Here is a 111282-nt window from a genome sequence, read left to right as displayed (position 1 = left end):
GCATCCAGCCGTCGGGCGGGCTGACGCTTGGCAATTACCTGGGCGCGCTGCGCCGCTTTGCCGAGAAACAGGGCGAGGTCGAGACGGTCTATTGCCTGGTCGACCTGCACGCGATCACCGTCTGGCAAGAACCCGAGCGCCTGCGCCAGCAGACGCGCGAGGCCGCCGCCGCCTTCATGGCCGCCGGCATCGACCCGGCGCAATCGGTGCTGTTCGTGCAAAGCCACGTCCCTGCGCACGCCGAACTGGCCTGGCTGTTGTCCTGCGTCGCGCGGCTGGGGTGGATGAACCGGATGACCCAGTTCAAGGACAAGGCCGGCAAGAACGCCGAGGCCGCGAGCCTGGGGCTTTACGCCTATCCGGCGCTGATGGCGGCCGACATCCTGGCCTATCACGCCACCCATGTGCCGGTGGGCGAGGACCAAAAGCAGCATATCGAGCTGACCCGCGACATTGCCGCCAAGTTCAACCACGACTACGGCGTCGATTTCTTCCCCAGCCCCGAACCGGTGATCGAGGGCGCCGCCACCCGCGTGATGTCCCTGCGCGACGGCACCAAGAAGATGTCCAAGTCCGACCCGTCGGACGCCAGCCGCATCAACCTGACCGACGACGCCGACGCCATTGCGCAAAAGATTCGCAAGGCGCGCACCGACGCCGAGCCGCTGCCCGGCGCCATGGAGGGGCTGAAGGACCGCCCCGAGGCCCGCAACCTGGTCAACATCTTTGCCGCGCTGTCGGACGAGACCCCGGATGCGGTGCTGGCCCGGTTCGAGGGCCAGGGCTTCGGCGCCTTCAAGCCGGCGCTGGCGGACCTCGCCTTGTCGGTGCTGGCCCCGATCACCCGGCGGATGAACGAGCTGATGGCCGACCCGGCCGAGATCGACCGCATCCTGCGCGCGGGCGCGCTGCGCGCCGATGCGATCGCCGCCCCGATCGTGGCCGAGGCGCGCGAGATCATGGGGATGATCCCGGCGGCACGCTGAGCCGGGGGACGGCGGGGGCGCTGCCCCCGTCCCGTGCCGGGACTCCCCCGGGATATTTCTGCACCAAAGACGGGCTCAGGCACCCGGGGGCGGGATGGTTCCGGCCGGGGTGGGCAGGATTTCCTGCAGCCTTTCCTCTGGCCGGCAGAGCCGTGTGCCAAGCGCGGTGCGCACGAAGGGGCGTTCCAGCAGGATCGGGTGCGCCTCGATCGCATCCAGCAGCTGCTCGTCGGTCAGTGCGGGATCGTCGAGCCCGAGATCGTCATAGGGCGTGTTGCGCCGGCGCAGGGCCTGGCGGATGGTCAGCCCGGCGTCGGTGATCCACTGCCGGATCGTCTCGCGGTCGGGCGGGGTCTGCCGGTAGTCGATCACCTCGGGGGTCTCACCGGCATCGCGCAAGGCCTGCAGGACGCGGCGCGAGGTGCTGCAATTCGGGTTGTGCCAGATCGTGGTCATGGCCCCATCCTGCACCCACGCCTAGAACAGCGCAAGCTGGTCGCCGGGGCGCGGCGGCGGCGCAAAGCGGCTGCAATCGAGCGGCGGCGCCGCGGAATCGTAACTCAGCCGCTTGCGGGCGACGCGGAAGCGCTGGTGCATCAGCTCGGCCTCGACCCCCTCGCCGCGCATCCGCTGGCCGAAACGCGGGTCGTTGTCGCGGCCGCCGCGGATCGCCTGGATGCGGGACATCACATGGGCGGCGCGGCCGGGGTGGTGGCGGTCCAGCCAGTCGCGAAACAGCGCCGCGACCTCGTGCGGCAGGCGGATCGGGATCAGGCTGGCACTGGCGGCGCCGGCTTCGCGCGCCGCCGCCAGCAGCGATTCGATCTCATGGTCGGTCAGCCCCGGGATGATCGGGGCCAGCATCACCCGCACCCGGACCCCCGCCCCGGCCAGCGCCCGGATCATCGCCAGCCGGGTGGCGGGGGCGGGGGCGCGGGGTTCCATCTGCCGGGCCAGCGCAGGGTCCAGCGTGGTCAGCGATACGCCGACGAAGATCTGCCCCCGCGCCGCCATCGCCCCGATCAGGTCGAGATCGCGCAGCACCGTGCGGCCGCGCGTCACCAGGCTGACCGGATGGTTCCAGTCATGCAGCACCTGCAGGCATTGCCGCATGATGCCCAGCCGCGCCTCGGCCGGCTGATAGGGATCGGTGTTGGTGCCGAAGGCGATGGGCGCCACCGCATAGGAGGGGCGGGCGATTTCCGCCGCCAGCAGCCGGGCGGCATCGGGCTTGGCGGTGATGCGGGTTTCAAAGTCCAGCCCCGGCGACAGCCCCAGATAGGCGTGGCTGGGGCGCGCGAAACAATAGATGCAGCCATGTTCGCAGCCCCGATACGGGTTCACCGATCGGTCGAAGGGCACATCGGGGGACTGGTTGCGGCTGATGATCCGGCGCGGGGTCTCCAGCGAGATTTCCGTGCGCAGCAGATGTTCCTCGGGCGCACTGTCCCAGCCGTCGGATTCGCGCACCGCCTGATAGGGCTCGAATCGTCCGGCCGGGCGGTGGGCCGCACCGCGGGCCTTGAGGATTTCGTCGGGGTCGCGAGGTGGCAGCATCCTGCCGAGGATGGAACATTATGCGAACATCTGCAAGCGCCGCGTTCATCCTGACTGCAATGGCGGCTTTTCAACCGGCCCCACCCACCCCATATTGATCGGGTAGACGGAGGAAACCATGCCCCTGCCCCATTTCCTGCTGCTGGTCCTGGCGGTGATCCTTGCAGCCGCGCTGACGCTGGTGCTGGCGATTGCGCTGGGGGTGCCGTTGCAGGTGCTGGCACTGGTGACGGTGGTGGCGGCGCTGGCCGCGCATCTGTCGGCGCGGACGGGCAACGGGCCGCGGCATACGTCCGAGGGGTAAGGGCCGCTCAGCTTTCCAGTTCTGCGTCCCAGTAGAGGTAATCCATCCAGCTGACATGCAGGTGGTTCGGCGGAAAGCGCCGGCCGATGGCCTGCATCTCTGCGGTCTGCGGGCGGCGCGGCGTGCGCTTGAGCCGCATCCCCGAGGCGCGCAGGCTCTTGTTGGCCTTGCGCAGGTTGCAGGGCGAACAGGCGGCGACCACGTTTTCCCAGCTGGTCACGCCGCCCCGCGACCGCGGCACCACATGGTCGAAGGTCAGATCCCCGCGCGCCCCGCAATACTGGCAGCGGAACTCGTCGCGCAGGAACAGGTTGAAGCGGGTGAAAGCCACATGCTTGCGCGGCTTGACGTAATCGCGCAGCACCACCACCGAGGGCAGCCGGATCGCCGCGTGCTGGCTGCGCACCACCTCGTCATATTCGGCCAGGATCGCCACCCGGTCCAGAACCACCGCCTTGATGGTTTCCTGCCAGGGCCACAGTGACAGCGGGTAATAGCTGAGCGGGCGGTAGTCGGCGTTCAGCACCAGGGCCGGGTTGCGGCGCAGTGAAGCGGGATCGCGCACGAACTGGGTGCGGAAATCCGTGTCCACCTGCCTGTTGTCGAGCATCCGCGATATGTCCCCCGCCATCTCGCCTCAAGGAACCTGCGCCGACTATATGCCGGTGAAAGCCGCTGGCAAGCGTCAACAGCGGCCGCGCGCAAGGTTTCGCGCGGCCGTCACATTGCGGGAAAAGCCGGGATTGCTCAGCCGGTGCCCAGCCGCGCACGGATAAAGGACAGCGCCATGCCCAGCCCGTCGGGGGAAATCCCGTGGCCGGTGCCGCGCATGGTGTGGGTGGAAACCTCGAACCCGGCGGCGCGCAGCGCACGCTCGGCCAGGCCCATGTCGGCGTGGGGCACCATCTGGTCCTGGTCGCCGTGCAGCAGCAGCACCGGCGGGCGCAGCGTGGTTTCGGCCAGCGCCTCGGGGGCCAGCAGCCGCCCGGAAAACCCGACGATTCCGGCCACCGCCTGATCGCGGCGCGGCAGCACATGCAGCGCCATCATCGTGCCCTGCGAGAACCCGACCACCACCATGCGATCGGCCGCCAGCCCCTCGCGCGCCAGCACGGAATCGAGGAACCCGTTCAGGTCGTCGATGGCGTGGGCCATCGAGGCGCGGGCCTCGTCCTCGGTCGAGCCGTCCAGCCAGGGGATCGGAAACCACTGGTATCCCATGGGGTTGTTGCGGCAGCGTTCCGGCGCGTCGGGGGAATAGAACGCCGTTTTCGGCAGATAGGGCGCCAGCGGATCGGCCAGCCCCAGCAGGTCGGCCCCGTCGGCACCATAGCCATGCAGGAACACCACCACCGAATCCGCCTGCGCAGGCCCGCGGCGTTCCGATTGCAACTCGCGCATCATGTCACCCCCTCGCGTCCCTTGGCGTCGCGGTAATAGGCCCAGAGCCCGCGCGCCGCAACCGAGCGCCAGGGCGCCCATGCCTCGGCCTGCGCGGCCAGCGCCTTGGGCCGGGGACGTTCGGGCAGGTCGTACATCAGCCGGGCGGCCTCTTGCAGGGCAAGGTCGGCGGGGGCGAAGACGTCGGCCCGGCCCAGCGCAAAGATCAGATACATCTCGGCGGTCCAGCGCCCGATCCCGGGCAGCGCGGTCAGCGTGGCGATCACCTGCTCGTCCGGCTGCTCGCGCAGCGCGTCGAAGTCGATCCCCGCCTCGGCCACCGCCCGCAGGTAGCGCCGCTTGGGGCCGGACAGGCCGCAAAGCCGCAGCGTCTCGTCGTCGGTGGCCAGCACCGCCTCGGGCCGGTCTAGCCCGGCCTGGGTCAGGCGGGCAAAGATGGTGCGGGCGGCACTGGTCGAAAGCTGCTGCGAGGTGATCGCATTGACGATCGCCGCAAACCCGTCCGGGCGCCGGCGCAGATCCAGCGGGCCCAGCCCGGGCAGCACCCGCGCCCAGACCGGGCAGATGCGGGCCAGATGCGCGGCGCCCTCGGCCAGGTCGGCCTCGGCCTCGATCAGCCGCAGGCTCACCGCTGGCCCTGCTCGATGGTGCTGGCCCAGACCCGCGCCGATTCCAGCAGCCGGGTCTGATAGGCGGTCGAGATATGGTTGCGCAGCGCCGCTTCCGCCGCCGCCGCATCGCCCGAGGCGATGGCGTCGACGATCTCCTGATGCTCGGCCAGCGACTTGTGCCCCCTGCCTTCGGCGGCCAGCGAGGTGCGCGCCATCAGCGCCATGGTGCGGTGCACGATGTCGAGCTGCTGGACCAGATAACGGTTGTGCGAGGCCAGGTGGATCTGGTGGTGGAAGCGCCGGTTCGCGCGGCTGAGCGCCTGCGGATCATCGACGATGGCGTGATCCTCCTGCACCATGCGGCCCAGCACCAGCACCTCCTCGCGGGTGGCGTGGCGGGCGGCAAGCCTTGCTGCCAGCGCCTCGAGCTCGGTGCGCACGGTGTAAAGCTCGGCCAGCTGGTTGTGGTCCAGCGTCGCCACGATCAGGCTGCGCCCGTCGCGGGTCAGCATCGACTGGGTTTCCAGCCGCTGCAGCGCCTCGCGCACGGGAGTGCGGCTGACGCCGAAACGCTCGGCGAGTTCGGATTCCACCAGCCGGTCGCCGGGACGGTAGGTGCCGTCGTCGATGGCCGAAAGGATCAGGCTGTATGCATCTTTCATGTCGCAGGAAGACTTGGCGCCCGGGGCGCCGGAATGCAAGCGCGCGGGGCAGTTGCTGCGGCAAAAGGGGGGCCATCCGCCCCCCATCGCCTGGCGGCGATTCCCCCCGAGGATATTTGTGCCACGATGAAAGCGGCAGGGGTGGCTTTCATCGTGGCACAAATATCCATCGCAACCGCGACGCCGGAATGGCCACGCCGCAAGGGGCGCTGCGGTTCAGCCGGCCGTAGCCCGGCGCGTAGTGGGCTGCGGGGTGCCGCCCATGCGCGCGCCGCCGCGGTCCGAGCGGATCGGGTCGGCCAGCAGCCGCAGCCCGTTCAGCACCACCAGCACGGTGCCACCCTCGTGGCCCAGCACCGCCAACGGCAGCGGCAGCGCGAAAAACAGGCTGCCCGCGACCAGCAGCACCATCATCCCCAGCGAAAACACCAGATTCTGCCGGATGATCCGCCTTGTGCGCCGCGCCAGCCGGTGTGCGACCGCCAGCCGCCCCATGTCGTCCGACAGCAGCGCCACATCCGCCGCCTGCAGCGCCACGTCGCTGCCGGCCGCGCCCATGGCGATGCCGACATCGGCGCGGGCCAGCGCAGCCGCGTCGTTCACCCCGTCGCCGACAAAAGCCACGCGGCCGCGCGCAGCGAGTTCGCCCACCAGCCGCACCTTGTCCTCGGGCAGCAGGTCGGCGTGGATGTCGGCGGGGGCAAAGCCCAGCTCGGCGCCGATGCGCAGCCCGACCGGGCGGCGGTCGCCGGTCATCATGGCGATGGCGCCCACCCCTTCGTGGCGCAGCGCCGCCAGCCCCGCCGCCGAGGTCTCGCGCGGGCGGTCGGCCACTGCGACCGCGCCGAGGATGCGGGGGCCGCGGCCCAGCCACACCACGGTCTGCGCCTGGTCCTGCAACCCCTCGATCACGTCCGGGTCGGCGCCCATCCGCGCCGCCATGCGCCGGTTGCCGGCCCAGATCCCGTCCCCTTGCGCGTCAACCCCACCAATGCCCTCACTGGGGATCGAAACCACATCGCGCACCGGCGCCGGGTCCACGCCCTGCGCCCCGGCGTGGCGGCGGATCGCATCGGCGATGGGGTGTTCGGACTGCGCCTCGAGCCCGGCCAGCAGCGACAGGAACTCGCGCTCATCCCCCAGCGCCTCGACCGTGGTCACCATCGCTTTGCCGGTGGTCAGCGTGCCGGTCTTGTCGAATGCGAAGGTCTCGACATCGGCCAGCATCTCCAGCGCGGCGCCGCCCTTGAACAGCACGCCGCCCCGCGCCGCCGCAGCCAGCCCCGACAGGATCGCCGCCGGAACCGAGATCACCACCGCGCAGGGGCTGGCCGCGACCAGCAGCGTGGCGGCGCGCTTTACCGCGTCGTGCGGGTCCCAGCCCAGCGCCAGGAACGCCAGCAGCGCCAGCACCGCCCCCGTCAGCACCGCCGCGGTGTAGCGCTGGCCGAACCAGTCGCTGAAGCGTTCCGAGGGCGCGCGGGCATGCTGGGCCTGGGTGACCAGCTCGATCATCCGCGCCACCGTGCTGTCCTCGACCGAGCGGGCGACCTGCACCGCCAGCACCCCGTTGAGGTTCACCGTCGCCTCGAACACCTTGCCGCCGGGCGCCTTGTGGACCGGCATCGACTCGCCGGTGATCGTGGCCTCGTCCAGCGAGCCCTCGCCCTCGATCACCACGCCGTCGGCGGGGACCTGGGCGCCGGGGCGCAGGATCACCACGTCGCCGGGGCGCAGCACCCCTACCGGCACCTCGGTCACCACCCCGTCCGGGCCGCGGCGCAGGGCGCTGGCCGGGCGCAGCGCCATCAGCGCCTGCACCGCGCGGCGGGCGCGGCCCATGGCGCGGTGTTCCAGCGTGTGGGACAGGTCGAACAGCGTCAGCAGCACCGCCCCTTCCAGGGCCGCGCCCACCGCCGCCGCCGCCAGCGCCGCCACGATCATCAGCAGGTCGATGTCCAGTACCCGGTCACGCCACAGGCCGCGCAACGCCCGCCAGCCCGTCGGCACGCCCCCGGCCAGATAGACCAGCGCCAGCCCCGCCGGCCCCCACGGGCCTTGCAGCACGAATGCGTCCAGCGCCGCCAGCGCCATTCCGAACAGGGTGGCGCCGGTCAGCAGCGCCATGGGGTCGCGCAGGACCCCGGGGTGATTCTCTGTCAAGGCCATGCCTGTCTGTGCCGCGCGGGCAGTGGATGGGAGGGCGCAGGCCAAGCCTAGCAATCCGGCGGGCGGATTTGAAATGACTTCGGTCAGGAGGGATGCAGAGGGCCGCGGTCGCCCTCAGTTCGCCTTGCCGCCGATCCGGGCCAGCAGCATCGCGGGCAGCGTTCCCACCGCCACGATCAGCAGCGCGGCGATGGCGCCCTCTTCATAGGTGCCGCGGGCGGCCTCACCATAGAGATGGGTGGCGAGGGTCTCGAAGTTCAGCGGCCGCAGCAGCAGCGTGGCTGGCAGTTCCTTCATGCAGTCCACGAACACCAGCAGCGCGGCCGAGGCCAGCGCCGCGCGGCACAGCGGCAGATGCACATGGCACAGCGTGCCGCAGCTGCCCCGGCCCAGGCAGCGCGCGGCGTGGTCGTAAGAGCGCGGCAGCCGCGCCAGTCCCGATTCCACCCCGCCCGAGCCGATGGTCAGGAAGCGCACGAAATACGCATAGGACAGTGCCGCCCCCGATCCGATCAGCAGAAGCCCGGTCGAGACCCCGAACCATTCGCGCGCGGCCGCGTCGATGCTGCGATCCAGCGCCGCGATCGGGATCAGGATGCCGATCGCCACCACGGTGCCGGGCATCGCATAGCCGATGGCGGCGATGCGCCCCAGCGCCGCAGTGGTGCGCGACTGGAAGGCGCGGGTGACGAAGGCCACCAGCAGCCCCGCCGCCACCACCAGCGCCGTGACCGACCCGGCCAGCACCACGGTGTTCAGCGCCTCGCCCGCCAGCCGTGGCGAGATGCCCGAGGCCTGCACCCGCCGGAATGCCACGATGGAGAGATGCAGCGCCGGGAACACGAAGCCCAGCATCACCGGCACCAGCGCCAGCCCCAGCGCGGCAAGCCCGGCGACCGGACCTAGCCGGTGGCGGGCCAGCGGGCGGGCGCGCTGCGCGTTGGTCCAATAGCGCTGGCTGCGCCGCGCCCAGCGTTCCAGCACCACCAGCGCCACCACCACCGCCAGCATCACCAGCGCGATCTGCGCCGCCCCCGGCAGGTCCGAGCGGGTGACCCAGGTGGTATAGATCGAGTTGGTCAGCGTGCGGATGCCCAGGAACTCGGTGGCGCCGATGTCGTTCAGCGCCTCCATCAGCGCCAGCGACACCCCCACCGCGATGGCCGGACGCGCCAGCGGCAGCGCCACCCGCAGGAACACCCCGCGCCGTGTGACGCCGAAACTGCGCGAGACCTCGACCAGATTGGCGGCTTGCGTCACGAACATCGCGCGGGTGGTCAGGTAGACATAGGGGTAGAGCACCAGCCCCAGCAGCAGGATCCCCCCGGTCATCGAACGGATGTCGGGCAGGCGGAAATCGCGCGGGCTGTCGAAACCCAGCAGCGCCCGGATCGCGGTCTGCACCGGCCCCAGCGGGTGCAGGATGTCCAGATAGGCATAGGCGATGATATAGGTGGGCACCGCCAGCGGCAGCAGCAGCAGCCATTCCAGCCAGCGCCGGCCCGGGAACTCATAGGCGGTGACCAGCCAGGCGGCCGAGGTGCCGATCACCGTCACCAGCACCCCCACCCCGGCCAGCAGGATCGCGGTCTGGCTGACCGCCTGCGGCAGCACATGCGCCAGCATATGCGACCACAGCCCCTGCGAGCCCCGCGCGGCCTGCCACAGCAGCGCCAGCACCGGCACCGCCACCAGCGCCGCCACCAGCGCCAGCCCCGCCACCCACAACCGCCCCGAGCGCGAGCGCGTCACCGCCGCGGGCGCCGCCCGGGCGGGGGCGGCCGGGCGGGCAAGCGCGTCGGGAGCGGCAGAGATGACCATGTGGTGCAACCGGCCAGAGGGCAGCGCCACCGCGCCGCCCCCCGGCCCCTTTCGCGGCTCAGTTGTCGATGCCGACCTTTTCGGCCAACTCGCTGGCTTCCTTGCGCTTGGCGACGATCTCGATGATCGGGGTCGGGTCGATCTTCAGCTCGCCGAACTCGGCGATGATCGGGTCGACGGCGACGCCAGCCTTGACCGGGTATTCGAAGTTGGCCTGCGCATACAGCTCCTGCGCCTCGTCCGAGACCAGATATTCCAGCAGCGCCACCGCCTGATCGCGGTTCGGCGCGTGCTTGGCCACCGCCGCGCCGCTGATGTTGACGTGGGTGCCGCCGTTTTCAAAGGTGGGCAGGATCACCTTGATCGCCTCGCCCCATGCCTTCTGCTCGTCGCCGCCGCGGCCGGACCGCATCAGCCCGACATAATAGGAATTGGCGATGCCGATGTCGCAGATGCCGCCCAGGATGTCCTTGGCGACCTCGCGGTCGCCGCCGGCGGCCTTGCGGGCCAGGTTGGCCTTGATCCCGGACAGCCATTCCTCGGTGGCCTCGGCGCCGTGATGCACGTCATAGGCGGCGAACAGCGCGGTGTTGTAGGGGTGCTGGCCGGAACGGATGCAGACCCGGCCCTTGTATTGGGGGTCGGCCAGATCGGCATACTGGAAGCTGTCCAGCCCCAGATCCTTGGCCGCATAAAGCACGCGGGCGCGCATCGACAGCGCGAACCAGTTGCCCTCGGCGTCGCGCAGGTTTTCGGGCACCGCCTCGGCCAGAACGGCGGAGTCGACCGGCTGGGTCAGGCCCTTTTCGACCAGATCCGCCAGATTGCCCGCGTCCACCGTCATCAGCAGGTCGGCGGGCGAGCTTTCGCCCTCGGAGGCCACCCGCTCGGGCATCCCGTCCTTGAGGAACACCGTGTTCACCTTGACCCCGGTCTTTTCCGTATAGACGTCCAGCAGCGGCTGGATCAGCCCCGGCTCGCGGGTGGTGTAGATGTTCACCTCGTCGGCCAGCACGGCCGCGCCGGTCGTGGCGGCCGAGATGGCGACGGCACCGCCCATCAGGGCCGCGCGCAACGAAAAGCGGGAAATCATCAGCGGGTCCTTTCAACTGTCCCTGCCGGGCTGCGCCCGGCGTCAATCCGCCATGCCATGGCTGACAGTTCCAATCAAGTATTCTTGCCGGCCATCGGCGCCCGCCGTCAGGCGCTGGCAGCGGTGGCAAGGGCTGCGGCGTCGTCCTCCGGCGGCAGCACGATGGCCTGTTCGGCGTCGATGCCGAAACGGACGACCTCGCCCAGCATGGTGTCCAGCCGCTGCGAGGTGCGCAGCCGCAGCGGCGCCTCGAGCCCCTCGACGCGCAGGGTCAGCTGCTCGACCTCGCCCAGGAAACTGCGCTGGACCAGAGTGCCGCGCAGGTCGGCGCCGCGGCGCTCGGCGCAGATATCGACCGGGAACAGCGCCTTGGGGCGGATGCAGACCACCGCCGGCGCACCTTCGGCAAAGCCGGGGGCGGGGAATGTGCCCAGCACGGTTTCCGCGCGCCCGCCCCGGACGCGAGCGGGGATCTGGTTGCAGGGCCCCAGAAAGCGCGCGGCGTAGATCGAGCCGGGGCGGTCATACAGGTTGTAGCCGGTGCCGGTCTGCACCACCTGCCCGGCCCGCATCAGAACCACCCGGTCGCCGATCGACATCGCCTCTTCGGGGTCGTGGGTCACGATCACCGCGGTGGCATTGGCGTCGTGCAGCGTGGCCAGAGTTTCCATCCGCACATGCTCGCGCAGCCGCCGGTCGAGGTTGGAAAACGGCTCGTCCATCAGCAGCACCAGCGGCTGCGGCGCCAAGGCCCGGGCCAGCGCCACCCGCTGCTGTTCGCCCCCCGACAGCTCATGCGGGTGGCGGCCGGCCAGCTCGGTGATGCCGATGCGGCGGATGATGCTGTCGGCCTGTGCTGCGGCTTGCACTTTCGGCAGATGACGCAGCCCGAACAGGATATTGTCGCGCACGCTCAGATGCGGGAACAGCGCGTAATCCTGGAACATGAAGCCGACGCGGCGATCCTCGGGCTCGACGAAGCGCGAGGGGCCGGCGATCTCCTGCCCGTCCAGCAGGATGCGGCCGCTGTCGGGCACCTCGACCCCGGCGATCAGCCGCAGCAGCGTCGATTTTCCGCAGCCCGAGGGGCCGACCAGGCAGACCACCTCGCCGCGCATGATCTCTAGCGAGACGTCGCGCAGCGCAGGACGGTCGCCGAACCGGCGCGACACTCGGTCGAGTTCAAGGATCGGTCGGCCCTGTTCGGTCATGCACCCTGCTTTCATCGCCCGCGGCAGTTTCGGCGCCGACCATATCCGCCCCGACGCGGTTCAGCCAGACCGCAGCGACGGCGGGGGACGCCGGAAACCAGAACACCCCGCAGGGGAGGATGCGGGGTGCCTGGGCCGGCGCGGCGGAGGCCGCCCTGCCAATCGGTGGCCGGTCAGGGTTTTCCGGGCAGCATCGGCGCGGCGCGGTCCAGCACCAACTCGCTGCGCGAAAACCGGATCGGGGTGCGCAGCCCGGGGATGCCCTCGGGCGCGATGCGCAGGCCGCGGGCGATCACCTGCGGCTCTGCCAGCGCGTCGGCGACGCTGTTGATCGGGCCGGCGGGGACGCCCTCGGATTCCAGCGCGGCGATGGCCTCGGCCCGGGTGCGGGAAGATGTCGCGCCGGCGATCAGCGCACACAGCGCCTCGCGGTTTTCCACCCGCGCCGGGTTGGTGGCATAGGCCGGGTCCTCGGCCAGCGGCCCCAGCGCCAGCGCCCGGCACAGCCCGGCGAATTGCCGGTCGTTGCCACAGGCGATGATCAGATGCCCGTCGCTGGCCGGAAACATCTGATAGGGCACGATATTCGGATGCGCGTTGCCCAGCCGTTTCGGCACCGTGCCGCCGATCAGGTGGTTCATCGCCTGATTGGCCAGCACCGCCACGCCCACATCCAGCAGCGACAGGTCCACCTGTTGCCCGCGGCCGGAGCGTTCCCGTTCCGCCAGCGCCGCCTGGATGCCGATCACCCCGTAAAGCCCGGTGAAGATGTCGATCCAGGCCACGCCGACCTTCTGCGGCTCGCCATCCGGTTCCCCGGTCAGGTCCATGATCCCGCACATGCCCTGGATCAGGAAATCATAGCCCGGCTGGGTGGCGCGCGGCCCGTCCTGCCCGAAGCCGGTGACCGAGGCATAGATCAGCCGCGGGTTCAGCGCCGACAGGCTGTCGTAATCCAGCCCGAAGCGCTTCAGCCCGCCGACCTTGAAGTTTTCGACCACCACGTCGGCAGTGGCGATCAGCTCTTTCAGCCGCGCCAGATCGCCCGCGTCCTTGAAGTCGCAGGTGATCGAGGTCTTGCCGCGGTTGGCCGCGTGGAAATAGGCCGCCACCCGTTCGGTGCCGTCATCCGGCCGTGGCCGGTCGAGGAACGGGGGCCCCCAGCTGCGGGTATCGTCGCCTTCGGGGGCCTCGATCTTGATCACCTCGGCGCCCAGATCGGCCAGGGTCTGGCCGATCCACGGGCCGGCGAGGATGCGCGCCAGCTCGACGACGCGCAGCCCTTTCAGCGGCGCGCCCGTATCCGGACGATCGCTCACGCGAAAGCCTGCAGCCCGGTGATGGCGCGGCCCAGGATCAGCGCGTGCACGTCGTGGGTGCCCTCATAGGTGTTCACGGTTTCAAGGTTCTGCGCGTGGCGCATGACCTGGAACTCTTCGGAAATGCCGTTGCCGCCGTGCATGTCGCGGGCGATGCGGGCGATGTCCAGCGCCTTGCCGCAGTTGTTGCGCTTGACGATGGAAATCATCTCGGGCGCGGCCTGCGCCGCATCCATCAGCCGCCCGACCTGCAGGCTCGCCTGCAACCCCAGGGTGATCTCGGTCATCATGTTGGCCAGTTTCAGCTGGTACAGCTGCGTGTTGGCCAGCGGCCGCTTGAACTGGTGGCGGTCCAGCCCGTATTGCCGCGCGGCGTGGAAACAGAACTCGGCCGCGCCCAGCACGCCCCAGCTGATCCCGTAGCGGGCGCGGTTGAGACAGCCGAACGGGCCCTTCAGCCCCTCGACGTTGGGCAGCAGCGCATCCTCGCCGACCTCGACATCCTGCATGACGATCTCGCCGGTGATCGAGGCGCGCAAGGACAGCTTGCCCTCGATCTTGGGGGCAGACAGGCCCTTCATGCCCTTGTCCAGCACGAAGCCGCGGATCTTGCCGCCATGCGCCTCGGACTTGGCCCAGACCACGAACACATCCGCAATCGGGCTGTTGGAGATCCACATCTTGGTGCCGTTCAGCACATAGCCGCCGGCGGTCTTTTTGGCGGTGGTCTTCATGCCGCCGGGGTCCGAGCCCGCGTCCGGCTCGGTCAGGCCGAAGCAGCCGATGAACTCGCCCGAGGCCAGTTTCGGCAGGTATTTCTGCCGCTGTTCCTCGGAGCCATAGGCATAGATCGGATACATCACCAGCGACGACTGCACCGACATCATCGAGCGATAGCCCGAATCGACCCGCTCGACCTCGCGCGCGACCAGCCCGTAGCTGACATAGGACGCACCCAGCCCGCCGTATTCCTCGGGGACGGTGACGCCCAGCAGGCCCATCTCGCCCATCTCGCGGAAGATCGCGGGGTCGGTCGCCTCGTCGCGATAGGCGGCGATCACCCGCGGCTGCAGCTTTTCCTGCGCATAGGCGCGGGCGCTGTCGCGCATCATCCGCTCGTCCTCGGACAGCTGGTCGTTCAGGCGGAACGGGTCCTCCCAATCGAAGCGGTTCAGGTCGGGCGCGTCCTTGGGCTTGAGTGCGGGCATGATTTCCTCTCCGTATGCTGAGCCGGGTCTAGCGAAGCTGCGCAGGCAAGGATAACGATGTTTCCTGTCCAGTTCATGAGTTTTCCTGATGATCCGCCAGAACCGCCCCTCGTACACGCCGACGGTGCAGGAATTGCGCGCCCTGCTTTACAGCGCCGATCTGGGCACGGCCTCGGCCGCGGCCGAGGCGCTGAGCCTGACCCAGGGCGCGGTCAGCCGCTCGATCCGCACGCTGGAGGAACGGCTGGGCGTGCGGCTGTTTCACCGCGAACGCCAGCGGCTGGTGCTGTCGGACGCCGGCCGCGCGCTGGTGCGCGACGCGCGCGACATCCTCGACCGGATCGAATCATCGGCGCGGATGGTGATGGCCTTCGGCGGGGGCGAGGACGTGCTGCGACTGGCGGTGCTGCCGACCTTTGCCACCAGCTGGCTGATCCCGCGGCTGGCCGGGTTCTCGCGCCGCCACCCGGGCATCGGCATCGACCTGGCCGAGGCGCTGGCTCCGGTCGATTTCGACGATTCGCCCTTTGACGCGGCGCTGCAGCGGGTGGAAATGGCGCGGCCGGGCACCAGGGTGCTGCCAATCTGCCCGGAAAACCTGATCGTCGTCGCCTCGCCCGCGCTGATCGGGAACACAACGCTGCCCCCGGCCGAGCTGCTGAACTGGCCGCTGATCCAGCAATCCACCCGCCCCGAATTGTGGAGCGACTGGCTCGCCGCCGCCGGGGTCGAGCCCTTCGGCCAGCTGCGCGGCCCGCGGTTCCAGCATTTCGGCATGGTGATCGCCGCCGCCCGCGCCGGCATGGGGGTGGCGCTGCTGCCCGACATCTTCGCGGCCGAGGCGCTGGCCGAGGGCACGCTGCGCCAGCCCTGCCCGCAGGTGCTGACCGGCGGCTCGTCCTATGCGCTGATCCGCCCGGCACAGGCACAGGCGCAACGCTCGCTGGACCTGTTTTCGGAATGGTTGCAGGAACTTGCCGAGCCCTGAGCGGGGTGTTGGATGCGCCGAGCCCCGCATCGTCGTGCATCACATGCTCTGAGAACTCGTGGCAGCGCTATCCGGCGTAGAGCCACGCTGCGATTCGCAGGGCCGACAGAAATGGGGACAAGGCCCTTCGGATTGTGCGGGGATGGTACCGCCTCCCCGGCTCGAACGGGGGACCTCCGGATCCACAATCCGGCGCTCTAACCAACTGAGCTAAGGCGGCACAGGCGCTTCAGATAGACGCTTGCCGGGGGGGATGCAAGCCCGACTTGCCGCCCCTGCCCCCGTCGGATAGACCGCCTGACGCAGGCCGTGGAAGGAGCGATGCCATGGGGATCAACAAGGAAAGCGACGTCGCCGCCAATCTGCAGATCGGGCCGACGGATCTGGGCATGGTGCGCATCTATGTCGAGGGCGAGGGCATCGACCTGCCGCTCGACTTCGACCCGGACGAGGCCATCGAGATCGCCGAGGAACTGATGGCCGCCGCCGAGGCCGCGCGCGAGATCGGCCAGGCCCCGAAGCCGAAATCCCCCCGCCCCAAAGGCCCCGCGCGCCGCTGAGCCCCAGCGCTTTCATCTTGCCCCAGACATCCCGGGGAAGCCGTCGCAGACGGCGGGGGCAGCGCCCCTTATCCGTCGATCGCCGCCCCCGGATCGCTGGCCCGCAGCAGCCGCACCGCCGCCACCCGCGCCACGTCGCGCAGCAGCCGCGCGCGCCGCGCCGCCGCCAGCCTGGCCAGCGGCGCCATGAGCTCCAGCTCGGCGCCATGGGCATCGGCCAGGATCAGCCCGCCGCCGTCGGGCAGGACCTCGCGCGGGAAATCGCCGTCCACCGCCCAGAAGAAACGGTCGCACCAGTCCAGATAGCCCTGCCACTTGCGGTCGGCGGCGAAATCGGCGCGGCAGCTCTTGCATTCGACGATCCAGATCTCGCCGCCCGGGGCCACCGACACCACGTCGACCCGCAGTCCCGGCGCCGGCACGAATTCGCACAAGGGCGCATGACCCAGCGCCAGCAACATCCGCGAGACGCCGCGGGCCAGCAGCTGTCCCGGCCGCGGCAGCGCCGGCACGGGCTGGGGCAGGATCGTTGGAATCACCATGGCGCCACCATGAACGAAGCGGAAACATCCTGCAACGCCCGGCAGGTCTTGCGGCGCCCCTTCCCGGTCACTACCTAAGGCGCTGGCGAGTTTCTGCTCTTCTCGTGACGGCCTTTTTTTCCACTGGCCTATAACTTCACCGAGGGGGCTGGCTCTGTCAGGGCCCTGGTCCTGTTACCCGGCTCCCACCTGGACATCCAGGCTTTCGGGGAAACCTGCGTCGGCACGGTCGCTGCGGTTCCCGCCACCTGAAAAGGCCGCCCCTCCCCCGGGGCGGCCTTTTTCGTTGCAAGAAAGGGGCGGCCGCAGCGGCCGCCCCTTCCCGAGAGACTTCTGACGAGGGAAGATCAGAAGCCGTAGACCAGCGACACGCCCAGCGTGTTGTCGGTGCGGATCGCGCGGTCCGAGACGTATTCCGTCTTGTAGGACACGCGGGTCGCCAGCGCGTCGCTCATCTTGAAGTTCAGGCCCAGCTCGTTCCACGCGATGTCATTGGCATCCGACGTCAGATAGTCGGTGTCGTTGGTCAGGAAGAACTGGTCGTTGAACTTGTGGTAGAAGCGCGACGACACGATGTAGCCGACCGAAGTGTCCGATTCGACATAGGGATCCGGGATCGGGGCGCCACCGTCCATCGTGCGCACGGTATGGGTGTAGCGGATCCCGACGCCGGCCTGCACGCGCCAGGCGGTGGTGTCGTTGTTGATGACCCGGTAGCCCGGACCGAAGCCCAGGAAGGCATCGCGCTTCAGACGGCCGTCACGGTCGGCAAGCTCATCGGCGGTCAGGGTGTCCAGATCATCATCGGCAATCCCGTCAACTGCAGCCCGGCCCAGCACGAAGGCATAGAGCTGCTCGTTGAAGTAATAGCTGCCGTCATAGATCACCGAGGTGCGCTTGGTGTCGGTCTCGCCGTCGTTGTCCTCGCCGTATTCCAGCAACAGCCCGATGGACTGCTGGAACGGGCCCTGGTTGTTCGACAGCCGCCCGGCCAGCGAGAAATCCTGGTTCTCATAGTTGCCGCTGCGGCCGGCATAGGTCAGAGCGATCGAGCCGAAGGTGCCGGTGCGACGGTCGGCCGGGCCAAAGCGGGCGGTATCCTGCGACCGCTCGAAATCATCCTGCACCGCCTCTTCGACATCCTCGATCCGGTCCTCGACGCCGCCGACGCCGGTGATGTTGGCACCGGTCGAGAATTCGGTCTGCGCGAACACCGGGGCGCCGATCACGATGGCAAGCGCCGAGGCGCTGGCGATAAGGGAAAGCTTTTTCATGGTGAACCTCTCGTCCTGTGGCGGCGACAGGCGCCGCTTGTTCATGCAACGATGAACTAGACCCTTGGTGCCCGCCGGTTAACCGGTGCGCGAAACACGGCCGGTGTCACGCAACCGTGACCCGCTGTTACGGAACCTTTGCAGCGACGACAGGGGTAAGGACTGTTTTGTCTGCGCCATTCCGGAAAAGCGCCATGACAGGGGCAGTTGTCCATAATGGGAACAATCCGGGAATTGCGCGCCGGCCGCCGCGGACGCTCACGCGATCACGGAATCGCGCGCGGCGGCGGGCGCAGGATGTTGCAAATAACCCACAAGGTGATGCCGGAAAACTGCGCCCGATCCGGCCGCCGCAGCGCTCTGCCGGGACCCCGCAAAACCGGGCTGGACTCAGGGAGCGACTTGGCCGCGCGGACGGACCGGGACGGGCACCGCGACTGGCTCGTGTCCGGTCACCGGGGCGCGGTTGCCGCGGTGGGGCGGGTCACCCGGCTCGGCCATGCGCATCACCGCGATGGCGAACTGCACCCCGGCAAAGACGATGGTGTTAAAAGCCACCAGCATCACGATGGCCAGCCAGCCGCCGGTGATTTCCAGGGTCAGATGCCGCAGATGCGCCACGTCCAGCGCCAGCAGCAGCCCGGTGAACACCAGCGCCAGCAGGAACCCCAAGGCGATGTTGCGCAGATACAGCCGCACCAGCTCGGGCAGCACGGGCTCGGGCAGCTCGTCGCCGGCGGCATCGGAAAGCGCCCGCTGGGGCGCGGGGGCGGGCGTTACAGGGTCGGGCATCACGGGCTCGGGCATGGGCGACCTTCCGCAGGCTCTGCCATCAATCTAGGGACTGCGGCCGGCCATGTCACCTGCGGCCGCACGCAGCCTCGTTCAGAATGCGTCGGGGCGGGCGTCGCGGGCCATGTGGTCCAGCACCGCGTTGACGAAGCGCGTCTCTCGCCCGTCGGGGAAGAACGCATCCGCCACCGCCACATATTCGGAAATCACCACCCGCGGCGGCACGTCCGAGCCGACCAGTTCGGCCCCGGCGGCGCGGAACAGCGCCCGCAGCACCGGGTCGATGCGGGCGATGGGCCATTTCGCCACCAGCGCGCGGTCGGTCATCTGGTCGATCCGCGCCTGCCAGTTCACCGTTGCATCCACGATGCGCTTGAACAGGTCCTCGTCGGCCTCGGGCGAGGTGCCCTCTTCGTAATCGACGCCGATCCGCCAGTTTGAGAACTCGCGCACCACCCGGTCGGCGGACTGGTCGGCGGCCTCCATCTGGAACAGCGCCTGCACGGCATAGACCCGCGCTGCGGCGCTGCGCGCGCGGCGGTCGGGGCGGGGCTGCCTCGATTTCGGCGCCTCGCTCATGCCTGGCCCGATCCGTCGATCTCGCCCGCCAGCCGCAGCACGTCGTGGCCCTCATCGCGGCCAAACCCCATCGGGCGCCTGGCCCCGGCCCAGCGGCGATGCAGCGCGATCAGATGCAGCGCGGCGGCGGCGGCACCGCCGCCCTTGTCCTGCTGCGCGGGGTCGGCGCGGACCACCGCCTGATCCATGTTCTCGACGGTCAGGATGCCGTTGCCGATGCACAGCCCCTGCAGGCCCAGCAGCGTCAACCCACGCGAGCTGTCGTTGCAGACAGTCTCGTAATGCGTGGTCTCGCCCCGGATCACGCAGCCCAGCGCGACAAAGCCGTCGTATTGCGCCAGCCGTCCGGCCATACCGATGGCGGTGGGGATCTCCAGCGCGCCCGGCACCTCGACCAGATCGACGCTGGCGCCCGCGGCCTCGGCCACGGCGCGGGCGCCGGCGATCAACGCGTCGGCAATGGCGCGATAATAAGGTGCTACCACGATCAGCAGCCGCACCGGCGCGTCAAGGGCCGGCAGCGGCAGGGTGGCGTGTTCGGTCAGCGCGGCCATGGTTCAATCCTGCGGAATCGGGCGGGTGGAATGGATGGAAAGCCCATAGGCGTCAAGCCCGATCACCTTGGGCAGGCCCGAATTGGTCAGCAACACCAGCTCATGCACCCCCAACGAGGCAAGGATCTGCGCCCCCAGCCCGTACTGGCGCAGCGTGTGCGGCGAGGCCTCGCCCACCCGCGGCAGGGTCGGCGACAGGTCGCGCAGCAGCACGACGACGCCGCGGCCTTCCTCGGCGATCATCCGCATGGCGGCGGGCAGATCGCCGGGGCGGCCGATGCCCAGCACGTCGTGCAGCGGGTCCAGCGCGTGCATCCGCACCAGCACCGGCTCGGGCGTGGTCAGGTCGCCCTTGCTCAGCACGATATGCTCGGCACCCTGCGCCTCGTCGGCAAAGACCCGCATCATCCATTCGCCGCCATGGGCCGAGGCAACCTGCCGCTGCTGGCGTTCGGCGATCAGGTTGTCGTGGCGGCGGCGATAGGCGATCAGGTCGCTGATGGTGCCGATCTTCAGCCCGTGCTTCTGGGCGAAGGCCACCAGATCGGGCAGCCGCGCCATCGAGCCGTCGTCCTTCATGATCTCGCAGATCACCCCGGCGGGGTTCAGCCCGGCCAGCCGCGAAATATCCACCGCGGCCTCGGTATGGCCGGCGCGGACCAGCACCCCGCCCCGGCGCGCGCGCAGCGGGAACACATGGCCAGGCGTTGCGATGTCGGCGGCCCCGCGCGAGGGGTCGATGGCGACCGACACCGTGCGGGCGCGGTCATGGGCGGAAATCCCGGTGGTCACCCCCTCGCGCGCCTCGATCGACATGGTGAAGGCGGTCTCGTGGCGGCTGGAGTTCTTGGGCGACATCAGCGGCAGCCCCAGCGCGTCCACCCGCTCGGCGGTCAGCGCCAGGCAGATCAGCCCGCGGCCGTGGGTGGCCATGAAATTGATCGCGTCGGGCGTCGCCATCTGGGCGGGGATGACCAGATCGCCCTCGTTCTCGCGGTCCTCGTGATCGACCAGCACGAACATGCGCCCGTTGCGGGCATCCTCGATGATCTCTTCAATGCTCGAGATCGCGTCGGACCAGTCGCGCTCGACCTGTCCGGGCTGTTCATATTGCATCTTGGCGGCCTCGCAGAATGTTTGGCGATGGCTTAACGCAAGCCGCCGCCCGGCGAAAGGGTGGCGGACATGCCTCCCGCCCTGCGCATGGCGCTTCGGGCGGTTGATAAATATCCCGGGGCTCCGGGGCAGAGCCCCGGCTTGTGGCGCGCCCTCGCCGCCTACCCGGCCTCGGCCAGCCGCGCGACATAGCGGGCCAGCGTGTCGATCTCCAGGTTGACGAGATCGCCCTCGGCCACCTCGCCCCAGTTGGTGACCTCGCGGGTATGGGGAATCAGGTTGACGCCGAAGCGGTTGCCCGCGACCTCGTTCACGGTCAGCGAGGTGCCGTTCAGCGCCACCGAGCCCTTGGGCGCGATGAAACGCGCCAGCTCGGGCGGGGCCTCGAAGGTCAGGCGCAGGCTGTCGCCCTCGGGGCGGGCCTCGACCACCCGCGCCACCCCGTCGACGTGGCCGGACACGATATGCCCGCCCAGCTCGTCGCCCAGCTTCAGCGCGCGTTCCAGGTTGATCCGCCGTCCGACCGGCCAGCCGTCCCGGCCGATATTGGTCTTTTCCATGGTCTCGGCCGAGATATCGACGTCGAACCAGCCCTCGCCCTTGGCGACCACGGTCAGACACACCCCGTCGCAGGCGATCGAGGCGCCCATATCCACGCCGCCCATGTCGTAGGAACAGGCGATTCTCGCCCGCAGGTCGCCGCGCATCTCGGCCCTTGTGACCGTCCCGATGTCGGTGATGATTCCGGTAAACATCCGCCTGTCCCGCCTGTCCTGTACTGATCGCGCGCCACGATGACCGCCCGCGCTCCGCAAGGCAAGCGGCCCCGGCCGAAATCCGCGCCGCAACCGCCAACTCTGGCCCCGGCTCGGCCCCGAAGCGACAAACTGTCTGAATATGCAACTTGACCGGGACCACGGTTCGCGTGTTTGTCGCGCTGGTAACCTGTGTCGTTTTGTCTGTACCGGACCTTCCGCATGAACGCCCGCCCCCGAGGACTCATGGCTGCCGTGGCCCGGATCACGCCGCCCGGCGCCGAACGCCGGGTCTTCCTGATGCTGCAGGGGCCGCATGGCCCGTTCTTCGACCGGCTGGGGCAGCTGCTGACCGACGCGGGCGCCGAGGTCTGGCGCGTCGGCTTCAACGCCGGCGACGAGTTCTTCTGGAGCGATCGCGCCCGCTTCATCCCCCACCAGGGCGGCCCGGACAGCTGGCCCGCGCATCTCGAGCGGCTGATCGCGGAAAAGCGGGTCACCGACATCGTGCTTTACGGCGACGTGCGCCCGATCCACGCTGCGGCAAGGCAGGCGGCGGCGCGGCACGGGCTGGTGCTGCATGTGTTCGAGGAAGGCTATCTGCGCCCCTACTGGATCACCTATGAACGCGGCGGCGCCAACGGCAATTCCCGGCTGATGGAGATCGGGCTGGACCGGATGCGCGCCATGCAGCGCAAGTTCGGCGACGACGTGAACCGGCCGCCGGCGCGCTGGGGCGACATGCGCCAGCACAAGTTCTACGGCGCGCTCTATCACTTCATGGTGCTGACCGCGAACCGGCGCTTTCCCGGGTTCAGCTCGCATCGCGGCATCTCGCTGTGGCGCGAGTTCCGGCTGAATCTCGCCCGGCTGCTGCTGGCCCCGGCGCAATCCCTGCAAAGCTGGCGGCAGGTGGAACGCATCCGCTCGGCCGGGTTTCCCTATGCGCTGGTGCTGCTGCAGCTGGAACATGATTCCAGCTTCGTCGCCCATTCGCCCTACCGCACCATGGCCGAGTTCACCGCCGAGGTGCTGTCGGCCTTTGCCCGCTCGGCCCCGCGCCACCACCATCTGGTGTTCAAGGCGCACCCGCTCGAGGACGGCCGCGCGGGGCTGCACCGGGTGGTGCGCGAACAGGCGCAGGCGGCGGGGCTGGCGGATCGGGTGCATTTGATCGGCGGCGGCAAGCTGGCGGCGCTGCTGTCGCAGGCGCGGGCGGTGGTGACGATCAACTCGACCTCGGCCCAGCAGGCGCTGTGGCGGGGGCTGCCGGTCAAGGCGCTGGGGCGGGCGGTCTATGCCAAGCCGGGGCTGGTCTCGGGGCAGGCGCTGGACGATTTCTTCCGACAGCCCGCCCCGCCCGATACCGCCCGCTATCGCGACTATCGCAACTATCTGCTGGACACCTGCCAGGTGCCCGGCGGATTCTACGCCCGGCGCTCGCGCGCCCATGCGCTGCGGCTGGTGGTGGACATGATGCTGGCCGACGACGACCCCTATGCCACCTTCGAGGGCGGCCATGCGTATAATCGACAACAAATGAGCGATAACGACCGCTGAACCTGCGGCTTTCAGTGGATGAACCCGGCCGCGCAGGTTAAACAATGTTTTGAACTTATGTGATCCGGCGACGCAGAATCACCGGAAGGGACAGGAGACCGGACTTGACTGAACTCACCCTCTCGCCCCTGCCGCGCGGCGGCTCTGCCCGGATCGCGCTGCGTTTCATGGCCATGGCGTCGCTGGTGCTGCTGGCGGCCTGCGCCCTGCCCCGCTCGGGTCCCAGCAAGAAGGAAATCTACCGGGGCTCGATCGAGAACGGCGGCAACGCCCATATCCTGTTCGTGGACGACCGGGTGGCGCGCGCGGCCTCCTACACCCCCAGCTACGGGTTCGGGCAGGATTTCCTGAGCGCGGGCCAGGTCGGCGCCGACGAGATCCGCCCGGGCGACGTGCTGGGGCTGACGATCTGGGAAAACGTCGACGACGGGCTGCTGGCGTCGATGGGGTCGTCGAACACCGCGCTGACGGAACTGCAGGTCGACAGCGCCGGCTATATCTTCGTGCCCTATGCCGGGCGGGTGCGGGCGGCGGGCAACTCGCCCGAAGAGCTGCGCAACCTGATCACCCAGCGCCTGGCCACCCAGACCCCCGACCCGCAGGTGACGGTGACCCGCGTCGCGGGCGACGGCGCCACCGTGTCGGTGATGGGCCGCGTCGGCGGCCAGGGCGTGTTCCCGATCGAGCGGCCGACGCGGTCGCTGTCGGCGATGCTGGCGCGCGCCGGCGGGGTCACCGTCGACCCGGACGTGGCGGTGGTGACCGTCAAGCGCGGCGGCAGCAGCGGCCGGATCTGGCTGCGCGACCTGTATTCCAACCCGCGCTACGACATCGCGCTGCGCCCCGGCGACGTGATCCTGGTGGAAGAGGACCAGCGCAGCTTCACCGCGCTGGGCGCGCTGGGCGGGCAGACCAAGGTTCCGCTGGGGTCCGAGGAAATCAACGCGATCGAGGCCATCGCCATGGTCGGCGGCCTGAGCACCAGCCTTGCCGACCCGACCGGCGTGTTCGTGCTGCGCAACGAGCCGCAGGCGGTGGCGACCCGGGTTCTGGGCAAGAGCGTCTATGGCGACCAGCGCATGGCCTATGTGCTGGACCTGACTCGGCCGAACGGGCTGTTCCTGGCCCGCGACTTCCTGATCCGCGCCGGCGATACCGTCTATGTAACCGAGGCGCCCTATGTGCAGTGGCAAAAGACCCTCGGCGCGATCACCGGCAGCGTCGCCACCGCGGATTCGATGGCCAGCATCGGCGAGTGATCGCCCGCCACCGGCCGCCGCCGGCAGAGCCGCCGCGCCCGTCGCGGCGGCTTTTCGTCTATAACGGCGGCTTCTTCCTGCAACCGCGGCTGCGGCGGATCCTTGAACTGGCGGGCTGGCGCCTGTGCACCGGACTGCCCGGCCCGGGGGATGCGGTCGCGGTCTGGGGCGCCGGCCCCACCGCCTGGCGCGGCCGCGCTATCGCCCGGCAGCGGGGCGCCAAGGTCGTCACGGTCGAGGATGCGTTCCTGCGCTCGGTCCTGCCGGGGCGGGACCGCAGCCGCATCGGCCGGCGGGGTCCCATCGGGCTGCTGGTCGACCCGCTAGGGCTGCATTTCGACCCCTCCTCCCCCTCGCTGATCGAAGAGCTGGCAGCCTCGCCACAGGCCGCGGCGCTGGCCGCGCAGGCCGAGGCCATGCTGGCCCGGCTGCGCGCCGCGGATCTGTCGAAATACAACGCCCACCGCCCCGGCCTGTCTGCCGCCGCCCCCGGTTATGTGCTGGTGGTGGACCAGACCCGGGGCGATGCCTCGCTGATGGGTGCAGGGCGCGAGACCTTCCTGCGGATGCTCACCGCCGCCCGCGACGAACACCCCGGCGCCCGCATCGTCCTGCGCAGCCACCCCGAAACCGCCGCCGGGCTGCGCCCCGGGCATCTGACCGCCGCCGACCTGCGCCCCGGCGAGGTGCTGTGCGATGCCCCGGTCTCGCCCTGGCGGCTGGTCGGGGATGCGGCGGCGGTCTATGCGGTCAGCTCGCAGCTGGGGTACGAGGCGATGCTGGCCGGCCATCGACCCCGGATGTTCGGTCAGCCCTTCTATGCCGGTTGGGGGCTTTCGGAGGACGAGACCCCGGTCCCGCGCCGGCTGGGCCGCACCACCCTGCCCGCGCTGTTCGCCGCCAGCCACCTGCTGGCGCCGGTCTGGTACGACCCCTGCCGCGACGCGCTGACCGACCTCGAGGGCGCGATCCGCCAGCTGGAGGCCGAGGCGCGCGCCCATGCGCAAGACCGCGACGGGCATCTGGCGCTGGGAATGCGGCTGTGGAAACGCCGTCCCCTGGCCCGGTTCTTCGGCGAGGGGCGCGGGGTGCGGTTCACCGATCGCCCTTCGCCGGCGGTGTCGCTGGTCTGGGCGGGCCGCGCGGACAAGGCACCGCAGGCGCTGCGGGTCGAGGACGGGTTCCTGCGCTCTCGCGGCCTCGGCGCCGCGCTGGTGCCGCCGCTGTCGCTGGTCGCCGATTCCCGCGGTATCTACTACGACCCCGGCCGCGAAAGCGATCTGGAACGGCTGATCGCGCAGCCGCTGCCGCCCGGCGGCCGGGAACGCGCCGCGGCGCTGATCGCCCGGCTGCGGCAGGCGGCGCTGACCAAATACAACCTGCCCGGGACGATGCCCGCGATCCCCGCGACGGGCGCCGGGTGATCCTGGTCCCCGGTCAGGTCGAGGATGACGCGTCGATCCGCCTTGGCGCCGGGGCCGAGCGCACGAACCTGGCGCTGCTGGCCCGCACCCGCGCGGAAAACCCCGGGGCGCTGATCGTCTGGAAGCCGCACCCGGATGTCGAGGCCGGGCTGCGCCCCGGCGCGGTCCCTGACGCGCAGCTTGCGGGACTGGCCGACATCACCGCCGCCGGCGCCCCCGCCGCCGCGCTGATCGACGCGGCCGACGAGGTCTGGACGATCACCTCGACCCTCGGCTTCGAGGCGCTGATCCGCGGCAAGCCGGTCACCACCCTGGGCGCGCCCTTCTACGCCGGCTGGGGGCTGACCCGCGATCTCGGCCCCGTCCCCGCCCGCCGCACCGCCCGCCCGGACCTTGAGACCCTGGTCCACGCCGCGCTGATCGCCTATCCGCGCTACCGCGATCCGCTGTCGAACCTGCCCTGCCCGGTCGAGCTCGCCGCCGAGCGTCTGGCCGACCCCGCCACCGCCCCCCAACCCCCGACCCTGCGCTGGCTGGCCAAGCTGCAAGGCGCGTTCAGCGGGCACAGCCGGCTGTGGCGATAGCCCTTCTTCCTTGTGAAAATATCCCGGGGGCCCGGGGCAGCGCCCCGGTCCGGCCGCGCGGAGCGAACCACGGATCAGCTTTCTGCACCCCGGTTTTAGCGAAGACGCCGGCCCTGCTTTCTCAGCGCACCGCCACCCAGCGATGGAACACGTCGCCGCCCAGCGCCCGGGTTTCGGCCAGCCGGAATCGTGGCGCCTCGGCCAGCGCGCCCAAGGCCAGCGGCGCGACGGCGGCGCGGCCGTCGCCGCCCAGCACCACCCCGGCGGTATAGCCGACCAACTCGTCCACCAGCCCCGCCGCCAGCAGCGCCGCGGCCAGCTGGCCGCCGCCTTCGCAGAACACCCGGGTCAGCCCGCGTCGGCTCAGCTCGGCCAGCGCCTCATGGACCGGACCCGGCAGCACCCACAACGGGCCGTGGTCCGGCCCCTCGGCCGGCAACGCCGGGATCGGGGCATTGGCGATCACCACCCGCACCGGCTGCCGCACCGGGCCAAAGCCGCGCACGTTCAGCGCCGGCAGGTCGGCGCGGGCGGTGCCCGCCCCCACCATCACCGCGTCATGGGCCAGCCGCAGCAGATGCACATGCCGCCGCGCGGCCTCGCCGGTGATCCAGCGGCTTTCGCCTGCGGCGGTGGCGATGCGGCCGTCGAAACTGGTGGCGAGCTTCAGCGTCACCATCGGCCGGCCCAGCGTCACCCGGGACAGGAAACCGCGCTGCAACTCGGTGGCCGGGGCGGAACGAACCCCCTCGACCACCTCGATCCCCGCCGCGCACAGCCGCGCATGGCCGCGCCCGGCGACGCGCGGATCCGGGTCGGTCAGGGCCGAGACCACCCGCGCCACCCCCGCCGCGAGCAGCGCGTCGGCGCAAGGCGGCGCGCGGCCATGATGGGCGCAGGGTTCCAGCGTGACATAGGCGGTGGCGCCGCGCGCGGCCGCGCCCGCCGCGTCCAGCGCCATGCGCTCGGCATGGGGACGGCCGCCGGGCTGGGTCCAGCCGCGCCCGACCACGCGGCCCGCGGCCACGATCACGCAGCCCACGGCGGGGTTCGGCCAGACATTGCCCAAGCCCCGCCGCGCCAGTCGCAGCGCGTGGTCCATGTGGCGCAGGTCGTGGGCGGCGGCGCTCACTCGGTCGTCGGGCGCAGTTCGGACACGAAGCGGTCGAAATCGTCGGCGGCCTGGAAGTTCTTGTAGACGCTGGCAAACCTGACATAGGCCACGGTGTCGATCCGGGCCAGGGTCTCCATCACGATCTCGCCGATCACCTTCGACGGAATGTCGGCCTCGCCCATGCTTTCCAGCCGCCGCACGATGCCAGAGATCAGCTGGTCGATGCGCTCGGATTCGATCGGGCGCTTCTGCATGGCGATGCGGATCGAGCGGGCGAGCTTGTCGCGGTCGAAATCCTCGCGCCGGCCGGTGGATTTGATCACCACCAGATCGCGCAACTGCACCCGCTCATAGGTGGTGAAGCGGCCGCCGCAGGCGGGGCAGAAGCGGCGGCGGCGGATGGCGACGTTGTCTTCGGCGGGGCGGGAATCCTTGACTTGCGTATCGACGTTTCCACAGAACGGACAGCGCATGGGTGGACCCTCGATCATCCTCAGATACAGCCAGCATACATAGCCCGCATGATCTTGGGTAGTGGCTTGCGCGAGCTACTAGATACCCGCCTCGGCCGTCCTGTCCGCGGCGTCATCCTCGGCATCGTGGATCAGCGCGATGCTGCGGGTGGTGCGCGCGCCCAGTTCGCGCAGCATTTCCGCCTGCCGCACCACGTTGCCGGGACCGCGCGACAGCCGCGCCACCGCCGCGGCATGGGCGCGGTGGGCGGCATCCAGCGCCGCCCCGGCCTCGTCCAGCGCCGCCACCACCAGCGCCAGCTTGTCATAAAGCGCGCCGGCGCGGCGGGCGATCTCGGCCCCGTTGCGTTCGCGGCGCTCCACCGCCCAGAGATGTTCGACCGTGCGCAGCGCCAGCATCAGGGTCGAGGGGGTGACCAGCCCCACCCGCCGTTCCAGCGCCTGCGTCATCAGCGTGGGCTCGGTGCGCAGCGCCTCGGCAAAGGCGCCCTCGACCGGCAGGAACATCAGCACGTAATCGACGGAATCCGGGTGCAGCGCCTGATAGCCGCGGTCCGACAGCTCGGCGACATGGGCGCGGATGGCGGCGACGTGGCGGCGCAGCGCGGCGTCGCGTTCGCCCGGCTCCTCGGCCGCGCAGGCCTCTGCATAGGCGTTGAGCGAGCATTTCGCGTCGATCACCAGCGCGCGCCCGCCCGGCATCTCCACCACCACATCCGGCCGCAGCCGCCGCCCGTCGCCGTTGGTGCCCGAGGTCTGGGTGCGATAGTGGCGGCCGGATTCCAGCCCCGCCGATTCCAGCACTTGCGCAAGGATCATCTCTCCCCACGCCCCCTGACGCTGCTTGTCGCCGCGCAGGGCGCGGGTCAGCGCCACCGCGTCGCGGCCGATTTCCTCGGACCGGCGGTGCAGCCCCTCGATCTGCTCGCGCAGGGCCGCCTGCGCCGCCTGGTCCGCGCGCTGGCCGGCCTGCAATTCGTCCTGGAACCGCGCCACCTGTTCGCGGAACGGGGTCAGCAACCCGGCCAGCCGTTCCTGATGCGTGCGTTCCAGGTCGGCCCCTTGCCGGCGCAGGGATTCATCGGCGATCAGGCGGAATTGTGCGGTCATTTCCTCGCGCGCTTGCCGGAGCGCCTGCAACTCGGCGGCGGCGCGGGCGGATTGATGCGTGGCCTCGAGCCTTGCCGCATCCAGCGCGCGGTCGCGGGCAGCGATGTCCTGCCGGGCGGCGTGCAGCGCGTCGGTCAGGTTGTCGCGCTCCTCGGCCAGCTCGGCCAGACGGGCGGACAGCGCCGCGTCGCCCGCGCGCAGCGCCGCGGATTCGACGGCCGCCGCATGGGCCGCACCCTCGGCCCGGCGGCGGGCGCGTGCCTGCGCCAGCGCCCAGACCAGCAGCACCAGCGCCAGCACCCAGCCCAGCAGCCCCACGGCCGGATCAATTGACATCTGTCCGATAAGGTCCATTTTCGTTGTATCGCCCCGGCATTCCGGCCATTGTTCTCGATTTGGTCCCAAGGTTCAACCGGCAACCGCGGTTTCCGCCCGCAAAGTCGAAAGGGTTCCAACGATGTCCCGTTCCGTCGCCGTCCTTGTCGGCTCGCTGCGCGCACAGTCGATCAACCGCATCACCGCCAAGGCGCTGGCCCGGGTGGCCGAGGGCAGCCTGGATTTCGATTTCGTCGAGATCGGGGACCTGCCGCTTTACAACGAGGACCTGTGGCAGGACGGTCGCGGCCCCGCCCCGGTCGAGCGGATGAAGGCGCAGGTCGCCACCGCCGATGCGGTGCTGCTGGTGTCGCCCGAATACAACCGCGCCGTCCCCGGCGTGCTGTGCAACGCGCTGGACTGGGGCAGCCGCCCCTTCGGCACGTCGGTGTGGAGCCGCAAGCCCGCGGCCTGCGTCGGCGCCTCGCAGGGCGCGATCGGGACGGCGGCGGCGCAGGTCCATCTCAAGGCGCGGATGGTGTCGCTGGGGATGGTCGCCATGGGCCACCCCGAGTTCTACCTGCGCTTCGAGCCGGAAAAATACGCCGAGGACGGCAGCGTCCAGGACGAGAACCTGCGCAAGTTCCTGAAAACCTACATGGACGCCTTTGCCCGCCATATCGAGCGGCTGGACTGACAGCCGGTGCTGCCGGCGCGTTCTTCAAGGAACGACAGCAGCGCCGTAGCGAAGACCGCATGTTCGCGCACGGTGACGGAATGGTCGGCCAGCCAGCGCAGCAGCGAATAATCGGTCTGCGACGAATACCCCATCGGGCAGTCGGGGAAGCGCCGCGCCGGCAGCGGCCCGCTGGCGAGGGTCACGAGGTTGCTGTGCCGGGGGTCGCGCGCGATCCGCTGCATCATCTGCGCCAGCGGCGTGGCATCGCCCTCGAGCCAGTGAAAGAAGATTCCGTCGTCATGATGCAGGAAGCCGGTCAGCGCCTGTTCGCGATTGCTGCGGCGGGCGCTGTCAACCAGCAGGCGAGTGATCTCGCTTCTGGGGGTCAGGCGGGTTTCGCTGCGGTAAAGCACGAAGGAACGTTCGGTCATGCCATCCTCCGAAGGTATGACCCGACAACCGGGATCACCAGCAATCATGGACTGCACTCAACCGTCTGGTAACCCGATTCGGCCCAGAATTAACATTCTATTATTGATGTTGAACGGCAAGATTCGGCCGATCCGGCGCAACCTGTGGGCGAATACTTGCCCGGAAACATGAGCTTCCGGGCAGAGCCCGTTGTTATTGCATCGGAAGGCCATGCAGTTTGCTCCCGCACCTCTGGATCAGAGACTCAGGCCACCGGGGCTCCTGGCGAAGCGCGCAAGCGAAATGAAACCTCGTATTCCAACGCAGATACATCTGGCAACATCGAGACAGCATATCGCAGCGAGTCGCTGAACTGCCTTGCGACGAGCACACCGTGCACATCGGCCTCCCCAGCCAGATGCGCCTTGACCCAGCCCATATATCGCAACACTTGGCCGACAGCATGATCCGACGTGCGCGCACGCTTCAGTTCCAGAACGTAGAATGAGCCGTTCTCGTCCTGTGCAAGAATGTCGACCAAGCCGACAGCGGTGGGGTATTCCCGCCCGCTACGCCCACTTCCGTCACTATAAAGCCGAAGGTGTTTGCCGGCGATATTGATGGAGCCGAGGTTGGCGATCAGGAAATCCCGCAACTGGTATTCCAATTCAAAGGCAAGCCCGGCATCCTCGGGATCCTCTGCTGCCTCGGCATCATCAGCCACCAGCGCATCGACCAGTGCATCAGCTTCTTTGGCAGTAATTTGCTGCTCGATCAGAATGACCTCGCTCTCGGTCATCTCCATGCGCCAGCCCGCTTTGCGCAGCATGTTTCGCAGCTGATGAGATGTCATTGCCGTCGGGTCGATGCCCGGAAGAACGTCAGGATTGTCACGCAACCACGCCTTCAGGGCATGGCGAACAATCGCACCGTTCGCCCCGGCAACAGCAACCACATGTCTTTGCACCATTTCCAGTCTTCGGTCCTACTGATCCAGAAAGCTACGCAACTTGCGCGATCGCGACGGGTGCTTGAGCTTGCGCAGCGCCTTGGCCTCGATCTGGCGGATCCGCTCGCGGGTGACGCTGAACTGCTGGCCGACCTCTTCCAGCGTGTGGTCGGTGTTCATGCCGATGCCGAAACGCATCCGCAGCACCCGCTCCTCGCGCGGGGTCAGGCTGGCCAGGACGCGGGTGGTGGTTTCCTTCAGGTTTTCCTGGATGGCGCTGTCCAGCGGCAGGACGGCATTCTTGTCCTCGATGAAATCGCCCAGCTGGCTGTCCTCCTCGTCCCCGATCGGGGTTTCGAGGGAGATCGGCTCCTTGGCGATCTTCATCACCTTGCGGACCTTTTCCAGCGGCATCTGCAGCTTGTCGGCCAGTTCTTCAGGCGTCGGCTCGCGGCCGATCTCATGCAGCATCTGGCGCGAGGTGCGCACCAGCTTGTTGATCGTCTCGATCATGTGCACGGGGATGCGGATGGTGCGGGCCTGGTCGGCGATCGAGCGGGTGATCGCCTGCCGGATCCACCAGGTCGCATAGGTCGAGAACTTGTAGCCGCGGCGGTATTCGAACTTGTCCACCGCCTTCATCAGGCCGATGTTGCCTTCCTGAATGAGATCAAGGAATTGCAGGCCCCTGTTCGTGTATTTCTTGGCAATCGAGATCACCAGCCGCAGGTTGGCCTCGACCATCTCCTTCTTGGCCTGCCGCGCCTCTTTCTCGCCGCGCTGCACCTGGTTCACGATGCGGCGGAACTCTTCGATGTCGACGCCGACATACTGGCCGACCTCGGCCATGTCGGCGCGCAGGCTTTCCACCTGGGTGCGCGAACGCTCGAACAGCGCCTGCCAGCCGCGGCCCTTGTTCTCGGCCATGCGGTCGACCCAGGTCGGGTCCAGTTCGGCACCACGGTAGGACTCGATGAACTCGCGGCGGTTGATGCGGGCGGCGTCGGCCAGCTTCACCATGCCGGAATCGATGGTCACGATGCGGCGGTTGATGCCGTAGACCTGATCGACCAGCGCCTCGATGCGGTTGTTGTGCAGATGCAGCTCGTTGACCAGCGCCACGATCTCGCCGCGCAGCTTCTGATAGGCATCCTCGTCCGAGGCCGAAAAGCTGGCATCCTCGTTCAGCGTCGCCGACATCCGCTGGTCCTGCATGTCGGCCAGTTGTTCGTAATGCCCCGCGATCGCCTCGAGCAATTCCAGCACCCGCGGCTTGAGGCTGGCCTCCATCGCGGCCAGCGACAGGTTCTGGCCATCGTCCTCGTCATCCTCGTCGACATCGGGGCGCAGCGGATTGCCGTCGGCGTCCACCTCGTCGCCGCCGCGCTTTTCGGCGCGGGGCGCTTCGGCGGCGCTGCCCAGCGGCAGGTCCACCGGCAGTTCCTCGTCCTCGTCCTCGCCCATCGCGCGGCCGAAGGTGGTTTCCAGGTCGATGACGTCGCGCAGCAGGATGTCTTCGTTCAGAAGCTCCTGCCGCCACATGGTGATGGCCTTGAAGGTCAGCGGGCTTTCGCACAGCCCCGCGATCATGGTGTTGCGGCCGGCCTCGATGCGCTTGGCGATGGCGATCTCGCCCTCGCGCGACAGCAGTTCGACCGAGCCCATCTCGCGCAGATACATCCGCACCGGGTCGTCGGTGCGGTCGAGCTTTTCGGTTTCCGGCGCGGCCACCGCGATCTCGCGGCTGGTCGAGACCGGCACCACGGCGCCGCCGGCCTCGGCCTCTTCGGCCTCTTCGTCCTCGATGATGTTGATGCCCATCTCGGACAGCATCGACATCACGTCCTCGATCTGCTCGGACGACACCTGATCGGGCGGCAGCACCGAGTTCAGCTGGTCATAGGTGATGTAGCCGCGCTCGCGCGCCTCGGCGATCATCCGCTTCACCGCGGCCTGGCTCATGTCCAGCGAGTGATCGTCGTCCTTGGCTTCCGGCTTGTCGTCGTCGTCCTTGGCCATGGGCGGTTCCTTCTTAGCTGATTCGCGGGAACGGCGAATCGGGTGCCGGGATTCCGGCGGTTCTAGTCGAAAGCTGCCGCCGATCAAAGACGGCGGCAGGTGATTCGGTCCGGTGATTCGCCGCGCTCAGCGGCGTTTCCGCCAGATTTCCTCGCTGAGCGCGCGGCTGAGCCGGTCGGCAAGCGCCTTGCGGTCCTCGCCCAGGTCGTCGCTGGCGCCGATCGCGGGGTGGTCGGCCTCGAGTCGCGCCCGGGCCGATTGCGTGACGCGCCAGGTCAGCCCCTCGTCGGCGAGTCCCTCGATCTCGGCCTCGGCGCGGGCGAGTTCCTCGCGGGCGGCGCGGCGGGACTCGATCCGGTCCAGGGCGTTCAACAGCATCGGTTCGGCGGTTTCACTGGCGCCCGCGGGACGAGAGATCGCCGGGGCCGAGCGGACATGGGGATCGGCCATGATCGAATCAAGGGCAAGGCGGCCCGCCTCGCTGCGGGTTCCGGCCAGCAGGTCATGGACCAGCGCCGCCCGGCCGGCGTCTGCGGGCTCGAGCCGTTCCAGCCGCGATTCGACCCGCGGCACCAGATGCGGATGGGTGGCGCAGATCGCCAGCACCATCGCCTCGATCAGCTGCTCGCCCGCATCGGTGGCCACCAGCGCCGAGGCGCGGGTCTGCGGCAGCGGCGGCGGCACCGCATCGCGGCGGGCAAAGCGGCCGGTCTGGGTGCGGGGCGGGGCGAACAGCGCCCAGCGGCGGCTTTTCAACTCTCGCGTGTAATGTTCGCGGGTGGCGGGGTCCGGGATGCGCGCCACCGCCTCCCCCAGCGCCCGGTCCAGCGCGGCGCGGCGTTCGGGGCTGTCGAAGACGCGGCCCTCGGTCTCGCGCTGCCACAGCAGCTCGACCAGCGGCTGCGCCTGGTCAAGCACCGCCCGCATCGCCCCCACGCCGCCGCTGCGGATCAGGTCGTCGGGGTCCTGCCCGCCCGGCATCAGCGCGAATCGCAGCGCCTGCCCCGGCCCGGCCAGCGGCAGCGCCATGTCGATCAGCCGCATCGCCGCGCGCTGCCCGGCGGCGTCGCCGTCCAGCGTGATGATCGGTTCCGGCGAGACGCGCCACATCAGCCGCAGCTGATCCTCGGTGATGGCGGTGCCCAGCGGCGCCACCGCCCCCTCGAACCCCGCCAGCGCCAGCGCGATCACGTCCATGTAGCCCTCGGCCACCACCAGCCTCTGCCCCTTGGACACCGCCGCCCGCGCGGGCCCGAGGTTGTAGAGATTGCGCCCCTTGTCGAACAGCGCGGTTTCTGGGCCGTTAAGATATTTGGCCCGCGCATTCGGGTCCATCGCCCGCCCGCCAAAGGAAATGCAGCGCCCGCGGGCGTCGCGGATCGGAAAGATGATGCGGCCGCGGAAGCGGTCATAGGCGGCGCCGCCGTCGTCCGGCTTGGCGGCCAGCCCGGCCTCGACCGCCAGTTTCTCCGGCACGCCCGATTCCGCCAGATGCCGCAGCAGCCCCTGCCGCAGGTCGGGGGCAAAGCCGATCTCGAAACGGTCGAGCGCCGCCCCCTCCAGCCCGCGCCCGGCCAGATAGTCGCGCGCCCCTGCCCCGGCGCCGGTCTGCAATTGCAGGCGGAACCAGCGCAGCGCCCGGTCCATCACCTCGACCAGCTGGCTGCGGCGGTCGGTCTGTGCCTGTTCGCGGGGGCTGCGCTCGGGCATCGGCAGCCCGGCCTCGGACGCCATCACCGCCACCGCGTCCATGAACCCCATGCCCTCGGCCTCACGCAGGAAGGTCAGCGCGTCGCCCTTGGCGTGGCAGCCGAAGCAGTAATAAAAGCCCTTCTGGTCGTCGACGTGGAACGAGGCGGTCTTTTCCCCGTGGAACGGGCATGGCGCCCACCAGTCGCCCTTGGCCTGGTTCGAGCGTTTCAGGTCCCAGGTCACCTTGCGCCCCACGATCCGGCTGATCGGAACGCGGTTGCGCAGTTCGTCAAGGAATCCGGGCGGCAGGCTCATGGCGCGATCATCCCGCCCCCACCGCACCGCGGACAAGCCCCCAGTAGTGGTCCGCCACCGCCTGCCGGTCCAGCCGCCCGCCCTCGCGGAACCAGTTGGTGACCCCGGTCAGCATGGCGATCAGCGCCATGGTGGTCAGCCGCGCATCCGCCAGCCGCATCACCCCCACCGCCGCACCCTCGCGCAGGATCGCGGTCAGCGCGTCCTCATACCGGCCGCGCAGGGCGGCGATGGCGGCGTGGTTGTCGGGGGAAAGATTGCGCAGTTCCATGTAGCTCAGGAACACCGAATCGGCGTGGTCCAGCGAATAGGCGATGTGAAAGCGCACGAAGGCTTCCAGCCGGTCCAGCGGCGGGGCGTCGGGGCCGTCGCCCCAGGCGGAAAGCAGGTCCTCCATATGCTCGACCAGCAGCCCGGCCAGCAGCGCCTGCTTGTCAGGCGTATAGGCATAAAGCGCCCCCGCCTGCACGCCCACGGCAGCGGCGATCTGACGCATCGAGACGGCGGCATAGCCATGCCGCGCGAAAAGCCTTAGCGCCGCCTGCCGGACAAGCGGCCCGGTGATCGCGGCATGGGAACCTGTGGTACGGGCCATGGCGCCGTTCTAGGCCATGGCACGCGTTGGGGAAAGATGCCCGCGCGCCCCCCGGTGCCCCCGGGGTCATCCGCGGCGCCCGACATGCTTGCCGCGCCGGGCCGCAGTTTCTATCGTGCCCGCGATGTCCAGCCGCCCCCTCATCCGCCGACTCGCCCCGCTGGCCGCGCTTGCGGTGCTGGCTGGCTGCGGCGATCCCGGCGGCGGCGACTATCCGCGGCTGCTGCCGCTGTCGCAGCTGAACGCGCCGCCCGCAGTCCCCGCCCACGCGGCCGAGGCCGCCGCCGACCCGTCCGCGGTCGAGACGTCGCTGCGCGCCCGGCAGGCCGCGGCCCGCCGCCACGCCCCCGAAAGCCCTGTCACCGGCGACGCGGCGCTGGCCGCCCGCGCCGCCGCCCTGCGCGCCCGCGCCGGGGCGCTGGCCGCGACCGACCCGGCCGCCGCCGCGCCCACGCCCGCAACGGAAACCGACCCCGAAACCGCCGCGCGAGCCGAGGCCCTGCGCCAGCGCGCCCGCGACATGCTCAACCCCGGCGCGGCGGGCGACCTGCCGCCCTGCCCGCCCGGAACCGCCGATCCCCAAGCCGCGGGCTGCGCGCCCGACTGACCCAAGAGAGACCCCATGCCCGTGATCACCTGCATCGACGACCTCAAGCGCCTGCACAAGGCGCGCACCCCGCGGATGTTCTACGACTACGCGGAATCGGGCAGCTACACCGAGCAGACGTTCCGGGAAAACACCAGCGACTTCCAGCAGATCCGCCTGCGCCAGAAGGTGGCGGTCGACATGACCAACCGCAGCCTTGCATCCGACATGGTGGGGCTGCCGGTGTCGATGCCGGTGGCGCTGGCGCCGGTGGGGATGACCGGGATGCAGCGCGCCGACGGCGAGATCAAGGCCGCGCGCGCCGCCGAAGAGGCCGGCGTGCCCTTCTGCCTGTCCACCATGTCGATCTGTTCGATCGAGGATGTGGCAATGCACACCTCGAAACCCTTCATGTTCCAGCTTTACGTGATGAAGGATCAGGAATTCCTGGAAAACATCATCGCCCGCGCCAAGGCCGCGCGCTGTTCGGCGCTGGTGCTGACGCTGGACCTGCAGATCCTGGGACAGCGGCACAAGGACCTCAAGAACGGGCTGTCGGCGCCGCCCAAGCTGACGCTGTCCTCGATCGCCGATCTGGCGACGCGCTGGCGCTGGGGGCTGGAGATGTTGCAGACGAAACGACGGTTCTTCGGCAATATCGTCGGCCACGCCAAGGGGGTGACCGACACCGCCAACCTGGCCAGCTGGACGGCCGAGCAGTTCGACCCGCAGCTGGACTGGACCAAGATCGCCCGCATCCGCGAGCTGTGGGGCGGCAAGCTGATCCTCAAGGGGATTCTCGACGCCGAGGACGCCCGCATCGCTGCCGATTTCGGGGCCGATGCGATCATCGTGTCGAACCACGGCGGCAGGCAGCTGGACGGGGCGCTAAGCTCCATCCGGGTGCTGCCGGAAATCGTGGCGGCGGTGGGCGACCGGATCGAGGTGCATCTCGATTCCGGCATCCGCTCGGGGCAGGACGTGCTCAAGGCGCTGGCGCTGGGGGCGCACGCGACCTGGATCGGGCGCGCCTGGGTGCACGGGCTGGGCGCGCTGGGGCAAGAGGGCGTGACCGCCGCGCTCGAGGTAATCCGCAAGGAGCTGGACGTGACCATGGCGCTGTGCGGCGAACGCGACATCCGCAACGTCGGGCGCCACAATGTCATGGTCCCCGCCACCTGGGGCAGCGATTACGTCTGACCGCCGATCCCCAAACTGTGATCCGCCGCCACCCCGCCCGGGTTTATCCTGTGCCTGGCCGACAGTTCCATGCCTCGCGCAGGAGCAGGCGGGGCGTTTCGGTCTGATCGGCCGGACTCCGATGCAGCTGCTCCGGGGAGTGACGCTGATGACGATTCGTTCGGGATGGATGGCCGCAGCGATGGTCCTGCTTATGGCCGGCGGGGCCCAGGCCCAGACCGCCGCGACCGGCGACGGCGGAATGACGTTTTACACCTATGACCAGGATACCGGCGGGGTCTCGACCTGCTATGACCAATGCGCCCAGAACTGGCCGCCGTTTCTGGGCGAGGCCGGCAGCGACCGCGGCGAGGGCTGGACGCTGGTCGAACGCAGCGACGGGACCATGCAATGGGCATATGACGGCCGCCCGGTCTATTACTATGCCGGCGATGCCGCCGCGGGCGACAAGGCCGGGGACGGCAGGGGCGGCGTGTGGCATGTGCTGAGCGCGGACTAGGTCCCCTGCGCGGATGTTGGCGCTTTCCTTTCCGCCCGCGCGCGTGTATAGGCGCGGCTTCCGGCCATGCACCCTTGGAGGATGGCCGGCAGCAACCTGAAAGGAATAACTATGGCCAAAGAGATCCCTGATCTGGTGGCCGAGGCACGCGCGGGGACAGGCAAGGGGGCCGCCCGCCAAGCTCGCCGCGCAGGCAAGGTGCCCGGTATCGTTTACGGCGACGGGAAAGACCCGCAGCCGATCCAGCTCGACTTCAACCCGCTGCTGACCAAGCTGCGCGCCGGTCGCTTCATGTCCACGCTGTGGAACCTGAAGGTCGAGGGGCAGGACGACGTGCGCGTCATCTGCCGCGGCGTCCAGCGCGACGTGGTCAAGGACCTGCCGACGCATATCGACTTCATGCGCGTGCACCGCAACAGCCGCGTGAACCTGTTCGTGAACGTCGAGTTCATCAACCACGAGGACAGCCCCGGCCTGAAGCGCGGCGGCACGCTGGTGGTGGTGCGCCCTGAGGTCGAGCTGGTGGTGACCGCTTCGGACATCCCCGAGCAGATCACCATCGACCTGACCGGCCGCAAGATCGGCGACGTGATCCACATCAACGACGTGGAACTGCCCAAGGGCGTGCGCCCGACCATCGAGCGCAACTTCGTCATCGCCAACATCACCGCGCCCTCGGGCCTGCGGTCGGACGACAACGAAGCCGAGGCCGAGGAAGCCGCCGAGGCCTGATCGCCCCGACACGCGAAACTGCAAGGGGCGGTGCCACGGCGCCGCCCTTTTTTCGTTCCGCCCTGCCCCTTGCCCGAAAGGCCCATCTTCTGTCCCCAAATGTCCCGGGGTCCGGGGCAGAGCCCCGCCTGGCTTCCGCCTTTCCCGCCGCCTGCGCTGCTGCTAGACCGCCCCCATGACCGAACCCATCCATATCGTCGGCGCCGGCATGGCCGGGTCCGAGGCCGCCTGGCAGGCAGCGCAGGCGGGCGTGCCCGTGGTGCTGCATGAAATGCGCCCCCATGTCGGCACCTTCGCCCATCGCACCGGCGACTGCGCCGAGATGGTCTGTTCCAACAGCTTCCGTTCCGACGACGACGTGAACAACGCGGTCGGGCTGCTGCATTGGGAAATGCGCGCGGCGGGCGGGCTGCTGATGGCGGCGGCCGACCGCCACCGCCTGCCCGCGGGCGGCGCGCTGGCCGTGGACCGCGAGGCGTTTTCGGCCGAAGTCACCGCCACCCTGCGCGCCCACCCGCTGGTCAGCATCGCCAGCGGCGAAATCACCGCCCTGCCCGACAGCGGCAACTGGATCATCGCCACCGGGCCGCTGACCTCGGACGCGCTGGCACAGGCGATCCGGGCCGAGACCGGGACCGAATCGCTCGCCTTTTTCGACGCCATCGCCCCCATCGTCCACGCCGAAACCATCGACATGGGAATCGCCTGGCGGCAGTCGCGCTATGACAAGGGCGAGACCGAGGCGGAACGCACCGCCTATATCAACTGCCCGATGACCCGCGCCGAATACGAGGCCTTCATCGACGCGCTGCTCGCCGCCGACAAGACCGAGTTCCGCGAGGGCGAGGAGTCATCCGTCCCCAACCCCACCCCTTACTTCGACGGCTGCCTGCCGATCGAGGTGATGGCCGAGCGCGGGCGCGAGACGCTGCGCCACGGCCCGATGAAGCCGGTCGGGCTGACCAACGCCCACAAGCCGGATGAAAAACCCTATGCGGTGGTCCAGCTGCGCCGGGATAATGCGCTGGGAACGCTGTATAATATCGTCGGATTCCAGACCAAGATGAAATACGGCGCGCAAGTTCAGGTGTTCCGCATGATCCCGGGGCTGCAAGAGGCCGGCTTTGCCCGGCTGGGGGGCATCCACCGCAACAGCTTCCTGAACTCGCCGACGCTGCTGGACGGGCGGATGCGGCTGCGCGCGCGCCCGCATATCCGCTTTGCCGGACAGGTGACGGGGGTCGAGGGTTATGTGGAAAGCGCCGCCATGGGCCTGCTCGCCGGGCGGATGGCCGCCGCGCAGGCGCTGGGGCGTGACTTGGCGCCTCCACCCGGCACCACCGCCATGGGCGCGCTGGTCCACCACATCACCGGCGGCGCCGAGGCAAAGACCTTCCAGCCGATGAACGTCAATTTCGGGCTGTTCCCGCCGGTCGAGGCGCGCGGCGGTCGCCGCGGCCGCAAGGATCGCTACCCCGCCTATACCGAGCGCGCCAAGCAGGATTTCTCCGCGTGGCTGGCGGCGCAATAGACGGGATCAGGCGGACGCGGTTTGCGCCCTCGCCCACCGGGCCGCTGCATCTGGGCCACGCCTTCGCCGCGCTGACCGCGGCACGGCTGGCCGACCCGGGGCAGTTCCTGCTGCGGATCGAGGACATCGACCGCTCGCGCTGCCGCCCCGAATGGGAGGCGGCGATCTACGAGGACCTGCACTGGCTGGGCCTCGACTGGCCGCAGCCGGTCATGCGCCAGTCCGAGCGCCTGCCCGAATATGCGGCGGCGCTGGACCGGCTGGCGGCGATGGGGCTGCTTTACCCCTGCCGCTGCCGCCGCGCCGATATCGCAGCGGCACTGTCGGCCCCGCAAGAGGGTGCGCTGGGTCCCGACGGCCCGGTCTATCCCGGCACCTGCCGCGGGCGGGCGATGGCCGAGGCCGGGCCGGGCGACGCGATCCGGCTGGACGTGGCCCGCGCCTTTGCCACGCTGGGGCTGGACCGGATCGGCTTCATGGACGAGGCGGTGCTGCCCGGCCAGCGTCACGAGCTGACCGCGGCGGATTTCATCAGCGGCATCGGCGACGTGGTGCTGGCGCGGCGCGGGATGGGGACCAGCTATCATCTGTCGGTGGTGGTGGACGATGCCGCACAGGGGATCACCCTGGTCACCCGCGGCAAGGATCTGTTTGATTCCACCTATATCCACGCGCTTCTTCAGGCGCTGCTGGAGCTGCTGCAGCCGCTGTATCATCACCACCGCCTGATCCGCGACGACAGCGGCAAGCGCCTGGCCAAGCGCGACGACGCGCGGGCGATTGCGCTGTATCGGGCGCAGGGGGCCTCGCCTGCCGATATCATCGCCATGGTGTTCGGGGGCGGGTGAAGTCTTCTCGCCCGGCGCCTTCGTCAGCGCCGCATGGGTATTTGGGCCAGAAAGAAGTCCCTGCCGGGTCAGTCCTCGGGCGCCATCAGCTCGACCTCGGCGCCGTCGCGCAGCGCGGTGTAGAAGCAGCTGCGGCGGTTGGTGTGACAGGCGGGGCCGGTCTGCTCGATCAGCAACAGCAGGCAGTCGCGGTCGCAGTCCAGCCGCATGTCCACCAGCCGCTGGATGTGGCCCGAGGTCTCGCCCTTGATCCAGAAGCTCTGCCGCGAGCGCGACCAATAGGTGACGCGGCCGGTCTGCAGCGTGCGGGCGACTGATTCGGCGTTCATCCAGGCCAGCATCAGCACCTGACCGGTCGCGTGGTCCTGCGCGATGGCGGGGATCAGGCCGTTTGCGTCATAGCGCAGGCTGGCGGGGTCGAACATCGGTTTTCCTTTCGGCTGTGGGTGCCTATCTAACGGCCAGAGCCCAAGGGGAAAAGCGATGGCCGATGATGACATGATGGCGCTGTATTCACGCAGGCTGCTGGCGCTGGCATCCGACATCCCGCATCTGGGGCGGCTGGCGGCGCCGACCGGCAGCGCCTCGCGCCGTTCGCCGCAATGCGGGTCCACCGTAACCGCCGATGTGGTGGTGGCGGGCGGCGTGGTCACCGAGTTCGCGCAAGAGGTGCGGGCCTGCGCGCTGGGGCAGGCCTCGGCCGCGGTGCTGGGGGCTGCGGTGATCGGCCGCACCCCGGCGGAACTGGCCGCCGCGCGCGATGCGATCCGCGCCATGCTGACCAGCGGCGCCCCCGCCCCCGAGGGCGTGTTCGCCGAGGCCGAGGCCCTGACCCCGGCACGAGAGTTCCCTAACCGCCACGCCTCGATCCTGCTGGCGTGGGAGGCCGCGGCCGAGGCCGCCGGCGCCTAGGCCGGAGGCGAAGAGCGGCTGGGGTCGATCCCGATCAGGTCGAAGAAGGATTGCGGGGCCCGGGACAGCAGTTCCTCGGCCAGATCCAGCCCCATGGCGGGGCCGTCGGCCGCAAGCCCGCGGCGCTCGCCGGTGACCGACAGCGAGCCGTCGGGCAGCAGGATCTCGCCCCGCAGCCACAGCTGATTGCCGTCCAGCAGCGCCAGCCCGGCAATGGGGGTCTGGCATGAACCGTCCAGCCGGCGCAGATAGGCCCGTTCCGATTCCACCCGCAGCGCGGTGGGCCGGTCGGCGATGGCCGCCAGCAAGCCGGCCGCAATCTCGTCGCCCTTGCGCCGTTCCACCCCGATGGCGCCCTGCGCGACGGCGGGCAGCATCTCTTCGGGCTCAATCGCGCCCCTGACGACTTCCAGCAGCCCCAGCCTTGTCAGCCCGGCCATGGCGAGGAAGGTCGCCGCCGCCACGCCTTCATCCAGCTTGCGCATCCTTGTCTGCACGTTGCCGCGGAACTCGACCAGCTGCAGGTCGGGGCGGCGATGCGCCAGCTGCGCGCGCCGGCGCAGGCTGGAGGAACCCACCGCCGTGCCCGCCGGCAGCTCGGCGATAGACCCAAAGCGGCGGCTGACGAAGGCGTCGCGCACGTCCTCTCGCGGCAGGTAGCAGTCGATCACCAGCCCGTCCGGTTGCAGCACCGGCATGTCCTTCATCGAGTGCACGGCGATGTCGATGCTGCGGTCCAGCAGCGCATCCTCGATCTCGCGGGTGAACAGGCCCTTGCCGCCGATCTCGCGTAGCGGCCGGTCCAGCACCCGGTCGCCGGTGGTCTTGATGACGTGGATTTCAAACGCAGCCTCGGGCAGCCCATGGGCCGCCATCAGCCGGTCGCGGGTCTCATGCGCCTGCGCGAGCGCCAGCGGAGAGCCGCGGGTGCCGATGCGCAACGGGCGTTCGGGGGAAGGGTGTGCGTCCATGGCCACGGGTTAGCCCCACGGCGGCGGCTTGACAACCGCCCCCCCGCTGCGATGAAGGGCGCATGACTGCGATGCCCACCCCCCGCCCGACCAAGACCCTCCTGCGTGCCCTTGCCGGAGAGAGGCTGCCCACCCCGCCGATCTGGATGATGCGGCAGGCCGGGCGCTATCTGCCCGAATACCGCGCGACCCGGGCGCAGGCCGGCGACTTTCTGTCGCTGTGCTACACGCCGGATCTGGCGGCCGAGGTGACGCTGCAACCGATCCGCCGCTTCGGCTTCGACGCGGCGATCCTGTTTGCCGACATCCTGCTGATTCCGCAGGCGCTGGGGATGGACCTGTGGTTCGTCACCGGCGAGGGGCCGCGGCTGTCCACCGTCACCACCCCGGCCGAGCTGGCGGCGCTGAAGCCGGCTGACGCCGTGCATGAGACCCTGGCCCCGGTCTATGAAACCCTGCGGATCCTGTCGCGCGAGCTGCCGCGGGAAACCACGCTGATCGGCTTTGCCGGCGCGCCCTGGACGGTGGCGACCTATATGGTCGCGGGCCGCGGCGGGCTGGAGCAGGCCCCCGCACATGCGCTGAAGGACCAGGACCGCGCGACGTTCCAGGGGATCATTGACCTGGTGACCGAGGCGACGATCACCTATCTTTCCGCCCAGATCGAGGCGGGGGCCGAAGTGGTCAAGCTGTTCGACAGCTGGGCCGGCAGCCTGCGCGGGCAGGATTTCGACGATTTCGCGCTGGAGCCCACCCGCCGCATCATCGCCGCGCTGAAACAGCGCCACCCGGATATCCCGGTGATCGCCTTCCCGCGCGAGGCGGGGGAGCGCTATGTCGGCTTTGCCCGCGCCACCGGCGCCAATTGCGTGGCGCTGGACAACTCGGTCGCGGCGGAATGGGCGGCGGAACATGTGCAGAAGGACGGCTGCGTGCAGGGCAACCTTGCGCCCGGGCACATGGTCACCGGCGGGCAGGCGCTGGTGGACGAGACGCGGCGGATCGTCGCAGCGTTCTCCAATGGGCCGCATATCTTCAACCTCGGCCACGGCATCACCCCGGATGCTGATCCCGACAACGTGGCGCTGATGATCGAAACGGTGCGCGGCGGCTGACACCCAGCCATGTGGATCGCGGCGACCCTGATTGCCTCGCTGGCGCAGACGGGGCGCAATGCCGCGCAGATGGGGCTGACGGCGCGCATCGGCACCATGGGCGCGACCGGCGTGCGCTTTGTCTTCGGCCTGCCGTTCGCGCTGCTGTTCCTGGCAATGGCGGCGCTGGCCGGCCCGGTTCCCGTCCCGGATGCGACGGTATTCGGATATGCGGCGCTGGGGGCGGTGGCGCAGGTCGCGGCGACGGCGCTGATGCTGACGGCGATGCGGCATCGGGGCTTTGCCGTCGCCACCGCGCTGATCAAGACCGAGCCGGTGACGCTGGCGCTGATGGGCTGGGCGATGCTGGGCGACGCGCTGTCGCCGCAGCGCGCGCTGGCAATCCTGGTGGCGACGCTCGGGGTGCTCATGGCCTCGGGCCGGGGGTGGAGGCGCGCGGCCCCCGGTCCGGCGCTGCTTGCGATCGGGGCGGGCGCGCTGTTCGGCCTGTCGGCGATCGGTTTTCGCGGCGCGATCCTGGCGCTGCCCGAGGGGGGCGAGGTCGTGCGCTCCACCACCGTGCTTGTCATCACCCTGGCCCTGCAGACCGCGATGGTCGGCGCATGGCTGGCGCTGGCCGACCGCGCGGCTTTGCGCGGCATGGCCGCCGCATGGCGGGAATCGCTGGGCGCGGGGTTTCTGGGGGCGCTGGCCTCTCAGTTCTGGTTCATCGCCTTTGCACTGACCCCGGCCGCGAATGTGCGCACGCTGGCGCTGGTCGAGATCGCCTTTGCCGCCGCCATCAGCCGCCACCGGCGCGAGGCGATGTCGCCGACCCAGCTTGCCGGCATGGCGCTGATCCTGATCGGCGTCGCCTGGCTGATCCTCGCTGGCGCGAGCGGCTGACTCCTCGCGGTTTCAGCCTGTCTTTGGTGTAGAAATATCCCGGGGCTTCCGAGCGCCCGGAAAACGGTCCGGTGGACCGTTTTCAGCGAGGAAGGCCACGGCAGTGGCCCGGGGCAGAGCCCCGGGCCGGCATCGCCCCGCTAAACCCACTTCGCCAGCGGCGGCAGGCTCATCAGCACCGCGTCGGGGTCGTGCCCGGTTTCCAGCCCGAACTTGGTGCCGCGGTCATAGACGAGGTTGTATTCCGCATAGAGCCCGCGGTGGATCAGCTGCGCGTCCTTGTGGCCTGCGTTCCACTCGCGCCCCATGCGGCGGCGGACCAGCGGCAGGAAGGCGGGCAGGAACGCCTCGCCCACCGCCTTGGTAAAGGCGAAATCCGCCTGCCAGTCACCGCTGTTCAGGTCGTCATAGAAGATGCCGCCAACGCCGCGGGCGCGGCCGCGATGGGGGATGAAGAAATATTCGTCCGCCCAGGCCTTGAAGCGGTCATAGTAATCCGCGCCATGCGGGGTGCAGGCGTCGCGCAGCGTGTCGTGGAAATGCGCGGTGTCCTCGGGGTATTCCAGGCAGGGGTTCAGGTCGGCGCCGCCGCCGAACCACCAGGCGTTCGGGGTCCAGAACATCCGGGTGTTCATGTGCACCGCCGGCACATGCGGGTTCTGCATATGCGCGACCAGGCTGATGCCGCTGGCCCAGAACCGCGGGTCGCTGTCCATCCCCGGCACGCCGCGCGCCGCCATCGCCGCCTGTGCGCGGGGGGCCAGCGTGCCATGCACCTCGGACCAGTTCACGCCGACCTTCTCGAACACGCGCCCGCCGCGCATCACCGACATGATGCCGCCGCCGCCATTACCGGCGCGCTCGGTCGGGGTCACCTCGAAGCGGCCGGGCGCCGGCGGGCCCGCCGCGGGCTCGCCCCCGGTCTCGCCGTGGGCCATGGCGCCGCCGGCCTCGTCCTCCAGCGCCTCGAACGCCTCCACGATCCGGTCGCGCAGGTTGCGAAACCACAGCGCCGCCTCGCGCCGTTCGTCGATCATGTCCATCCCGAAAGCCCCTTTCGTGATTTGCGCCAGCGTGCCGGGCGCGCTACCCTGTCGATCCGTCCTGACTAAGGCGAGCACCGATGACCCGCAACCTGACCCTTGCCGCGCTTGGCTGCCTGATGCTCGCGTCCTGCGGGACGCCGCAGGAGCAGTGCGTTTCCCGCAACACCCGCGAATACCGCACCGTGGCGAACCTGCTGCAAGAGGTCGAGGGCAATCTTGCCCGCGGCTATGCATGGGAAGAGCGCACCGTCTGGCGCCCCGAGTTCGACACGTGCAGCCATGTGGTGCGCGACAAGGACGGCAACGCCCATATCATCCGCCGCGGCTGCTGGCGCGACGTCGCGGAAACCGAACGCTACCGCGTCCCCATCGACCCTGCGGTCGAGCGCCGCAAGGCCGACGGCCTGCGCTTGCGGCTGACCGAGCTGACCCCGGGGGCCGAGGCCGCGGTGCGCGCCTGCCGCAGCGCCTATCCCGAGAAAAAATAACGGCCCACCCGGCAGGCGCGGCGCCCTAGCGCCGGCGCCGCCGTGTCTTCGGCTGGCCGGCGCCCTTGCCCGCCGGCGCCTTGCGCCCCGCGCCGCTGGCAGAGATGATCTTGAAGCGGCTGTCGCCGCCGATTTCCTGCACATCCCCGAAATGCTCGGCCAGCACGGCTTCATAAGGCAGATGCCGGTTGGCGACCATCCACAGCCGCCCGGCCCCCGTCAGGAGCCCCGCCGCGGCGCGGATGAACCGCGCCCCCAGATGCGGGTCGGCAGCGCGGGTTTCGTGAAAGGGCGGGTTCATCACCACCCCGTTCACCGGCTCGGGCAGGCGGAAGGTGGTGGCGTCGGCCCAGTGGAACTGCGCGCGCGGGTCGGTGATGTTGCGGCGCGCGCATTCCAGCGCGGCGTGGTCGGCCTCGACCAGATGCAGCTGCTCGACGCCGGGATGGGTCAGGATCTGCGCGGCCAGCCAGCCCCAGCCCGCGCCCAGCTCGACGATGCGGGTGGGCAGGCGCTCGGGCAGCGCCGCGGCCAGCGCCTGCGAGGCCGGGTCCGGCCCGTCGGCCGAAAACACCCCCGGCGCGGTGACGAAACCGCCCGCGATCTGATGCTGGCGCCCGGCCCAGTCCGGCGGCAGCCAGTCGCCCGCAGGCAGCGTCACCCGAAAGATCTTGCCATGCGCGCGCGACTGCACCTGGTCCACCGGGGCGAGTTCGCGCAGCTCGCGCAGGACGGAATCGACGCCATCGGTCTTTTGCCCGTCGATCCACAGCGCATCCCCCGGCGCCAGCGCCGCGGCGGCGGCGGCGATGCGGGCCCGCGCCTCGGCCCGCGCCCGCGACAGGAACACCACGGCCGCGTCGGCCCGGCCCTCGGGCCCCGCGGCGGGGGCGGTCAGCACCCGGAACCCCTGCCCCGCCACCGCGTCATGCAGCGGCCGGAACCCCTGCACCACCAGCGTGCGCGCCGGGTCGAAAGGCGCAACATCGCCCGGCCCCGCCCCGATCAGCAGCAGCTTTCCCGCGGGCGGGTCGATCAGTTCAAGCCGTGATCCGGCCATCTATGCGGTCCCCGCCATTTATTCCTTTTCCATGGTGCATTGCAGCGGGTGCTGCTGGCGGCGCGCCAGCTCCATCACCTGCGCGACCTTGGTTTCCGCGATCTCGTGCGAGAACACCCCCACCACCGCCACCCCCTTGCGGTGCACGGTCAGCATGATCTCGATCGCCTGCGCGTGGGTCATGCCGAACAGCCGTTCCAAGATATGGACCACGAACTCCATCGGGGTGAAATCGTCGTTCAGCAGCAGCACCTTGTACATCGGCGGGCGCTGGGTCCGCGGCTTGGTCTTGACCGCGACCCCCGCCTCGCCTCCGCCATCGGGGGGCGAGGGCGGCGCAGGGTCGGTCATGCGCGGGGTATCGGTCGAAGACAGCGTCACGGGCAGCTGGTCCTGGCTGGTCAGGGGCATGGCGGTTTGCCGTCCGAATATAAGGATCGCGGCGGGCAAGGAAAGGCCCGGGCAGAGACGCGCGCCCGGCGGAACACGGCCTGAGGTTGAAAAACTGGCGATTGCGTGGTTCCCGGGCGCAATTCGCCGTGCTATTGTCGATTTATAAACGAATGGCGTGCGACAAGAACACGCCCACAGGCAGAGAGAGCAGGACAGTGCAGATTCTCTATCGGACCCTCATCGCGGGGTGGATCGCCCTTATCGGCGCGCTCGTGCCGCTGACGGCGTCCTCGGCGCCCTTTGCGGCCTTTGTCATGGACGGGCGGACCGGCAAGGAAATCTATTCGCAGAACGCCAATGCCCGGCTGCACCCGGCCTCGCTGACCAAGATGATGACGCTCTACATGGCCTTCACGGCCATCGAGCGGGGGCAGGTGCGGCTGGACAGCCGCTTCACCGTCACCCCGCATGCCGCGGGGCAGCCGCCCTCGCGGCTGGGGCTGCGCGCCGGCCAGCAGATCGAGCTGCGCTACCTGATTCGGGCCGCGGCGGTGAAATCGGCCAATGACGCCGCCACCGCGATCGGCGAGGGGCTGGCCGGTTCCGAAAAGCGTTTCGGCCAGCAGATGACCGCCATGGCGCGGGCGCTGGGGATGAACAACAGCAACTTCCTGAACGCCAACGGGCTGACGCAGCAGGGGCATTATTCCTCGGCCCGCGACATGACCCTGCTGGGGCGGCGGCTGTTCTATGATTTCCCGCAGTATTACTCGATCTTCTCGCGCCGCTCGGCCGACGCCGGGATCGCCACCGTGTCCAGCACCAACAAGCGCTTCCTGGACAACTATTCCGGCGCCGACGGGATCAAGACCGGCTACACCCGCGCGGCGGGGTTCAACCTGACCGCCTCGGCGCAGCGCGGCTCCAAGCGGATCATCGCCACGGTGATGGGCGGCCAGTCCACCGCCCAGCGCAACGAGATCATGGCCCAGCTGCTCGACACCGGTTTCGGGAAGGCCCCGACCAAGGTGCGCGAGGAACGCCCCGATCCGCCCGCCTATATCGCCGAACGCAAGCGCAGCGTGCAGATGGCGCGCAGCGCGCCGCCGGTGCCCTCGCCGGTGGCGGCGCGGCAGGTCCGCGGCTCGACCGTGCCGCTGGAACCCCCGGCGCAGCGCCAGGCCGAGGCCGCACCGGCCCGCAACGTCAGCTCGGCCCGCCCGTTGCGCCGCCCGGGCAGCGCCGTGGCGCTGGCCGCGGCCCCTGCAGCCGAGCCCGCCACCGAGCCTGCACCCGCGCCGACCACGGCGGCGGTACGGCTGGCCATGGTCGGATCCGCCCGCCCGGTCCCGGCGCCGCGCGCCGTCGCTGTCGCATCGGCGTCCGCTGCCGCCCCGGCCGCGCAGGCCAAGGCACCGCGCACCCCCGGCTCGACCTTCGCCGCCGAACCGGCAAGCGGGCGCGCCGCGCTGCTGGCCTCATCGAAGCCGGTGCCCAAGTCCGACACGGTGATCCTGGCTGCGCTCGAGGAAGAGGGCGACCGCTCGGAGCCCGAGGCGACCGAGATCGTCTCGCGCCCCGTCACCAAGGGCCGCGGCAACTACGGCATCACCCTGGGCCGCTACAAGACCAAGGCCGAGGCCGAGCAGCTGCTGCTGCGCATCGCGCTGCAGGAAAGCGCGGTGCTGAGCAACGCCGTCCGCCGCGTCGGCGACACCCCCCGCGGCTGGGAGGCCAATTTCTCGGGCCTGACCCGCGACGCCGCACAACTGGCCTGCGACAAGCTCGCCGCCACCGCCCAGCGCTGCACGGTGCTGGGGAACTAGGCGCGCTGGGGCAGCTCCGACGGGCACGTCCTTTGCGGCAAGACACCCAAAACCCCGCGCGACGCGCGGGGTTTTCTTTTGGGCGGCACCGCGCGCAACCCCGGCCGGTTGGGCAAGCTGCCCTGGTCATGGAGAGAGTATCCCACCGTATCTTTTGGACGCATGAGCCCATGTCGGTCGGGACGAAATCATGCTACATCAGCGTTCCCGCGCCACGGCATGTCTTCGCCAACCGCCAACCGCCAACCGCCAACCGGCCGCTCGCACGCTCCCATGCGCGTGGTCCACGTCTCCGCCCAGATGAACTGCGCCCTGCCAGCCTCAATAAAGCACCCAACTGCTATTTCAGGGACCGCCAAAGCACCGCGCTCACCAGTGCACCGCTGGACGAAAACATGCGAACTGGACAGGGCGCGAGAAGTGCTGCTGCTGGCAAAACTTCGGGACCTTTGTCCCTGCGGCAATCGGGGTGGATACGGGGCGAACGCCGTGGACGCTGCAGCCTGGCTTCCAGGGCGGAAAATCTGCAGTTCCGTCAACGCTGCTCAAGCGCACGCGCCGAGGCTTTCAGAGGCTGCGGAACTCTCGGCTGCAACTCCACGGGGCTCGCGAATCGAGAAATAGCCGCGTCTCCTTGCGGCAACCCGGGGGTACGGCACGAATGTCGTGCAGCCACATTTTCCCGGTCGGGGCACCCGGCAGTCCAGTCACCGCTGCTCGGGCGGCGCGTGCGAGGTCAAGCCCGCTCCTGCTCCATCGCTTCGCTCACCACGCAAGCGGCCAGCAAAGCTGCCCTGCTCGTTTTCAGTAACGGCCGCCTCCGCTGCGCATGGAGAATATCGTCGCCGCCGGGCGGCCGTCGGCACGCCTCGGGTGCAGTGTCAGAGCCTGTTAAGCCAATTCCGACAGTCATCTGCCGGTCCGCACCAACGACAATCCGAGTCCACGGATCCCTGACAAGCCCGCCGTGCAGCCCCTATGCCAGCCCCTCGGACCGCACCCTCGCCCCTCACGGCTTCGGCCGGTCGTCCCATTCGTCGCTGAGGATGCGTTCGGCGTCGCCCTTGGGGTCGTCGTACTGGCGGTTGCGCAGCGCCCAGAGGAAGGCCAGCAGCCCCAGCGCCCCCAGCAGCAGCGATACCGGGATCAGGAAGGCCAGCACCTCCATCAGCGCAGCCTCAGCGCGTTCAGCGTCACGCAGATCGAGCTCGCGGACATCGCCAGCGCCGCGATCAGGGGCGTGGCGAAGCCGGCGATGGCGATCGGCACCGCCAGGATGTTGTAGCTGACCGAGATGCCGAAATTCTCGCGGATGCGGCGGACCGAGGCGCGCGCGACGCCGACCGCCTCGGCCACCGGCGCGAGGTTCGAGCCGACCAGCACCATGTCCGAGGCCACCCGCGCCGCATCCAGCGCAGTCGCCGGAGAGATCGAGGCATGGGCCGCGCTCAGCGCCGCGGTATCGTTCAGCCCGTCGCCGACCATCAGCACCCGGCGCCCCTCGGCCCCCAGCGCGGCCACCACGGCCGCCTTGTCCTGCGGCAGCACATCGGCGCGCCATTCGGCAATCCCCAGCCGCGCGGCGGTATCGGCGACCGCGCCGGCGCCGTCGCCCGACAGGATCAGCACCCGCAGCCCCAGCGCCTGCAGCCTTGCCACGGCCGCCTCGGCCCCCGGGCGCAGGCTGTCGGTAAAGTCGATGCGCTGCACCCGCTCGCCGATGCGCAACCAACTGGCGGCGCCTGGGGCGTCGCCCTCGGCCCCGATCCAGTCGGCGCGGCCCAGCCGCACCAGTTGTCCCTGCCAGCGCCCTTCGATGCCGTGGCCCGGCACTTCGCGCAGTTCGTCCAGCGCGGCGGGGGCGGTGTCCGCCAGCGTCTCGGCCAGCGCCCGCGACAGCGGGTGGCCGGAACCCGCGGCCAGCGACAGCGCCACCGCGCGCGGCTCACCGGCCAGCGCGTCGGGGTTGTTCACCCGCGGGGTGCCCATGGTCAGCGTGCCGGTCTTGTCGAACACCACCGTGTCGACCTCGGCCAGACGCTCCAGCGCGGTGCCGTCCTTGATCAGCAGCCCGGCGCGGAACAGCCGCCCAGAGGCCGCGGTGATCACCGCCGGCACCGCCAGTCCCAGCGCGCAGGGGCAGGTGATGATCAGCACCGCCGCGGCGACGTTCAACGCCACCCGCGCGTCGCGCGTCGCCCACAGCCAGCCCAGAAAGCTGAGCAGCGCCACCGTATGCACCACCGGCGCATAGAAGCGGCTGGCGCGGTCGGCCAGCGAGGTGTAATGCCCGCGCGCCGATTCCGCCGCCGCAACCAGCGCGGTCAGCCGCGCAAGCGAGCTGTCCTGCCCCGCCGCCGTCACCCGCAGGGTCAGGGGGCCGGTCAGGTTCACCTCTCCCGCGGACAGCGGCTGCCCCGGATGCGCCGCCACCGGCACCGATTCCCCGGTCAGCAGCGAGCGGTCGATTTCCGACGCCCCCGCCGTCACCACCCCGTCCGCGGGGATGCGCCCGCCGGGCCGCACCAGGATCAGATCGCCCGGGCGCAGCTCGGCCACCGGCACGGCTTCCTCGGCCCCGTCGGTCAGGCGGATCGCCCGCGGCACCTCGAGCGCGGTCAGCTCTTCGGCGGCGGACCGCGCCACCGCGCGGGTGCGATAGTCCAGATAGCGCCCGATCAGCAGGAAAAAGCACAGCATCGCGGCGGCGTCGAAATAGGCGTGGCGCCCGCCGTGGAAGGTTTCATAGACCGAGATCGCGCTGGCCAGGATCAGCGCCAGCGAGATCGGCACGTCCATCCCCAGCCGCCGCGCCCGCAGCGCCCGCCAGGCGCTGGAAAAGAACGGCTGGCCGGCAAAGGCCACGGTGGGCAGCGCGATGGCGCCGGAGATCCAGTGGAACAGGTCGCGGGTGTTGGCATCGGCTCCCGACCACACCGCCACCGACAGGATCATGATGTTCATCATCGCAAAGCCGGACACCCCGATCCGCATCAGCAGATCGCGGCCGTGGCGGTCGGCGGCGGTGGCCGACAGCGCGCCGGGGTCGAGCTCATGCGCCTCGTAGCCGATGCGGTCAAGCACCGGGATCAGATCGGGCGCGGTCAGCCCCTCGGCGTCGACGATGACCCGGCGCAGGGTCAGGTTCACCCGCGCGTCGCGCACCCCCGGCACCGCCCGCAGCGCGCGCTCGACATCCGAGATGCAGGCGGCGCAATGGGCGGTGGGCAGCGACAGCACGATGTCGCCGCGCGCCGGCCCCGTCTGCGCCAGCCGCCCGGCCAGAGGCGCTGCATCGCAGGCCGGGCAGGCGCTGAAGCGGCTTTCGAAATCCTGGGTGGCGTCGGTCATCCCTTCACCCGGCTGCCCGAGAAATGGTCGATGCGCTGGCGGAACGGAGTGCCGTCCCAAGCCTCAGCCGTCAGGTGGATGATCCAGTTGCCCGGGGCCAGCGTCAGCGGGGCGCGGAACATCCCGTTTTCATAGCTGAACTGCGGGGTCTGGTCGTCGCGCACATGGGTGGGGCGGCCGATGCTGGCGGTCAGGTTGCGGACCCGGGCCGGGTTGCCCTGCGCGTCGCGGATCATCAGCGTCAGCTCGGTCCCGTCATAGTCGGGGGTGACGGTCCAGCCCAGCGATTCCTGCGCCGCCCGCTCGGCATCGAACACCTGCGAGGCGACGTAGCTGTTCGGGGTTTCCAGCCCCGGGAAGGTGCTGACCGCTTTGAAGGCCATCAGCAGGTTCACCGCGATGATGACGCCAAAGGCGCCCAGGGTGATCGCCAGCACATGCCGGCCGGTCAGTTCGCGTGCCATCTATCGCCCCCTTCCCTGGAACACGGTTTCCACCGCGGCGCGGCGGCCGGACACCACATCCTCGATCCACAGGATCAGCCCGGCCTGCGCGCCGTCCGCCAGCGCCGAGCCCGGCCCGGCGGTCAGGTAGACGCGCTGTTCGTAGGTGGCGTCCTGCGCCACGGTCACGGCGTCGCCGCCGCCTTCCAGCGTCAGCTCAAGCCCGTCCAGCGCCGCGCCCGCGGCATCGCTGACCCCCACGGCAAAGGTCTTTTCCTCGCCCTGCTTGTTGCGCAGCCGCAGTTCGTAGGTGTTGCGGATCGAGCCGTCGGACATGGTGACATACAGCGGGTTGCGGATCGGGGTGACGTTCAGATCATAGGGCGAACGCAGGAAAAGCGCCACGATCAACCCGACGCCGATCGCCGACCACAGGCCGAAATACAGCAGCGTGCGCGGGCGCAGCACGTGGCGCCACAGCGATTCGCCCTCTTGCCCGGTCTTTTCGGCGCTTTCGTCCTTGAGCGCCATATAGTCGATCAGCCCGCGCGGCTTGCCGATGCGCGCCATCACGTCGTCGCAGGCGTCGATGCACAGCGCGCAGGTAATGCATTCCAGTTGCTGGCCGTCGCGGATGTCGATGCCCATCGGGCAGACGTGGACGCAGGCCAGGCAGTCGATGCAGTCGCCCTTGAGCGCGGTGGGGCTGTCGGATTTCGTGGCCTCGCCCTTGGCGATCTTGCCGCGCGGCTCGCCCCGCCATTCGCGATAGGCGACGGTCAGCGTGTCCTCGTCCATCATCGCGCCCTGGATGCGCGGCCAGGGACAGGCGTAGATGCAGATCTGCTCGCGCGCGAAACCGCCAAAGAAAAAGGTGGTCGCGGTCATGATCGCGATGGTGGAATAGGCGATTGGATGGGCGTTGCCGGTGACCAGATTGCCCAGCAGCGTCGGCGCATCGGCGAAATAGAACACCCAGGCGCCGCCGGTCAGCAGCCCGATCAGCAGCCACACCACCCATTTGGTGACCCGCAGCCGCGCCTTGCGCGCGTCCCAGCGCTGTTCGTACAGGCGGATGCGGGCGTTGCGGTCGCCCTCGATCCAGCGCTCGACCAGGATGTACAGGTCGGTCCAGACGGTCTGCGGGCAGGCATAGCCGCACCACACCCGCCCCAGCGCCGAGGTGAACAGGAACAGCCCCAGCCCGGCCATGATCAGCAGCCCGGCGACGAAATAGAACTCGTGCGGCCAGATCTCGATCCAGAAGAAGAAGAAACGGCGGTTGGCCAGGTCCACCAGCACCGCCTGGTCGGGCAGGCCGGGGCCGCGGTCCCAGCGGATCCAGGGGGTGATGTAGTAGATGCCCAGCGTCACCGCCATCAGCATCCATTTGAGGCTTCGGAACTTTCCCTTCACCCGGCGCGGAAAGATGGGTTCGCGCGCCGCATAGAGGCGTGGGGGTTCCTGCTCGACTGTGGACATCCGTCGCTCCGTTGCCGCAGGGCACGGTGGCGGACCCTGCAAATGCGGGCTTGACTTACATCAAGCAACCGATGGCCCGTCATATATGGGACAGGGCCGGAAGCTTTTAGGGGCGTTTTGTCGCAGCCTCCGCCAAGGCCGGGCAGAACGCGATCCGGGCGCGGCCGTGGGGCGCGCGCCCGGGAAGTCCGGTGGTCCGCCGGCCAGCCGCTGCGGCGACCGGCCCGGCTGCGCGGTCACGCAATCGGGGCCGGCGCGCGGGTGCGGGCCGGCGGCCGGGGGGCGGCGATCACTCGCCGCCGCCCAACCCGTGCACATAGGTCGCGACCGCGCGGATGTGGCTTTCCGACAGGCGGCCCGCCCAGGCCGGCATCACGCCGAAGGGGCCGTCGTGGATGATCCGGCGGATCGTGGCCTCGTCGGCCTGCCCGTTGACGTTGTACAGCCAGACCGCATCGGTCAGGTCGGGCGCGCCCTGCATCCGGTCGCCGGTGCCGTCCTCGGCGTGGCAGGCGATGCACTGTTCTTCAAAGACCACGGCGCCGGCCTCGGCCGCGGCCTGGTCGTGCGGCTGGCCCGACAGCGACAGCACGAATTGCGTCACCTCGTCGATCTGCTGGTCCTCCAGCAGCCCGTCCACGCCGAAGCGCGGCATTTCCGAATAGCGGGTGTCGCCGTCGTCGGGGCTGCGGATGCCGTGCATCACCGTCAGGTGGATGTCCTCGATCGAACCGCCCCACAGCCAGTCGTTGTCCAGCAGGCTGGGATAGCCCGGGTTGCCGCCCGCGCCCGAGCCGTGGCACTGCGCGCAATAGGTGCGGAACACCGCGGCGCCGGCGTTGTTGGCGTAGTTGAGCAGATCGGGATCGCCCTGGATCTCGGTCAGGTCCACCGCCGCCAGCCGGGTCTCGATCGGGGCGTTCGCCTCGTCGAAGCGCTGGATCTCGCGCGCAACCTCGTCGCGCGGGGTGGTGCCCAGGAAGCCCTGGGTGGTGCCCTTCAGCAGCGGCACCGCCGGGAAGGCCAGCGCATAGGCCAGCGCCCAGGCGATCGTCACGTAGAAGGTCCACAGCCACCAGCGCGGCAGCGGGTTGTCGTATTCCTCGATCCCGTCCCAGCTGTGGCCGGTGGACTGGACCTCGACCACCTTCTTGCCGACCCGGCGGGTGACCTTGCGGCGCGGCTCGCGTTCCGCGCGCGGCTTCACCCCCACGATATTCTCGGGGACGTTGCGCAGGATCTGCTCGGCGTTTTCCGCGTCGGCGGCCTGCCGCTCCAGCGAGATCCGGTTTTCCGGGTTCGCCGGGCTGGTGTGCGGATCGTCGGCGCTGACCCCCAGGTTTTCGGCCACCTGGCGGTCAAGCGGGGTCGGCGTCGGGTTTTCGTCTTTCGGATCGGCCATCAGTCGACCTCCTTGCGGTCCTCCGCTTCCCTGTCCTCAGGGGCGGGTTTCGTCTCGTTGCGGAAGATGCTCTCGGCGGCGTCCTTTTGCAGCCGGCGCGCGCCGGGGCGCCAGACGAACAGGATCACCCCGACGAACACCAGTGTCAGCACCAGCAGCACCCAGCTGTCGGCGAGCTGGCGCAGAAACGTATAGCGGTCCATGCTCCTGCCCGCGTCAGCGATGCTGGTCGGGCTGGAAGGTCGAGAAATCGACCATCGTCCCCAGGACCTGCAGATAGGCGATCAGCGCATCCATCTCGGTCACGCCCGGCTGGCGGTCAAAGTTGCGCTGCTGCGCCCCCGGATACCGCTCTTCCAGACCCGAGCCGTCCGCGTCGGGATCGGCCTGCGCCACGAAGTCGGCGCGCGCCTCGGCCAGCATCTCGTCGCTGTAGGGCACGCCGACGCGGCGATCGGCGACCAGCCGGTCCTCGATGTACTTGGCGTCGATCGGCCGGTTCAGCAGGAAGCCGTAGCCGGGCATGATCGATTCCGGCACCACCGACTGCGGATTGACCAGGTGGTCGATGTGCCATTCGTCCGAATAGCGGCCGCCAACCCGGGCCAGGTCCGGCCCGGTGCGTTTGGAACCCCACTGGAACGGGTGGTCGTACATCGACTCGGCCGCGAGGCTGTAATGGCCATAGCGCTCGACCTCGTCCCGCATCGGGCGAATCATCTGGCTGTGGCAGGTATAGCAGCCCTCGCGGACATAGATGTCGCGCCCGGTCAGTTCGAGCGGCGTATAGGGACGCATCCCCTCGACCTTCTCGATGGTGTTTTCCAGGTAGAACAGCGGCGCGATCTGCACGATGCCGCCGATGGTGACGACCAGGAACGAGAACACCAGCAGCAGGGTGGCGTTCTTTTCGATGATCTTGTGGTGATCAAGAAGGGCCATGAACTTTGCCTTTTCTTATTCGGCCGGCACGGCGACGCGATCCGACGCGACGCGCGGCTGGCGGGCAACCGTGGCCCAGAGGTTCCAGCACATGATGATGCCGCCGGTCAGGTAGAACACCCCGCCCAGGGTCCGCACCACCAGCATCGGGTATTTGGCGACCACCGTGTCGGCGAAGGCGTTGACCAGGAAGCCCTGGGTGTCGACCTCGCGCCACATCAGCCCCTCCATGATGCCCGACACCCACATGGACGAGGCGTAGAGCACCAGCCCGATGGTGGCGAGCCAGAAGTGCCAGCTGACCAGCGACAGCGAATACAGACGCTCACGCCCCCACAGACGCGGCACCAGGTAGTAGAGCGCGCCAAAGGTGATCATGCCGTTCCAGCCCAGCGCGCCGGAATGGACGTGGCCGATGGTCCAGTCGGTATAGTGCGACAGCGAGTTCACGGCCTTGATCGACATCATCGGCCCCTCGAACGTCGCCATGCCGTAGAAGCCGACGGCGACGACCATCATGCGGATGATCGGGTCGGTGCGCAGCTTGTCCCAGGCGCCCGACAGCGTCATCAGCCCGTTGATCATGCCGCCCCAGCTGGGCATCCACAGCATGATCGAGAACACCATCCCCAGCGTCGCGGCCCAGGCCGGCAGCGCGGTGTAGTGCAGGTGGTGGGGGCCGGCCCAGATATACATGAAGATCAGCGCCCAGAAGTGGATGATCGACAGCTTGTAGCTGTAGACCGGACGCTCAGCCTGTTTCGGGATGAAGTAATACATCATCCCCAGGAAGCCCGCGGTCAGGAAGAAGCCGACGGCGTTGTGGCCGTACCACCACTGCGTCATGGCGTCCTGCACGCCCGAGAACAGCTGCACCGACTTGGACCCGAACACGGACACCGGAATCGCAAGGTTGTTGACGACGTGCAGCATCGCGATGGTCACGATGAAGGACAGGTAGAACCAGTTGGCGACGTAGATATGGGGTTCGCGCCGCTTCATGATGGTGCCGACGAACACCGCCAGGTAGGTCACCCAGACCGCGGTCAGCAGCCAGTCGGCGTACCATTCCGGCTCGGCGTATTCCTTGGAATGGGTGGCGCCCAGCACATAGCCGCTGGCGGCCAGCACGATGAACAGGTTGTAGCCCCAGAACACGAACCACGCCGCGTTGCCGCCCCACAGCCGCGTGGCCGAGGTGCGCTGCACCACATAGAACGAGGTCGCGATCAGCGCGTTGCCGCCAAAGGCGAAGATCACCGCCGAGGTGTGCAGCGGGCGCAGCCGGCCGAAGTTGGTGTAGCCGGCGGTCCATTCGGACAGGTTCAGCACCGGCCAGGCCTGCTGGGCGGCGATGACGACGCCGACGAGGAAGCCCACGACCGCCCATCCGGCGGTGGCGATCACCCCCGCACGGATCACGCCGTCCATGTATTCCGATCCGGCATTCGCCAGCGCGCGCTGGCGGATCGGGTCGTCCATGGTCCGCATGGTCCACAGGAACGCCGTGCCTGCGGCCAGCATCACAATCAGCGCGCTTACCATAAATGCCAGATCGCGCGCGTAATTGGCCGCGATCGCGGCAAAGACCGCAATCGCGCCCAGCACGATCAGCTTCAAGCTATCCCACATCGTGTCGGTATCCTTCGTGTCGAAACGGCCCGGCGACTCGTCCGCTGACGATCCGCCAGGCCGTCGTGCCCGTGTGCTCTATGGACGGAAACTTGACCAATCCTTGATCTAGGTCAATCAAAGGGGGGCAAACTGCGGCTTAAGGTCGCCCCCGCGGGCAAGTTGTCCCGCCAATATGGAGCAGCGCAATGGGCTACAAGACCATCCTTACCGTCATCACCCAGACCGGCCAGATCGCGCAGCTCGAATCCGCCATGGCGCTGGCCCGGCGCGAGGATGCGCATCTCGAGGTGTTCGCGCTGGGGGTCGACCGCACCCAGACCGGATATTACTACGCCGGCGCCTCGGCCTATGTGTTCCAGGAGGCCGTCGACCGCGCCATGGCCACCGCCGAGGCGATCGAGGCCGAGATGCGCGAGCAGCTCTCGCACGAGGATATCCGCTGGTCGCTGGACAGCGCGGTCGCCCAGATCGGCGGGCTGTCGTCGCTGGTGGCGATGCGGGCGCGCTATGTCGATCTGGTGGTGCAGACCCAGCCCTACGGCCCCGATGCCGCCCCCGACGCCGAAGCGGTGGTCGAGGCGGCGCTGTTCGAGGGCGGCGCCCCGGCGCTGATCATGCCGCGCGGGGCAGAGCTGGGAACCACGGTGGGCAAGCGGGTGCTGATCGGCTGGAACCAGTCCGACGAGGCGCTGCACGCCGTCCGCCGCGCCATGCCGCTGCTCAAGATGGCCGAATCGGTGGAAATCGCGGTGGTGGACCCCTCGCCCCATTCGCCCGAGGGCTCGGACCCCGGCGGGCGCCTGTGCCAGATGCTGACCCGCCACGGGGTCAACGCCAATATCGCGGTGCTGGCCAAGACCCTGCCCACCGTCACCGAAGTGCTGAACCGCCGCGCGATCGAGACCGGCGCCGACATGATGGTGATCGGCGCCTACAGCAAGTCGCGGCTGCGCGAGGCGATCCTGGGCGGCGTGACAAGGCGGATGCTGGAACATGCCACGCTGCCGGTGCTGATGGCGCGCTGAGCGCTTAAGGGGAGCGGCCGGGCGTCCGGCCCTCCCCGCATCACGGGCCGCGACCCATTACGCCCCCCGAGGGTGAGGTTCAGATCGGCAGGCCGCCGTCGGAGCTGATGGCGCGCTGAGCGCAGTCACGCGCCGATCGCGCAAAGGGGGGTGACCGGGCATCCGGCCGCAGCACGGGCCCGTCCCCATCGCAGCCTTCTGGAGGAGTCAGATCGGCAGGCCGCCGTCGGAATCGTCGCCGCTTTCGGTGACCAGCCGGTTGAAATCGGGCACCGCCACCTGCCGCTTGCCGACCAGCCGGATCACCCCGTCCCGCTTCAGCGCCGAGATCTGGCGGCTGACGGTTTCCAGCGTCAGGCCAAGGTAGTCGGCCATCGCCTCGCGGGTCAGCGGCAGCTCGATCTCGATCCCGTTTTCCGGCTCGGCCTGCATCAGGGCGGCATGGCGGCGCGCCAGGATCACCAGGAACGAGGCGATCTTTTCGCGCGCCGACTTGCGGCCCAGCAGCAGCAGCCATTCGCGCGCCGCATCCAGGTCGTCCAGCGTCATGTCCAGCAGCCGCCCCGAGATCCGCGGGTTCGAGCGCAGCAGATCCTCGAAGGGCTTACGGCGGAAACAGCACAACAGCAGGTCCGACAGCGCGGTCACGTCATAGGCCGACACCGCCCGTCCCGGCCGGCCCAGGAAGTCCGACGGCAGCAGCAGCCCGACCATCTGGGTGCGCCCGTCCTCCATCGTCTGCGACAGACCGGCCACGCCGGTGACGACCGAGGCCACGAACTCCATCCGCTCGCCTGCCAGCGCCACGGTCTGGCCGGCCTGATAGCGGCGATAGTATTTGGTGGCGTCGAGACGGTCGAGATCCCCCGCCTCGCAGGTGGCACAGACCGCGCGGTAACGGATCGGGCAATCCGCACAGGGAACCTGCATCGGGTGGCAGGTTTCAGGGGTGATGCTCTTGACCTGTGTCAATGCCGTGTCCAGTTAAGCCGGGCAATGAATAGCGCCATGGAACAGGAATCGCAACTGACCCGCCTGGGGTTGTTCGACGCGCGCGTGCCGCGTTACACGTCCTATCCGACCGCGCCGCATTTCAAACCCACGGTAGGCGCTGCCGATTTCACCCGCTGGGTGCAGGAGATCCCGGCCGGGGCGGCGATCTCGCTGTACATGCATGTGCCGTTCTGCCGCAGGCTGTGCTGGTTCTGCGCCTGCCGCACCCAGGGCACCCAGTCGGATGCGCCGGTGCGCGCCTATGCCGACGTGCTGCTGCAGGAACTCGATCTGCTCAAGGCCAGGCTCGCCCCCGGGGTCAGGCTGTCGCGGCTGCACTGGGGCGGCGGCACGCCGACGCTGATGCCGCCCGACATGATGCGCCGCGTGGCCGGCGCGGTGTTCGACGCGTTCCCGCTGGCCGAGGGGGCCGAGTTCTCGGTCGAGATCGACCCCAACGAGATTGACGAGGCCCGCATGGACGCGCTGGCCGAGGCCGGGCTGACCCGCGCCTCGATCGGGGTGCAGGACTTCGACCCCGAGATCCAGAAGACCATCGGCCGCGAACAGAGCTTCGAGATCACCGCGCAGGCGATCCGCATGATCCGCGACCGCGGCATCGCCAGCCTGAACACCGACATCCTCTATGGGCTGCCCCACCAGACCCCGCAGAAGATCGCCGATTCCATCCAGAAGCTGATGGCGCTGTCGCCCGACCGCATCGCGCTTTACGGCTATGCGCATGTGCCGTGGATGGCCAAGCGGCAGGTGATGATTCCCGACGATACCCTGCCCGACGCGCAGGCGCGGCTGCGGCTGTTCGAGGTCGCCCGCGACCTGCTGGTCGCCGACGGCTATGACGAGATCGGCATCGACCATTTTGCCCGCCCCGGCGACGGGCTGGCGGTGGCGCAGCGCGCCGGGCTGCTGCGCCGCAACTTCCAGGGCTACACCGACGACCTGGCACAGGCGCTGGTGGGCATGGGCGCCTCGTCGATCTCGCGCTTTCCGCAAGGCTATGCGCAGAACGCCCCCGCCACCGGCGCCTATACCAAGGCGATCCGCGAGGGGCGGTTCTCGACCACCCGCGGCCATGTGTTCACCGACGAGGACAAGTGGCGCGCCCGGATGATCGAGGCGCTGATGTGCGATTTCCGCATCTCGGCCGAGGAGTTTATCCGCGACCACGGCTTCACCCAGACCGCGCTCGCCGCGCTGTTCGCCCCGGTCAAGGAAGAGTTCGGCGACATGGTGCAGCTGGACGACAGCGGCCTGTCGATCCCCGAACCCGGGCGCCCGCTGACACGGATGATCGCCCGCCGCTTCGACGGCTACGAGATGGAGGCCAAGGGCCACAGCCCCGCCATCTGACCGCTGCCGAGCGGGGGCCAGCCCCCGCGCCCCCGGGATATTTCAGGACAGAAGATGTTTCCGCCGGAGCGGCTTCTTCTGTCCGAAAATATCCTCGGGGGGGAATCGCCGTCAGGCGATGGGGGGCAGACAGCCCCCCTTGCGACGGCGCCACAGCCACCCCGCCCCTGCCCTACCGGCCCAGCTTCGCGTGAACCTCGTCCAGATCGACCTCGCCCTTTGGGAACTTGTTGTCGGGGTCGTCGAAGTCATAGCGGAACAGCTGGAAATCCTTGCGGTAGATTTCCCACATCAGATGCCGCGACAGGTCGTCGAAATATGCGCTGACCTTGTGGGCGCGTTTCGGTCCGTGGCCTTCGGATTCGTTGAACCGCGGCACCTGCGCGACGTCCATGCGGACCGGAGTGCGCGCGGCGTCCAGCACCTTCTGCATCCCCTCGTTGAAGTTTTCCGTAAAGAAGATCTGGTCGTAGCGGCCGCCGTTCACGATGAAGGTGGCGATATGGCCCGACATCGCCGACCAGTGGATGTCCGGCTCCATCGGGCGGCGCCAGCGGATGGTGTCGCGGGCAAACAGCAGGAAACGGCGGAAGCTGCGGATCTGGTCGAAGTCGAACCCGTCCTCGGGGCTGCCAACCTCGACCCCGTAGCGCTGCATCAGCTGCGGCACCAGATTGCCGCGGTAGCGCTTGCCGTTGCGCTGGATGCCGGCGATCTTGTCGAAGAACGACGACAGGATCCGCGCATAGGGGTTGCGCACGCAGGTGAAAGCGACCGGGCGGTGGGCCAGCACCGCCGCCTCGATCAGCGGCTGGCTGCGATCCTGGTTCCACTTGTGCAGCCCCTCGGTCGCGTCGTGGATGTCGCCGTCGTAATAGCGGCCGTGGTCGGAATGGAACATGATCTGCCCGATGGTCGAGCAGGCGCATTTGGGCACCACCCGATAGGCCATGCTCTCGCTTTCGGTCATCCAGGTTCCGGGAAACCCCATGGCTCGCATCCTCGTAAAACTCGTAAGATATTGGTGCGTCTTGTTCGTGCCCATAAAATCGTTATGCACGCAAGGCAACTCGCCACCGGCGGATCGCCCGTAACGGGGGCGCACACACGCGGCCCGGCGGGCCGGAAACACCGCACGGGGTAGCTGCGCATGGCCCGCATCGCCTTCATCCTGCTATGCCACAAGGACCCGGTGGGGGTCATCGCCCAGGCCAGGCGGCTGACCGAATCCGGGGATTTCGTCGCCATCCATTTCGACGGCCGCGCCGATGCGGCGGATTACGCGCAGATTCGCGCCGGGCTTGCCGGCAACCCGGCGGTCGCCTTTGCGGCGCGGCGGGTGCGCTGCGGCTGGGGTGAATGGTCGCTGGTCGCCGCCACGCTGGAGGCCGTGCGCACCGCCGTCGCGGCGTTTCCGCAGGCCTCGCATTTCTACATGCTGTCCGGCGACTGCATGCCGATCAAATCCGCGGCCTATGCGCATGAGTTCCTGGACGCCCACGACCTCGATTTCATCGAAAGCTTCGATTTCTTCGACAGCGACTGGATCAAGACCGGCATCAAGGAAGAGCGGCTGATCTATCGCCACTGGTTCAACGAACGCACCCGCAAGCGGCTGTTCTATGCCAGCCTCGAGGCGCAGAAGCGGCTGGGGCTGGCGCGGCGGGTGCCCCCCGACATCCAGGTGATGATCGGCTCGCAATGGTGGTGCCTGCGCCGGCAGACGGTCGAGACCCTGCTGGCCTTCTGCGACCAGCGGCGCGACGTGATGCGGTTCTTTGCCACCACCTGGATCCCGGACGAGACCTTCTTTCAGACCATCGTCGCCCATGTGGTGCCGCGCCGGGAAATCCGCTCGCGCACGCTGACCTTCCTGATGTTCACCGACTACGGGATGCCGGTGACCTTCTACAACGACCACTACGACCTGCTGCTGGGGCAGGATTATCTGTTCGCCCGCAAGATCAGCCCCGACGCGATCGAGCTGCGCAAGCGGCTGGGGGCGCTGTGGCAGGCCAGCGACGCGCAGTTCCCGATCACCAACGAGGCCGCCGGGCTCTATCGCTTCCTGGCCGGGCGCGGCCGCATCGGCCGCCGCTTCGGCCAGCGCTTCTGGGAGGCGGACGGATCGCTGGGCCGCGGGCGGCGGCTGATCCTGATCGTGGCCAAGAAATGGCATATCGCCAAGCGGCTGACCGCGGCGATCCGCCGCCACACCGACATCCCGGCCGTGGATTACCTGTTCAACGAGCTGGAGGCGCATCTGCCCGACATGGGCGGGATCGAGACGACGCTGGCCAAGCGCGAACGCCACCGCCGCGCGCTGGTCAAGATGCTGTTCGTCCAGTTCGAAAGCCCCTGCGTGGCGCTGTGCCTCGACCCCTCGGCACTGGGGCTGATCCAGGATTTCCTGGACGACAAGGCCGAAACGCGGGTGCTGCTGATCGATTCGGATTTCGACGACGACTATGTGCGCGGCCATATCGGCCGGGTCGGGCTGGCCGGGCAGCACAGCGCCCCCGAGCAGGTCAACCGGCTGATTCCCGCCGTCCGCGCCGATCTGGAACATGAAGGCGAGCGCATCCGCGACCTGGAGATCGAGGGGTTCCAGGTGATCTCGCCGGCGCTTGGAACCAATGCCAACGCCGCGGCGCTGGCAAGGCTGCTGGACCTCGACCCCGATACGGCGCTAGCCCTTGCCGGCACCGATCATCTGTTCGACGACTGAAGGAGCCCGTCCATGGCCTATGACGACAGCAACATCTTTGCCCGCATCCTGCGCGGCGAAATCCCCAACGACACGGTGGCCGAAAACGAACACGCGCTGGCCTTCCGCGACATCCGCCCGCAGGCGCCGGTGCATGTGCTGGTGATCCCCAAGGGCGCCTATGTCAGCTACGACGATTTCGCCGCCAATGCCTCGGACGCGGAGATCGTCGGCTTTCACCGGCTGGTGGCGCAGGTCGCAAGGTCCGAGGGGCTGCTGCTGGCCGAGGGCAGCGCCGGGTTCCGCGCCATCACCAACGCCGGCGATGACGGCGTGCAGGAGGTGCCGCATTTCCACCTGCACCTGCTGGGCGGCCGCCCGCTGGGCCGGATGCTGGCGCCGCAATAAGGCGCGGCTCAGCCCCGGGTCAGTTCAAGGAACACGTCCTGCAGATCGGGCTGCTCGGTCGAGACATCGACCATCGGCACCCCGGCCCCGCGCAGCGCATCGACGATCTGCGCGGCCTGGGTGCGGCCGGTGTTCCAGTTCAGCGCCAGTTGCCCGTCGGGGCGGCGCTCGGCGGTGACGCCCTCGGGCAGCGGCGGCAATTCGCCGCGCCAGTCGCCGGGATCGACCAGCAGCGTTTTCGAGCCCATCCGCGCCAGCAGCTGGCCGGTGGGCTCCTGCACGATCCTGGCGCCGTGGTTGATGATGGCGATCTCGTCGCACATCTCCTCGGCCTCTTCCAGGTAATGGGTGGTCAGGATCACCGTCATCCCCTGCGCGTTCAGGCGGCGCACGTTGGTCCACAGCATCTCGCGCAGCCCGATGTCGACGCCGGCGGTGGGTTCATCCAGCACCAGGATGCGCGGGCGGTGGACCAGCGCCTTGGCCAGCAGCAGCCGCCGCTTCATCCCGCCCGACAGCTGCCTTGTATAGCTTTCCGCCTGCGCGGTCAGCCCGACGAGTTCAAGGATCTCGTCCGTCCAGCGGTCGGCCTTGGGGACCGCGTAGAGCCCGGCCTGCACCTCGAGACTGGCGCGCGGGGTCAGGAACGGGTCGATGTTCAGTTCCTGCGGCATCACCCCGATGGCGGCGCGGGACTGGCGGGGGTTCACGTCCTGGTCGAAACCCCAGATCTCGACCTTGCCGGCGGTCTTGTTGACCAGCCCGGCCAGGATGTTGATCAGCGTCGATTTCCCGGCCCCGTTCGGCCCCAGCAGCCCGAAGATCGAGCCGCGGGGGATCACCAGATCGACGCCCTTCAGCGCCTCTTTCGGGGGGCTGGCGCCGTCGGCGGCATAGACCTTGCGCAGCCCGCTCAGGCGGATCGCCGCATCGGGCAGGGCGGCGGCTTGCGGCTGGATCGGGGCGGGGTGCGGAATGGGGGACATCGGATAGCCTTTCGCGGCCCGGGGCCGCGGCTGCGGCGCATCTTGCGGCAGCGGGCCGGGGCTGGGTAGTATGGCCCCGTTAAACCGGTCCCGCCCCGCCAGCACAAGAGAGCCCAGATGCAGCACGCGATCTCTGAAACCCCGATGTCCACCAACCAGGACCCCGAGGCGGCGGTCCTGCCCGCCCCCGAGACCGAGACCGTGACCAGCTGGAAGGTCGCCTGCTCGGGCAACGAGGCGCTGGGGCTGGGCCATCCGCGGGTGTGGCTGCGCATCGCGCCGGAAACCGGCTTTGTCGATTGCGGCTATTGCGACAAGCGCTTCGTGATCGACGCCGAACACGCGCACGAGGATCACTGATCCCCCCCGCTCCCACGGGCCGCTTCTTCCTTGCTCAAATATCCCGGGGTGCGGGGTAGCGCCCCGCTTGCGGCGCGATCTGCTGATGCGGCGCGGCCGGACTGGGGCGCTGCCCCAGACCCCGGGATATTTAGGCACCAAAGACCACGCCACCGGGCGAGAGTGCGGCGCGCCTGATCAATGCGCCTCGGCCCAGTTGCGCCCTGAACCCGCGTCGACGACCAGCGGCACGCTGAGATGCACGACCGGGTCGGCGGCGCTGGCCATCACCTGGCGCGCGGCGGCGATCAGCGGCTCGACCGCAGCCTCGTCCGCCTCGAACACCAGCTCGTCGTGGACCTGCAGCAGCATCCGCGCGGCAATCCCTTCGATCGCTTCGGGCATCCGGATCATGGCGCGGCGGATGATGTCGGCAGCGGTGCCCTGGATCGGCGCGTTGATCGCCGCGCGGCGCGCACCCGCCGCGGCGGGGCCCGAGGACGAGATCCCCGGCGTATGGATGCGCCGCCCGAACAGCGTGCGCACGAAGCCCTGCGCCTTGGCCTCGGCGGTGGTGCGGTCCATATAGGCGCGGATTTCCGGGAAGCGCTGGAAATACATGTCGATGAAGGCCTGCGCCTCGGCCCGCGGGATGCGCAGGTTGCGCGCCAGCCCATAGCCCGAGATCCCGTAGATCACGCCGAAGTTGATCGCCTTGGCCTGCCGCCGGATCATCGGGTCCATGCCCTCGACCGGCACCCCGAACATCTGGCTGGCGGTCATCGCATGGATGTCGATGCCGTCGGCGAATGCTTGTTTCAGCGCCGGGATATCGGCGATATGGGCGAGAATCCGTAGTTCGATCTGGCTGTAGTCGAGGCTGACCAGCCGCTTGCCCTCGGGTGCCAGGAACGCCTCGCGGATGCGGCGGCCCTCTTCGGTGCGCACCGGGATGTTCTGCAGGTTCGGGTCGGTCGAGGCCAGCCGCCCGGTCGCCGCGCCCGCGATGGAATAGCAGGTGTGCACCCGCCCGGTGTCCGGGTTGACGAAGGTCGGCAGCGCATCGGTATAGGTCGATTTCAGCTTGGCCAGCGCCCGCCAGTCGAGGATGCGGGCGGGCAGCTCGTGCCCCTCGGCCGCCAGGTCCTCGAGCACGTCGGCGCTGGTCGACAGCGCCCCCGACTTGCCGGCCTTGGTGCCGGTCAGCCCCATCTGGCCGAACAGGATCTCCCCCAGCTGCTTGGGCGAGCCGAGATTGAACTTGCCCCCCGCAAGCCCATGCGCCTCTTCCTCCAAGGCCGCCATCTTCTGCGCGAAGGCGCCGGACATCCGCGACAGATGCTGGCTGTCGATCTGGACGCCGGCCATTTCCATCCCGGCCAGCACCTCGATCATCGGCCGCTCCATCGTCTCGTAGACGGTGGTGACCTGCGCCGCCGGCAGTTGCGGGCGGAAATGCTGCCACAGCCGCCAGGTGATCTCGGCATCCTCGGCGCCGTAGCGGGTGGCGGCGTCGATGGGCACCTGCGCAAAGGTGATCTGGCTCTTGCCCGACCCGATCAGCCCCTTGATCGGCTGGCAGCGGTGGCCGACATAGGTTTCCGCCAGCTCGTCCAGCCCGTGGTTGTGCAGGCCCGAGTTCAGCACATAGCTCATCAGCATGGTGTCATCAACCGGCGCCATGCGGATGCCCAGCCGGGCGAGGATCTTCCAGTCGTATTTGGCATTATGCAGGATCTTGAGCACCGCCGGATCCTCCAGCACCGGCTTGAGCATCGCCAGCGCCTGATCCATCGGGATCTGCCCCGCCGCCTGCGCGCCGTTGCCGAACAGATCGGCGGTGCCCTCGACATGGCCCAGCGGCAGATAGGCGGCCTTGCCGACGTCGGTGCAGAAGGAAATCCCCACCAGATCGGCGCGCATCTCGTCCAGCCCGGTGGTCTCGGTGTCGACGGCGACCATGCCGCGCTCGGCGATCGCGTCCAACCAGCGCTGCAGCGCGGCGGTGTCGCGGATCGTCTCATAGGCGTCGCAATCAACCGGCGGGAACTGCGGGGCGGCGGGGGCCGCGGCCTCGGGCGGGGGGACCACCAGCTCGGGCGCGGTCGTCCCGAAACGCTCGGCCACGCGCTTGGTCAGGCTGCGGAACTCCATCCGGTTGAGGAACTCCATCAGCACCTCGGGGTCCGGGTCCTTGACCTCGAGCGTGGCCATGGCAAAGTCGATCGGCGTCTCGCAGTCCAGCTGCACCAGCCGCTTCGAGACGCGGATCTGTTCGGCATGGTCGATCAGGGTCTGGCGCCGCTTGGGCTGCCTGATCTCTGCCGCGCGGTCGAGCAGCGATTCGAGGTCGCCGTATTCGTTGATCAGCAGGGCGGCGGTCTTGATGCCGATGCCCGGCGCCCCCGGCACGTTGTCGGTGGGGTCGCCCGCCAGCGCCTGCACATCGGACACAAGCTCGGGCCAGACGCCGAACTTCTCGAACACCTCGTCGCGGCCGATGGGCTTGCCCTTGATCGGGTCCAGCATCTCGACCCCCTCGCCCACCAGCTGCATCAGGTCCTTGTCCGAGCTGATGATGGTGACGCGCCCGCCCAGCTCGCGCGCCTGGCAGGCCAGGGTGGCGATGATGTCGTCGGCCTCGAAGTCGCGGATCTCGATCGAGGGCAGGTTGAAGGCGATGGTCGCCTCGCGCGTCAGGGGAAACTGCGGGCGCAGCTCTTCGGGGGGTTCGGGGCGGTTGGCCTTGTAGTCGGGGAAAATCTCGTTGCGGAAGGTTTTCGAGGAATGGTCGAAGATCACCGCCACATGCGTCGGCGCATCCGGCCCCTTGGCGTCGTTGATGTATTTCCAGATCATGTTGCAGAAACCGGCCACCGCCCCGATGGGCAGCCCGTCGGATTTCCGCGTCAGCGGCGGCAGCGCGTGAAAGGCGCGGAAGATGAAGGCCGAGCCGTCGATCAGATGCAGGTGGCTGCCCTTGCCGAAGCCTTCGTCGTTCATCGCCCGTTCCCCTTGTTCGCCGTTGCGCCATCTTCTGCCACGCCGCGGGCACTGGCGCAAACGGCCCCCGCAGCGCCCCGCCTGCCCGCGCCGCGCCACCTGCCCCGCCGCATGGGTATTTGAGCCAGAAAGAAGCCCGCAGCCCAAGGCACCATGGACTTCTTTCTGGTCCAAATACCCATGCGACCGCGACGCAGGCCCAAGGCTGCATGGCGGGGCGCGGCGGCGCGGCGGGCAGCGGTATGCCACCGCATACCGATTGATCCCCCAGCGCTTTCGGCCTATGACGCCCGCGTTATCAGCCCATCGCTGCCAAAGGATCAGCCCATGACCGACACCCGCACCGAAACCGACAGCTTCGGCCCGCTGGAAGTTCCGTCCGACCGCTATTGGGGCGCGCAGACGCAGCGGTCCCTGGGCAATTTCAAGATCGGCTGGGAAAAGCAGCCCACCGCCATCGTCCGCGCGCTTGGCGTGGTGAAACAGGCGGCGGCGCAGGTCAACATGGCGACCGGCAAGCTGGACCCCGCCATCGGGGGCGCGATGGTCGAGGCCGCGGGCGAGGTGATCGCGGGTAAGCTCGACGATCATTTCCCGCTGGTGGTCTGGCAGACCGGCTCGGGCACCCAGTCGAACATGAACGCCAACGAAGTGATCTCGAACCGCGCCATCGAGATCCTGGGCGGCGAGATGGGCTCGAAAAAGCCGGTCCATCCGAACGATCACGTCAACATGGGGCAGTCCTCGAACGACACCTTCCCGACCGCGATGCATGTCGCCATCGGCATGGTCGCCCGCGACGTGCTGCTGCCGGGGCTGGAGCATCTGGCGGCGGCGCTCGAGGCCAAGCGCGACGAGTTCAAGGACATCATCAAGATCGGCCGCACCCATACCCAGGACGCCACCCCCCTGACCCTGGGGCAGGAGTTTTCCGGCTATGCCCATCAGGTCCGCATGGGGATCGAGCGGGTCAAGCTGTGCTTGCCGCAGATCTACGAGCTCGCGCAGGGCGGCACCGCCGTCGGCACCGGGCTGAACACGAAAAAGGGCTGGGACACCGCCATCGCGGCGGAAATCGCCAAGATCACCGGCCTGCCCTTCGTCACCGCGCCGAACAAGTTCGAGGCGCTGGCCGCCCATGACGCGATGGTGTTCTTCCACGGTGCGCTCAAGACCATCGCCGGCTCGCTGTTCAAGATCGCCAACGACCTGCGCTTCCTGGGGTCGGGGCCGCGTTCGGGTCTGGGCGAGCTGATCCTGCCGGAAAATGAGCCGGGGTCGTCGATCATGCCGGGCAAGGTGAACCCGACCCAGGCCGAGGCGCTGACCATGGTCTGCGCCCATGTCATGGGCAACGACGCGGCGGTCGGCTTCGCCGGTAGCCAGGGGCATTTCGAGCTGAACGTGTTCAACCCGATGATGTCCTATAACGTCCTGCAATCCATGCAGCTGCTGGGCGACGCCGCCGTCTCCTTCACCGACAACATGGTGGTCGGGACGCAGGCCAACACCGCGCGCATCGAAAGGCTGATGAAGGAAAGCCTGATGCTGGTGACGGCGCTGGCGCCCACCATCGGCTATGACAACGCCACGCTGGTCGCCAAGACCGCCCACAAGAACGGCACCACCCTGCGGGAAGAGGCCGTGGGCCTCGGCCTCGTCACCGAGGACGAATTCGACCGCATCGTGCGTCCCGAACAGATGGTCGGCCCCGAGGACTGATCGTATCCCAATACTTCTGGACAAAACAGGGCAGCAACCAATGAAGCACTCGGACAATGATCTGATCGACCCTGACCCGTTTATCCTTGCAAACCTTTGTCTTCAGGGCGCGGCTGTAATCCTTCAGCTTGTCCAGATTAGCCAAACTGGAGGAGTCAAGAAAAGAAAAGGGGCGATAACAGCTAGGAAAAGCACGCTGTCCAGCTTGGAAGCCGCTCTGGAAGACTTCGACCTCGCCATTGAAAAAGCAGAAAGGATGATCCGAAGAAATTCAGCGGCGCCCGAGGAGGAGTTCTACCAAGTCTCCTTTCGCTTGACCCTAGGGGTACTGAGGTTCAGCGCTGATAATGTGGCAGAATATCACAGAACAGTTGCCGAAGTCGGCGCAAAGCTCTCTGCACTCACGCTTTGGATCGGTCATATTATTGAGCAAGACTCAGAGATTGTTGTCGCCCTCGGAAAAGAAATCGTCGACTTAGTTCACAACGCAAGCCAACGTCTAAATAATCTCATGGCAGATGGCGCCCCAATTGAGACAATTCTTGCCGAATCCAAGCAGGTTCGAAACGCGTGCAAAGCATCCGTGCAAAGGCACTTAGACGATGGCAGCAACTAATCACGTTTGCGCCAAGGCTAAACGCTGCGCTTCTATTGGATATAACAATCTGAAAGATGTCTCGTCTCACCAACCTCAACCGTTTCCGCAAGGACCGAGCCCGCGCCGACAAGCGCCGGCAGGGCAACGAGAACGCCGCGAAATACGGCCGCAGCAAGGCCGAGCGTGCGCAGGACCAGGCCGAGGCGGCGCGGGCCGCCCGCATCCTCGACCAGCACCGGCGCGAAAACGGGGATGGGGATGACGCTTGACCTGCCGCCGCTGTCGCCGCCGCGCAAGCGCTCGGTTACCATCGACGGGCACGCGACCAGCGTCAGTCTGGAAGATGCGTTCTGGCGCGCCGCCGCCGATGCCGCCGCCGCCCGCGGCATCAGCCGCGCACAGCTGATCGCCGCCATCGACCACGCCCGCCCCCCCGAAGTGGGGCTGGCCACCGCCCTGCGGCTGTTCCTGTTCGCCCAGCTTGCGCCCCCGCCCCGCGCTGACTAGAACCGCGCCACACCAGAGCGAGAGGATCTCATGGCAGGCCATTCCAAATGGGCCAACATCCAGCATCGCAAGGGCAAGCAGGACAAGCTGCGGTCCAAGCTGTTTTCAAAGCTGGCCAAGGAAATCACCGTCGCCGCCAAGATGGGCGACCCCGACCCGGAAAAGAACCCGCGGCTGCGGATGGCGGTGAAAGAGGCGCGGTCGAACTCGGTCCCCAAGGACGTGATCGACCGCGCGATCAAGAAATCGCTGGGCGGCGATGCCGAGAACTACGAGGAAATCCGCTATGAGGGCTATGGCCCCGGCGGCATCGCCATCATCGTCGAGGCGATGACCGACAACCGCAACCGCACCGCCTCGAACGTGCGCAGCTATTTCACCAAGCACGGCGGCGACCTGGGGCAGACCGGCTCGGTCAGCTTCATGTTCGACCGGGTGGGCGAGATCATGTATCCGGCCAGCGCGGGCGATGCCGACACGGTGATGATGGCGGCGCTGGAAGCGGGCGCTTCCGACGTGGAAAGCGACGACGAGGGGCACTGGATCTATACCGGCGACAGCGACCTGGCCGAGGTGGCCTCGGCGCTGGAAACCGCGCTGGGCGAATCGGAAACCGCCAAGCTGATCTGGAAGCCGCAGTCCCCGGCCGAGGTCGCCGATCTCGACCATGCGCAAAAGCTGATGAAGCTGATCGACACGCTGGAAGAGGACGACGACGTGCAGAACGTCACCGCCAATTTCGACCTGTCCGAAGAGGTCGCGGCGCAGCTGGGCTGAGCGGACGGGCCAAGGATTCCGGCGGCGCCCGCTGCGGCGCCGCTTTTTCATGCGGGGACGGCAGGGTGATTCAGGCGGGCAGCTATCTGGCGGGGCTGGGGGTCGGGCTGTCGCTGATCATGGCGATCGGGGCGCAGAACGCCTTCGTCCTGAAACAGGGGCTGCTGCGCAACCACGTCTTTGCCGTCTGCCTGTTCTGCGCGGCCTCGGACGCGGCGCTGATCGCGGCGGGGGTGGCGGGCGCCGGCGCCATCGCGCGCAATGCGCCGTGGTTCCTGCAGGCGATGCGCTGGGGCGGGGCGGCGTTCCTGCTGTGGTACGGGCTGCGCTCGGCTCGCGCCGCCTGGCGTGGGGGCGAGGCGCTGCAGGCCAGCGCCGGGGCCGCCCCGGCGCTGGGACCGACGCTGGCGACGCTGGCGGCGCTGACCTGGCTCAACCCGCATGTGTGGCTGGACACGGTGGTGCTGATCGGCTCGATCTCCTCGGCGCAGCCCGACCGGCTGGGGTTTGCGCTGGGGGCGATGAGCGGATCGTTCCTGTTCTTCTTCTCGCTGGGCTTTGGTGCGCGGCTGCTGGCGCCGCTGTTCGCGCGCCCGGTGTCCTGGCGGGTGCTCGAGGCCGGAGTGGCGCTGGTGATGTGGACCATCGCCGCGACGCTGATCCTCGGCGACTGAGGCGCCGCACCCCATCCGGCAACGGATGCGCCCGCGACACGGGAGCCATGGGTATTTGAGCCAGAAAGAAGCCCCCTCGCCCGCCTGAGGCGGCAGCTGCTTCTTTCTGGTCCAAATACCCATGCAGCGGCGACGCCGGACGGCCGATGCAGCTATGTGCGGCCGTTGCCCGGATGCGCCAGCCGCTTGAGCACCCCGGCCCTTGTTACCCGGCCGCCGCCGGCGACCGGCAGCGCCTCGGCCGTGGTCAGCGCGGACATCACCTCGCGCGCGGGCAGCGTTCCCGGCAGGGGCGCGCCCGGCGCCTCGCCCGGTTCGGTCAGGTCGGCGGCGGTCAGCACCGCCACCGGGTTCATGTGGGCGACGAACTCGGCCACATAGGCGTTGGCCGGGTTGCGCAGGATGTCCAGCGCGGTGCCGGTCTGCACGATCCGCCCCTCGTCCATCAGCGCGATGCGGTCGCCCAGCTTGAACGCCTCGTCCAGGTCGTGGCTGACGAAGATGATGGTGCGCGGGCGGCTGGCCTGCATCGCCAGCAGGTCGTCCTGCAGCCTGGTGCGGATCAGCGGGTCGAGTGCCGAGAACGGCTCGTCCATCAGCAGGATTGGGGCGCGGGTGGCAAAGGCGCGGGCCAGACCCACGCGCTGCTGCATCCCGCCCGACAGGTCGCCGACCCGGCGGTCAGCCCAGTCCGACAGCCCGACGGTTTCCAGCTCCTGCTCGACGCGGGCGCGGCGCTGGCGGCGGGACTGCCCGGCAAGCTCGAGCCCCAGCCCGACGTTCTCGCGCACCGTGCGCCAGGGCAGCAGCCCGAACTGCTGGAACACCATCGACACATGGTCCAGCCGGATCCGGCGCAGCGTCTGGGGGTCGGCGCTGGTGACGCTGGTCATCGCCTCGTCCATGCGGATGCGGACATCGCCGCGCACCGCCGGGTTCAGCGCGTTCACCGCCCGCAAGAGCGTCGATTTCCCCGAGCCGGACAGCCCCATCAGCACCACGATCTCGCCCGCCCCGACCTCGAGCGAGCAGTCGTGCACCCCCAGCACCTGCCCGGTCGCCTCGCGGATGGCGCTGCGGTCCAGCCCCTCGTCGGCCAGCGGCAGCGCCCGTTCCGGCCGGTCGCCGAAAACGATGGACACGCGGTCGAAGACCACGGCCGGCGGGCGCGGCGGCGGCGGTGCCGAGGGCGCGGGGGCGGCCTGGGTAAAGGGGGACGGGGCGGTCATTTCTCTCTCCGTGGTGCGGCCAGCAGCCGGTCGAGGATGATCGCCACCACCACGATCACGATGCCCGATTCGAACCCCAGCGCCGTGTTCACGCTGTTGAGCGCGCGCACCACCGGCACCCCCAGCCCCGCCGCCCCGACCAGCGCCGAGATCACCACCATCGACAGCGACAGCATGATGGTCTGGTTCAGCCCGGCCATGATCTGGGGCGCGGCACTGGGCAGCTCGACCTTCCACAGCAGCTGCCGGCGGGTGGCGCCAAAGGCGCGGGCGGCCTCGACCAGCGGCAGCGGCGTCGAGGCGATGCCCAGCCGCGTCAGCCGGATCGGCGCCGGCAGCACGAATATCACCGTGGCAACCAGCCCCGGCACCGTGCCGATGCCGAAGAACACGATCGCCGGGATCAGATAGACGAAGCTGGGTAGCGTCTGCATCAGGTCCAGCAGCGGCCGCGCCAGCCGGTAGAGCCGCGGCCGGTGCGCCAGCGCGATTCCCGTGGGCACCCCCAGCGCCATGCAGACGATCCCCGCCGCCAGCACCAGCGACAGCGATTCCATCGTCGGCTTCCAGTAGCCCTGGTTGAGGATGAACAGGAATCCCGCCGCCACCCCCGCCGCGACCGCCAGCCCGCGCCGCAGCAGCAGCGCCAGCGCCGCCGCCGCCGCGGTGAACAGCAGCGGATGCGGGAACACCAGCACCGCGTGGATCGCGTCGACCAGCGCCCCCAGCCCGCTCGCGACCGCGGCGAACACCGGCTCGGCGTGCAGCTTGAGCCAGTCGAACACCTGCCGCGCGATCCTGCCGACCGGCAGCTTGCTTTCGGTCAGGACCGCGGTCAGACGGTCCATCACCCTTCCAGCGCCGCGGTCAGCGCCGCCTGCGCATCGCCCCCGTCGATGGTGGTGACGCCCTCGAGCCACTGCCCGGCGACCTCGGGATGCGCCTTGAGCCAGTCGCGCGCCGCCGCCTCGGGGTCGCGGCCGTCGTCGAGGATCGCGCCCATGATCTCGTTTTCCATCGCCAGGGTGAACTCGAGATTCTGCAGGAGGCGACCGACGTTCGGGCATTCGGCGACATAGCCGGCGCGGGTGGTGGTGCGCACCTCGGCGCCGCCCAGGTCGGGGCCGAAGATCTCGTCGCCGCCCGGCAGATAGGTCATCTCGAAGCGTTCGTTCATCGGGTGCGGCTCCCACCCCAGGAACACCACCGGCTTGCCGGCGGCATCGGCGCGGGCGACCTGCGCCAGCATCCCCTGTTCGCTGGATTCGACCAGTTCGAAGGTGCCCAGCCCGAACTGGTCGGCGGCGATCATGTCCAGCAGCAGCCGGTTGCCGTCGTTGCCCGGCTCGATCCCGTAGATGCGGCCTTCCAGCACGTCGCGCTGCGCGGCGATGGAGGCGAAATCGGTGATCCCGGCCTCGACCCCGGCGCGGTTGGTGGCCAGCGTGTATTTGGCGCCGGTCAGGTTGGTGCGCACCGTGTCGATGGTCCCGGCCTCGGCATAGGGGCGCAGGTCGGCGATCATCGACGGGTGCCAGTAGCCCAGGAACACGTCAAGGTCGTCGCTGGCCAGCGAGGCGAAGGTGAAGGGCAGCGACAGCACCGTGACCTCGGGTTCATATCCCAGCGCCTTGAGCACGGTGGTGGTCAGCCCGGTGGTGGCCGAGATATCGGTCCAGCCGGGGTCCGACATGCGGATGCTGCGGCAGCTGTCGGGCTCGGCCGCAAACGCGGCGGGCGCGGCCAGCGGCAGCGTCGCGGCGGCAAGCGCCAGCAGGCTGGTGCGGAAGGTCATGGCTCTCTCCTTCTTCGTCGTTTCCGTGGCAGCGCCGGGGCGTTTGTTGATTGACGAGTCAATCAGGCTGCGCTATTCCTCACGGCACTTGGTGATTCTGCCGAGGGTCCTCTTATGCCTAAAATCGGGGCCGAGGCCAGCCGAAAGGCGGCCCTGGTGGATGCCGCCATCGCCGCCGTCGGGCGGACGGGCACGCAAGAGGTGACCGTGGCCCGGATCGCCCGCGATGCGGGGATGTCACCGGCGCTGGCCCATCACTATTTCGGATCGAAATCGCAGATGCTGGTTGCGGCGATGCGCCACATCCTGATCCGCTACGGCGAAAGCGTCCGGCAGGCGCTGGCTGCGGCCCCGCCCGACCGCCGGGCCGAGGCGATCGTCGCCGCCAGCCTCGACAGCGCCCATTTCGACCGCGAGACCACCGCCGCCTGGCTGAACTTCTATCCGTTGGCCCTGACCGAACCCGAGGCGGCGCGGCTGCTGGCCATCTATCACCGCCGCCTGCGCAGCAACCTGCTGCACGCGCTGCGGCCGCGCGCGGGCGCGGATGCGGCGCGGCTGGCCGAGACGCTGGGGGCGCTGATCGACGGCATCTATCTGCGCGCGGTCATCGACGCCCGCGGCCCGGTCCCGGACCAGGCGCACCGGATGGTGCAGCAATGGCTGTCCGACGCGCTGCGCTGAGCCCGGATCACCCGGCCCGCGCCGCGCGCCTGCGGGTCACTTGCGCCATTTGTCCAGGCTGACCACCTCGGCGCCGCCGCCGGTGCCGCCAGCGGGTCCGTCGTCGTTATCGTCGCCGTTGCCGTCGCCGCCCTCGGCCTCGGGCGGGGTGTCGTCGTCGCCCTCGCCCTCCTGGGTCTCGAATCGCAGCCCGAACTCGACCGAAGGGTCGACGAAGGTGCGCACCGAATCGAAGGGGATATACAGCGGCTCGGGCGAGTTGCCGAAGTTCAGGGTGATGGTGAAGCCCTCGTGCGTGACCTTGAGGTTGTCGAACCAGTGCTGGATGACGATGGTCATTTCCTCGGGGTAGCGCTCGCGCAGCCAGTCCGCCATCTCGACGCCCTCGTCGCGGGTGTCGAAGGTGATGAAGAAATGATGCTCGCCCGGCAGCCCTTCCTCGGCCACGACCTGCAGCACGTCGGCGATCAGCCCCTGCATGGCACGGTGCATCATGCCGCCATAATCGATTCCGCGCGCCATCAGCCTCTCCTTCGCAACGGGGTCAGCATAGGGATGTGACGCGGGATGAAAAGGCCCGCCGCACCGGCGATTTCGGCCGCCGCAGCCGGGACATCCCGCCGGCACGGCAGGAAAAGCGACAGGATAAAGGGGGAAGGTGGCGCGGTTGACGGGGCTCGAACCCGCGACCCCCGGCGTGACAGGCCGGTACTCTAACCAACTGAGCTACAACCGCGCATTACCCGGTGGCGACCGTCTGGTGGTGGATGGCGCGGTTGACGGGGCTCGAACCCGCGACCCCCGGCGTGACAGGCCGGTACTCTAACCAACTGAGCTACAACCGCCCACACCACACCCAGATCGCCTCTGGGGTGACGGGGATGTACGCATCGCCGCGCAGGAGGTCAAGCGACAAAGCGCGCCGCGGGGAAGGAATGGCGAAAAACCTGACGGCGGCGGGGGATGGGCGAGGTCGGAGATGGTCCCGAGGGCGCGATGCGGGGCCACTCGAACTGGGGCGCCGAAGGTAAGACCCCAAGCGTCGGCCGCCCCAAATGACCGCCCCTCGCCATGACGAAAACCGGGCGGCAGTCCCGCTGCCGCCCGGCCGTTCATGTCGCCTGCCCGGCCGGTGGTGCCGGGGGCTAAGTCATTCCTCGGGCAGGTATTCGGGCAGGTTCTGCACCTCGGCGGCGGGGGTGCCGACATAGGCGCGCAGGTCACTGCCATCGGGCTGGCGCTGGAACGACACCTCGTCGAAGGGATAGGCGAGGTCGCGTTCGCCGATGCCCAGGAAGCCGCCGACGCCGACGATCACCTGCTGGATCTGCCCCGAGGGGTCGGCGATCACGTCGCGGATGTCGCCGATATGCTCGTCGCCGGCCGCATAGACCGGGGTGCCGGTCAGCGCCTCGGCCGACAGCTCCTCGACCGGGACCGCGGCATAGCCCTCGCGGATATCAAGCTCGGACGCGCGCAGCCGCGGGGTCGCCGGGGCGGGCGCCGGGCCGGTGACCTCGACGGCGGGCTGGTCCTGCTGGACCTCGACCTGCGCCTGGCCGGCGCCCTCGACCTCGACCTGCGGCGCGGGGGCGTCCTGCATCTGCACCTGCGCGTCGCCGGCCTGCTCGACCGCGATCTCGGGCTGGTTCTGCCGGATCTCGACCTGCGCCTCGGTGGCGCGGGTGACGTCGATCTGCGGCTCGGCCTCGGTCACCTGGACCTGGGCCTCGGCGCCCTCGACGGTGATCCGGGGCTGCGGCTGCACGAAGGACACCACCGGCTCGGGCACCTCGACGGTGACCTCGGGGCGGGCCTCGTCCACGGTCACCTCGGGGTCGGCCAGGGCGACCGAGACGATGGGCTGCGGAATGTTCACGGTCACCGTCGGCTCGGCCTGGGTGACGGTGATCCTGGGGGCGCATTGCTCGACCGTGACCTCGGGCGGGGCCTGGGTGACGGTAACGGTCGGCTCGGGCTGCTCGACGGTGACCTGGGGGGCGGGCTGGCTGACATGGACCCGCGGCGTGGGGGCGTCGACGGTCACGGTCGGCTCGGCCTGCTCGACCACCACCTGCCCACCCAGCCCGGCGGCGCCGGCGGCAGCATCATCGGCAGGCGCCGCATCGGCGGGCGCGTCGGCCGCGGCTTCGGTTCTCGCGTCCGTCGTCGCCTCGGCCGGTGCGGTGGCGGCATCCTGATCGGTTGCGGCGTCGGTATCGGTCTGCGCCATCGCCCCCGCGGCGACGAGTGACAGCACTGCGGCCGTCCCCAGAAGATGCTTGCTCAGCATGGCATGAGATCCTTGTCCTGTGGTGTGCTCCGGGCATCGCCGGATCAACCCGGGCGGCCAACCAGGGTTCCGGCCGCGACGAAAAAGGGCGCCCCGAAGGGCGCCCCGTCTGGCCGTCAACGGGCCGGATCACTGCATGACGGTGGATTTGTCGAAATCCGGCAGCGCCTCCAGCTCTTCGCGGGTGAAGTTGGTGGCAAAGAACGCATCGTCGCCGATGCGGACGAAATGCAGCGCGTCCTTGCCCAGCAGCACCTGCTTGGCGCCGATGCCCAGGAAGCCGCCGATATCCGCGACATAGCCCAGCACGTTGCCGTCGGCGTCGACCACGATGTCGCCGACCTTGGCGATGTCGGTCCACTCGGCCGGACGCTCGGCCAGCACCGGATCGTCCCAGACAGTGGACGAGGGCTGGTTGGTGGTCCAGATCCGGCGATTGAGCAGCCACGACCCCAGCATCCCGGGGTTGTCGGCGCTGAGCGCCGGCGCATCGACATCGGGGGCGACCACGACGGCGCCGGTGGTGTCGGTGGTGGTCATGTCGGTGGTCGTGGTGGTGGTGCCGTCCGCCGGGGTCATCGGCGCCGGCGTCACGTCCGAACCCGGCGCATCCGTGCCCATGGTGTCGGTGGTCGTGGTGGTATCGGTGGTCGTGGTAGTGGTATCGGTCGTGGTGGTGACGGCGGCGTCGCCCGAACCGGCGGTCACGGCCTCGTCCGCGGCGCTTTCGGCGCTGTCGGCGGCATCCTCGACCACATCGGCGGCGCCGGTGGTCACGGTCTCGTCAACCGCGCTTTCCGCGCTGTCGGCCCCGTCCTCGAGCTGATCCGCAGCACCCGCGGCCGCATTGTCGAGGTCCGTCGCCGCATCCTCGACGATGGTCGTCGATTCGGTGGTCGTGGTAGCGGTGCCGTCCGGGGCCGGGGTCTGGGCCATCGCAAAGCCGGTCAGGGCAAGCGACGACGTGGCGGCAAGAAGCAGGGCTTTCATCGTGGGCCTCCTTTGTCGTGGCGAACATGGGGAACGCGGTTCCCCGACTGTGCCGGCCCAACGCGGACCCGCCGCAACCGTTCCGCCCGCCGCGATTTTCCGCCCGTCCGCCGGCGTCATCCCGCCGGGGCGCTGATCCTGCCGCCGCAGATCGCCCGCGGCGCGCCGGTGGTGCCGGGACCCGAGGTCGGCAGCCCGCGCAGCACCCGCGCGGCCAGCCAGGCGAAGCCCTGCGCCTCGATCATGTCGCCGTCCAGCCCGGCGGCCTCGACCGGCCGCACCGGCAGCCGGCTGCGCGATTCGAGCGCCGCCATGATCGCGGCATTGTGACGGCCGCCGCCGCAGACCAGCAGCATTTCCGGGCGCGAGGGCAGCAGCCCCAACCCGCTTGCCACCGCAGCTGCCGCAGCATGGACCAGCGTCGCCGCCGCATCGGCGTCGGCCAGAGCCGCCACCGCCGCCGACAGCCCGGCGAACGCATCCCGGTCCAGCGATTTCGGTGCCGGGCGGGTGAAATATTCGTGGCGCAGGAAAGCCTCGACCACGGTTTCATCCGGCGTGCCCGCAGTGGCCAGCGCCCCGCCCTCGTCCCGCGCCAGCCCGCGCCGCGCCCGCATCAGGTCGTTCAGCGGTGCGTTCGCGGGGCCGGTGTCAAAGGCGATGCAGGCGCGCAGCGGATCGGGTTGGCGCGGGTCGCACCAGGTCAGATTGCCGACCCCGCCCAGGTTCAGGAACACCACCGGCGCGGCCGCAAGCCGCCCCTGCGCCACCGCCCAGCGGGCCAGCGCGTGGTGGAAGAACGGCACCAGCGGCGCGCCCTCGCCCCCCTGGCGCACGTCCTCGCGCCGGAAATCCCAGACCACGCGGCGCCCGGTCGCCCGCGCCAGACGCCAGCCCTGCCCGGCCTGATGGGTGCGGCCGCGCGCGGGGTCATGGGCCAGGGTCTGGCCGTGATAGCCGATCAGGGCCGCCTCGGGAAAATCCGCCGCCAGTGCTGCATGGGCGACCACCGACAGCGCCGCGGCTTCGGCCACCCCCTCTTCGCCCGGCCAGCGGCCAAGTGCCGCGTGCAGCACCGCGGCCTCGGCGGCGCAATAGGGGCGATAGGCGCTGCGGCCGAAGCCGTGGATCGCCTCGCCGTCCGTCTCGACCACCGCCGCGTCCACCCCGTCGAGCGAGGTCCCCGACATCATCCCCAGCACCAGCATCCGCACCCCCCGCCAGTTCGCTTTTCCTTGCCCCGCGCTGGCTGTATAGGCGGGCGCAGTGAAAGGAAAAAGCCGATGACCTACCGCCCGAAATCCGAGTTCCTGACCGTCATGGTCGAACGCGGCTATCTGGCCGACTGCACCGACATGCAGGCGCTGGATGATGCCCTGATCGAGGGGCCGGTGACGGCCTATATCGGCTATGACGCAACCGCGGCCAGCCTGCATGTCGGCCACCTGCTGAACATCATGATGCTGCGCTGGTTCCAGAAGACCGGCAACCGCCCGATCACCCTGATGGGCGGCGGCACCACCAAGGTCGGCGACCCCTCGTTCCGCAGCGAGGAACGCCCGCTGCTGACCCCGGACGCGATCCAGTCGAACATCGACGGGATGCAGCAGGTCTTTGACCGCTACCTGCAATACGGCGACAGCGGCGCGATGATGCTGAACAACGCCGAGTGGCTGGACAACCTCAACTACCTCGATTTCCTGCGCGACATCGGGCGGCATTTCTCGGTCAACCGGATGCTGTCCTTCGAATCGGTGAAATCGCGGCTGGACCGGGAACAGAGCCTGTCGTTCCTCGAGTTCAACTACATGATCCTGCAGGCCTATGACTTCCTTGAACTGTACCGCCGCTACGGCTGCCGGCTGCAGATGGGCGGCTCTGACCAATGGGGCAATATCGTCAACGGGATCGACCTGACCCGCCGGGTGCTGGATGCGGAGATCTGGGGGCTGACCTCGCCGCTGCTGACCACCTCGGACGGGCGCAAGATGGGCAAGTCGGCGGGCGGCGCGGTCTGGCTGAACGGGGCAATGCTGAGCGCTTACGAGTTCTGGCAGTTCTGGCGCAACACCACCGACGCCGACGTGGGCCGGTTCCTCAAGCTTTATACCGAGCTGCCGGTGGCGGAATGCGATAGGCTGGGCGCGCTGCAGGGCGCCGCGATCAACGACGCCAAGATCATCCTGGCGAACGAGGTCACCACCCTGCTGCACGGGGCCGACGCCGCCGCCAGCGCCGAGGCCACCGCGCGCGAAGTGTTCGAGCAGGGCGGCACCGGCGCCGATCTGGAGCTGGTCGCCATGCCCGCCGCCGCCTTTGACGGCGGGCTGTCGGTGGCGCAGATGCTGGCGCAGACCGGGCTCACCTCCAGCGGCAAAGAGGCCAAGCGCCTGATCGCCGAGGGCGGGCTGCGGCTGAACAACGACCCCGTGACCGACCCGCAGCGGCTGCTGACCGCGGACGAGGTGGGCGAGGGCATGAAGATCAGCCTGGGCAAGAAAAAGCACCGGATGCTGCGCATCGCCGGCTAGGCCGCCTGCCGCAGGCGCCCGTCCCGGGCGCCTGCGACAACCGGGCCGCGCCCGTCCCGCGCGGCTGCTCTTGACGTGCCCGGTCGCCCTGGCGCTTCATCCTCGGGACCCTACCCCGAGGAGCCCCCGATGACCGACCTGCCGCTGAGCTTCACCCCCGAGGTCCGCGAGGCGCTAGACGCGGGCCGCCCCGTCGTGGCGCTGGAATCGACGATCATCACCCACGGGATGCCCCACCCCCGCAATCTGGACATGGCGCGCGAGGTCGAGCGTGCGGTGCGCGACGCCGGCGCCACCCCCGCCACCATCGCGGTGATCGGCGGGCAGATCCGCATCGGGCTGGACGACGCGACGCTGGAACATCTGGCCGCGGCCGAGGGGGTGATGAAGGTCAGCCGCGCCGATCTGGCCGTCTGCCTGACCAGCGGCCGCACCGGCGCCACCACGGTCGCCGCGACGATGATCTGCGCGGCGCTGGCCGGCATAAGGGTGTTCGCGACCGGCGGCATCGGCGGCGTCCACCGCAACGTCGAAGAGACCATGGACATCTCGGCCGATCTCTACGAGCTCGCGGCGACGCCGGTGACGGTGGTGTCCTCGGGGGCCAAGGCGATCCTCGACCTGCCGCGGACCTTCGAGTTCCTGGAAACCCTCGGCGTGCCGGTGATCGCGGTCGGGCAGGATGCGATTCCCGCCTATTGGTCGCGCGATTCCGGCCTGCCCGCGCCCTTGCGGCTGGACGACCCGGCCGAGATCGCCGCCGCCGCAAGGATGCGCCGCACGCTGGGCCTGCCCGGCGGGCAGCTGGTGGTGAACCCGATTCCGGCCGAGGCCGAGATCCCCCGCGCCGAGATCTTCCCCGCCGTCGAACGCGCCCTGGAAGAGGCCGCTCGCAAGCGCATCGCCGCCAAGGCGGTCACCCCCTTCCTGCTCGATCGCGTCTACGACCTGACGCAGGGCCGCTCGGTCGAGGCCAATATCGCGCTGGTGCTGGCCAACGCCCGGCTGGCCGCAGAAATCGCGGCGCAGGACGCCTGAGCGCGCTCGCGCGCCCCGGCTCTTTCATCTTGCGCAAATATCCCCGGGGCTTCCGAGCGCCCGGAAACAGTCCGGTGGACTGTTTTCAGCGAGGACGGCCACGGCAGTGGCCAGGGGCTGGCCCCGCTCCGGCAGCGCCGCGAATGGAAGGCGGATAAGAAAAACCACCCCCCAAAGCTGCTTTTCTGCCGAATGGCCCGGTGGCGCCGCCCCGACCGCCGCTAGCCGTAAAGCCGCGGCAGATCCACCGAATCGCGGCTGCCCACATTCGCCAGATCGCCGCGCAGGAACGCCTCGGCCGCCTGTCGCCCGGCGGTCTTCATCCGCCCGATTAGCCCCGGCCCCGGCATCAGCTTGCTGTGTGCGCCTAGCGAGTTCATCAGCGCGTCGTCGGAAATCAGGTGGATCAGCGGCGATTTCATGCCGCGGCCGGACAGCCGCCCCTCGGCGGTCAGGCGCTTGACGAACTGGATGGCGCGCAATTCCCGCTGCAGGGATGAATTGAAGCTGATCTCGTTGATCCGGTCCTGGATCTCGACCGGGGTGCGGGGGATGCCGTCGCGCTCCATCGGGTTGATGGCCACGATCACGATGTCGGCGGGCAGCTCGGGCTCGAACAGCGGAAACAGCGCCGGGTTGCCGGAATAGCCGCCGTCCCAGAACGCCTCGCGCCGGCCGGTCTGGGGGTCCTCGATCTCGACTGCGCGGAACAGCGTCGGCAGGCAGGCCGAAGCCATCACCGCGTCGGGCGTCACCTCGCCTCCGGAAAACACCCGCACCCGGCCGGTGCGCACATTGGTGGCGGTGACGAATAGCGCCGGGGCGCGGCCGCCCTGCCCCGCGCCCAGCGGATGCGGCATCCGGGCGATCACCGCGCCCAGCGGGTTGCTGTAGAACGGGCCGCTGTCATAGGGGCTGAACACCCGCGCGATGCCTTCAGCCCAGGCGGCGGGGGAAAACATCTCGGCCCAGCGGTGCCAGGCGGTCGGCACCGGCGCCAGGCTGGACATCCAGCGCACCAGGCGGTTGTCGGAATAATGGCTGACTTCGCGCCACACATGGTTAAGGTTCTCGCGCGCCGCCTGCCGCCCGGCGCGGCCCTCGGCCACCGCCAGCCCGGCGGCCAGCGCCGCGCCGTTCAGCGCCCCGGCCGAGGTGCCGCTGATGCCGGCGATGTCGATCTCGTCGCCTTCCAGCAGCCGGTCCAGCACCCCCCAGGAAAACGCGCCATGCGCACCGCCGCCCTGCAGGGCCAGGTTGATCGGTTTCGCCATTGCGCGCCTCTGCTGGTTTTGCGGGTCAGGCGTCCGAATTCGCCTCGGAACGGCTTTTCCCTGACACGTCCATCGCCAGCGTCGCCGCCATGAACCCGTCCAGGTCGCCGTCCAGCACCCCCTGCGTGTCCGAGGTCTCAAAGCCGGTGCGCAGGTCCTTCACCATCTGGTAGGGTTGCAGCACGTAAGAGCGGATCTGGTTGCCCCAGCCGGCCTCGCCCTTGGAATCATGGGCGGCGTTGATCGCGGCGTTGCGGCGGTCCAGTTCCAGCTGATACAGCCGCGACCGCAGCGCGTTCATCGCGATCTCGCGGTTCTGGTGCTGCGACTTCATGCTGCTGGTGACGACGATATTGGTCGGCAGGTGGGTGATGCGCACCGCCGAATCGGTGGTGTTGACGTGCTGCCCGCCCGCGCCGGACGACCGATAGGTGTCGATCCTGATCTCGTTGTCGGGGATGACGATCTCGATATTGTCATCCACCACCGGATAGACCCAGACCGAGCAGAACGAGGTATGCCGCCGCGCCGAGCTGTCGAAGGGGCTGATCCGCACCAGCCGGTGCACGCCCGATTCCGATTTCAGCCAGCCATAGGCGTTGGGCCCGGTGATCTTGTAGGTGACCGAGCGGATCCCGGCCTCGTCCCCCGCGGTCTCGGACTGCAGCTCGACCTTGTAGCCCTTTTTCTCGGCCCAGCGGGTGTACATCCGCGCCAGGATCGCGGCCCAGTCGCAGCTTTCGGTGCCGCCGGCGCCGGCGTGGATCTCGATGAAGCTGTCGTTGCTGTCGGCCTCGCCGTCCAGCAGCGCCTCGAGCTCTTTCTGCGCCGCGGTCTCGGCCAGGGATTTCAGCGTCGCCTCGGCGTCGGCGACGATCTCGGCGTCGCCCTCGGCCTCGCCCAGCTCGATCAGCTCGACGCTGTCGCGCAGGTCCTGGTCCAGCCGACGATAGGTTTCCACCTTGTCCGACAGGATCTGGCGGTCGCGCATCAGCTTCTGCGCGCGGGCCGGGTCGGACCAGAGGTCCCCGTCCTCGATCATCGCGTTCATTTCTTCCAGCCGGTGCGGCGCGGTGTTCCAGTCCATGCGCTGCGCGAGCAGGCCCAGCGACTTGCGGATGGACTCGACGGTGGCTTGGGTTTCGGCACGCATGGGCGGTCCCTGACAGGCGAACGGCAATTCGGATGAAAGCGGCTGATACCGCGGCCCGGCCGCCGGCACAAGCAGGACGGCGGCCCTGCCCCCTGCCGCGGTGGGCCTAGTAGAGCCCGCCCGAACTCATGCTGCCGAAATCGGCCTTTTTCGGGATCACCTTGCGCTTGCCGGTCGAGGTGGTCACCGCCTTGTCCGCGGTCTCGGTCACGTCCGAGCTTTGCTTGCGGCCGAAACCGCCGTCGATCACATAATCGCTGGCGGTGGTGCCGTTGCGGAAATATTCGGCGATGGTGTATTTTCCATAGGACACGTCGGCGAAATACCCGCCCGGCGGCACCTTGAAGGCGCTGCCCCCGTATTGCTTGACCGCTTGCCGCATGAAGGCGTTGAACACCGGCACGCACATGGTGCCGCCATAGGCGTTCGACCCCAGGCTGCGCGGCTCGTCAAAGCCGATATAGCAGCCCGCCACCAGGTTCGAGGTGAAGCCGACGAACCACACGTCCTTGGCGTCGTTGGTGGTCCCGGTCTTGCCCGCCACCGGCACCGGCAGCTTGACCCCTTTGCCCGAGCCGCGGCTGACCACCCCTTCCAGCATCGAGGTCAGCTGATAGGCGGTCACCGCATCCATCACCCGTTCCCGGTCCGAGGCGATCACCGGCGCCTGCCCGGCGGGCAGGTTGCCCATGTCGCAGGTGGTGCAGCTGCGGCGGTCGTGGCGATAGACGGTGCGGCCGCGGCGATCCTGCACCCGGTCGACCAGCGTCGGCTCCACCCGCTCGCCGCCGTTGGCGAACATGGCATAGGCGGCGACCATCTTGAACAGGGTGGTTTCCTGGGCCCCCAGGCTGTTGGCCAGGAACGGCGACAGCCGGTCGTAGACCCCGAAACGTTCCGCATAGGCGGCCACCGTATCCATGCCGATGTCCTGCGCGATGCGGATGGTCATCAGGTTGCGCGACTGCTCGATCCCGGTGCGCAGCGGCGTGGGGCCATAGAAGCCGCCGCCGGCGTTCTTGGGGGTCCACAGCCCCTGCGGGGTGTTCACGGTGATCGGTTCATCTGCAACGATAGTGGCGGGGGTATAGCCCTTGTCCAGCGCCGCCGCATAGACGAAGGGCTTGAAGGACGACCCCGGCTGCCGCATCGCCTGCGTCGCGCGGTTGAAGACCGAGCTTTGATAGCTGAACCCGCCCTGCATCGCCACCACGCGGCCGGTGTTCACGTCCATCGCCATGAACCCGCCCTGCACCCGCGGCACCTGCCGCAGCGTCCAGCGGATGAAGGCGCCGGTATTGTCGTCGGTCATCTGCCGGACCAGCACCACCTCGCCCACTTCCAGCAGGTCCGAGGCCACCCTGGCCTGCGGCGCCCGCTGGGTGCCGGGCAGCATCTTGCGCGCCCATTGCACGTCCTTGGCCGGGATCAGATGCGGCTCGTCGCCCTGCGGGACGCCCTCGATCCCGATCACGGCGTCGGTCTCGGTCAGCTCCAGCACCACCGCCGGGTGCCAGCCCTCGATGTCGCGCGGCACCTTGGCGCGGGCCAGCGCCGCGCGCCAGTCCGGTTCGGCCGCCAGCTTGTCCGCCGGGATGGTGATGCCGGTGCCGCGCCACAGCCCCAGCCCGCGGTCATAGCGTTCTAGCGCATCCTGCAGCGACTTGGCGGCGATCGCCTGCAGCTGCGGGTCGACGGTGGCGCGGATCTGCAGCCCGCCGCCGAAGAACTCGTCCTCGCCGAACTGCGCCGACAGCTGGCGGCGGATCTCGTCGGTGAAATAGCCGCGCGGGGGCAGGCTGTTGCGGAATGCCGGGAAATCGCCGTTCTGCACGGTCCGCAGCGGCTGCGCCGATTCGGCGCGGAACACCGCTTCGGTCAGATAGCCGTTCTGCCACATTTCGCGCAGCACATAGTTGCGGCGCTCGGTGATCCGCTCCTTGTCGCGCACCACCGACCGCGAGGGCGCCTGCGGCATCGCCGCCAGCATCGCGGCCTCGTGCGGGGCCAGCTCGGTCAGCGACTTGTTGAAATAGGTCTGCGCCGCCGCCGCCACGCCCGAGCTGTTCTGCCCCAGGAAGATCTCGTTGAGGTACAGTTCAAGGATCTGGTCCTTGCTCAGCGTGTTCTCGATCCGCGTGGCCAGGATCAGCTCGCGCACCTTGCGTTCCACGCTGCGCGACGAATCGAGCAGGAAGTTCTTCATCACCTGCTGGGTGATGGTCGAGGCCCCGCGCACGCTGGCCCCGCGGGTCTGCACCGCCTGCACCGCCGCACCGATCATGCCGCGCGGGTCGTAGCCGTGGTGCTTGTAGAAGTTCTTGTCCTCGGCCGAGATGAAGGCCTGTTTCACCAGATCGGGGATTTCCTCGATCGGGACGAAGATCCGCCGTTCCTCGGCGAATTCGTCGATCAGCTTGCCCTCGCCGGAATAGATGCGGCTGATGGTCTTGGGGGCGTAGCTGGCCAGCGCCTCGTGGCTGGGCAGGTCGCGGGCGTAGATCCAGAAGATCCCGCCGATCCCCAGCGCGACGAACAGCGCCGCGGTGACGAACCAGGAAAAGATCGCGCCGACGAAATTGAGCAGGAAACGGATCAAGCGACAGGCCCACCATAGCCAAGCAGAGGGTTTCCTATACCGCCTGTCGCGCCCGGATCAAAGCGGCGTTGCATCACCCGGGCGGGGTCTTGTGCGATCCCGGCGCCTTGCTGCCGCTGCCCGGGGCCGGGGTTTCGGCGGGCTTTTCCGCGGGGGTCCAGGTGGCGGCCCAGTCGACGATCCCCGCCGCCAGCGCCGCGGCGACGCGGGCGCGCCAATCCGGGTCGAACAGGTTGCTGCGGTCGTCGGGGTCGGTCAGGAACCCCAGCTCGATCAGCACCGAGGGAATGTCGGGCGATTTCAGCACCGAAAACGCCGCGCCGCGGATCGGCACCCGGTGCATGTCCACCCCCGCCGCATCCATCTGCGCCACCAGCATCCGCGCCGCATCGGCGCTGCGGGGCTGGGTGTCCAGCCGCGCCAGGTCGATCAGCGCCCGGCTGACATCCTCGTCGGTGTCCGACAGGTCGAGCCCGGCCAGCATGTCGCTGCGGTCGTGCAGCAAGGCCAGCTGCCGGGCGGCGCGGTCGTTCGAGCGCGCGTCCCAGGTATAGATGGTCGCGCCCGCCGCCTCGCCCGCCGGCAGCGCATCCGCGTGCAGCGAGATGAACAGGTCGGCCCCCTTGGCCCGCGCGATGGTGGTGCGCGCCTCGAGCGGCACGAAGTGGTCATCCTCGCGCGTCAGCACCACCTCGATGCCGCGGTCGCGCAGCACGGCGGCGAACTCGCGCGCAAAGCCCAGCATCAGCGCCGCCTCGGAAATGCCGCCGACCTGCGCGCCGGGGTCGATGCCGCCATGGCCGGGGTCCAACACCACCCGCAGTCGCTCCCCCGCGGGCGCGGCGGGCGGGCGGGCGGTGTCGGCGGGTTCCGGCAGGCCGCGCAGCACCGTCAGGCTGTCGCGGCGAGGGCGGAACTCGGCCGGCTTCACCGGCACCAGCCGCAAGGACAGCGCCGGCGCCGGCCCGCCGGTCAGCTGCGCGCTGTCCAGATTCATCGGCCCGGGCAGGGTCAGCACCGCCCGCGCGCCGCCCTGCGGCGCCGGCCCCCAGCGCAGCGCCAGCGCCGCGGCGGGGTCGGCATCCGGGTCGGGTTCAGCGTCAGGGTCGGCAGCAGGCGGCATCTGGGGAATCTCGGTGTCGCGCAGGTCCACCACCAGCCGCGGCGGCGCGTCGATCACCGCCACCGCATGGGCCACCGCCCGCGACAGCCCGATGGTCAGCGCGATCGGCCGCGGCCGCCCACGGTCCCTGCCCTCGAACCCCAGCATGACGCGGCCCTGATCGACCTCGGCCAGCGTTTCGGCCACGACCGGCCCCGGCCGCGCCACGACCGCCAGCGCGGCCAGCAGCAGCACTGCCGCCGCAAGGCGCAGCATGCCCACCGCTCAGCGCCCGGCCATGAAGGCCGCCAGCCGGTCCAGCCCCTCGGTGATCTCGGCGGTGGACTGGGCATAGGACAGCCGCAGCGTCCCCGCCCCCCGGATCGGGTCGAAATCCAGCCCGGGCGTCACCGCGACGCCGGCGCGGTCGAGGATCTCGGCCGCCAGCGCCCGGCTGTCATCGGTCAGCGCCGAGACATCGGCATAGATGTAGAAGGCCCCGTCCGGCGGCGCGATGCGGTCGAACCCCATCGCCGGCAGCCGTTCCAGCATCAGCTGCCGGTTATGCGCATAGACGGCCAGGTTCGCCTGCGCCTCGGCATCCGCCTCGGGCGACAGTGCTGCCAGCGCCGCCACCTGGCTGGCGTGGGGGGCGCAGATGAACATGTTCGCGGCCAGCCGGCCGATGGTGCGCACCATGTCGGGCGGCACCACCATCCAGCCCACGCGCCAGCCGGTCATGCTGAAATATTTGGAAAAGCTGTTGATCACCACCACATCGTCGGTCAGCTCCAGCGCGCTGACCGGGCGGGCGCCGTAATCCAGCCCGTGATAGATCTCGTCCGAGACCAGCGCCGCGCCGATCTCTTGCGTGCGGGCGACCAGCGCCGCCAGCGCGTCGCGGTCCAGCATCGTCCCCGAGGGGTTCCCGGGCGAGGCGATCATCACCCCCTGCACATCGGCGGGAATGTCCCCCGGCACCGGCTGATAGCGGTTTTCGGCGCGGGTCTGCATCCCCACCGGCTGCACCGACATGGCGCGCAGGATCTGGCGATAGCTGGGATAGCCCGGCTCGCCCACCGCCACCCGGTCGCCGGCATCGAACAGCGCCGAGAACGCCAGCACGAAGGCCCCCGAGGAGCCCGGCGTCACCACCACCCGCGCGGGGTCGAGGTCGATCCCGTACCAGCGCCGGTACAGCCCGGCGATGGCGGCGCGCAATTCCGGCATCCCCAGCGGGATCGTATAGCCCAGCGGCTGCGACAGCGCCTGCCCCAGCTTATCCAGCGCGGCGCGGGGGGCGGGGGTCGAGGGCTGGCCGACCTCCATATGCACGATGCGGCGGCCCTGCGCCTCGGCGCGGCTCGCGGCCTCCATCACGTCCATGACGATGAAGGGGTCGACCTGACCCCGCTGCGATTGCCGCATCCGACTGCGCCCCATGGTTTTTTGCTTGGCGCCCTTTTGGCCCCGCCCCCGACCCCGGTCAAGAGACGGCGAGCCCGCCCGCAGGGGGTGGACAGACCGCGCACCGGCGGGGCAAATGCCTCCGGCACCGGAAGGGCCGAGACCGGAAAGGACCCCGTGATGAAATCGCTGATGACCGCTGCCGCCATGGCAGCGCTGCTGGCCTCGCCCGCAGCCGCCTTCGACCCCGCGAACATGACCGAGGCCGAGCGCGAGGCCTTTGGCGAGGCGGTGCGCGGCTACATCATGGACAACCCGCAGGTGCTGGTCGAGGCGATCAACGCCATGGAGGCCCGGCGGCTGGAGGCCGAGGCCGAAAACGACAAGCTGCTGGTCGCCGCCAACAGCGCCGCGCTGTTCGAGGACGGGTTTTCCTGGATCGGCGGCAACCCCGAGGGCGCGCTGACCATCGTCGAGTTCATCGATTATCGCTGCGGCTATTGCCGCCGCATCGCGCCGGAGCTGGACAAGGTGGTGGCCGAGGACGGCGATATCCGCCTGATCCTCAAGGAGTTCCCGATCCTCGGGCAGGAAAGCGACCTGGCCTCGCGCTATGCCATCGCGGTGCGGCAGATCGCCGGTGGCGACGCCTACAAGGCGGCGCATGACCGGCTTTACGAATTGCGCGGCGGCGTCACCATCGAGACGCTGAATGCGCTGTCGGCGGATCTGGGGCTGGACGCCGACGCGATCGTGCAGCGGATGAACACCGAGGAGGTGTCCTCGGAAATCCGCCAGAACCGCCAGCTGGCCGAGCGGATGCAGATCATGGGCACGCCGACCTTCGTCATCGGCCCGGAACTGCTGCGCGGCGTGCCGACCGCCGGGCTGGCGGCGGTGATCGAGACCATCCGCGCCGAGGCGGGCTGAGGGCCGCCGCCGGGCATGTGGCGGCGCTGCGCCCGTTCGTCAGCGGCACCAATCCGCGCCGGCTGGTTCTGGGGATGCGCCGTCGGACCGGGGCTCTGCCCCGGACCCCGGGATATTTGAGACCGCCCGAGGCGCGTTAACCGAATCTTCAGCTTTTCGAGGCAATATCGGAATTGCGGTACAGGCGGGGACGCCGATGACCGCACCGACCGAAAGCCGCCCCCGTCCCTGTGGCGGGGGCGTGCCGCTTTCGGGCGGTCGGAAAATATCCTCGGGGGTGAATGGCGGCCCGAAGGGCGCCAGAGGGGGGCGGAAAGCCCCCTGACCATAGTGCGCCAGGCGTTATTCGGCCGCTTCGGCGGCGCGGGAAAGCTCTTCGGCGCGGCGCTCGACCAGCTCGACGATATGGTCGATCATCTGGTCATTGGTCATCTTGTGGTCCTGCTTGCCGGCCAGATAGACCATGCCGCTGCCGGCGCCGCCGCCGGTAAAGCCGATGTCGGTCATCAGCGCCTCGCCGGGCCCGTTCACTACGCAGCCGATGATCGACAGGCTCATCGGGGTCTTGATGTGTTCCAGCCGCTGTTCGAGGATCTCGACGGTCTTGATCACGTCGAACCCCTGCCGCGCGCAGCTGGGGCAGGAGATGATCTGCACGCCGCGGGTGCGCAGCCCCAGCGATTTCAGGATCTCGTAGCCGACGCGCACCTCTTCCACCGGATCGGCCGACAGCGACACCCGGATGGTGTCGCCGATCCCGGCCCAGAGCAGGTTGCCCATGCCGACCGCGGATTTCACCGTGCCGCCGCGCAGCCCGCCGGCCTCGGTGATCCCCAGATGGATCGGCGCGTCGGTGGCCTCGGCCAGCGCCTGATAGGCGGCGGCGGCCAGGAACACGTCCGAAGCCTTCACGCTGATCTTGAACTCGTGGAAATCGTTGTCCTGCAGCAGCTTGATATGGTCGAGCCCGCTTTCCACCATCGCGTCCGGGCAGGGCTCGCCGTATTTCTCCAGCAGGTGGCGTTCCAGGCTGCCCGCGTTCACCCCGATGCGGATCGAGCAGCCGTGGTCGCGGGCAGCCTGCACCACCTCGCGCACCCGCGCCGGCTCGCCGATATTGCCGGGGTTGATGCGCAGGCAGGCGGCGCCGGCCTCGGCGGCCTCGATGGCGCGGCGATAATGGAAATGGATGTCGGCGACGATCGGCACCGGGCTTTCGCGGGTGATCTCGCGCAGCGCCCGGGTCGAGGCCTCGTCGGGGGTCGAGATGCGCACGATGTCGGCGCCCGCATCCGCGGCGGCGATCACCTGCGCCAGCGTCGCGCGCACGTCCGAGGAATCGGTGTTGGTCATGGTCTGGACGCTGATCGGGGCATCGCCCCCGACCGGGACCGAACCGACCATGATCTGCCGCGACCGGCGGCGCTGAATATTGCGCCAGGGGCGGATCGGGTTATGCGTCATCGCTGGACCTTTCGGCTGTCGCCGCCACAGATAGGCGCTTGGCCCCGCCGGGGCAACCGGCCGCCGCGGGGTTTCCCCTGCCCGGCCGCGCGGCCTATTCCTGGGGCGCGGCGTCCTCGCCCACCAGCGGCGCGGCCGAGGCGATCGCGAACATCGTCGCCAGCGCCGGGTCGGCGGCCGGGTCGGCCAGCGCGAACTTGCCGGTCAGGGCGTCGGGCGACAGCTCGATGTTGCGCACCACCTGCGGCCCGGGCGCGGCCGGGCCATAGGTCTGCCCGTTCACCGCGAAATACACCGCCCCCGAGTTGCCGGTCCGCAGCAGCGGCGGCTGTTCGCTGGCCGGCAGCACGAAGCGTTCGCCCGCGTCGAGGGTCTTTTCCAGCAGCACCGAGCCGTCGGCGGCGCTGACCCGCACCCAGGCGGGCCGGGTGGCAAGGATTTCCACCTGCGGCGGCTCGGGGCCCAGGGTGCGCACGGACGGCGCCTCGGCCACGGTCTGCGCGCCCGGCGCCTGCACGCCCGGCAGGTTCAGCGGCACGGTGGGGGTCAGCGCCAGTTCGGTCGCCTCCGATGGCATCACCGCCTGCGGTGCGGCATCTGCGGGGTCGGGCAGGCCCGGGTCGATCGCGGCGATGGGGGTGTCGCGCGGGGTCAGCACCGGCACTTCCAGCGCGCGGGGGCGGTAGATGCGGTCCATCGCCTCGGGCTGCGGCAGGTCGATCGCGCCTGCATCCGCCACCCCGACCGGCGCGGCCTCTTGCACCGGGTCCAGCGCCGCGATCACCGCCGGCGCCTGGTCCGAGGGGGTCAGGTTGACCTTCTGCACCTCTTGCAGCACCGCCCAGCCGCCATAGCCCAGCCCCAGCGCCAAGGCGCCCATGACCAGCACCGAGCCGATGGCCCGCGGCTCGATCGAGGACCAGAAGCTTTCCGGCTGCGGGATGAACAGCGCCCGCGGGTTGGCCAGTGCCTCGGCCGGGTCCGAGGGGCGGCGGGTCGGCTTGGGACCGGCAGCGGCGGGGGCCATGCCGTGCACCGGCTGGAACCCCGATTCCTCGCAGAAGCGGCGGAACACCCAGTCCTGGTCCATGCCCAGATAGCGCGCATAGGACCGCACATAGCCCGACACGAAACTGGGCGCGTCAAAGGCCGACAGGTCGCTGTTCTCGATCGCGGCAACGTACGAGGCGCGGATGCGCAGCTCGCGCTGCACATCCAGCAGCGACTTGCCCATGGTGGCGCGTTCGCCACGCATGATGTCGCCCAGCCGCATCTCGAAATCGTCGAACCCCGGAGCCGAATCCCGCCCGTTGACGGAATCATCCGGCCCTGCGGGCGCTCTCGTCCCGATCATTTCCTGCCTGCCCCATTTCTAGCCGTCCCGGATTCGCCTGTGCCTCAACGCGAATCTGGCGTGATTTGTTTAAATTAATGCTATCACGCTGGCGAGAGGGGGGACACTACTTCTTGGGCGTCAAGCCACTGCATGCGCACGATTCAGCGCACAGCGCGACCACAGCGCATCCATGGCATGGACCAGATGGTCGATCTGCTTGGGATCGTGCACCGGCGACGGAGTAAAGCGCAGGCGTTCGGTGCCGCGGGGCACGGTGGGGAAGTTGATCGGCTGCACATAGATGCCGAACTCGTCCAGCAGCATGTCGGACAGCATCTTGCAGTGGACCGGGTTGCCGACATGGACCGGCACGATATGGGTGCCGCGGTCGTCGATGGGCAGGCCGAGCCCGCGCAGGCGCATCTTGAGGATGCGCGCGTGCAGTTGCTGGGCGTCGCGCAGCTTCTGCCCCTCTTCGGTCTTCAGCAGCGCGATCGAGGCCGCCGCCCCCGCCGCCACTGCCGGCGGGATCGAGGTGGTGAAGATGAACCCCGGCGCGTAGGAGCGGATCGCGTCGCACATCTTGGCCGAGGCCGCGATATAGCCGCCGAACACCCCGAAGGCCTTGCCCAGCGTGCCGTTGAAGATGTCGATGCGGTGCATCAGCCCGTCGCGCTCGGCCACGCCGCCGCCGCGGGGGCCGTACATGCCGACCGCGTGCACCTCGTCCAGATAGGTCAGGGCGTTGAACTCGTCGGCGAGGTCGCAGATCGCCTCGATCGGGCCGAAGTCGCCGTCCATCGAATAGATCGACTCAAAGGCGATCAGCTTGGGCACAGCCGGGTCGTCGGCGGCCAGCAGCTCGCGCAGATGCTCGACGTCGTTGTGGCGGAAGATGCGCTTGGCGCCGTCGAAACGCTTGATCCCCTCGATCATCGAGGCGTGGTTCAGCTCGTCCGAATAGATGATCAGGCCGGGGAACAGCTTGCGCAGCGTGGAAAGAGTCGCGTCATTGGCGATATAGGCGCTGGAAAACACCAGCGCGGATTCCTTGCCGTGCAGGTCCGCCAGCTCGGTCTCGAGCCGCTTGTGATAGATGGTGGTCCCGGAAATGTTGCGGGTGCCGCCCGAGCCGGCGCCGGTGGCGTCCAGCGCCTCGTGCATGGCGCCCAGAACGGCGGGGTGCTGGCCCATCCCCAGATAGTCGTTGCCGCACCAGATGGTGATTTCCTGCTCAGTCCCGTCGGGGCGGGTCCAGATCGCCTGCGGGAAATGCCCCTTGCGACGCTCGACGTCGATGAACACGCGATAGCGGCCTTCGTCATGCAGGCGCTGCAGGGCCTGGTCGATTGCGGCATCGTAGTTCATCAGCTTGCTCCTTGCTTGCCATTCGGCGGGCTTGCGTCACGGGCCTGCGGCGATCATGGTCGCCGGTGGGGCCGCTCGTCATTGATAAGGATCAATGGCAGGAAAATACACCCTTTAATCCCCGATGGGACGAAAAGTCGTACCGTCCGGGACATGCTCTGCGGGAAAGGACGGCAAATGGCAAGGATGGCGCGGCTGGACGAGGTATTGACGACGCTGGACGAGGGGCTGCCGGCGGCGCTGGACCGGCTGATGGCGTTCCTGCGCATCCCCTCGATCTCGACCGACCCGGCCTATGCCGGGCGGGTGCGCGAGGCGGCGGGCTGGCTGCAGGGCGAGCTGGCGGCGCTGGGGTTTCAGGCGACGGTCGAGGACACGCCGGGCCACCCGATGGTGGTCGCGCGCAGCCAGCCGGGCCCGGGCCGCAGCCTGCTGTTCTATGGCCATTACGACGTGCAGCCGGTCGACCCGCTGGCACTGTGGGGCCGCGACCCCTTCGACCCGGCGATCGAGGACACCCCCGCCGGCCCGGTGATCCGCGGCCGCGGCGCCAGCGACGACAAGGGCCAGCTGATGACCTTTATCGAGGCCTGCCGGGCCTGGAAAACCGTGCATGGTGCCCTGCCCGCGGGGCTGGTGCTGCTGTTCGAGGGCGAGGAGGAATCCGGGTCTCCGAGCCTCGAGGGGTTCCTGCGCGACAATGCCGAGCGGTTGCGCGCCAGCCTGGCGCTGATCTGCGACACCGGCATGTATGCCGACGGACGCCCGGCGATCACCACCCAGCTGCGCGGGCTGCTAGGCGAGGAGATCGTGATCCGCGGCGCCGACCGCGACCTGCATTCCGGCAGCTTCGGCGGGCTGGCCGCGAACCCGCTGCAGGTGCTGGTGAACGCGCTGGCGGCGCTGAAGGACGCACAGGGACGGGTGACGCTGCCCGGGTTCTACGACGGGGTGCCCGAGCTGCCTGATGCGCTACGTGCCGACTGGGAGGCGCTGGGGTTCGATGCGGGCGACTTTTTGTCGCAGGTCGGGTTGCGCCATCCCATCGGCGAGCCGGGACGCAGCGGGCTGGAAATGGTGTGGAACCGCCCGACCCTTGAAATCAACGGCATCGCCGGCGGCTATGCCGGTGAGGGGTTCAAGACCGTGCTGCCGGCCGAGGCCCGCGCCAAGGTCTCCTGCCGGCTGGTCGGCACCCAGGACCCCGAGGCGATCCGCGAAGCCCTGCACGCCCATGTCCGCAGCTTCCTGCCCGCGGATTGCAGCGTCGAGTTCCACCCCCACGGCGGCTCGATGGCCAGCGTCATGGATATTTCGGACCCGGCCTTCGGCGCGGCGCGGCAGGCGCTGACCGAAGAATGGGGCCGCGAGGCGGCCTTCATCGGTGCCGGCGGCTCGATCCCGGTGGCGGGGGATTTCAAGCGGCTGCTGGGGATGGATTCGCTGCTGGTCGGCTTTGCCCGCGACGACGACCGCATCCACTCTCCCAACGAGAAATACGACGTGGAAAGCTTTGCGAAAGGCGCGCGCAGCTGGGCACGGATCCTGGCGGCGCTGGGTTGAGCGGCGCGGTCGGAGCGGGGGTTTTCCACCCCCGGGCCGCTGCTGTGGTCTTCCTTGCTGAAAACAGTCCACCGAACCATCCGGCGGGAAAACAGCTTGGGGGCTGTTTTCTGATTCGCCTCTATTCCGGGCGCTCGGAAGCCCCCCAGGATATTTGGGGCAAGCTGAAAGGGGGACATTGCCGAATAATCCGCGCAGACGGATTGCCGGGGTTTTACTGGCGCTGGCAGCGTTTTCGCCTTGCGGCGCCGTGGCCGAGACCCCGGATTACGCCGCGATGATGGCGGAAGCTGCCTGGGACTGGCGCACGCTGCTGGCGTCAGGCAGGCTGGAACAGGTTTATCCCTAGGGAAGCCCGCGGGACGGTCCCTGCCGGTCGGGCAAAGGACCGCCCTGCCATGGACGGTCAGGCGGCGCGGGACATCAGCACCGATTCGACCTTTTTCTGGGCACCGCCCTCGTCGATGCCGTTCACGGCGGCGACCTCGCGGGTCAGGCGGTCCAGCGCGGCTTCGTAGAGCTGGCGCTCGGAATAGGATTGTTCGCGCTGGTCGTCGCTGCGGTGCAGGTCGCGCACCACCTCGGCGATGGACAGCAGGTCGCCCGAGTTGATCTTCTGTTCGTATTCCTGCGCCCGGCGCGACCACATCGCGCGCTTGACGCGGGCCTTGCCCTTGAGCGTTTCCAGGGCGCGGTCCACCAGGTCGGGCGAGGCGAGGCCGCGCATCCCGATCTCGGTCGCGCGGGCGGTCGGGACACGCAAGGTCATCTTGTCCTTTTCAAACGAGATCACGAACATCTCGAGCTTGAGGCCGGCGACCTCCTGCTCTTCGATGGACACGATCCGGCCGACGCCGTGGGCCGGATAGACCACGAAATCGTCGGGGCGGAACTCGTTCTTCTTGGTCTTCGACATCTTGCTTCCTTCCAGATCGCGCCGCGGATGGCGCAAAAAGACCCCTGGGGGGTTGCCCTCCCGAGGTCCCTGTGGTTGTTGTCGGTCAGCCGGATGGGCAGACATCCGGGCGCACTACGGCTGGCCAGTGTCCATGACCCTGCCGGTGCAACAATCTTGTATCACGAATCACCCCCTTTTAGAAGGGGTTTTTCCCGGACGCGAATCGCGGCCGGCCCTGGCGCCCGGCCGGACCGGCGCATGGACCCGGGCCGGCACTGGCGCGGCCGGCCGGGGCGCCGATTGGGATCAGTCGCCCTCGCCTGGGATCAGTCGCCCTCGCCGGGGTTGGGCGAGAAGTATTTGTCCAGCTTTCCGGTCACGCCGTCCATTTCCTCGGCGGTGGGCAGCGGGTCCTTCTTGCGGGTGATGACCGGCCATTGCTCGGAATAGGTGCGGTTGAACTCGACCCAGGCTTCCATGTCGGGCTCGGTGTCCGGGCGGATGGCGTCCGCCGGGCATTCCGGTTCGCAGACCCCGCAGTCGATGCATTCATCCGGGTGGATCACCAGGGTGTTTTCCCCCTCGTAGAAACAGTCGACCGGACAGACCTCGACGCAATCCGTGTATTTGCACATGATGCAGTTGTCGGTCACGACATAGGTCATGGTCAGCCTCGTGGGGGAAGTTGCGAGGCTCACCTATGCCTTTCGCGCGGGGGGTTCAAGCCGGGGCTGTCCGGTTCCCCGGCGTCCCCCACCTGCGCCGTGTCGTCGCGGTCGAGATCCTGGAACAGCGTCTGCGCCTCGGCCGCCGGGCCACGGCGCAGGCCGGGGGCCAGCACCCGCAGGCTGCGCACGCCTGAAGGCGCCGCCACGGTCACCACGTCGCCGGGCCGGACCTCGTGACCCGGCTTGCGGCAGGGGGCGCCGTTCACCCGCACGCCGCCCTGCGCGATTCGGTCGGCGGCCAGGGTGCGCGACTTGAAGGCGCGGGCGTGGAACAGCCAGCGGTCCAGCCGGATCGCCTCTGACGGCTGCGGCAGGTCGTCGCCGCCCGGGCGACTGCCCCTGCGCGCCATCAGCCCGCCTGCATGGCTGCGGCGCTCACGTCTTGTTCTTCAACGCGGCGAGCACGGCAAAGGGGCTGTCGGGATCCACCGGCTTGTCGTGGCGGGGCGGCCGGGCCTCGAAGCTGCGCTCGGGCTTGCCGCCCTTGCCGCGGTTCTCGTTGCGCTCGCCCCGGCCCTCGCCCCGGGGTTTTCCGCCCGGTTTGCCGCCGGGTTTCCCCTGCCGCTGCGGGCGCTGCCCGTCCTCGCCCTCGCGCCGCCGGTCCCCGCGGGGGCGGTCAGAGCGGTCGGATTGGGGGCGATCCGATTGCGGCCGGTTGCCGCGGGCACCCTCGGGCTGGCCGGGGGCGGCGCCGCCATCGCGGCGCGGGCGGCGCTGGAAGCGCCCCTCGGCTTCGGCGCCGCGGCGCGGGCCGCGGGGGCGCGGGGCCCAGGTGAAACTGTAGAAGACTTCCATTTCGGGGGCGGGCGTCTCGGCAGCATCCCCGTCTGCCGGGGCGCCCCCGGCCTCGGCAGCCTCGGCCCCAGTGCCATCGGCGCCGGTATCCTCGGCCTCGGCCCCCTCGCCTGCTTCCGCGGCAGCGGCAGCCTCGGCTTCCGCCGCAGCAGCAGCCTCGGCGGCGCGTTTCTCGGCCTGCTCGGCTTCCCAGCGGGCGCGGGTCTCGGCGGCGAGCACGCTTTCCTCTTCGGTCAGCGGCGCGTCCGATACCGGCGTATCACCGCCCTGCTCGCCCGTTTCCGGCGTGGTGGCAGCCTCGGCCGGGGCCGGAACGGCGCGGGTCTTGACCCGCTCGCCGCGTTCGGCGCGATAGCCCAGCCCGCCCATCAGATCGGCGAATTGCTCCAGCGTCATGCCGGTGATCGACAGCATGTCAGCGGTGGCCTCGAAGCCGCCGCGGCTGTCCTGGCCGCGCAGCATGTCGGCCAGCCGTTCCAGCATGTCGATGCGGATCGCGCGCTCGCCGGCCGGGTGATAGCCCGACAGCGTGTAATAGTCGCGCGGCACCTCGGGCAGGTTCGGGATGGTCACCAGCCCGGGCGGCGGTGATTCGGGGAACTCGTCCGCGCCCGCCCACAGCGCCGACAGCAGCAGCCGCAGCCGGGTCGGCGCCGGCTTCAGCAGCGCCGGCTGGAAGACGGTGTACTGGCCGAAGCGCACCCCGTGCTTGCGCAGGCTGCCCCGCGCGTCCTGGTCCAGCGCCTTGATGTCGGCGGCCACCGCGTCGCGCGGCAGCACCCCCAGCGCCTCGACCAGCCGGAACGCCACGCCGCGCGCCAGCCCGGCCAGCGTCTCGTCGGCCTGCATCGCCAGCAGCGGCTCGAACCCGGCGGCGATCTTGCGGTCGATGAAATGCTGCAGCCGGCGGCGGACCTTTTCGGCCACCTCCTCGCCCGCATCCTCGTCCACGAAGACCTCGATCGCGGGTTTCAGCGGCTCGGAACCCTTGACCAGCTTGCCCACCGCCGAGGCGCCCCACATCAGCCCGCCCTGCTCGGTAAAGTCGAGCTCGGTATCGGGCGCGTTGTAGAAGCGGTCGGCGCGCAGATGGAACTCGGGGCGCAGCGCCTCGTATGCGGCGCGGGTCAGCATCCTTGCCTCGTCGCCCTGGGCGGCGGGATCGGTCCGAAAGCGGAACCCGTCCAGCCGGCCGGCGAACTCGCCCTCGACCGTCACTTCGCCCTTGTCGTTCACCTCGGCCACCAGGCTCTCCTTCTGTTTGAGCCGGCGCAGCAGCACGGATGTGCGCCGGTCCACGAATCGCTGCGTCAGCGCGGCGTGCAGCGCATCAGACAGACGGTCTTCTACAGCCCGCGTCTCGCCGCGCCAATGGGCTTCGTCGCGCACCCAGCCGCTGCGCTGCGCCACATAGGTCCAGGTGCGGATATAGGCCAGCCGCTTGCTGATCGCGTCGATGTCGCCGCCGGTGCGGTCGATGCGGGCGACGGCGCGGGCCAGCCAGTCGCCGGGAATGCCGCCGTCCTGCAGGAAACCGTAGATCCGGGTCAGCAGCGTGGTGTGTTCGGCGGGCGAAATGCCGCGGAAATCCGGGATCCGGCAGACATCCCACAGCAGCCGCACATCCTTGGGGTGGGTCACGCGGTCGCGGATCTCGGGCAGCCCCGACAGCACCTTGAGCGCGGCAAGATCGTCGGCCTCGCGCCCGCGACCCAGCCATTCGCTGCCCGAGGGGCGTTCCAGCGACTGGATCAGCCGGTCAACGGTGCCGAACTCCAGCGCCGAGTTGCGCCACACTAGGCGCGAAATCGGCTGGAAACGGTGGTTCTCGATGGCGTCGATCAGCCCCTCGTCCAGCTCGCGCGCCTCGCCGGTGACGCCGAAGGTGCCGGGCTCGGTGTGGCGGCCGGCGCGGCCGGCGATCTGGCCCAGCTCGTGCGGGAACAGCGGCCGCATCCGGCGGCCGTCGAACTTGCGGGTGGACTCAAAGGCGACGTGGCGGATGTCGAGGTTCAGTCCCATACCGATGGCGTCGGTGGCGACCAGGTAATCGACCTCGCCTGCCTGATACATCGCCACCTGCGCATTGCGGGTGCGGGGCGACAGCGCCCCCATCACCACTGCGCAGCCGCCCTTGAGCCGGCGCAGCAATTCCGCGGTCGCATAGACGTCATCGACCGAGAACCCGACGATGGCCGAGCGCGCGGGCATCCGCGACAGTTTCTTCGACCCCGCCCAGCTGAGCGTGGAAAACCGCTCGCGCCGGATGAAATGCGCCTCGGGGACCAGCGCGGCGATGGCGGGGCGCATGGTGTCGGACCCGAGGAACAGCGTCTCGTGAAGCCCGCGCATGTGCAGCAGCCGGTCGGTGAAGACATGGCCGCGTTCCGGGTCGGCGCACAGCTGGATCTCGTCGATGGCGACGAAATCGGCCAGCACCTCGGGCATGGCCTCGGTGGTGGCGACCCAATAGGCGGCGCGTTCCGGGACGATGCGTTCCTCGCCGGTGATCAGCGCCACGACCGAGGGGCCGCGCGCCTTGACGATGCGGTCGTAGACTTCGCGCGCCAACAGCCGCAGCGGCAGGCCGATGACGCCGGTGCGATGCGCCAGCATCCGCTCGATCGCGTAATGGGTCTTGCCGGTGTTGGTCGGCCCCAGCACGGCCGTGACGCGCCCCGCCACCTCAGACGCCCTGCCCCGGCGTCACCGACAGCCGCGCGGCGCCGTCAGCCGCGTCGGGCTGATGCGGATTGACGTCCAGACTTTCGCGATAGGCGGCCAGCGCCCGCGCCGTATCGCCGCTGTCCTCGAGGATCGCCGCCAGCAGCGTGATCGAGGGCCAGTGCCGCGGTTCAAGCTGCAGGGCGCGGGCCAGGTCGGCCATGGCGGGGCCGGTCTGCCCGGCCATCTGGAACGCCGCCGCCCGCGCTGCCCAGCCGGCGGCGAAATCCGGCGCGTGATCGGTCAGCGCGGTCAGATGCCCGATGGCGGCCGCGGTGTCCCCCGCATCCAGCGCCGATTCGCCACGCATTAGCAGCAGGTCCAGCGCGGCCGAGCCGGACCGCGACCAGGCCCGCTCGATATCCGATTGCGCCCGCATCCAGCCCTCGCCGTCGGCAGCCAGTTCGCTGAACAGCGCCTCCATGTCGTCGGGGGGTTCCGCGGGGCTCTGGGCGGCCAGCGGCGCGGCGGCCAGCGCCGCCGACAGCAGGGCCGCGGCAAATGCCGTGGCGACAGGGTGGAACTGGGGCTTGGGCGCGCGCATAAGGTCGATGTAGACACTCGAGCGCCGCGGCGCCAGCATGGGAGACAGGGACAGATGAGTTCAGTGATCGAAGGCGCCATCAAGGCACTGGCCGCGCGGATTTCCTCGTTCGACGGCACCGCCAAGTTCGTGATCGACGGTGTCGGCGCGATCATGATCGACGAGAACGGCGTGCGCGCCGGCGACGACGAGGCCGAGGTGACGCTGACCGCCAGCCGCGACACCTTCGAGGGGCTGCTGAACGGCGAGACCAATCCGACCATGGCCTATATGACCGGCAAGCTGAAGATCGACGGCTCGCTGCCCACGGCGATGAAGCTGGGCTCGGCGCTGTCCTGAGCCATGGCGCCCGAACGCGCCGCACCGATCATGCCGGGGACCGCCGCCTGCCTGCGGCGGTTCCCGGCCGCGCCGCTGCACCGCCTGCCGGATGAGCCCGACAGCGGCGGGCAGGCGTTCTGGGTCACCACCAGCGACGGGCTGCGGCTGCGGCTGGGACTGTGGCAGCCGGCGGGGACGGCGCGGGGCACGGTGCTGCTGTTCCAGGGCCGCACCGAGTATCTGGAAAAATACAGCCCCATCGCCGCATGGCTGGCGGCGCAGGGGCTGGCGGTGATCGCGCCGGACTGGCGCGGACAGGGGCTGTCGGACCGGCTGCTGGCCGACCCGCGCCCGGGCCATATCGGCGATTTCGCCGATTACCGCGCCGATGTAGCCGCCGTGGTCAGCGCCGCCGAATCGCTGGCGCTGCCGCGGCCGTGGCATCTGCTGGCGCATTCCATGGGCGGCTGCATCGGGCTGGCGGCGCTGCTGGACGGGCTGCCGGTGGCGCGGGCAGCGTTCTCGGCCCCGATGTGGGGGCTGCACCACCCGCTGGTGCCGAGGGGCGTGATCAGCGCACTGACCTCGGGCGCGCAGCTGCTGCGCCGGAGCGGCCGCGCCGCGGTGGGCACGGGCGGCGGCGGCACCTATCTGCTGGACACCAGGTTCCGGGGCAATGCGCTGACCTCGGACGCGCGGCAATGGGCGCGGCTGGTGGCGCAGGCCGGCAGCTGGCCCGAGCTGACGCTGGGTGGCGCCACCTATGGCTGGATCGCCGCCGCGCGCCGGGAGATGGCGCGGCTCGCCGCAATGCCTTCGCCTGAAATCCCGGCGCTGATCGGGGTCGGGGGCGCCGAGGCGGTGGTGTCGCCAGCCGCGATCCGCCGCCGCGCGGCCAGCTGGCCACAAGCCCGGCTGCTGGACCTGCCCGGGGCGCGGCACGAGCTGATGTTCGACCACTCCGCCCCGCAATTCCTCGCCGCCGTCGAACAGCTTTTCGCCGCCTGAAGCTGCTTCTTCATCATCCAAATATCCTGGGGGAGCCGGTCGCAGACCGGCGGGGGCAAAGCCCCCTGCTACGCCCCCTCGCCCCGCATCCGCCGTAATTCGGCCACCAGCGCCCGGGTCGAGCCATCCTGCCCGCCGCCCTCGCCGCCCTCGAGCAGCGGCAGCACCTCGCCCGCCAGCTCCTTGCCCAGCTCGACCCCCCATTGGTCGAAGCTGTTGATGCCCAGGATCGCGCCCTCGACGAACACCCGGTGCTCATACAGCGCCACCAGCTGCCCCAGCGTATAGGGGTTCAGCGCCGGGATCAGCAGCGTGGTCGAGGGGCGGTTTCCGGGGAACACCCGATGCGCGGCCTGACATTCGGCCTCGGGTCCGGTCAGCCCCATGGCGGCGACGATCTCGCGCGCCTCTTCCATGCTGCGGCCGCGCAGCAGTGCGCCCGATTGCGCCAGGCAATTGGCGATCAGCAGCCGCTGGTGGTGGTCCAGTTCGGGTTCCTCGCCCCGCGCGGCCACGATGAACTCGCACGGCACCACGGCGCTGCCCTGATGCAGCAGCTGGAAGAAGGCGTGCTGACCATTGGTCCCCGGCTCGCCCCATACGATGGGCCCCGAGGGCCGCGCCAGCGCCTGCCCGTCCATGGTGACGCCCTTGCCGTTCGATTCCATCTCCAGCTGTTGCAGATAGGCCGGCAGGCGGCGCAGGCGCTGCGCATAGGGCAGCACCGCGCGGGTCGGATAGCCGCAGATCTGGTGGTGCCAAATCCCGACCAGCGCCAGCATCATCGGCAGGTTTTCCGCCAGCGGCGCGGCGCGGAAATGCGCGTCCATGGCACGGCCGCCGGCCAGGAACTCGTCGAAGCGATCCGGCCCGATCCCCAGCATCAGCGACAGCCCGACCGGCCCCCAGACGGAAAACCGCCCCCCCACCCAATCCTCGAAGCCGAACACCGCCCGGCGGTCGATGCCGAAATCCGCGGTCCGCGCCAGCGCGGTCGAGACGGCGGCAAACTGCCGCTCGGGCCGGGCGACGCTGGCCGCCATCCAGCGGCGCACGGTGTCGGCGTTGGTCATGGTTTCCAGCGTGGTGAAGGTCTTCGAGGCCACGATCACCAGCGTGGTTGCCGGGTCCAGCCCGCGCAGCGTGTCGGCGGCATCGGCACCGTCGACATTGGACAGGAAATGCAGCCGCGGCCCGTCCGCCCAGGGCGCCAGCGCCAGCGACGCCATCGCCGGGCCAAGGTCGGAGCCGCCGATGCCGATGTTGACCACATCGGTATAGCGCCCGCCGTGCCCCGCGATCCGCCCCGCGCGCACCGCCCTTGCAAAGTCCCGCATCCGGTCCAACGTGGCGTGCACGCCCGGCAGCACGTCGCTTCCGTCGACCTCGATCGGCCCATCCTGCGCGCGCAGGGCGACATGCAGCGCGGCGCGGCCCTCGGTCTCGTTGATCCTTTCGCCGGAAAACATCGCCTCGCGCCGCTCAGCCACGCCCGCGGCCAGCGCCAGCAGCAGCCCGAGCGCCCGCGCGTCGATGGCGGTCTTGGACCAGTCGAGCCACAGCCCGTCTGCCGCCACCGCACAACGCCGCGCCCGCTGGGGGTCGGCGTCGAACAGGGCGGTGATCGGGCGGGCCGCGGTCGCGGCCCGATGCGCGGCAAGCTGCTGCCAGAGCTCTGTCATCTTCACTACTCGTTACCTGTCACCCGGCCGATGCAGCCAAGGCCTATTCGGCGTAATGGACCCGCAGCCCCTTCAGAAACGCCCTTATCGGCGCCTCTTCAACCGGCAGCGAGGCGGCGCGTTCCAGCGCCGCGCGCTTTTCCGGGCCGGTGATCATCAGCAGCGCATCGGTGGCCGAGGTCAGCGCCGGCAGGGTCAGCGTCACCCGCGGCTCGGGCGCGGCCGGGGCGGTGATCGCCAGCACCGGCGGCGCCGAGGGCTCCAGCGCGGCACCGAGCCCCTCGGCCCCCGGGAACAGGCTGGCGGTGTGCATGTCCTCGCCCATGCCCAGCAGCAGCACCGACAGCGGCAGCAGCGGCGCCACGCGCGCCGCAGCCGCCGCGGCGCCCGCGTCGGGGTCCAGCTCCTCGGTGTACAGCGGCACCAGCTCTGCCGCCGCGCCCTCGTCGATCAGGTTGCGCCGGATCAGCCGCGCATTCGAGCGGTTGTGGTCCGGCGCCACCCAGCGCTCGTCGCCGGGCAGCACCACCACCCGCGCCCAGTCCAGCGGCGCCGCCGCCAGCGCCTTGTAGACCGGCACCGGGGTCGAGCCGCCGGGCAGGCACAGCACCGCCCGGTCGCGGGTCTTCAGCGCCATGCCCAGCGATTCGGCGATGTCCTGCGCCACGGCCAGCGTCAGCGCCTCGCGGTCGGGATGCTCGGTCAGTTTCATGGTCTCATGTCCCCAGTCTGCATCTCTGTTGCGTGTTGTGCGTGGTGGCTCATGCCCGGATCTCGCGCCAGCGCCGCCCGTCGCGGTGCATCAGCGCCAGCGCCTCGTCCGGGCCGCTGCTGCCGGGCTGATAGGGTTCGGGGCGGGCGGTGCCGTTTTCCCAGGCGGCGATGATCGGGTCGATCCAGGCCCAGGCGGCCTCGACCTCGTCCCCGCGCATGAACAGGGTCTGGTTGCCGCGGATCACGTCGGTGATCAGCCGCTCATAGGCGTCGGGCATGTCGGCGCCCTCGGGGCCCAGCGCCTCGGCAAAGCTCATGTCCAGCGGCACCTCGACCAGGCGCATGCCGCCGGGGCCGGGTTCCTTGATCATCACCTTGAGGTTGATGCCCTCGTTCGGCTGCAGGCGGATCACCAGCTGGTTGGCCTTGTGCCCGGCCGAATCGTCAAAGATCGAATGCGGCGGCTCGCGGAACACCACCGCGATTTCGCTGCTGCGTTCGCGCAGGCGCTTGCCGGTGCGCAGGTAGAACGGCACCCCCTGCCAGCGCCAGTTGGCGATGCGCAGCTTCAGCGCGACGAAGCTTTCCGTGCGGCTGTGGGGGTTGTCCACGTCCTGCGCGTAGGAAGGCGCCGCCCCGGCCGCGTATTGCCCGCGCACCACATCCGCCGGCGAAACGGGTTCCAGCGCCCGGATCACCTTGAGCTTTTCGTCGCGCACCGCGTCGGGGTCGAAGTGATACGGCGGCTCCATCGCGATCAGGCAGACCAGCTGCATCAGGTGGTTCTGCACCATGTCACGCATGGCGCCGGCGTGGTCGTAATAGGCGCCGCGCCCGGCGACGCCCACGGTCTCGGCCACGGTGATCTGCACATGGTCGATGTAAAGCGCGTTCCACAGCGGCTCGAACAGCATGTTGGCGAAACGCACCGCCATCAGGTTCTGGACGGTTTCCTTGCCCAGGTAGTGGTCGATCCGGTAGATCTGCGCCTCGGAAAAATGCCGTACCAGCGTGCGGTTCAGTGCCCGCGCGGTGTCGAGATCGCGGCCGAACGGCTTTTCGGCGACGATCCGCGCGTCGGGCCCGGCGATGGAATGGTCCGAGAGCCGCCGCGCGATGTCGCCGAACAGCGACGGCGCCACCGACAGGTAGAACGCCTGCACCACCCCCGGCCGCATCCGCACCGCGAGTTCCGGCCAGCCGGACTCGCCGGTGGCGTCGATGGCCAGATAGGACAGCCGGTCGAGGAAGCCCGGCAGCTCGGGCGATTGCGCGCGGGGCGGGTCGAACTCGGCGATCGCGGCGGCCACCTCGTCGCGAAAGGCGGCGTCGTCCAGCGGGCTGCGGGCGGCGCCGATGATGCGCGCCTCCGGCGGGAACTGCCCGGCGGCATGGCGGCGAAACAGCGCGGGCAGGATCTTGCGGCGGGCAAGATCCCCGGTCGCCCCGAAGATGACGAGATCGAAATCATCGACCTGGATCAGACGCGATGCCATCGCGGAACCTTTCGGACTGGTGATCAGGTGGTAGAGGCTGCGGGCCGACGCGGCAAGCGCCCAGCCGCCCTGCGGCAAGGGTCCGCCCGGCATTTGCCACGCGTTTCCCGCTAGCGTCCTGCCCGTTCCAGCGCCTTGCCCAGCCGCGGCAGCCGCGCCCGGCCCATCAGCTCGCGCAGCGCGACGGGGCCGCCCAGCGCCTGCGCGCGGTCGTGGGCGGCATGGACGCTGGCCGCGACCGGGGCGGCATCGCGCTGCCACAGATCCAGCAGGAACGGGTCGGGATGCACCGCCCGCAACCCCAGCGCCGCCAGCGTGCGCGCCGGAAAATCGCGCAGATTGGCGGTGACGATCACGCTCGCCCCCGCCGCCAGCGCGGTTTCGACGACATGGCGGTCGGCGGGGTCGGGCCAGTCGTAGCCCGCGGTCGTGCCGGGCGGCTCGGGGGTCTCTGCCGCCGGATGGCCCAGCCGCAGCAGCGCGATCTCGGCCCCGGCGACGGCGGCGTGCTGCGCGCCCAGCCGCGCGGCGGCGTGGCGCCATTCGGCCAGGATCCGCGCCGACCACAGCGGCGCATACAGCCCCGCCTCGGCCGTGCCGATCAGGATCTCCCGCAGCACCGTGGGGTAAAGCACGCAGGCATCCAGAACCGCCCTGACCATCATCCACCTTGTTTTCCGCGCGCGCCTGCGCCGCCTGCCCCTGCATGTCGTCGCCCCAAAGCCGCGCCGCAAGGGGCGGTTGCCGGACAAGGCCCCGGCCGGATGCACCAAAGGGCCTGCTTGACTATCCCGGACCGCCGCGCCACCTGTCCCCGGATTACGACCTCGTGAGGGCCACATGTCCATTCCCCAGCAGGGCGGCGGCCCGATCGAGCGGCGCGAAGAGCTGGCCGACTACATCGCCTCGGGCGAGAAACCGCGCGATGCGTGGCGCATCGGGACCGAACACGAGAAGTTCGGCTTTCTGACCGACACGCTGGAACCGCTGCCCTATGAGGGTCAGCGTTCGGTGCTGGCGATGCTGGAAGGGCTGCGCGACCGCTTCGGCTGGTCCGAGCTGCGCGAAAACGGGCATCTGATCGGCCTGTCGCGGGACGGCGCCAATGTCAGCCTGGAACCCGGCGGACAGCTGGAGCTGTCCGGCGCGCCCCTGTCC

At 69.4% G+C, this 111282-nt stretch carries 105 protein-coding genes, 3 tRNA genes and 1 pseudogene (2 of these 109 only partly in view); 38 read left to right on the top strand and 71 right to left on the bottom strand.

The window, feature by feature from the left end:
- A protein-coding gene (trpS, locus tag RSP45_RS16045) for a tryptophan--tRNA ligase (RefSeq protein ID WP_415392700.1) crosses the window boundary here: on the top strand, positions 1-986 show its 3' portion. The gene continues 34 nt to the left of window position 1, outside the view; only the last 986 of its 1020 coding nucleotides appear in the window; its start codon lies off the left edge, out of view; it ends in the stop codon at positions 984-986.
- 75 nt (positions 987-1061) lie between these two features.
- Here trpS and arsC read toward each other — a convergent pair whose 3' ends face one another.
- Together arsC and RSP45_RS16035 are read right to left on the bottom strand one after the other, a co-directional pair.
- The gene (gene arsC / locus RSP45_RS16040) at positions 1062-1442 is read right to left on the bottom strand and encodes an arsenate reductase (glutaredoxin) (RefSeq protein WP_415392699.1); all 381 of its coding nucleotides are present in this window, start codon (positions 1440-1442) and stop codon (positions 1062-1064) included.
- A 21-nt stretch (positions 1443-1463) separates the two neighbouring features.
- Positions 1464-2543, bottom strand: coding sequence for a PA0069 family radical SAM protein (locus RSP45_RS16035; RefSeq protein ID WP_415392698.1), 1080 nt, complete (start codon positions 2541-2543; stop codon positions 1464-1466).
- 118 nt (positions 2544-2661) lie between these two features.
- Between RSP45_RS16035 and RSP45_RS16030 the strand changes: the two genes are divergently transcribed.
- Complete coding sequence (locus RSP45_RS16030; protein ID WP_073064467.1) at positions 2662-2847, top strand: hypothetical protein; 186 nt, start codon at positions 2662-2664, stop codon at positions 2845-2847.
- Positions 2848-2854: 7 nt separating this feature from the next.
- Here the strand turns inward: RSP45_RS16030 and RSP45_RS16025 are convergent, their stop codons facing one another.
- The 10 genes from RSP45_RS16025 to RSP45_RS15980 form a co-directional block, all read right to left on the bottom strand.
- On the bottom strand, positions 2855-3439 hold the full coding sequence (locus RSP45_RS16025) for an HNH endonuclease (RefSeq protein ID WP_073064811.1): 585 nt from the start codon (positions 3437-3439) through the stop codon (positions 2855-2857).
- Between the two features lie 155 nt (positions 3440-3594).
- Positions 3595-4251 carry an alpha/beta hydrolase gene (locus RSP45_RS16020; protein ID WP_415392697.1) on the bottom strand — a complete coding sequence of 219 codons (657 nt, stop codon included), beginning with the start codon at positions 4249-4251 and terminating at the stop codon, positions 3595-3597.
- Positions 4248-4871, bottom strand: a complete 624-nt coding sequence (locus RSP45_RS16015; RefSeq protein WP_415394096.1) for a DNA-3-methyladenine glycosylase family protein — start codon at positions 4869-4871, stop codon at positions 4248-4250. The genes RSP45_RS16020 and RSP45_RS16015 overlap by 4 nt, the downstream gene beginning before the upstream one ends.
- Before the next feature lie 2 nt (positions 4872-4873).
- Positions 4874-5521 (bottom strand): GntR family transcriptional regulator, encoded by a 648-nt coding sequence (locus RSP45_RS16010; protein ID WP_073064459.1) that lies wholly within the window; start codon positions 5519-5521, stop codon positions 4874-4876.
- Positions 5522-5737: 216 nt separating this feature from the next.
- Positions 5738-7648, bottom strand: a complete 1911-nt coding sequence (locus tag RSP45_RS16005; protein ID WP_415392696.1) for a heavy metal translocating P-type ATPase — start codon at positions 7646-7648, stop codon at positions 5738-5740.
- Positions 7649-7804: 156 nt separating this feature from the next.
- Positions 7805-9511, bottom strand: a complete 1707-nt coding sequence (locus tag RSP45_RS16000) for an ABC transporter permease (protein ID WP_415392695.1) — start codon at positions 9509-9511, stop codon at positions 7805-7807.
- A gap of 58 nt (positions 9512-9569) precedes the next feature.
- Positions 9570-10604 carry a Fe(3+) ABC transporter substrate-binding protein gene (locus RSP45_RS15995; RefSeq protein WP_415392694.1) on the bottom strand — a complete coding sequence of 345 codons (1035 nt, stop codon included), beginning with the start codon at positions 10602-10604 and terminating at the stop codon, positions 9570-9572.
- Between the two features lie 107 nt (positions 10605-10711).
- Positions 10712-11815 carry an ABC transporter ATP-binding protein gene (locus tag RSP45_RS15990; RefSeq protein ID WP_415392693.1) on the bottom strand — a complete coding sequence of 368 codons (1104 nt, stop codon included), beginning with the start codon at positions 11813-11815 and terminating at the stop codon, positions 10712-10714.
- Positions 11816-11988: 173 nt separating this feature from the next.
- The gene (locus tag RSP45_RS15985; RefSeq protein WP_415392692.1) at positions 11989-13134 is read right to left on the bottom strand and encodes a CaiB/BaiF CoA transferase family protein; all 1146 of its coding nucleotides are present in this window, start codon (positions 13132-13134) and stop codon (positions 11989-11991) included.
- The gene (locus tag RSP45_RS15980; RefSeq protein WP_073064446.1) at positions 13131-14342 is read right to left on the bottom strand and encodes an acyl-CoA dehydrogenase; all 1212 of its coding nucleotides are present in this window, start codon (positions 14340-14342) and stop codon (positions 13131-13133) included. The genes RSP45_RS15985 and RSP45_RS15980 overlap by 4 nt, the downstream gene beginning before the upstream one ends.
- A gap of 88 nt (positions 14343-14430) precedes the next feature.
- On the opposite strand from RSP45_RS15980, the gene RSP45_RS15975 reads away from it, so the two are divergent.
- Positions 14431-15330: a LysR family transcriptional regulator gene (locus tag RSP45_RS15975; RefSeq protein WP_415392691.1), complete on the top strand. Its 900-nt coding sequence runs from the start codon at positions 14431-14433 to the stop codon at positions 15328-15330.
- Positions 15331-15473: 143 nt separating this feature from the next.
- On the opposite strand, the gene RSP45_RS15970 is transcribed toward RSP45_RS15975, so the two are convergent.
- A tRNA-His gene (locus tag RSP45_RS15970) sits at positions 15474-15550 on the bottom strand.
- Positions 15551-15656: 106 nt separating this feature from the next.
- Between RSP45_RS15970 and RSP45_RS15965 the strand changes: the two genes are divergently transcribed.
- Positions 15657-15890 (top strand): DUF6324 family protein, encoded by a 234-nt coding sequence (locus tag RSP45_RS15965; RefSeq protein ID WP_415392690.1) that lies wholly within the window; start codon positions 15657-15659, stop codon positions 15888-15890.
- A 68-nt stretch (positions 15891-15958) separates the two neighbouring features.
- Here RSP45_RS15965 and RSP45_RS15960 read toward each other — a convergent pair whose 3' ends face one another.
- From RSP45_RS15960 to RSP45_RS15930, 7 genes are all read right to left on the bottom strand, one after another.
- Positions 15959-16432 (bottom strand): MmcB family DNA repair protein, encoded by a 474-nt coding sequence (locus RSP45_RS15960; RefSeq protein WP_415392689.1) that lies wholly within the window; start codon positions 16430-16432, stop codon positions 15959-15961.
- A 347-nt stretch (positions 16433-16779) separates the two neighbouring features.
- Complete coding sequence (locus RSP45_RS15955) at positions 16780-17706, bottom strand: YdiY family protein (protein WP_415392688.1); 927 nt, start codon at positions 17704-17706, stop codon at positions 16780-16782.
- A gap of 390 nt (positions 17707-18096) precedes the next feature.
- Entirely contained in the window at positions 18097-18513 is a 417-nt protein-coding gene (locus tag RSP45_RS15950) for a hypothetical protein (RefSeq protein ID WP_415392687.1), read from the bottom strand.
- Positions 18514-18591: 78 nt separating this feature from the next.
- Complete coding sequence (gene nusB, locus RSP45_RS15945) at positions 18592-19077, bottom strand: transcription antitermination factor NusB (protein ID WP_415392686.1); 486 nt, start codon at positions 19075-19077, stop codon at positions 18592-18594.
- Entirely contained in the window at positions 19074-19631 is a 558-nt protein-coding gene (locus RSP45_RS15940; protein ID WP_415392685.1) for a 6,7-dimethyl-8-ribityllumazine synthase, read from the bottom strand. The genes nusB and RSP45_RS15940 overlap by 4 nt, the downstream gene beginning before the upstream one ends.
- A 3-nt stretch (positions 19632-19634) precedes the next feature.
- Complete coding sequence (gene ribB, locus RSP45_RS15935) at positions 19635-20747, bottom strand: 3,4-dihydroxy-2-butanone-4-phosphate synthase (RefSeq protein ID WP_073064434.1); 1113 nt, start codon at positions 20745-20747, stop codon at positions 19635-19637.
- A 161-nt stretch (positions 20748-20908) separates the two neighbouring features.
- A complete protein-coding gene (locus RSP45_RS15930) occupies positions 20909-21502 on the bottom strand; it encodes a riboflavin synthase (RefSeq protein WP_415392684.1) in 594 nt (197 codons plus the stop codon).
- Positions 21503-21748: 246 nt separating this feature from the next.
- Between RSP45_RS15930 and RSP45_RS15925 the strand changes: the two genes are divergently transcribed.
- The 3 genes and pseudogenes from RSP45_RS15925 to RSP45_RS15915 all read left to right on the top strand — a co-directional run bounded on the left by RSP45_RS15925 (position 21749) and on the right by RSP45_RS15915 (position 26329).
- Positions 21749-23062 carry a capsule biosynthesis protein gene (locus tag RSP45_RS15925; RefSeq protein ID WP_415392683.1) on the top strand — a complete coding sequence of 438 codons (1314 nt, stop codon included), beginning with the start codon at positions 21749-21751 and terminating at the stop codon, positions 23060-23062.
- 167 nt (positions 23063-23229) lie between these two features.
- The gene (locus RSP45_RS15920; protein WP_415394095.1) at positions 23230-24321 is read left to right on the top strand and encodes a polysaccharide biosynthesis/export family protein; all 1092 of its coding nucleotides are present in this window, start codon (positions 23230-23232) and stop codon (positions 24319-24321) included.
- Positions 24318-26329, top strand: a pseudogene (locus tag RSP45_RS15915) (capsular polysaccharide biosynthesis protein). Before RSP45_RS15920 ends, RSP45_RS15915 begins: the two are co-directional and overlap by 4 nt.
- Before the next feature lie 121 nt (positions 26330-26450).
- Here RSP45_RS15915 and ribD read toward each other — a convergent pair.
- From ribD to RSP45_RS15900, 3 genes are all read right to left on the bottom strand, one after another.
- Positions 26451-27431 carry a bifunctional diaminohydroxyphosphoribosylaminopyrimidine deaminase/5-amino-6-(5-phosphoribosylamino)uracil reductase RibD gene (ribD, locus tag RSP45_RS15910; RefSeq protein WP_415394094.1) on the bottom strand — a complete coding sequence of 327 codons (981 nt, stop codon included), beginning with the start codon at positions 27429-27431 and terminating at the stop codon, positions 26451-26453.
- Positions 27432-27457: 26 nt separating this feature from the next.
- The gene (gene nrdR / locus RSP45_RS15905; RefSeq protein WP_073064423.1) at positions 27458-27916 is read right to left on the bottom strand and encodes a transcriptional regulator NrdR; all 459 of its coding nucleotides are present in this window, start codon (positions 27914-27916) and stop codon (positions 27458-27460) included.
- 78 nt (positions 27917-27994) lie between these two features.
- Complete coding sequence (locus tag RSP45_RS15900; RefSeq protein ID WP_415392682.1) at positions 27995-29362, bottom strand: DNA recombination protein RmuC; 1368 nt, start codon at positions 29360-29362, stop codon at positions 27995-27997.
- A 121-nt stretch (positions 29363-29483) separates the two neighbouring features.
- On the opposite strand from RSP45_RS15900, the gene RSP45_RS15895 reads away from it, so the two are divergent.
- On the top strand, positions 29484-30038 hold the full coding sequence (locus RSP45_RS15895) for an NADPH-dependent FMN reductase (RefSeq protein WP_415392681.1): 555 nt from the start codon (positions 29484-29486) through the stop codon (positions 30036-30038).
- Here the strand turns inward: RSP45_RS15895 and RSP45_RS15890 are convergent.
- The 5 genes from RSP45_RS15890 to RSP45_RS15870 all read right to left on the bottom strand — a co-directional run bounded on the left by RSP45_RS15890 (position 29996) and on the right by RSP45_RS15870 (position 36001).
- Positions 29996-30451 carry a BLUF domain-containing protein gene (locus RSP45_RS15890; protein ID WP_073064417.1) on the bottom strand — a complete coding sequence of 152 codons (456 nt, stop codon included), beginning with the start codon at positions 30449-30451 and terminating at the stop codon, positions 29996-29998. The genes RSP45_RS15895 and RSP45_RS15890 overlap by 43 nt on opposite strands.
- 245 nt (positions 30452-30696) lie before the next feature.
- A complete protein-coding gene (locus RSP45_RS15885; RefSeq protein WP_415392680.1) occupies positions 30697-31401 on the bottom strand; it encodes an endonuclease NucS domain-containing protein in 705 nt (234 codons plus the stop codon).
- A gap of 15 nt (positions 31402-31416) precedes the next feature.
- Complete coding sequence (gene rpoD / locus RSP45_RS15880; protein ID WP_415392679.1) at positions 31417-33399, bottom strand: RNA polymerase sigma factor RpoD; 1983 nt, start codon at positions 33397-33399, stop codon at positions 31417-31419.
- Positions 33400-33525: 126 nt separating this feature from the next.
- Positions 33526-35406 (bottom strand): DNA primase, encoded by a 1881-nt coding sequence (dnaG, locus tag RSP45_RS15875; RefSeq protein WP_415392678.1) that lies wholly within the window; start codon positions 35404-35406, stop codon positions 33526-33528.
- A gap of 7 nt (positions 35407-35413) precedes the next feature.
- Positions 35414-36001, bottom strand: a complete 588-nt coding sequence (locus tag RSP45_RS15870) for a TetR/AcrR family transcriptional regulator (RefSeq protein ID WP_415392677.1) — start codon at positions 35999-36001, stop codon at positions 35414-35416.
- 124 nt (positions 36002-36125) lie between these two features.
- Here RSP45_RS15870 and RSP45_RS15865 point away from each other — a divergent pair, with 124 nt between their 5' ends.
- The 6 genes from RSP45_RS15865 (at position 36126) to gluQRS (ending at position 41397) form a co-directional block, all read left to right on the top strand.
- Positions 36126-36608 (top strand): hypothetical protein, encoded by a 483-nt coding sequence (locus RSP45_RS15865; RefSeq protein ID WP_415392676.1) that lies wholly within the window; start codon positions 36126-36128, stop codon positions 36606-36608.
- A gap of 15 nt (positions 36609-36623) precedes the next feature.
- Positions 36624-37787, top strand: a complete 1164-nt coding sequence (locus RSP45_RS15860) for an L-lactate dehydrogenase (protein ID WP_415392675.1) — start codon at positions 36624-36626, stop codon at positions 37785-37787.
- 181 nt (positions 37788-37968) lie between these two features.
- The gene (locus tag RSP45_RS15855) at positions 37969-38286 is read left to right on the top strand and encodes a hypothetical protein (RefSeq protein WP_415392674.1); all 318 of its coding nucleotides are present in this window, start codon (positions 37969-37971) and stop codon (positions 38284-38286) included.
- Between the two features lie 111 nt (positions 38287-38397).
- Entirely contained in the window at positions 38398-39018 is a 621-nt protein-coding gene (locus RSP45_RS15850) for a 50S ribosomal protein L25/general stress protein Ctc (RefSeq protein ID WP_415392673.1), read from the top strand.
- 175 nt (positions 39019-39193) lie between these two features.
- Positions 39194-40549 (top strand): methylenetetrahydrofolate--tRNA-(uracil(54)-C(5))-methyltransferase (FADH(2)-oxidizing) TrmFO, encoded by a 1356-nt coding sequence (gene trmFO, locus RSP45_RS15845; protein WP_415392672.1) that lies wholly within the window; start codon positions 39194-39196, stop codon positions 40547-40549.
- Between the two features lie 5 nt (positions 40550-40554).
- Positions 40555-41397 (top strand): tRNA glutamyl-Q(34) synthetase GluQRS, encoded by an 843-nt coding sequence (gene gluQRS / locus RSP45_RS15840; RefSeq protein ID WP_415394093.1) that lies wholly within the window; start codon positions 40555-40557, stop codon positions 41395-41397.
- A gap of 68 nt (positions 41398-41465) precedes the next feature.
- Here the strand turns inward: gluQRS and hisI are convergent, their stop codons facing one another.
- Positions 41466-41822: a phosphoribosyl-AMP cyclohydrolase gene (gene hisI, locus RSP45_RS15835; protein WP_415392671.1), complete on the bottom strand. Its 357-nt coding sequence runs from the start codon at positions 41820-41822 to the stop codon at positions 41466-41468.
- A gap of 58 nt (positions 41823-41880) precedes the next feature.
- Here hisI and RSP45_RS15830 point away from each other — a divergent pair, with 58 nt between their 5' ends.
- Positions 41881-42309: an iron-sulfur cluster assembly scaffold protein gene (locus tag RSP45_RS15830; protein WP_415392670.1), complete on the top strand. Its 429-nt coding sequence runs from the start codon at positions 41881-41883 to the stop codon at positions 42307-42309.
- Here RSP45_RS15830 and hemC read toward each other — a convergent pair.
- Positions 42306-43280 carry a hydroxymethylbilane synthase gene (hemC, locus tag RSP45_RS15825; RefSeq protein WP_415392669.1) on the bottom strand — a complete coding sequence of 325 codons (975 nt, stop codon included), beginning with the start codon at positions 43278-43280 and terminating at the stop codon, positions 42306-42308. The genes RSP45_RS15830 and hemC overlap by 4 nt on opposite strands.
- 71 nt (positions 43281-43351) lie before the next feature.
- Here hemC and hemE point away from each other — a divergent pair, with 71 nt between their 5' ends.
- Together hemE and RSP45_RS15815 are read left to right on the top strand one after the other, a co-directional pair.
- A complete protein-coding gene (gene hemE, locus RSP45_RS15820) occupies positions 43352-44395 on the top strand; it encodes a uroporphyrinogen decarboxylase (protein WP_415394092.1) in 1044 nt (347 codons plus the stop codon).
- A gap of 9 nt (positions 44396-44404) precedes the next feature.
- Positions 44405-45280, top strand: a complete 876-nt coding sequence (locus RSP45_RS15815; protein ID WP_415392668.1) for an EamA family transporter — start codon at positions 44405-44407, stop codon at positions 45278-45280.
- 140 nt (positions 45281-45420) lie between these two features.
- On the opposite strand, the gene hemF is transcribed toward RSP45_RS15815, so the two are convergent.
- Complete coding sequence (gene hemF / locus RSP45_RS15810) at positions 45421-46323, bottom strand: oxygen-dependent coproporphyrinogen oxidase (RefSeq protein ID WP_324329957.1); 903 nt, start codon at positions 46321-46323, stop codon at positions 45421-45423.
- An 80-nt stretch (positions 46324-46403) separates the two neighbouring features.
- Between hemF and RSP45_RS15805 the strand changes: the two genes are divergently transcribed.
- On the top strand, positions 46404-46814 hold the full coding sequence (locus tag RSP45_RS15805; protein ID WP_415392667.1) for a hypothetical protein: 411 nt from the start codon (positions 46404-46406) through the stop codon (positions 46812-46814).
- Positions 46815-46839: 25 nt separating this feature from the next.
- Here RSP45_RS15805 and RSP45_RS15800 read toward each other — a convergent pair whose 3' ends face one another.
- Both RSP45_RS15800 and clpS read right to left on the bottom strand, forming a co-directional pair.
- Positions 46840-47874 carry a class I SAM-dependent methyltransferase gene (locus RSP45_RS15800; RefSeq protein ID WP_415392666.1) on the bottom strand — a complete coding sequence of 345 codons (1035 nt, stop codon included), beginning with the start codon at positions 47872-47874 and terminating at the stop codon, positions 46840-46842.
- A gap of 18 nt (positions 47875-47892) precedes the next feature.
- A complete protein-coding gene (clpS, locus tag RSP45_RS15795; protein WP_073064767.1) occupies positions 47893-48225 on the bottom strand; it encodes an ATP-dependent Clp protease adapter ClpS in 333 nt (110 codons plus the stop codon).
- A gap of 257 nt (positions 48226-48482) precedes the next feature.
- Between clpS and RSP45_RS15790 the strand changes: the two genes are divergently transcribed.
- Positions 48483-50093: a D-alanyl-D-alanine carboxypeptidase family protein gene (locus tag RSP45_RS15790; protein ID WP_415392665.1), complete on the top strand. Its 1611-nt coding sequence runs from the start codon at positions 48483-48485 to the stop codon at positions 50091-50093.
- A gap of 1009 nt (positions 50094-51102) precedes the next feature.
- On the opposite strand, the gene ccoS is transcribed toward RSP45_RS15790, so the two are convergent.
- The 8 genes from ccoS to ccoN all read right to left on the bottom strand — a co-directional run bounded on the left by ccoS (position 51103) and on the right by ccoN (position 59345).
- On the bottom strand, positions 51103-51261 hold the full coding sequence (gene ccoS / locus RSP45_RS15785; RefSeq protein ID WP_073064378.1) for a cbb3-type cytochrome oxidase assembly protein CcoS: 159 nt from the start codon (positions 51259-51261) through the stop codon (positions 51103-51105).
- On the bottom strand, positions 51261-53444 hold the full coding sequence (locus RSP45_RS15780) for a heavy metal translocating P-type ATPase (RefSeq protein ID WP_415392664.1): 2184 nt from the start codon (positions 53442-53444) through the stop codon (positions 51261-51263). Before RSP45_RS15780 ends, ccoS begins: the two co-directional genes overlap by 1 nt.
- Positions 53441-53908: a FixH family protein gene (locus RSP45_RS15775; RefSeq protein ID WP_415392663.1), complete on the bottom strand. Its 468-nt coding sequence runs from the start codon at positions 53906-53908 to the stop codon at positions 53441-53443. Before RSP45_RS15775 ends, RSP45_RS15780 begins: the two co-directional genes overlap by 4 nt.
- Complete coding sequence (gene ccoG / locus RSP45_RS15770) at positions 53909-55369, bottom strand: cytochrome c oxidase accessory protein CcoG (RefSeq protein ID WP_415392662.1); 1461 nt, start codon at positions 55367-55369, stop codon at positions 53909-53911.
- 289 nt (positions 55370-55658) lie between these two features.
- Positions 55659-56516 carry a cytochrome-c oxidase, cbb3-type subunit III gene (ccoP, locus tag RSP45_RS15765; protein WP_234952017.1) on the bottom strand — a complete coding sequence of 286 codons (858 nt, stop codon included), beginning with the start codon at positions 56514-56516 and terminating at the stop codon, positions 55659-55661.
- Positions 56517-56770: 254 nt separating this feature from the next.
- Positions 56771-56974 carry a CcoQ/FixQ family Cbb3-type cytochrome c oxidase assembly chaperone gene (locus tag RSP45_RS15760; RefSeq protein ID WP_073064366.1) on the bottom strand — a complete coding sequence of 68 codons (204 nt, stop codon included), beginning with the start codon at positions 56972-56974 and terminating at the stop codon, positions 56771-56773.
- Between the two features lie 13 nt (positions 56975-56987).
- Entirely contained in the window at positions 56988-57713 is a 726-nt protein-coding gene (gene ccoO, locus RSP45_RS15755; protein WP_415392661.1) for a cytochrome-c oxidase, cbb3-type subunit II, read from the bottom strand.
- Between the two features lie 15 nt (positions 57714-57728).
- Positions 57729-59345, bottom strand: coding sequence for a cytochrome-c oxidase, cbb3-type subunit I (gene ccoN / locus RSP45_RS15750; protein WP_073064359.1), 1617 nt, complete (start codon positions 59343-59345; stop codon positions 57729-57731).
- Between the two features lie 188 nt (positions 59346-59533).
- Here ccoN and RSP45_RS15745 point away from each other — a divergent pair, with 188 nt between their 5' ends.
- Positions 59534-60373, top strand: a complete 840-nt coding sequence (locus RSP45_RS15745) for a universal stress protein (protein ID WP_415392660.1) — start codon at positions 59534-59536, stop codon at positions 60371-60373.
- Positions 60374-60580: 207 nt separating this feature from the next.
- On the opposite strand, the gene fnrL is transcribed toward RSP45_RS15745, so the two are convergent.
- Entirely contained in the window at positions 60581-61303 is a 723-nt protein-coding gene (gene fnrL / locus RSP45_RS15740; RefSeq protein WP_073064353.1) for a transcriptional regulator FnrL, read from the bottom strand.
- Between the two features lie 78 nt (positions 61304-61381).
- On the opposite strand from fnrL, the gene hemN reads away from it, so the two are divergent.
- A complete protein-coding gene (hemN, locus tag RSP45_RS15735; RefSeq protein WP_415392659.1) occupies positions 61382-62737 on the top strand; it encodes an oxygen-independent coproporphyrinogen III oxidase in 1356 nt (451 codons plus the stop codon).
- 172 nt (positions 62738-62909) lie between these two features.
- Here the strand turns inward: hemN and RSP45_RS15730 are convergent, their stop codons facing one another.
- A complete protein-coding gene (locus RSP45_RS15730; protein WP_415392658.1) occupies positions 62910-63728 on the bottom strand; it encodes a sulfotransferase family protein in 819 nt (272 codons plus the stop codon).
- 159 nt (positions 63729-63887) lie between these two features.
- On the opposite strand from RSP45_RS15730, the gene RSP45_RS15725 reads away from it, so the two are divergent.
- Both RSP45_RS15725 and RSP45_RS15720 read left to right on the top strand, forming a co-directional pair.
- Positions 63888-65465 (top strand): DUF5928 domain-containing protein, encoded by a 1578-nt coding sequence (locus RSP45_RS15725; protein ID WP_415392657.1) that lies wholly within the window; start codon positions 63888-63890, stop codon positions 65463-65465.
- Between the two features lie 12 nt (positions 65466-65477).
- A complete protein-coding gene (locus tag RSP45_RS15720) occupies positions 65478-65852 on the top strand; it encodes an HIT domain-containing protein (protein ID WP_415392656.1) in 375 nt (124 codons plus the stop codon).
- 8 nt (positions 65853-65860) lie between these two features.
- Here RSP45_RS15720 and RSP45_RS15715 read toward each other — a convergent pair whose 3' ends face one another.
- Positions 65861-66838, bottom strand: coding sequence for an ABC transporter ATP-binding protein (locus RSP45_RS15715; RefSeq protein WP_415392655.1), 978 nt, complete (start codon positions 66836-66838; stop codon positions 65861-65863).
- A 144-nt stretch (positions 66839-66982) separates the two neighbouring features.
- On the opposite strand from RSP45_RS15715, the gene RSP45_RS15710 reads away from it, so the two are divergent.
- Entirely contained in the window at positions 66983-67198 is a 216-nt protein-coding gene (locus tag RSP45_RS15710; RefSeq protein ID WP_415394091.1) for a zinc-finger domain-containing protein, read from the top strand.
- Between the two features lie 177 nt (positions 67199-67375).
- Here RSP45_RS15710 and polA read toward each other — a convergent pair whose 3' ends face one another.
- Positions 67376-70180, bottom strand: coding sequence for a DNA polymerase I (gene polA / locus RSP45_RS15705; protein WP_415392654.1), 2805 nt, complete (start codon positions 70178-70180; stop codon positions 67376-67378).
- 327 nt (positions 70181-70507) lie between these two features.
- Here polA and fumC point away from each other — a divergent pair, with 327 nt between their 5' ends.
- The 6 genes from fumC (at position 70508) to RSP45_RS15675 (ending at position 74458) form a co-directional block, all read left to right on the top strand.
- Positions 70508-71902, top strand: coding sequence for a class II fumarate hydratase (fumC, locus tag RSP45_RS15700; RefSeq protein WP_415392653.1), 1395 nt, complete (start codon positions 70508-70510; stop codon positions 71900-71902).
- Between the two features lie 40 nt (positions 71903-71942).
- Positions 71943-72518 (top strand): hypothetical protein, encoded by a 576-nt coding sequence (locus RSP45_RS15695; protein WP_415392652.1) that lies wholly within the window; start codon positions 71943-71945, stop codon positions 72516-72518.
- A 56-nt stretch (positions 72519-72574) separates the two neighbouring features.
- Positions 72575-72769 (top strand): DUF4169 family protein, encoded by a 195-nt coding sequence (locus RSP45_RS15690; RefSeq protein ID WP_415392651.1) that lies wholly within the window; start codon positions 72575-72577, stop codon positions 72767-72769.
- Positions 72759-73007, top strand: a complete 249-nt coding sequence (locus tag RSP45_RS15685) for a ribbon-helix-helix domain-containing protein (RefSeq protein WP_415392650.1) — start codon at positions 72759-72761, stop codon at positions 73005-73007. Before RSP45_RS15690 ends, RSP45_RS15685 begins: the two co-directional genes overlap by 11 nt.
- A gap of 30 nt (positions 73008-73037) precedes the next feature.
- Positions 73038-73784 (top strand): YebC/PmpR family DNA-binding transcriptional regulator, encoded by a 747-nt coding sequence (locus RSP45_RS15680; RefSeq protein WP_415392649.1) that lies wholly within the window; start codon positions 73038-73040, stop codon positions 73782-73784.
- Positions 73785-73903: 119 nt separating this feature from the next.
- A complete protein-coding gene (locus RSP45_RS15675) occupies positions 73904-74458 on the top strand; it encodes a LysE/ArgO family amino acid transporter (protein ID WP_415394090.1) in 555 nt (184 codons plus the stop codon).
- Positions 74459-74610: 152 nt separating this feature from the next.
- On the opposite strand, the gene RSP45_RS15670 is transcribed toward RSP45_RS15675, so the two are convergent.
- From RSP45_RS15670 to RSP45_RS15660, 3 genes are read right to left on the bottom strand one after another with little or no spacing between them, the layout of a single operon-like run.
- Positions 74611-75687: a quaternary amine ABC transporter ATP-binding protein gene (locus RSP45_RS15670; RefSeq protein ID WP_415392648.1), complete on the bottom strand. Its 1077-nt coding sequence runs from the start codon at positions 75685-75687 to the stop codon at positions 74611-74613.
- Positions 75684-76535 (bottom strand): choline ABC transporter permease subunit, encoded by an 852-nt coding sequence (gene choW / locus RSP45_RS15665; protein WP_415392647.1) that lies wholly within the window; start codon positions 76533-76535, stop codon positions 75684-75686. The genes RSP45_RS15670 and choW overlap by 4 nt, the downstream gene beginning before the upstream one ends.
- Positions 76535-77482 (bottom strand): choline ABC transporter substrate-binding protein, encoded by a 948-nt coding sequence (locus RSP45_RS15660; protein WP_415392646.1) that lies wholly within the window; start codon positions 77480-77482, stop codon positions 76535-76537. Before RSP45_RS15660 ends, choW begins: the two co-directional genes overlap by 1 nt.
- 114 nt (positions 77483-77596) lie before the next feature.
- Between RSP45_RS15660 and betI the strand changes: the two genes are divergently transcribed.
- On the top strand, positions 77597-78166 hold the full coding sequence (gene betI / locus RSP45_RS15655; protein ID WP_415392645.1) for a transcriptional regulator BetI: 570 nt from the start codon (positions 77597-77599) through the stop codon (positions 78164-78166).
- A 36-nt stretch (positions 78167-78202) separates the two neighbouring features.
- Here betI and RSP45_RS15650 read toward each other — a convergent pair whose 3' ends face one another.
- From RSP45_RS15650 to RSP45_RS15625, 6 genes are all read right to left on the bottom strand, one after another.
- Positions 78203-78688: an SspB family protein gene (locus RSP45_RS15650; RefSeq protein WP_415392644.1), complete on the bottom strand. Its 486-nt coding sequence runs from the start codon at positions 78686-78688 to the stop codon at positions 78203-78205.
- A 137-nt stretch (positions 78689-78825) separates the two neighbouring features.
- A tRNA-Asp gene (locus tag RSP45_RS15645) sits at positions 78826-78902 on the bottom strand.
- A 32-nt stretch (positions 78903-78934) separates the two neighbouring features.
- A tRNA-Asp gene (locus tag RSP45_RS15640) sits at positions 78935-79011 on the bottom strand.
- A gap of 305 nt (positions 79012-79316) precedes the next feature.
- On the bottom strand, positions 79317-80459 hold the full coding sequence (locus RSP45_RS15635) for a PRC-barrel domain-containing protein (protein WP_415392643.1): 1143 nt from the start codon (positions 80457-80459) through the stop codon (positions 79317-79319).
- A 129-nt stretch (positions 80460-80588) separates the two neighbouring features.
- A complete protein-coding gene (locus tag RSP45_RS15630) occupies positions 80589-81449 on the bottom strand; it encodes a PRC-barrel domain-containing protein (RefSeq protein WP_415392642.1) in 861 nt (286 codons plus the stop codon).
- 116 nt (positions 81450-81565) lie between these two features.
- Entirely contained in the window at positions 81566-82657 is a 1092-nt protein-coding gene (locus tag RSP45_RS15625; RefSeq protein ID WP_415392641.1) for an anhydro-N-acetylmuramic acid kinase, read from the bottom strand.
- A gap of 75 nt (positions 82658-82732) precedes the next feature.
- Between RSP45_RS15625 and tyrS the strand changes: the two genes are divergently transcribed.
- Together tyrS and RSP45_RS15615 are read left to right on the top strand one after the other, a co-directional pair.
- Complete coding sequence (tyrS, locus tag RSP45_RS15620) at positions 82733-83980, top strand: tyrosine--tRNA ligase (protein WP_415392640.1); 1248 nt, start codon at positions 82733-82735, stop codon at positions 83978-83980.
- 129 nt (positions 83981-84109) lie between these two features.
- On the top strand, positions 84110-85018 hold the full coding sequence (locus RSP45_RS15615; protein ID WP_415392639.1) for a pseudouridine-5'-phosphate glycosidase: 909 nt from the start codon (positions 84110-84112) through the stop codon (positions 85016-85018).
- A 221-nt stretch (positions 85019-85239) separates the two neighbouring features.
- Here the strand turns inward: RSP45_RS15615 and RSP45_RS15610 are convergent, their stop codons facing one another.
- The 5 genes from RSP45_RS15610 to RSP45_RS15590 form a co-directional block, all read right to left on the bottom strand.
- Positions 85240-86292, bottom strand: a complete 1053-nt coding sequence (locus RSP45_RS15610; RefSeq protein ID WP_415392638.1) for a patatin-like phospholipase family protein — start codon at positions 86290-86292, stop codon at positions 85240-85242.
- A 25-nt stretch (positions 86293-86317) separates the two neighbouring features.
- Entirely contained in the window at positions 86318-87445 is a 1128-nt protein-coding gene (prfB, locus tag RSP45_RS15605) for a peptide chain release factor 2 (RefSeq protein WP_415392637.1), read from the bottom strand.
- Between the two features lie 106 nt (positions 87446-87551).
- A complete protein-coding gene (locus RSP45_RS15600) occupies positions 87552-90044 on the bottom strand; it encodes a penicillin-binding protein 1A (RefSeq protein ID WP_073064276.1) in 2493 nt (830 codons plus the stop codon).
- 73 nt (positions 90045-90117) lie between these two features.
- The gene (locus RSP45_RS15595) at positions 90118-91422 is read right to left on the bottom strand and encodes an N-acetylmuramoyl-L-alanine amidase family protein (protein WP_415392636.1); all 1305 of its coding nucleotides are present in this window, start codon (positions 91420-91422) and stop codon (positions 90118-90120) included.
- A gap of 9 nt (positions 91423-91431) precedes the next feature.
- Positions 91432-92574 (bottom strand): pyridoxal phosphate-dependent aminotransferase, encoded by a 1143-nt coding sequence (locus tag RSP45_RS15590; RefSeq protein ID WP_415394089.1) that lies wholly within the window; start codon positions 92572-92574, stop codon positions 91432-91434.
- Between the two features lie 159 nt (positions 92575-92733).
- Between RSP45_RS15590 and RSP45_RS15585 the strand changes: the two genes are divergently transcribed.
- Positions 92734-93483: a DsbA family protein gene (locus tag RSP45_RS15585; protein WP_415392635.1), complete on the top strand. Its 750-nt coding sequence runs from the start codon at positions 92734-92736 to the stop codon at positions 93481-93483.
- Positions 93484-93825: 342 nt separating this feature from the next.
- On the opposite strand, the gene ispG is transcribed toward RSP45_RS15585, so the two are convergent.
- The 3 genes from ispG to hemA all read right to left on the bottom strand — a co-directional run bounded on the left by ispG (position 93826) and on the right by hemA (position 97651).
- Entirely contained in the window at positions 93826-94947 is a 1122-nt protein-coding gene (gene ispG / locus RSP45_RS15580) for a flavodoxin-dependent (E)-4-hydroxy-3-methylbut-2-enyl-diphosphate synthase (RefSeq protein ID WP_415392634.1), read from the bottom strand.
- A gap of 94 nt (positions 94948-95041) precedes the next feature.
- The gene (locus RSP45_RS15575) at positions 95042-96301 is read right to left on the bottom strand and encodes a RodZ domain-containing protein (RefSeq protein ID WP_415392633.1); all 1260 of its coding nucleotides are present in this window, start codon (positions 96299-96301) and stop codon (positions 95042-95044) included.
- 120 nt (positions 96302-96421) lie between these two features.
- A complete protein-coding gene (gene hemA / locus RSP45_RS15570) occupies positions 96422-97651 on the bottom strand; it encodes a 5-aminolevulinate synthase (protein ID WP_415392632.1) in 1230 nt (409 codons plus the stop codon).
- A gap of 177 nt (positions 97652-97828) precedes the next feature.
- Between hemA and RSP45_RS15565 the strand changes: the two genes are divergently transcribed.
- On the top strand, positions 97829-99214 hold the full coding sequence (locus tag RSP45_RS15565; RefSeq protein ID WP_415392631.1) for a M20/M25/M40 family metallo-hydrolase: 1386 nt from the start codon (positions 97829-97831) through the stop codon (positions 99212-99214).
- 406 nt (positions 99215-99620) lie between these two features.
- On the opposite strand, the gene RSP45_RS15560 is transcribed toward RSP45_RS15565, so the two are convergent.
- The 5 genes from RSP45_RS15560 to RSP45_RS15540 form a co-directional block, all read right to left on the bottom strand.
- A complete protein-coding gene (locus RSP45_RS15560) occupies positions 99621-100130 on the bottom strand; it encodes a CarD family transcriptional regulator (protein WP_073064237.1) in 510 nt (169 codons plus the stop codon).
- Positions 100131-100438: 308 nt separating this feature from the next.
- Complete coding sequence (gene fdxA, locus RSP45_RS15555; protein ID WP_073064235.1) at positions 100439-100777, bottom strand: ferredoxin FdxA; 339 nt, start codon at positions 100775-100777, stop codon at positions 100439-100441.
- 29 nt (positions 100778-100806) lie between these two features.
- Positions 100807-101190: an RNA-binding S4 domain-containing protein gene (locus RSP45_RS15550; protein ID WP_415392630.1), complete on the bottom strand. Its 384-nt coding sequence runs from the start codon at positions 101188-101190 to the stop codon at positions 100807-100809.
- Positions 101191-101215: 25 nt separating this feature from the next.
- Entirely contained in the window at positions 101216-104320 is a 3105-nt protein-coding gene (locus RSP45_RS15545) for a helicase-related protein (protein ID WP_415392629.1), read from the bottom strand.
- 1 nt (position 104321) lies between these two features.
- Positions 104322-104942, bottom strand: coding sequence for a hypothetical protein (locus tag RSP45_RS15540; protein ID WP_415392628.1), 621 nt, complete (start codon positions 104940-104942; stop codon positions 104322-104324).
- Positions 104943-104957: 15 nt separating this feature from the next.
- On the opposite strand from RSP45_RS15540, the gene RSP45_RS15535 reads away from it, so the two are divergent.
- Both RSP45_RS15535 and RSP45_RS15530 read left to right on the top strand, forming a co-directional pair.
- The gene (locus RSP45_RS15535; protein ID WP_073064226.1) at positions 104958-105242 is read left to right on the top strand and encodes an SCP2 sterol-binding domain-containing protein; all 285 of its coding nucleotides are present in this window, start codon (positions 104958-104960) and stop codon (positions 105240-105242) included.
- Positions 105243-105245: 3 nt separating this feature from the next.
- Positions 105246-106232 (top strand): alpha/beta hydrolase, encoded by a 987-nt coding sequence (locus RSP45_RS15530; protein ID WP_415392627.1) that lies wholly within the window; start codon positions 105246-105248, stop codon positions 106230-106232.
- A gap of 68 nt (positions 106233-106300) precedes the next feature.
- Here the strand turns inward: RSP45_RS15530 and pgi are convergent, their stop codons facing one another.
- The 4 genes from pgi to RSP45_RS15510 form a co-directional block, all read right to left on the bottom strand.
- Entirely contained in the window at positions 106301-107914 is a 1614-nt protein-coding gene (gene pgi / locus RSP45_RS15525) for a glucose-6-phosphate isomerase (protein WP_415392626.1), read from the bottom strand.
- Between the two features lie 43 nt (positions 107915-107957).
- Entirely contained in the window at positions 107958-108626 is a 669-nt protein-coding gene (pgl, locus tag RSP45_RS15520; RefSeq protein ID WP_415392625.1) for a 6-phosphogluconolactonase, read from the bottom strand.
- Positions 108627-108675: 49 nt separating this feature from the next.
- Positions 108676-110124 carry a glucose-6-phosphate dehydrogenase gene (zwf, locus tag RSP45_RS15515; RefSeq protein WP_415392624.1) on the bottom strand — a complete coding sequence of 483 codons (1449 nt, stop codon included), beginning with the start codon at positions 110122-110124 and terminating at the stop codon, positions 108676-108678.
- A 110-nt stretch (positions 110125-110234) separates the two neighbouring features.
- On the bottom strand, positions 110235-110789 hold the full coding sequence (locus RSP45_RS15510; protein WP_415392623.1) for an RSP_2648 family PIN domain-containing protein: 555 nt from the start codon (positions 110787-110789) through the stop codon (positions 110235-110237).
- Positions 110790-110964: 175 nt separating this feature from the next.
- On the opposite strand from RSP45_RS15510, the gene RSP45_RS15505 reads away from it, so the two are divergent.
- Positions 110965-111282, top strand: the 5' portion of a protein-coding gene (locus RSP45_RS15505; protein WP_415392622.1) for a glutamate--cysteine ligase. The gene runs 1044 nt beyond the window's last position; the window shows 318 of its 1362 coding nt (coding positions 1-318); it begins with the start codon at positions 110965-110967; its stop codon lies off the right edge, out of view.

Source organism: Paracoccus sp. SJTW-4 (genome assembly GCF_047716885.1).
Classification (GTDB): Bacteria; Pseudomonadota; Alphaproteobacteria; order Rhodobacterales; family Rhodobacteraceae; genus Paracoccus; species Paracoccus solventivorans.
The sequence above is the reverse complement of the archived record's forward strand: the minus strand, read 5'-3'. Positions and strand labels throughout refer to the sequence as shown.

Bases quoted from the DNA above. Each gene is read 5' to 3' on its own strand.
- arsC (WP_415392699.1), bottom strand. From the start codon at position 1,442: ATGACCACGATCTGGCACAACCCGAATTGCAGCACCTCGCGCCGCGTC.
- RSP45_RS16035 (WP_415392698.1), bottom strand. From the start codon at position 2,543: ATGCTGCCACCTCGCGACCCCGACGAAATCCTCAAGGCCCGCGGTGCG.
- RSP45_RS16030 (WP_073064467.1), top strand. From the start codon at position 2,662: ATGCCCCTGCCCCATTTCCTGCTGCTGGTCCTGGCGGTGATCCTTGCA.
- RSP45_RS16020 (WP_415392697.1), bottom strand. From the start codon at position 4,251: ATGATGCGCGAGTTGCAATCGGAACGCCGCGGGCCTGCGCAGGCGGAT.
- RSP45_RS16010 (WP_073064459.1), bottom strand. From the start codon at position 5,521: ATGAAAGATGCATACAGCCTGATCCTTTCGGCCATCGACGACGGCACC.
- RSP45_RS16005 (WP_415392696.1), bottom strand. From the start codon at position 7,648: ATGGCGCTGCTGACCGGCGCCACCCTGTTCGGAATGGCGCTGGCGGCG.
- RSP45_RS16000 (WP_415392695.1), bottom strand. From the start codon at position 9,511: ATGGTCATCTCTGCCGCTCCCGACGCGCTTGCCCGCCCGGCCGCCCCC.
- RSP45_RS15995 (WP_415392694.1), bottom strand. From the start codon at position 10,604: ATGATTTCCCGCTTTTCGTTGCGCGCGGCCCTGATGGGCGGTGCCGTC.
- RSP45_RS15990 (WP_415392693.1), bottom strand. From the start codon at position 11,815: ATGACCGAACAGGGCCGACCGATCCTTGAACTCGACCGAGTGTCGCGC.
- RSP45_RS15980 (WP_073064446.1), bottom strand. From the start codon at position 14,342: ATGCCCGCACTCAAGCCCAAGGACGCGCCCGACCTGAACCGCTTCGAT.
- RSP45_RS15975 (WP_415392691.1), top strand. From the start codon at position 14,431: ATGATCCGCCAGAACCGCCCCTCGTACACGCCGACGGTGCAGGAATTG.
- RSP45_RS15965 (WP_415392690.1), top strand. From the start codon at position 15,657: ATGGGGATCAACAAGGAAAGCGACGTCGCCGCCAATCTGCAGATCGGG.
- RSP45_RS15960 (WP_415392689.1), bottom strand. From the start codon at position 16,432: ATGGTGATTCCAACGATCCTGCCCCAGCCCGTGCCGGCGCTGCCGCGG.
- RSP45_RS15955 (WP_415392688.1), bottom strand. From the start codon at position 17,706: ATGAAAAAGCTTTCCCTTATCGCCAGCGCCTCGGCGCTTGCCATCGTG.
- RSP45_RS15950 (WP_415392687.1), bottom strand. From the start codon at position 18,513: ATGCCCGAGCCCGTGATGCCCGACCCTGTAACGCCCGCCCCCGCGCCC.
- nusB (WP_415392686.1), bottom strand. From the start codon at position 19,077: ATGAGCGAGGCGCCGAAATCGAGGCAGCCCCGCCCCGACCGCCGCGCG.
- RSP45_RS15940 (WP_415392685.1), bottom strand. From the start codon at position 19,631: ATGGCCGCGCTGACCGAACACGCCACCCTGCCGCTGCCGGCCCTTGAC.
- ribB (WP_073064434.1), bottom strand. From the start codon at position 20,747: ATGCAATATGAACAGCCCGGACAGGTCGAGCGCGACTGGTCCGACGCG.
- RSP45_RS15930 (WP_415392684.1), bottom strand. From the start codon at position 21,502: ATGTTTACCGGAATCATCACCGACATCGGGACGGTCACAAGGGCCGAG.
- RSP45_RS15925 (WP_415392683.1), top strand. From the start codon at position 21,749: ATGGCTGCCGTGGCCCGGATCACGCCGCCCGGCGCCGAACGCCGGGTC.
- RSP45_RS15920 (WP_415394095.1), top strand. From the start codon at position 23,230: ATGGCCATGGCGTCGCTGGTGCTGCTGGCGGCCTGCGCCCTGCCCCGC.
- ribD (WP_415394094.1), bottom strand. From the start codon at position 27,431: ATGGACCACGCGCTGCGACTGGCGCGGCGGGGCTTGGGCAATGTCTGG.
- nrdR (WP_073064423.1), bottom strand. From the start codon at position 27,916: ATGCGCTGTCCGTTCTGTGGAAACGTCGATACGCAAGTCAAGGATTCC.
- RSP45_RS15900 (WP_415392682.1), bottom strand. From the start codon at position 29,362: ATGTCAATTGATCCGGCCGTGGGGCTGCTGGGCTGGGTGCTGGCGCTG.
- RSP45_RS15895 (WP_415392681.1), top strand. From the start codon at position 29,484: ATGTCCCGTTCCGTCGCCGTCCTTGTCGGCTCGCTGCGCGCACAGTCG.
- RSP45_RS15890 (WP_073064417.1), bottom strand. From the start codon at position 30,451: ATGACCGAACGTTCCTTCGTGCTTTACCGCAGCGAAACCCGCCTGACC.
- RSP45_RS15885 (WP_415392680.1), bottom strand. From the start codon at position 31,401: ATGGTGCAAAGACATGTGGTTGCTGTTGCCGGGGCGAACGGTGCGATT.
- rpoD (WP_415392679.1), bottom strand. From the start codon at position 33,399: ATGGCCAAGGACGACGACGACAAGCCGGAAGCCAAGGACGACGATCAC.
- dnaG (WP_415392678.1), bottom strand. From the start codon at position 35,406: ATGAGCCTGCCGCCCGGATTCCTTGACGAACTGCGCAACCGCGTTCCG.
- RSP45_RS15870 (WP_415392677.1), bottom strand. From the start codon at position 36,001: ATGGCCCGTACCACAGGTTCCCATGCCGCGATCACCGGGCCGCTTGTC.
- RSP45_RS15865 (WP_415392676.1), top strand. From the start codon at position 36,126: ATGTCCAGCCGCCCCCTCATCCGCCGACTCGCCCCGCTGGCCGCGCTT.
- RSP45_RS15860 (WP_415392675.1), top strand. From the start codon at position 36,624: ATGCCCGTGATCACCTGCATCGACGACCTCAAGCGCCTGCACAAGGCG.
- RSP45_RS15855 (WP_415392674.1), top strand. From the start codon at position 37,969: ATGGTCCTGCTTATGGCCGGCGGGGCCCAGGCCCAGACCGCCGCGACC.
- RSP45_RS15850 (WP_415392673.1), top strand. From the start codon at position 38,398: ATGGCCAAAGAGATCCCTGATCTGGTGGCCGAGGCACGCGCGGGGACA.
- trmFO (WP_415392672.1), top strand. From the start codon at position 39,194: ATGACCGAACCCATCCATATCGTCGGCGCCGGCATGGCCGGGTCCGAG.
- hisI (WP_415392671.1), bottom strand. From the start codon at position 41,822: ATGTTCGACCCCGCCAGCCTGCGCTATGACGCAAACGGCCTGATCCCC.
- RSP45_RS15830 (WP_415392670.1), top strand. From the start codon at position 41,881: ATGGCCGATGATGACATGATGGCGCTGTATTCACGCAGGCTGCTGGCG.
- hemC (WP_415392669.1), bottom strand. From the start codon at position 43,280: ATGGACGCACACCCTTCCCCCGAACGCCCGTTGCGCATCGGCACCCGC.
- hemE (WP_415394092.1), top strand. From the start codon at position 43,352: ATGCCCACCCCCCGCCCGACCAAGACCCTCCTGCGTGCCCTTGCCGGA.
- RSP45_RS15815 (WP_415392668.1), top strand. From the start codon at position 44,405: ATGTGGATCGCGGCGACCCTGATTGCCTCGCTGGCGCAGACGGGGCGC.
- hemF (WP_324329957.1), bottom strand. From the start codon at position 46,323: ATGGACATGATCGACGAACGGCGCGAGGCGGCGCTGTGGTTTCGCAAC.
- RSP45_RS15805 (WP_415392667.1), top strand. From the start codon at position 46,404: ATGACCCGCAACCTGACCCTTGCCGCGCTTGGCTGCCTGATGCTCGCG.
- RSP45_RS15800 (WP_415392666.1), bottom strand. From the start codon at position 47,874: ATGGCCGGATCACGGCTTGAACTGATCGACCCGCCCGCGGGAAAGCTG.
- clpS (WP_073064767.1), bottom strand. From the start codon at position 48,225: ATGACCGACCCTGCGCCGCCCTCGCCCCCCGATGGCGGAGGCGAGGCG.
- ccoS (WP_073064378.1), bottom strand. From the start codon at position 51,261: ATGGAGGTGCTGGCCTTCCTGATCCCGGTATCGCTGCTGCTGGGGGCG.
- RSP45_RS15780 (WP_415392664.1), bottom strand. From the start codon at position 53,444: ATGACCGACGCCACCCAGGATTTCGAAAGCCGCTTCAGCGCCTGCCCG.
- RSP45_RS15775 (WP_415392663.1), bottom strand. From the start codon at position 53,908: ATGGCACGCGAACTGACCGGCCGGCATGTGCTGGCGATCACCCTGGGC.
- ccoG (WP_415392662.1), bottom strand. From the start codon at position 55,369: ATGTCCACAGTCGAGCAGGAACCCCCACGCCTCTATGCGGCGCGCGAA.
- RSP45_RS15760 (WP_073064366.1), bottom strand. From the start codon at position 56,974: ATGGACCGCTATACGTTTCTGCGCCAGCTCGCCGACAGCTGGGTGCTG.
- ccoO (WP_415392661.1), bottom strand. From the start codon at position 57,713: ATGGCCCTTCTTGATCACCACAAGATCATCGAAAAGAACGCCACCCTG.
- ccoN (WP_073064359.1), bottom strand. From the start codon at position 59,345: ATGTGGGATAGCTTGAAGCTGATCGTGCTGGGCGCGATTGCGGTCTTT.
- RSP45_RS15745 (WP_415392660.1), top strand. From the start codon at position 59,534: ATGGGCTACAAGACCATCCTTACCGTCATCACCCAGACCGGCCAGATC.
- fnrL (WP_073064353.1), bottom strand. From the start codon at position 61,303: ATGCAGGTTCCCTGTGCGGATTGCCCGATCCGTTACCGCGCGGTCTGT.
- hemN (WP_415392659.1), top strand. From the start codon at position 61,382: ATGGAACAGGAATCGCAACTGACCCGCCTGGGGTTGTTCGACGCGCGC.
- RSP45_RS15730 (WP_415392658.1), bottom strand. From the start codon at position 63,728: ATGGGGTTTCCCGGAACCTGGATGACCGAAAGCGAGAGCATGGCCTAT.
- RSP45_RS15725 (WP_415392657.1), top strand. From the start codon at position 63,888: ATGGCCCGCATCGCCTTCATCCTGCTATGCCACAAGGACCCGGTGGGG.
- RSP45_RS15720 (WP_415392656.1), top strand. From the start codon at position 65,478: ATGGCCTATGACGACAGCAACATCTTTGCCCGCATCCTGCGCGGCGAA.
- RSP45_RS15715 (WP_415392655.1), bottom strand. From the start codon at position 66,838: ATGTCCCCCATTCCGCACCCCGCCCCGATCCAGCCGCAAGCCGCCGCC.
- RSP45_RS15710 (WP_415394091.1), top strand. From the start codon at position 66,983: ATGTCCACCAACCAGGACCCCGAGGCGGCGGTCCTGCCCGCCCCCGAG.
- polA (WP_415392654.1), bottom strand. From the start codon at position 70,180: ATGAACGACGAAGGCTTCGGCAAGGGCAGCCACCTGCATCTGATCGAC.
- fumC (WP_415392653.1), top strand. From the start codon at position 70,508: ATGACCGACACCCGCACCGAAACCGACAGCTTCGGCCCGCTGGAAGTT.
- RSP45_RS15695 (WP_415392652.1), top strand. From the start codon at position 71,943: ATGAAGCACTCGGACAATGATCTGATCGACCCTGACCCGTTTATCCTT.
- RSP45_RS15690 (WP_415392651.1), top strand. From the start codon at position 72,575: ATGTCTCGTCTCACCAACCTCAACCGTTTCCGCAAGGACCGAGCCCGC.
- RSP45_RS15685 (WP_415392650.1), top strand. From the start codon at position 72,759: ATGACGCTTGACCTGCCGCCGCTGTCGCCGCCGCGCAAGCGCTCGGTT.
- RSP45_RS15680 (WP_415392649.1), top strand. From the start codon at position 73,038: ATGGCAGGCCATTCCAAATGGGCCAACATCCAGCATCGCAAGGGCAAG.
- RSP45_RS15675 (WP_415394090.1), top strand. From the start codon at position 73,904: ATGGCGATCGGGGCGCAGAACGCCTTCGTCCTGAAACAGGGGCTGCTG.
- RSP45_RS15670 (WP_415392648.1), bottom strand. From the start codon at position 75,687: ATGACCGCCCCGTCCCCCTTTACCCAGGCCGCCCCCGCGCCCTCGGCA.
- choW (WP_415392647.1), bottom strand. From the start codon at position 76,535: ATGGACCGTCTGACCGCGGTCCTGACCGAAAGCAAGCTGCCGGTCGGC.
- RSP45_RS15660 (WP_415392646.1), bottom strand. From the start codon at position 77,482: ATGACCTTCCGCACCAGCCTGCTGGCGCTTGCCGCCGCGACGCTGCCG.
- betI (WP_415392645.1), top strand. From the start codon at position 77,597: ATGCCTAAAATCGGGGCCGAGGCCAGCCGAAAGGCGGCCCTGGTGGAT.
- RSP45_RS15650 (WP_415392644.1), bottom strand. From the start codon at position 78,688: ATGGCGCGCGGAATCGATTATGGCGGCATGATGCACCGTGCCATGCAG.
- RSP45_RS15635 (WP_415392643.1), bottom strand. From the start codon at position 80,459: ATGCTGAGCAAGCATCTTCTGGGGACGGCCGCAGTGCTGTCACTCGTC.
- RSP45_RS15630 (WP_415392642.1), bottom strand. From the start codon at position 81,449: ATGAAAGCCCTGCTTCTTGCCGCCACGTCGTCGCTTGCCCTGACCGGC.
- RSP45_RS15625 (WP_415392641.1), bottom strand. From the start codon at position 82,657: ATGCTGGTGCTGGGGATGATGTCGGGGACCTCGCTCGACGGGGTGGAC.
- tyrS (WP_415392640.1), top strand. From the start codon at position 82,733: ATGACCTACCGCCCGAAATCCGAGTTCCTGACCGTCATGGTCGAACGC.
- RSP45_RS15615 (WP_415392639.1), top strand. From the start codon at position 84,110: ATGACCGACCTGCCGCTGAGCTTCACCCCCGAGGTCCGCGAGGCGCTA.
- RSP45_RS15610 (WP_415392638.1), bottom strand. From the start codon at position 86,292: ATGGCGAAACCGATCAACCTGGCCCTGCAGGGCGGCGGTGCGCATGGC.
- prfB (WP_415392637.1), bottom strand. From the start codon at position 87,445: ATGCGTGCCGAAACCCAAGCCACCGTCGAGTCCATCCGCAAGTCGCTG.
- RSP45_RS15595 (WP_415392636.1), bottom strand. From the start codon at position 91,422: ATGCTGCGCCTTGCGGCGGCAGTGCTGCTGCTGGCCGCGCTGGCGGTC.
- RSP45_RS15590 (WP_415394089.1), bottom strand. From the start codon at position 92,574: ATGCGGCAATCGCAGCGGGGTCAGGTCGACCCCTTCATCGTCATGGAC.
- RSP45_RS15585 (WP_415392635.1), top strand. From the start codon at position 92,734: ATGAAATCGCTGATGACCGCTGCCGCCATGGCAGCGCTGCTGGCCTCG.
- ispG (WP_415392634.1), bottom strand. From the start codon at position 94,947: ATGACGCATAACCCGATCCGCCCCTGGCGCAATATTCAGCGCCGCCGG.
- RSP45_RS15575 (WP_415392633.1), bottom strand. From the start codon at position 96,301: ATGATCGGGACGAGAGCGCCCGCAGGGCCGGATGATTCCGTCAACGGG.
- hemA (WP_415392632.1), bottom strand. From the start codon at position 97,651: ATGAACTACGATGCCGCAATCGACCAGGCCCTGCAGCGCCTGCATGAC.
- RSP45_RS15565 (WP_415392631.1), top strand. From the start codon at position 97,829: ATGGCAAGGATGGCGCGGCTGGACGAGGTATTGACGACGCTGGACGAG.
- RSP45_RS15560 (WP_073064237.1), bottom strand. From the start codon at position 100,130: ATGTCGAAGACCAAGAAGAACGAGTTCCGCCCCGACGATTTCGTGGTC.
- fdxA (WP_073064235.1), bottom strand. From the start codon at position 100,777: ATGACCTATGTCGTGACCGACAACTGCATCATGTGCAAATACACGGAT.
- RSP45_RS15550 (WP_415392630.1), bottom strand. From the start codon at position 101,190: ATGGCGCGCAGGGGCAGTCGCCCGGGCGGCGACGACCTGCCGCAGCCG.
- RSP45_RS15540 (WP_415392628.1), bottom strand. From the start codon at position 104,942: ATGCTGGCGCCGCGGCGCTCGAGTGTCTACATCGACCTTATGCGCGCG.
- RSP45_RS15535 (WP_073064226.1), top strand. From the start codon at position 104,958: ATGAGTTCAGTGATCGAAGGCGCCATCAAGGCACTGGCCGCGCGGATT.
- RSP45_RS15530 (WP_415392627.1), top strand. From the start codon at position 105,246: ATGGCGCCCGAACGCGCCGCACCGATCATGCCGGGGACCGCCGCCTGC.
- pgi (WP_415392626.1), bottom strand. From the start codon at position 107,914: ATGACAGAGCTCTGGCAGCAGCTTGCCGCGCATCGGGCCGCGACCGCG.
- pgl (WP_415392625.1), bottom strand. From the start codon at position 108,626: ATGAAACTGACCGAGCATCCCGACCGCGAGGCGCTGACGCTGGCCGTG.
- zwf (WP_415392624.1), bottom strand. From the start codon at position 110,124: ATGGCATCGCGTCTGATCCAGGTCGATGATTTCGATCTCGTCATCTTC.
- RSP45_RS15510 (WP_415392623.1), bottom strand. From the start codon at position 110,789: ATGATGGTCAGGGCGGTTCTGGATGCCTGCGTGCTTTACCCCACGGTG.